117 protein-coding genes, 6 tRNA genes and 1 riboswitch (1 of these 124 running past the window's edge) are annotated in these 112,676 nt (G+C 68.2%); of the genes, 27 read left to right on the top strand and 96 right to left on the bottom strand.

All coding sequences use genetic code 11. From position 1 onward, the window contains the following. The coding region (locus tag BSP109_RS06175; RefSeq protein WP_180959628.1) for a transposase at positions 1-347 on the top strand (347 nt) is incomplete at its 5' end. Between the two features lie 25 nt (positions 348-372). Here the strand turns inward: BSP109_RS06175 and BSP109_RS06180 are convergent. After that, positions 373-795, bottom strand: a complete 423-nt coding sequence (locus BSP109_RS06180; RefSeq protein ID WP_101599744.1) for a hypothetical protein — start codon at positions 793-795, stop codon at positions 373-375. A gap of 247 nt (positions 796-1,042) precedes the next feature. Then, positions 1,043-1,118, bottom strand: a tRNA-His gene (locus tag BSP109_RS06185). 355 nt (positions 1,119-1,473) lie between these two features. Between BSP109_RS06185 and BSP109_RS06190 the strand changes: the two genes are divergently transcribed. The 4 genes from BSP109_RS06190 (at position 1,474) to BSP109_RS06205 (ending at position 5,792) form a co-directional block, all read left to right on the top strand. Next, positions 1,474-3,354 (top strand): hypothetical protein, encoded by a 1,881-nt coding sequence (locus BSP109_RS06190; protein ID WP_101599745.1) that lies wholly within the window; start codon positions 1,474-1,476, stop codon positions 3,352-3,354. 155 nt (positions 3,355-3,509) lie between these two features. Next, on the top strand, positions 3,510-4,790 hold the full coding sequence (locus tag BSP109_RS06195) for a hypothetical protein (protein WP_146001091.1): 1,281 nt from the start codon (positions 3,510-3,512) through the stop codon (positions 4,788-4,790). A gap of 100 nt (positions 4,791-4,890) precedes the next feature. Beyond that, the gene (locus BSP109_RS06200) at positions 4,891-5,226 is read left to right on the top strand and encodes a hypothetical protein (RefSeq protein WP_087007770.1); all 336 of its coding nucleotides are present in this window, start codon (positions 4,891-4,893) and stop codon (positions 5,224-5,226) included. Further along, positions 5,223-5,792: an isochorismatase family protein gene (locus tag BSP109_RS06205; protein ID WP_087007768.1), complete on the top strand. Its 570-nt coding sequence runs from the start codon at positions 5,223-5,225 to the stop codon at positions 5,790-5,792. The genes BSP109_RS06200 and BSP109_RS06205 overlap by 4 nt, the downstream gene beginning before the upstream one ends. A gap of 100 nt (positions 5,793-5,892) precedes the next feature. Here the strand turns inward: BSP109_RS06205 and BSP109_RS17255 are convergent, their stop codons facing one another. Beyond that, positions 5,893-6,030: a putative transporter small subunit gene (locus tag BSP109_RS17255; RefSeq protein ID WP_180959629.1), complete on the bottom strand. Its 138-nt coding sequence runs from the start codon at positions 6,028-6,030 to the stop codon at positions 5,893-5,895. Position 6,031: 1 nt separating this feature from the next. Next, positions 6,032-7,801, bottom strand: a complete 1,770-nt coding sequence (locus BSP109_RS06210) for a sodium:proline symporter (protein WP_257944584.1) — start codon at positions 7,799-7,801, stop codon at positions 6,032-6,034. 544 nt (positions 7,802-8,345) lie between these two features. Between BSP109_RS06210 and BSP109_RS06215 the strand changes: the two genes are divergently transcribed. Then, positions 8,346-8,418, top strand: a tRNA-Lys gene (locus BSP109_RS06215). Positions 8,419-8,511: 93 nt separating this feature from the next. Here the strand turns inward: BSP109_RS06215 and BSP109_RS06220 are convergent. Further along, a complete protein-coding gene (locus tag BSP109_RS06220) occupies positions 8,512-8,805 on the bottom strand; it encodes a co-chaperone GroES (protein ID WP_087008380.1) in 294 nt (97 codons plus the stop codon). 64 nt (positions 8,806-8,869) lie between these two features. After that, the gene (locus BSP109_RS06225; protein WP_087008378.1) at positions 8,870-9,157 is read right to left on the bottom strand and encodes a DUF3618 domain-containing protein; all 288 of its coding nucleotides are present in this window, start codon (positions 9,155-9,157) and stop codon (positions 8,870-8,872) included. A 133-nt stretch (positions 9,158-9,290) separates the two neighbouring features. On the opposite strand from BSP109_RS06225, the gene bcp reads away from it, so the two are divergent. Both bcp and BSP109_RS06235 read left to right on the top strand, forming a co-directional pair. Next, the gene (bcp, locus tag BSP109_RS06230; protein ID WP_179207147.1) at positions 9,291-9,764 is read left to right on the top strand and encodes a thioredoxin-dependent thiol peroxidase; all 474 of its coding nucleotides are present in this window, start codon (positions 9,291-9,293) and stop codon (positions 9,762-9,764) included. Positions 9,765-9,794: 30 nt separating this feature from the next. Beyond that, positions 9,795-9,876 (top strand) — tRNA-Leu (locus BSP109_RS06235). Here BSP109_RS06235 and BSP109_RS06240 read toward each other — a convergent pair. Further along, positions 9,843-11,351: a class I SAM-dependent methyltransferase gene (locus BSP109_RS06240; RefSeq protein ID WP_101599748.1), complete on the bottom strand. Its 1,509-nt coding sequence runs from the start codon at positions 11,349-11,351 to the stop codon at positions 9,843-9,845. The two genes, BSP109_RS06235 and BSP109_RS06240, sit on opposite strands and share 34 nt — an antisense overlap. 68 nt (positions 11,352-11,419) lie before the next feature. Between BSP109_RS06240 and BSP109_RS06245 the strand changes: the two genes are divergently transcribed. Beyond that, a complete protein-coding gene (locus BSP109_RS06245) occupies positions 11,420-11,815 on the top strand; it encodes a universal stress protein (protein WP_087007762.1) in 396 nt (131 codons plus the stop codon). Between the two features lie 106 nt (positions 11,816-11,921). Here the strand turns inward: BSP109_RS06245 and sucD are convergent, their stop codons facing one another. Further along, complete coding sequence (gene sucD, locus BSP109_RS06250; protein WP_087007760.1) at positions 11,922-12,821, bottom strand: succinate--CoA ligase subunit alpha; 900 nt, start codon at positions 12,819-12,821, stop codon at positions 11,922-11,924. Between the two features lie 25 nt (positions 12,822-12,846). Next, positions 12,847-14,016, bottom strand: coding sequence for an ADP-forming succinate--CoA ligase subunit beta (sucC, locus tag BSP109_RS06255; protein ID WP_087007758.1), 1,170 nt, complete (start codon positions 14,014-14,016; stop codon positions 12,847-12,849). 252 nt (positions 14,017-14,268) lie between these two features. Between sucC and BSP109_RS06260 the strand changes: the two genes are divergently transcribed. Both BSP109_RS06260 and BSP109_RS06265 read left to right on the top strand, forming a co-directional pair. Then, entirely contained in the window at positions 14,269-14,811 is a 543-nt protein-coding gene (locus BSP109_RS06260) for a MarR family winged helix-turn-helix transcriptional regulator (RefSeq protein WP_374700138.1), read from the top strand. A 46-nt stretch (positions 14,812-14,857) separates the two neighbouring features. Beyond that, positions 14,858-15,622, top strand: coding sequence for a hypothetical protein (locus tag BSP109_RS06265; RefSeq protein ID WP_087007754.1), 765 nt, complete (start codon positions 14,858-14,860; stop codon positions 15,620-15,622). A gap of 71 nt (positions 15,623-15,693) precedes the next feature. Here BSP109_RS06265 and BSP109_RS06270 read toward each other — a convergent pair whose 3' ends face one another. The 5 genes from BSP109_RS06270 to BSP109_RS06290 form a co-directional block, all read right to left on the bottom strand. Further along, positions 15,694-16,167 (bottom strand): hypothetical protein, encoded by a 474-nt coding sequence (locus BSP109_RS06270; RefSeq protein WP_087007752.1) that lies wholly within the window; start codon positions 16,165-16,167, stop codon positions 15,694-15,696. After that, a complete protein-coding gene (locus BSP109_RS06275) occupies positions 16,164-17,324 on the bottom strand; it encodes an adenosine deaminase (protein ID WP_087007750.1) in 1,161 nt (386 codons plus the stop codon). Before BSP109_RS06275 ends, BSP109_RS06270 begins: the two co-directional genes overlap by 4 nt. An 80-nt stretch (positions 17,325-17,404) precedes the next feature. Further along, a complete protein-coding gene (locus tag BSP109_RS06280; RefSeq protein ID WP_180959630.1) occupies positions 17,405-18,727 on the bottom strand; it encodes a BMP family ABC transporter substrate-binding protein in 1,323 nt (440 codons plus the stop codon). Between the two features lie 16 nt (positions 18,728-18,743). Then, positions 18,744-20,009, bottom strand: a complete 1,266-nt coding sequence (locus BSP109_RS06285; RefSeq protein WP_087007747.1) for an amidohydrolase — start codon at positions 20,007-20,009, stop codon at positions 18,744-18,746. Between the two features lie 165 nt (positions 20,010-20,174). Beyond that, positions 20,175-21,287: a mannose-1-phosphate guanylyltransferase gene (locus tag BSP109_RS06290; RefSeq protein WP_180959631.1), complete on the bottom strand. Its 1,113-nt coding sequence runs from the start codon at positions 21,285-21,287 to the stop codon at positions 20,175-20,177. A gap of 313 nt (positions 21,288-21,600) precedes the next feature. Here BSP109_RS06290 and sdhC point away from each other — a divergent pair, with 313 nt between their 5' ends. The 5 genes from sdhC to BSP109_RS06315 all read left to right on the top strand — a co-directional run bounded on the left by sdhC (position 21,601) and on the right by BSP109_RS06315 (position 26,329). Beyond that, complete coding sequence (sdhC, locus tag BSP109_RS06295; protein WP_087007744.1) at positions 21,601-21,984, top strand: succinate dehydrogenase, cytochrome b556 subunit; 384 nt, start codon at positions 21,601-21,603, stop codon at positions 21,982-21,984. After that, positions 21,984-22,436 (top strand): succinate dehydrogenase hydrophobic membrane anchor subunit, encoded by a 453-nt coding sequence (locus tag BSP109_RS06300; protein ID WP_179207144.1) that lies wholly within the window; start codon positions 21,984-21,986, stop codon positions 22,434-22,436. The genes sdhC and BSP109_RS06300 overlap by 1 nt, the downstream gene beginning before the upstream one ends. 25 nt (positions 22,437-22,461) lie before the next feature. After that, positions 22,462-24,222: a succinate dehydrogenase flavoprotein subunit gene (gene sdhA, locus BSP109_RS06305; protein WP_087007740.1), complete on the top strand. Its 1,761-nt coding sequence runs from the start codon at positions 22,462-22,464 to the stop codon at positions 24,220-24,222. Next, positions 24,222-25,019: a succinate dehydrogenase iron-sulfur subunit gene (locus tag BSP109_RS06310; RefSeq protein ID WP_087007738.1), complete on the top strand. Its 798-nt coding sequence runs from the start codon at positions 24,222-24,224 to the stop codon at positions 25,017-25,019. Before sdhA ends, BSP109_RS06310 begins: the two co-directional genes overlap by 1 nt. A gap of 140 nt (positions 25,020-25,159) precedes the next feature. Next, a complete protein-coding gene (locus tag BSP109_RS06315) occupies positions 25,160-26,329 on the top strand; it encodes a D-alanyl-D-alanine carboxypeptidase family protein (RefSeq protein ID WP_101599752.1) in 1,170 nt (389 codons plus the stop codon). Between the two features lie 4 nt (positions 26,330-26,333). Here BSP109_RS06315 and BSP109_RS06320 read toward each other — a convergent pair whose 3' ends face one another. The 3 genes from BSP109_RS06320 to BSP109_RS06330 are packed head-to-tail and all read right to left on the bottom strand — an operon-like array spanning position 26,334 to position 29,334. Then, positions 26,334-27,389 carry an App1 family protein gene (locus tag BSP109_RS06320; RefSeq protein ID WP_087007734.1) on the bottom strand — a complete coding sequence of 352 codons (1,056 nt, stop codon included), beginning with the start codon at positions 27,387-27,389 and terminating at the stop codon, positions 26,334-26,336. Between the two features lie 57 nt (positions 27,390-27,446). Further along, positions 27,447-28,466, bottom strand: a complete 1,020-nt coding sequence (gene trpS / locus BSP109_RS06325) for a tryptophan--tRNA ligase (RefSeq protein ID WP_180959632.1) — start codon at positions 28,464-28,466, stop codon at positions 27,447-27,449. Between the two features lie 52 nt (positions 28,467-28,518). Beyond that, a complete protein-coding gene (locus BSP109_RS06330) occupies positions 28,519-29,334 on the bottom strand; it encodes an exodeoxyribonuclease III (protein ID WP_101599801.1) in 816 nt (271 codons plus the stop codon). Positions 29,335-29,531: 197 nt separating this feature from the next. On the opposite strand from BSP109_RS06330, the gene BSP109_RS06335 reads away from it, so the two are divergent. Continuing rightward, positions 29,532-30,020 carry a GNAT family N-acetyltransferase gene (locus tag BSP109_RS06335; RefSeq protein ID WP_101599754.1) on the top strand — a complete coding sequence of 163 codons (489 nt, stop codon included), beginning with the start codon at positions 29,532-29,534 and terminating at the stop codon, positions 30,018-30,020. Between the two features lie 72 nt (positions 30,021-30,092). On the opposite strand, the gene BSP109_RS06340 is transcribed toward BSP109_RS06335, so the two are convergent. The 6 genes from BSP109_RS06340 to BSP109_RS06365 all read right to left on the bottom strand — a co-directional run bounded on the left by BSP109_RS06340 (position 30,093) and on the right by BSP109_RS06365 (position 35,915). Then, positions 30,093-30,812 carry an IclR family transcriptional regulator gene (locus BSP109_RS06340; RefSeq protein WP_180959633.1) on the bottom strand — a complete coding sequence of 240 codons (720 nt, stop codon included), beginning with the start codon at positions 30,810-30,812 and terminating at the stop codon, positions 30,093-30,095. 48 nt (positions 30,813-30,860) lie between these two features. Beyond that, on the bottom strand, positions 30,861-32,051 hold the full coding sequence (locus BSP109_RS06345) for a CaiB/BaiF CoA-transferase family protein (protein ID WP_101599756.1): 1,191 nt from the start codon (positions 32,049-32,051) through the stop codon (positions 30,861-30,863). Next, positions 32,048-33,331 (bottom strand): TRAP transporter large permease, encoded by a 1,284-nt coding sequence (locus BSP109_RS06350; RefSeq protein WP_101599757.1) that lies wholly within the window; start codon positions 33,329-33,331, stop codon positions 32,048-32,050. Before BSP109_RS06350 ends, BSP109_RS06345 begins: the two co-directional genes overlap by 4 nt. Next, complete coding sequence (locus BSP109_RS06355; RefSeq protein WP_219618504.1) at positions 33,328-34,005, bottom strand: TRAP transporter small permease; 678 nt, start codon at positions 34,003-34,005, stop codon at positions 33,328-33,330. Before BSP109_RS06355 ends, BSP109_RS06350 begins: the two co-directional genes overlap by 4 nt. A 4-nt stretch (positions 34,006-34,009) precedes the next feature. Further along, the gene (gene dctP / locus BSP109_RS06360; RefSeq protein ID WP_257944585.1) at positions 34,010-35,122 is read right to left on the bottom strand and encodes a TRAP transporter substrate-binding protein DctP; all 1,113 of its coding nucleotides are present in this window, start codon (positions 35,120-35,122) and stop codon (positions 34,010-34,012) included. 121 nt (positions 35,123-35,243) lie between these two features. Beyond that, positions 35,244-35,915, bottom strand: coding sequence for a FadR/GntR family transcriptional regulator (locus tag BSP109_RS06365; RefSeq protein ID WP_087007719.1), 672 nt, complete (start codon positions 35,913-35,915; stop codon positions 35,244-35,246). Positions 35,916-35,989: 74 nt separating this feature from the next. On the opposite strand from BSP109_RS06365, the gene BSP109_RS06370 reads away from it, so the two are divergent. Continuing rightward, positions 35,990-37,156, top strand: a complete 1,167-nt coding sequence (locus BSP109_RS06370) for an acyl-CoA dehydrogenase family protein (protein WP_101599758.1) — start codon at positions 35,990-35,992, stop codon at positions 37,154-37,156. Between the two features lie 69 nt (positions 37,157-37,225). On the opposite strand, the gene BSP109_RS06375 is transcribed toward BSP109_RS06370, so the two are convergent. After that, a complete protein-coding gene (locus BSP109_RS06375) occupies positions 37,226-37,474 on the bottom strand; it encodes a hypothetical protein (RefSeq protein WP_087007715.1) in 249 nt (82 codons plus the stop codon). A 94-nt stretch (positions 37,475-37,568) separates the two neighbouring features. On the opposite strand from BSP109_RS06375, the gene BSP109_RS06380 reads away from it, so the two are divergent. Further along, positions 37,569-38,477, top strand: a complete 909-nt coding sequence (locus BSP109_RS06380; protein ID WP_101599759.1) for a hypothetical protein — start codon at positions 37,569-37,571, stop codon at positions 38,475-38,477. Positions 38,478-38,567: 90 nt separating this feature from the next. Here the strand turns inward: BSP109_RS06380 and BSP109_RS06385 are convergent, their stop codons facing one another. The 10 genes from BSP109_RS06385 to BSP109_RS06435 form a co-directional block, all read right to left on the bottom strand. Further along, positions 38,568-39,491 (bottom strand): bifunctional methylenetetrahydrofolate dehydrogenase/methenyltetrahydrofolate cyclohydrolase, encoded by a 924-nt coding sequence (locus BSP109_RS06385; protein ID WP_087007710.1) that lies wholly within the window; start codon positions 39,489-39,491, stop codon positions 38,568-38,570. Further along, the gene (gene glyA / locus BSP109_RS06390) at positions 39,491-40,774 is read right to left on the bottom strand and encodes a serine hydroxymethyltransferase (protein WP_101599760.1); all 1,284 of its coding nucleotides are present in this window, start codon (positions 40,772-40,774) and stop codon (positions 39,491-39,493) included. The genes BSP109_RS06385 and glyA overlap by 1 nt, the downstream gene beginning before the upstream one ends. Before the next feature lie 125 nt (positions 40,775-40,899). Next, on the bottom strand, positions 40,900-41,880 hold the full coding sequence (locus BSP109_RS06395) for a type II CAAX prenyl endopeptidase Rce1 family protein (RefSeq protein ID WP_180959634.1): 981 nt from the start codon (positions 41,878-41,880) through the stop codon (positions 40,900-40,902). A 166-nt stretch (positions 41,881-42,046) separates the two neighbouring features. After that, complete coding sequence (locus tag BSP109_RS06405; RefSeq protein ID WP_101599763.1) at positions 42,047-43,228, bottom strand: phenylacetate--CoA ligase family protein; 1,182 nt, start codon at positions 43,226-43,228, stop codon at positions 42,047-42,049. A gap of 12 nt (positions 43,229-43,240) precedes the next feature. Then, the gene (locus BSP109_RS06410; RefSeq protein WP_087007700.1) at positions 43,241-44,083 is read right to left on the bottom strand and encodes an ABC transporter ATP-binding protein; all 843 of its coding nucleotides are present in this window, start codon (positions 44,081-44,083) and stop codon (positions 43,241-43,243) included. Next, positions 44,080-45,276, bottom strand: a complete 1,197-nt coding sequence (locus BSP109_RS06415; protein WP_101599764.1) for an ABC transporter substrate-binding protein — start codon at positions 45,274-45,276, stop codon at positions 44,080-44,082. Before BSP109_RS06415 ends, BSP109_RS06410 begins: the two co-directional genes overlap by 4 nt. A 61-nt stretch (positions 45,277-45,337) precedes the next feature. Then, a complete protein-coding gene (locus BSP109_RS06420) occupies positions 45,338-46,399 on the bottom strand; it encodes a branched-chain amino acid ABC transporter permease (protein WP_101599765.1) in 1,062 nt (353 codons plus the stop codon). A gap of 3 nt (positions 46,400-46,402) precedes the next feature. After that, positions 46,403-47,275 (bottom strand): branched-chain amino acid ABC transporter permease, encoded by an 873-nt coding sequence (locus tag BSP109_RS06425; RefSeq protein ID WP_087007694.1) that lies wholly within the window; start codon positions 47,273-47,275, stop codon positions 46,403-46,405. Beyond that, a complete protein-coding gene (locus BSP109_RS06430; RefSeq protein WP_101599766.1) occupies positions 47,272-49,323 on the bottom strand; it encodes an AMP-binding protein in 2,052 nt (683 codons plus the stop codon). The genes BSP109_RS06425 and BSP109_RS06430 overlap by 4 nt, the downstream gene beginning before the upstream one ends. Next, a complete protein-coding gene (locus tag BSP109_RS06435; RefSeq protein ID WP_101599767.1) occupies positions 49,320-50,186 on the bottom strand; it encodes an ABC transporter ATP-binding protein in 867 nt (288 codons plus the stop codon). The genes BSP109_RS06430 and BSP109_RS06435 overlap by 4 nt, the downstream gene beginning before the upstream one ends. Positions 50,187-50,447: 261 nt before the next feature. On the opposite strand from BSP109_RS06435, the gene BSP109_RS06440 reads away from it, so the two are divergent. Continuing rightward, positions 50,448-51,368 carry an IclR family transcriptional regulator gene (locus BSP109_RS06440; protein WP_180959635.1) on the top strand — a complete coding sequence of 307 codons (921 nt, stop codon included), beginning with the start codon at positions 50,448-50,450 and terminating at the stop codon, positions 51,366-51,368. Continuing rightward, positions 51,361-53,277 carry an AMP-binding protein gene (locus BSP109_RS06445; protein WP_180959636.1) on the top strand — a complete coding sequence of 639 codons (1,917 nt, stop codon included), beginning with the start codon at positions 51,361-51,363 and terminating at the stop codon, positions 53,275-53,277. The genes BSP109_RS06440 and BSP109_RS06445 overlap by 8 nt, the downstream gene beginning before the upstream one ends. On the opposite strand, the gene BSP109_RS06450 is transcribed toward BSP109_RS06445, so the two are convergent. Next, complete coding sequence (locus BSP109_RS06450) at positions 53,260-53,892, bottom strand: LysE family translocator (protein WP_101599770.1); 633 nt, start codon at positions 53,890-53,892, stop codon at positions 53,260-53,262. The two genes, BSP109_RS06445 and BSP109_RS06450, sit on opposite strands and share 18 nt — an antisense overlap. Positions 53,893-54,046: 154 nt before the next feature. Here BSP109_RS06450 and BSP109_RS06455 point away from each other — a divergent pair, with 154 nt between their 5' ends. Next, the gene (locus tag BSP109_RS06455) at positions 54,047-54,940 is read left to right on the top strand and encodes a LysR family transcriptional regulator (RefSeq protein WP_087007683.1); all 894 of its coding nucleotides are present in this window, start codon (positions 54,047-54,049) and stop codon (positions 54,938-54,940) included. 199 nt (positions 54,941-55,139) lie between these two features. Here the strand turns inward: BSP109_RS06455 and rplQ are convergent, their stop codons facing one another. The 6 genes from rplQ to infA form a co-directional block, all read right to left on the bottom strand. Further along, the gene (rplQ, locus tag BSP109_RS06460; protein ID WP_087007681.1) at positions 55,140-55,718 is read right to left on the bottom strand and encodes a 50S ribosomal protein L17; all 579 of its coding nucleotides are present in this window, start codon (positions 55,716-55,718) and stop codon (positions 55,140-55,142) included. Between the two features lie 42 nt (positions 55,719-55,760). After that, on the bottom strand, positions 55,761-56,759 hold the full coding sequence (locus BSP109_RS06465; protein ID WP_087007679.1) for a DNA-directed RNA polymerase subunit alpha: 999 nt from the start codon (positions 56,757-56,759) through the stop codon (positions 55,761-55,763). A gap of 172 nt (positions 56,760-56,931) precedes the next feature. Next, positions 56,932-57,333 (bottom strand): 30S ribosomal protein S11, encoded by a 402-nt coding sequence (gene rpsK / locus BSP109_RS06470; RefSeq protein WP_087007677.1) that lies wholly within the window; start codon positions 57,331-57,333, stop codon positions 56,932-56,934. Positions 57,334-57,366: 33 nt separating this feature from the next. Beyond that, on the bottom strand, positions 57,367-57,735 hold the full coding sequence (gene rpsM / locus BSP109_RS06475) for a 30S ribosomal protein S13 (protein WP_087007675.1): 369 nt from the start codon (positions 57,733-57,735) through the stop codon (positions 57,367-57,369). A 209-nt stretch (positions 57,736-57,944) separates the two neighbouring features. Continuing rightward, positions 57,945-58,058: a 50S ribosomal protein L36 gene (rpmJ, locus tag BSP109_RS06480; protein ID WP_019159373.1), complete on the bottom strand. Its 114-nt coding sequence runs from the start codon at positions 58,056-58,058 to the stop codon at positions 57,945-57,947. 80 nt (positions 58,059-58,138) lie between these two features. After that, complete coding sequence (gene infA / locus BSP109_RS06485) at positions 58,139-58,360, bottom strand: translation initiation factor IF-1 (protein ID WP_087007673.1); 222 nt, start codon at positions 58,358-58,360, stop codon at positions 58,139-58,141. Between the two features lie 269 nt (positions 58,361-58,629). Between infA and BSP109_RS06490 the strand changes: the two genes are divergently transcribed. Continuing rightward, positions 58,630-59,781 (top strand): hypothetical protein, encoded by a 1,152-nt coding sequence (locus BSP109_RS06490; RefSeq protein ID WP_101599771.1) that lies wholly within the window; start codon positions 58,630-58,632, stop codon positions 59,779-59,781. Positions 59,782-59,904: 123 nt separating this feature from the next. Here the strand turns inward: BSP109_RS06490 and BSP109_RS06495 are convergent, their stop codons facing one another. The 29 genes from BSP109_RS06495 to rpsL all read right to left on the bottom strand — a co-directional run bounded on the left by BSP109_RS06495 (position 59,905) and on the right by rpsL (position 79,771). Next, positions 59,905-60,255: an META domain-containing protein gene (locus BSP109_RS06495; RefSeq protein WP_101599772.1), complete on the bottom strand. Its 351-nt coding sequence runs from the start codon at positions 60,253-60,255 to the stop codon at positions 59,905-59,907. 171 nt (positions 60,256-60,426) lie between these two features. Next, positions 60,427-62,238 carry a trypsin-like serine protease gene (locus BSP109_RS06500; protein WP_101599773.1) on the bottom strand — a complete coding sequence of 604 codons (1,812 nt, stop codon included), beginning with the start codon at positions 62,236-62,238 and terminating at the stop codon, positions 60,427-60,429. Between the two features lie 212 nt (positions 62,239-62,450). Continuing rightward, positions 62,451-63,275 (bottom strand): type I methionyl aminopeptidase, encoded by an 825-nt coding sequence (map, locus tag BSP109_RS06505; protein WP_101599774.1) that lies wholly within the window; start codon positions 63,273-63,275, stop codon positions 62,451-62,453. Next, positions 63,275-63,844: an adenylate kinase gene (locus tag BSP109_RS06510; RefSeq protein WP_087007663.1), complete on the bottom strand. Its 570-nt coding sequence runs from the start codon at positions 63,842-63,844 to the stop codon at positions 63,275-63,277. The genes map and BSP109_RS06510 overlap by 1 nt, the downstream gene beginning before the upstream one ends. A gap of 114 nt (positions 63,845-63,958) precedes the next feature. Next, the gene (gene secY, locus BSP109_RS06515) at positions 63,959-65,260 is read right to left on the bottom strand and encodes a preprotein translocase subunit SecY (protein WP_101599775.1); all 1,302 of its coding nucleotides are present in this window, start codon (positions 65,258-65,260) and stop codon (positions 63,959-63,961) included. Between the two features lie 259 nt (positions 65,261-65,519). Next, positions 65,520-65,975, bottom strand: coding sequence for a 50S ribosomal protein L15 (gene rplO / locus BSP109_RS06520; protein WP_101599776.1), 456 nt, complete (start codon positions 65,973-65,975; stop codon positions 65,520-65,522). 1 nt (position 65,976) lies between these two features. Then, a complete protein-coding gene (rpmD, locus tag BSP109_RS06525; RefSeq protein WP_087007657.1) occupies positions 65,977-66,159 on the bottom strand; it encodes a 50S ribosomal protein L30 in 183 nt (60 codons plus the stop codon). Beyond that, complete coding sequence (gene rpsE / locus BSP109_RS06530; protein WP_101599777.1) at positions 66,159-66,836, bottom strand: 30S ribosomal protein S5; 678 nt, start codon at positions 66,834-66,836, stop codon at positions 66,159-66,161. Before rpsE ends, rpmD begins: the two co-directional genes overlap by 1 nt. Then, positions 66,833-67,213, bottom strand: a complete 381-nt coding sequence (gene rplR, locus BSP109_RS06535; protein ID WP_087007653.1) for a 50S ribosomal protein L18 — start codon at positions 67,211-67,213, stop codon at positions 66,833-66,835. The genes rpsE and rplR overlap by 4 nt, the downstream gene beginning before the upstream one ends. Before the next feature lie 2 nt (positions 67,214-67,215). Further along, a complete protein-coding gene (gene rplF / locus BSP109_RS06540; protein WP_087007651.1) occupies positions 67,216-67,752 on the bottom strand; it encodes a 50S ribosomal protein L6 in 537 nt (178 codons plus the stop codon). Positions 67,753-67,771: 19 nt separating this feature from the next. Beyond that, the gene (gene rpsH / locus BSP109_RS06545) at positions 67,772-68,170 is read right to left on the bottom strand and encodes a 30S ribosomal protein S8 (RefSeq protein WP_087007649.1); all 399 of its coding nucleotides are present in this window, start codon (positions 68,168-68,170) and stop codon (positions 67,772-67,774) included. A gap of 65 nt (positions 68,171-68,235) precedes the next feature. Then, positions 68,236-68,805 carry a 50S ribosomal protein L5 gene (gene rplE / locus BSP109_RS06550; protein WP_087007647.1) on the bottom strand — a complete coding sequence of 190 codons (570 nt, stop codon included), beginning with the start codon at positions 68,803-68,805 and terminating at the stop codon, positions 68,236-68,238. Beyond that, positions 68,805-69,170 (bottom strand): 50S ribosomal protein L24, encoded by a 366-nt coding sequence (rplX, locus tag BSP109_RS06555; protein ID WP_143275862.1) that lies wholly within the window; start codon positions 69,168-69,170, stop codon positions 68,805-68,807. Before rplX ends, rplE begins: the two co-directional genes overlap by 1 nt. 2 nt (positions 69,171-69,172) lie before the next feature. Next, entirely contained in the window at positions 69,173-69,541 is a 369-nt protein-coding gene (gene rplN, locus BSP109_RS06560) for a 50S ribosomal protein L14 (RefSeq protein WP_087007645.1), read from the bottom strand. A gap of 142 nt (positions 69,542-69,683) precedes the next feature. Continuing rightward, entirely contained in the window at positions 69,684-69,962 is a 279-nt protein-coding gene (gene rpsQ, locus BSP109_RS06565) for a 30S ribosomal protein S17 (RefSeq protein ID WP_087007643.1), read from the bottom strand. Beyond that, complete coding sequence (rpmC, locus tag BSP109_RS06570) at positions 69,962-70,213, bottom strand: 50S ribosomal protein L29 (protein WP_087007641.1); 252 nt, start codon at positions 70,211-70,213, stop codon at positions 69,962-69,964. Before rpmC ends, rpsQ begins: the two co-directional genes overlap by 1 nt. Before the next feature lie 2 nt (positions 70,214-70,215). Then, positions 70,216-70,632 (bottom strand): 50S ribosomal protein L16, encoded by a 417-nt coding sequence (gene rplP, locus BSP109_RS06575; protein WP_101599778.1) that lies wholly within the window; start codon positions 70,630-70,632, stop codon positions 70,216-70,218. Positions 70,633-70,634: 2 nt separating this feature from the next. Beyond that, entirely contained in the window at positions 70,635-71,468 is an 834-nt protein-coding gene (gene rpsC, locus BSP109_RS06580; protein WP_087007636.1) for a 30S ribosomal protein S3, read from the bottom strand. Further along, a complete protein-coding gene (gene rplV, locus BSP109_RS06585) occupies positions 71,468-71,848 on the bottom strand; it encodes a 50S ribosomal protein L22 (protein ID WP_087007634.1) in 381 nt (126 codons plus the stop codon). Before rplV ends, rpsC begins: the two co-directional genes overlap by 1 nt. A 44-nt stretch (positions 71,849-71,892) precedes the next feature. Then, positions 71,893-72,174: a 30S ribosomal protein S19 gene (gene rpsS / locus BSP109_RS06590; RefSeq protein ID WP_087007633.1), complete on the bottom strand. Its 282-nt coding sequence runs from the start codon at positions 72,172-72,174 to the stop codon at positions 71,893-71,895. A 15-nt stretch (positions 72,175-72,189) separates the two neighbouring features. Then, a complete protein-coding gene (gene rplB, locus BSP109_RS06595; protein ID WP_087007631.1) occupies positions 72,190-73,026 on the bottom strand; it encodes a 50S ribosomal protein L2 in 837 nt (278 codons plus the stop codon). Positions 73,027-73,057: 31 nt separating this feature from the next. After that, complete coding sequence (rplW, locus tag BSP109_RS06600; protein ID WP_179207138.1) at positions 73,058-73,360, bottom strand: 50S ribosomal protein L23; 303 nt, start codon at positions 73,358-73,360, stop codon at positions 73,058-73,060. Then, positions 73,357-74,031: a 50S ribosomal protein L4 gene (gene rplD / locus BSP109_RS06605; RefSeq protein WP_087007629.1), complete on the bottom strand. Its 675-nt coding sequence runs from the start codon at positions 74,029-74,031 to the stop codon at positions 73,357-73,359. The genes rplW and rplD overlap by 4 nt, the downstream gene beginning before the upstream one ends. Before the next feature lie 3 nt (positions 74,032-74,034). Next, the gene (rplC, locus tag BSP109_RS06610) at positions 74,035-74,709 is read right to left on the bottom strand and encodes a 50S ribosomal protein L3 (protein WP_087007627.1); all 675 of its coding nucleotides are present in this window, start codon (positions 74,707-74,709) and stop codon (positions 74,035-74,037) included. A 10-nt stretch (positions 74,710-74,719) separates the two neighbouring features. Next, complete coding sequence (gene rpsJ / locus BSP109_RS06615) at positions 74,720-75,028, bottom strand: 30S ribosomal protein S10 (protein WP_009379191.1); 309 nt, start codon at positions 75,026-75,028, stop codon at positions 74,720-74,722. A 399-nt stretch (positions 75,029-75,427) separates the two neighbouring features. Continuing rightward, positions 75,428-76,621 (bottom strand): elongation factor Tu, encoded by a 1,194-nt coding sequence (gene tuf, locus BSP109_RS06620; protein ID WP_087007625.1) that lies wholly within the window; start codon positions 76,619-76,621, stop codon positions 75,428-75,430. Between the two features lie 124 nt (positions 76,622-76,745). Then, the gene (gene fusA / locus BSP109_RS06625) at positions 76,746-78,851 is read right to left on the bottom strand and encodes an elongation factor G (RefSeq protein WP_101599779.1); all 2,106 of its coding nucleotides are present in this window, start codon (positions 78,849-78,851) and stop codon (positions 76,746-76,748) included. A gap of 72 nt (positions 78,852-78,923) precedes the next feature. Next, positions 78,924-79,397 (bottom strand): 30S ribosomal protein S7, encoded by a 474-nt coding sequence (gene rpsG, locus BSP109_RS06630; protein ID WP_087007622.1) that lies wholly within the window; start codon positions 79,395-79,397, stop codon positions 78,924-78,926. Further along, positions 79,397-79,771 (bottom strand): 30S ribosomal protein S12, encoded by a 375-nt coding sequence (gene rpsL / locus BSP109_RS06635; protein WP_087007620.1) that lies wholly within the window; start codon positions 79,769-79,771, stop codon positions 79,397-79,399. Before rpsL ends, rpsG begins: the two co-directional genes overlap by 1 nt. A 402-nt stretch (positions 79,772-80,173) precedes the next feature. Here rpsL and BSP109_RS06640 point away from each other — a divergent pair, with 402 nt between their 5' ends. Further along, positions 80,174-80,890 carry a DUF1707 domain-containing protein gene (locus BSP109_RS06640; RefSeq protein WP_087007618.1) on the top strand — a complete coding sequence of 239 codons (717 nt, stop codon included), beginning with the start codon at positions 80,174-80,176 and terminating at the stop codon, positions 80,888-80,890. Between the two features lie 43 nt (positions 80,891-80,933). Beyond that, positions 80,934-81,959 carry a 6-phosphofructokinase gene (locus BSP109_RS06645; protein ID WP_101599780.1) on the top strand — a complete coding sequence of 342 codons (1,026 nt, stop codon included), beginning with the start codon at positions 80,934-80,936 and terminating at the stop codon, positions 81,957-81,959. A 144-nt stretch (positions 81,960-82,103) separates the two neighbouring features. Here BSP109_RS06645 and BSP109_RS06650 read toward each other — a convergent pair whose 3' ends face one another. The 3 genes from BSP109_RS06650 to BSP109_RS06660 all read right to left on the bottom strand — a co-directional run bounded on the left by BSP109_RS06650 (position 82,104) and on the right by BSP109_RS06660 (position 90,935). Beyond that, positions 82,104-85,976, bottom strand: a complete 3,873-nt coding sequence (locus BSP109_RS06650; protein ID WP_101599781.1) for a DNA-directed RNA polymerase subunit beta' — start codon at positions 85,974-85,976, stop codon at positions 82,104-82,106. Between the two features lie 60 nt (positions 85,977-86,036). Then, complete coding sequence (rpoB, locus tag BSP109_RS06655) at positions 86,037-89,522, bottom strand: DNA-directed RNA polymerase subunit beta (RefSeq protein WP_373404779.1); 3,486 nt, start codon at positions 89,520-89,522, stop codon at positions 86,037-86,039. A 261-nt stretch (positions 89,523-89,783) separates the two neighbouring features. Continuing rightward, on the bottom strand, positions 89,784-90,935 hold the full coding sequence (locus BSP109_RS06660; protein WP_146001095.1) for a GNAT family N-acetyltransferase: 1,152 nt from the start codon (positions 90,933-90,935) through the stop codon (positions 89,784-89,786). Between the two features lie 34 nt (positions 90,936-90,969). Here BSP109_RS06660 and BSP109_RS06665 point away from each other — a divergent pair, with 34 nt between their 5' ends. Then, positions 90,970-91,827, top strand: a complete 858-nt coding sequence (locus BSP109_RS06665; RefSeq protein WP_180959637.1) for an MBL fold metallo-hydrolase — start codon at positions 90,970-90,972, stop codon at positions 91,825-91,827. 165 nt (positions 91,828-91,992) lie between these two features. On the opposite strand, the gene rplL is transcribed toward BSP109_RS06665, so the two are convergent. The 4 genes from rplL to BSP109_RS06685 all read right to left on the bottom strand — a co-directional run bounded on the left by rplL (position 91,993) and on the right by BSP109_RS06685 (position 96,395). Then, positions 91,993-92,382 (bottom strand): 50S ribosomal protein L7/L12, encoded by a 390-nt coding sequence (gene rplL / locus BSP109_RS06670; RefSeq protein WP_087007606.1) that lies wholly within the window; start codon positions 92,380-92,382, stop codon positions 91,993-91,995. 69 nt (positions 92,383-92,451) lie between these two features. Beyond that, on the bottom strand, positions 92,452-92,994 hold the full coding sequence (gene rplJ / locus BSP109_RS06675) for a 50S ribosomal protein L10 (protein WP_087007605.1): 543 nt from the start codon (positions 92,992-92,994) through the stop codon (positions 92,452-92,454). Between the two features lie 294 nt (positions 92,995-93,288). Further along, entirely contained in the window at positions 93,289-94,593 is a 1,305-nt protein-coding gene (locus BSP109_RS06680) for a hypothetical protein (RefSeq protein WP_101599784.1), read from the bottom strand. Beyond that, positions 94,590-96,395 (bottom strand): hypothetical protein, encoded by a 1,806-nt coding sequence (locus BSP109_RS06685; RefSeq protein WP_101599785.1) that lies wholly within the window; start codon positions 96,393-96,395, stop codon positions 94,590-94,592. The genes BSP109_RS06680 and BSP109_RS06685 overlap by 4 nt, the downstream gene beginning before the upstream one ends. Before the next feature lie 89 nt (positions 96,396-96,484). On the opposite strand from BSP109_RS06685, the gene BSP109_RS06690 reads away from it, so the two are divergent. Next, positions 96,485-97,078: a DedA family protein gene (locus BSP109_RS06690; RefSeq protein WP_087007599.1), complete on the top strand. Its 594-nt coding sequence runs from the start codon at positions 96,485-96,487 to the stop codon at positions 97,076-97,078. Positions 97,079-97,235: 157 nt separating this feature from the next. Here the strand turns inward: BSP109_RS06690 and rplA are convergent, their stop codons facing one another. From rplA to BSP109_RS06785, 19 genes are all read right to left on the bottom strand, one after another. Continuing rightward, a complete protein-coding gene (rplA, locus tag BSP109_RS06695) occupies positions 97,236-97,931 on the bottom strand; it encodes a 50S ribosomal protein L1 (RefSeq protein ID WP_087007597.1) in 696 nt (231 codons plus the stop codon). A gap of 76 nt (positions 97,932-98,007) precedes the next feature. Beyond that, positions 98,008-98,439 (bottom strand): 50S ribosomal protein L11, encoded by a 432-nt coding sequence (gene rplK / locus BSP109_RS06700; protein WP_087007595.1) that lies wholly within the window; start codon positions 98,437-98,439, stop codon positions 98,008-98,010. A gap of 248 nt (positions 98,440-98,687) precedes the next feature. Then, positions 98,688-99,542, bottom strand: a complete 855-nt coding sequence (nusG, locus tag BSP109_RS06705; RefSeq protein ID WP_256970325.1) for a transcription termination/antitermination protein NusG — start codon at positions 99,540-99,542, stop codon at positions 98,688-98,690. Positions 99,543-99,631: 89 nt separating this feature from the next. Continuing rightward, entirely contained in the window at positions 99,632-99,874 is a 243-nt protein-coding gene (gene secE, locus BSP109_RS06710) for a preprotein translocase subunit SecE (RefSeq protein WP_087007591.1), read from the bottom strand. A gap of 59 nt (positions 99,875-99,933) precedes the next feature. Next, a tRNA-Trp gene (locus tag BSP109_RS06715) sits at positions 99,934-100,006 on the bottom strand. A 73-nt stretch (positions 100,007-100,079) separates the two neighbouring features. Beyond that, on the bottom strand, positions 100,080-101,720 hold the full coding sequence (locus tag BSP109_RS06720; protein WP_256970324.1) for a metallophosphoesterase: 1,641 nt from the start codon (positions 101,718-101,720) through the stop codon (positions 100,080-100,082). After that, positions 101,717-102,853 (bottom strand): UDP-N-acetylmuramate dehydrogenase, encoded by a 1,137-nt coding sequence (locus tag BSP109_RS06725; protein ID WP_087007590.1) that lies wholly within the window; start codon positions 102,851-102,853, stop codon positions 101,717-101,719. Before BSP109_RS06725 ends, BSP109_RS06720 begins: the two co-directional genes overlap by 4 nt. Continuing rightward, on the bottom strand, positions 102,850-103,305 hold the full coding sequence (locus BSP109_RS06730) for a MaoC/PaaZ C-terminal domain-containing protein (RefSeq protein ID WP_087007588.1): 456 nt from the start codon (positions 103,303-103,305) through the stop codon (positions 102,850-102,852). The genes BSP109_RS06725 and BSP109_RS06730 overlap by 4 nt, the downstream gene beginning before the upstream one ends. An 11-nt stretch (positions 103,306-103,316) precedes the next feature. Beyond that, complete coding sequence (locus BSP109_RS06735) at positions 103,317-103,766, bottom strand: MaoC family dehydratase N-terminal domain-containing protein (protein ID WP_087007586.1); 450 nt, start codon at positions 103,764-103,766, stop codon at positions 103,317-103,319. 51 nt (positions 103,767-103,817) lie between these two features. Next, complete coding sequence (locus BSP109_RS06740; RefSeq protein WP_087007584.1) at positions 103,818-104,309, bottom strand: hypothetical protein; 492 nt, start codon at positions 104,307-104,309, stop codon at positions 103,818-103,820. Positions 104,310-104,404: 95 nt separating this feature from the next. Continuing rightward, positions 104,405-105,160, bottom strand: coding sequence for an energy-coupling factor transporter transmembrane protein EcfT (locus tag BSP109_RS06745; protein ID WP_087007582.1), 756 nt, complete (start codon positions 105,158-105,160; stop codon positions 104,405-104,407). Further along, positions 105,157-106,716, bottom strand: a complete 1,560-nt coding sequence (locus BSP109_RS06750; RefSeq protein ID WP_101599786.1) for an ABC transporter ATP-binding protein — start codon at positions 106,714-106,716, stop codon at positions 105,157-105,159. Before BSP109_RS06750 ends, BSP109_RS06745 begins: the two co-directional genes overlap by 4 nt. Then, positions 106,713-107,366 (bottom strand): ECF transporter S component, encoded by a 654-nt coding sequence (locus tag BSP109_RS06755; RefSeq protein ID WP_087007578.1) that lies wholly within the window; start codon positions 107,364-107,366, stop codon positions 106,713-106,715. Before BSP109_RS06755 ends, BSP109_RS06750 begins: the two co-directional genes overlap by 4 nt. 26 nt (positions 107,367-107,392) lie before the next feature. Beyond that, positions 107,393-107,504: riboswitch (TPP riboswitch) on the bottom strand. Positions 107,505-107,608: 104 nt separating this feature from the next. Continuing rightward, positions 107,609-108,100: a CinA family protein gene (locus BSP109_RS06760; RefSeq protein ID WP_101599804.1), complete on the bottom strand. Its 492-nt coding sequence runs from the start codon at positions 108,098-108,100 to the stop codon at positions 107,609-107,611. A gap of 212 nt (positions 108,101-108,312) precedes the next feature. Further along, positions 108,313-108,386, bottom strand: a tRNA-Met gene (locus BSP109_RS06765). 27 nt (positions 108,387-108,413) lie between these two features. Next, a tRNA-Thr gene (locus BSP109_RS06770) sits at positions 108,414-108,486 on the bottom strand. Between the two features lie 73 nt (positions 108,487-108,559). Beyond that, positions 108,560-109,924: a hypothetical protein gene (locus BSP109_RS06775; RefSeq protein WP_101599787.1), complete on the bottom strand. Its 1,365-nt coding sequence runs from the start codon at positions 109,922-109,924 to the stop codon at positions 108,560-108,562. Next, the gene (locus BSP109_RS06780; protein ID WP_101599788.1) at positions 109,921-112,245 is read right to left on the bottom strand and encodes a hypothetical protein; all 2,325 of its coding nucleotides are present in this window, start codon (positions 112,243-112,245) and stop codon (positions 109,921-109,923) included. The genes BSP109_RS06775 and BSP109_RS06780 overlap by 4 nt, the downstream gene beginning before the upstream one ends. Then, positions 112,242-112,676, bottom strand: the 3' portion of a protein-coding gene (locus BSP109_RS06785; RefSeq protein ID WP_256970323.1) for a glycerophosphodiester phosphodiesterase family protein. 414 nt of this gene lie beyond the right edge of the window; the window shows 435 of its 849 coding nt (coding positions 415-849); the start codon falls outside the window, past its right edge — the gene reads right to left on this strand; it ends in the stop codon at positions 112,242-112,244. Before BSP109_RS06785 ends, BSP109_RS06780 begins: the two co-directional genes overlap by 4 nt.

Consider the following 112,676-nt stretch of genomic DNA (forward strand, 5'->3'; position numbering starts at 1 on the left):
TCGAGAAGCTGCCGCAGGTCGCCGAGCACCTCGATGCGGCCCGGGTGGACATCCTGGCCTTCACCACGTTCCCGAAGGACGTCTGGGCCCAGATCTGGTCGAACAACCCAGCTGAACGGCTCAACCGCGAGATCCGCCGCCGCACCGACGCCGTGGGGATCTTCCCCAACCGAGCTGCGATCGTGCGGCTGGTCGGAGCGGTGCTGGCTGAGCAGACCGATGAGTGGGCCGAAGGCCGCCGCTACCTCGGACTCGAGGTCTTGGCCCGTTGCCGACTCACGTCCGTCGAGACCACCGGAGGCGAGGTGAGCACCGACCCCGACCACGCCCTCGAACTCAGCGCCTGAGACCCCTCAGCGAAGGATCCAACCGTTACACCACTACACGGGACTTGACCGCGCCGACCGTCACGCCCGGCGCGGTGACTGCACCCGGCAGGCGATGCTCATCGAAGAGGTCGAGCGGCTGGTCGAGCGGCACTACGAGAAGGTGCAGATCAGTGCTGAGACTCGGCACGCCGTGGGGGCACATCTGCATGCCAAGTTCGACGCGCTCATGGCTTCGGAGTCGGACGCGCTGTCGGACCTGACGAAGGAACGGGCTCGGCTGGAGGAGGAGCAGGGCAAACTGCTTCAGGCACACTACGCCGGAGCGATCCCGCTGGACCTGCTGAAGAAGGAACAGGACCGCATCAGCGGCGGGCTGGAGACGATCAAGAACCGGATCGATGCCCACCACGACGAGTACGCCACGGCTCGCAACAACCTGGACGACTCGCTGAACCTGCTGGAGCACGCGGCCGACATCTACGCCCGCTGTGACGACGCGAACCGCCGACTGTGCAACCAAGCCTTCTTCACCAAGATCTACATCGAGGAAGAGGGAGAGGTCCGGGCCGGGTACGCCCGACCGTTCGACGCGCTGACCAGCCGCGAGGTCCAGGCAGATGCGCTGACCTGGGCGGACAACGCCCGGAACGAGAACGAGGTGCGAACCCCGCCCGAGGATGGCTCCTCGGGCGAAAGTTCACACCTCGCACATTTGGGGTGGCTAACGGGACTTGAACCCGCGGCCCCCGCGACCACAACGCGGTGCTCTACCAACTGAGCTATAGCCACCATCACTGCCTGCACGCAGGCAACAGAGAAGAGTTTAGACCCTCTCCCGGCCGTTCGCCAATCGAGGATCGCCCGATCCTGCAGCACTTCGAGTTTCACCGCACACGGTCCACACAGCGGACCTGACGCGTGATCCGGGACACCAGCGGTCCGCACAGCGGTGCACCAGACGCCGGGATCATCTGCGCCTGTAACTATTCGGACTCAGTGCGCCCGCGAGTGCTGTACCGAGTGATACACACTCCTAGACTGGACTGCGCTGCCGACGCGGGCGCTCAGAAGCATCCAGCGTTCTCAGTCCGCGTCACCGGAGAACGCACCACTACTGTTTTGGAGTCAGAGGGTCCCGACTGTCATGCATCATGCGAGCATCACCGTGGCGCCGGACCGCAGCGCCCAGGTGACGATCGCCGGCCAGAGCACGGAGCATCCGGATCTGGGGTCGGCGATGACGCAGCTGACCCTCTGGGCCCGTGAGACGTCTGCTGACGTCGCAGTGGCAATCTCCGACGGCACGACGCTTCGCTCGCTCACGATCGCCTCCACCGGGCAGGTGCTGGCAGGACCGCCAGGCTCCTCCTCCCCCACGGCCTCTCCCGACGATCGATCGGCACAGTCCGCAGAGTCCGCACAGCCGGCCAAACCGCGGACTGAACCCGCCGCCCAGCCCCGCAGCCACCCCCACATCCTGGAGGAGCCGGAGGCCGATGTCCCGACGCAGCCGCTCGCGGCACCGCAGTCGCCACCGGACACCGCACCTGCGGATGCGGGCGCGCCGGCTCCCGACTCGCAGGCGGATCCGGCACACCCGCCGGACGATGAAGGGCCTGCCTATCCCATCGGCACGCCGTTCTCGGGCCCTGCCGCTCCCCCGCCCACGTCAACGCCCCGACGCATCGATCGGGTCCCGTCAGGCGATTCCGCTCGCGCCCCCTCCCCGGCAGAGGCGGACAGGACTCCGGCTCGCAGCACGAACGGCACGGCCTCGGGCCCGACAAGCTCAGAGCGAGGTTCCGACCCTCACCGCGCCATGACGCGCCGGGCCGCCGCTCACCGCAGCGCATCGGCTCGCCGGAAGCGGAGCAGCGCCCGACTCACCGTCCCGAGCATCGTGCTGATCGCGCTCCTCGTCCTCGCCGCTGTCCTCTTCTTCCTGCCGAACTTCATCGGGACCCCCACGCCCGAGGATTCGGCTCCGGCGCAGAATTCGCAGGCCCCGACGCGCGCCCCCCTGACACAGGCGGAGGCGACCACGCCGGTGCCCGGGTTCACCTCCGACGCAGCGTGGGAGACCACCGTGCCGCAGAACGCGTCTGTGACTGCGACATCCCGCGGCGTCCTCGTGGTCGACGGCGACGAGGTCACGATCATCGACCCGTCCGACGGCTCAGAGCGATTCCAGGAGTCATACGACGGGTCCGTGACCTTCGCCGCAGAGACCACCGTGGACGGTCAGCCGGCCCTCGTCTGGCAGCACGACAGCACGGTGCAGGCCCTCCTCGACGGAGAATCCCGCCCCATCGAATACGAGCTGACCCCTGAGGCCCGTCTTTCCTCAGCAGGCACCGCCGTGCTGATCCGCGACGGGAACGCACTCAGCACTCTGGGGGAAGACGGCCTCGTCACTGTTCCGACACCCGCACCGGGCTCCACCCCGATGGCGCTGGACGGGGAGGAGCTGATCAGCTCACCGTTCAACGGCCCCCTGTCCCGAACGGACATCGACACCGGTGAGGAGACGGAGGTCGAGCTGGAGCAGCCCGGCGAAGGGCTGGAGATCAAGGAGTGGAAGTCCGCCGGTCACGGCCTCGCCATCAGCGTGTGGGGTGACCCCGGCGCCAGCACGAACAGCGGTCATCGACTCCAGCTCGTCGTCCACAGCCTGGACGACGGAGCTGTCGCATCGATCAACGAAGTCTCCAGCGCTGACATCGGCGACGCGGCGTGGACTCGCGGACAGGGATACTCACTCGCGTCGATCGGCCCCTACCTCTACGACCTCGACACCGGCCTGCTCGTGCTCGACGGCACGGATTCCGGCATGCAGTTCGGAGAGCCCCGCGGAGACCTGGTGCCGGGAACGATGGAGGGTCAGCCGGTCATCGCGGCCGGGCTGCTGTCCGACGCGCCGACCGCGTACTCGACCAACGCCGACCTCCTCGCCGTGACGGACGACGCGCGGTTCGCGATCACCCGCACGGGTGCCGACCGGATCACCGCATATCCTGCAGGATGACGTGGAACCCGGGATGATGTGCAACCGATCACTGCGATCCGCGACACGATCTCTGCGATTTGTACGAATTGTCCACGTGCTGATCGCGCCGACGCGCGACCCCTGGATAGGATGACAGGGTCGCTCAGGCTCAGCCGCCACAGAAGGTATTCCCCTTGGTCACACCCATGTTCGCACGCACGGCACTCTCCGCCGCCGTGACGGTCGCGCTCGTCAGCGCGCCCGCGACCCTTGGTGCGCCCGCCTTCGGACAGGTGACGGCCAGCGGGTTCACTGCGCCGGTTGGGTCGGACTCGTCGCCGGCACCCACAGCGACTGAGACGCAGAGCCCATCGCCGCGGCCGACTACCGACCCGGACGCCAGTCCCTCGCCGACCGACCAGCCGGACGACGACGAGACGCACGAGGCCGATGACGACGACGGTGACGGTGACGACCCGACGCTTCCGGACGGCGCGTACGCGGTCCAGAAGGCGGAGCGCATCGACACCTTCGCGCTCTACCAGGACGGAGTGGACGAGCCCTTCGTACTCGATGATTCTGACGACCGGCCCTTCGAAGCCGTGAGCAGAGATTCGGCCGACCAGAGTGACGATCGCATCATCATCCGCCTGCCAGACCCGGACAGGGATTTCGTCCTGCAGGAGGATACGGGCGCGCTCAACCTCGCCACCGAGGACGGTGACACCCCCTACAGGCCGGGCGAGAACGGCGAGGGCGATCGGACGTTCGAGTTCGACGTCGACGGCGGCACTGTCGGCGAGGTCACCGAAACGACGCCGGACGACGGCGAAGATGGCGGAGACGACGGAGGGGAAGGCTCACCGGAGCCGGAGGAAACCGAGGACCCCGAGCCCACACCGGACCCCACGGAGGACCCGACTCCCCCGCCGACCGAGGACCCCGAGCCCTCCCCGGCGCCGACTGAGCCCGATGACGGAGACGATTCCGGCGACCAGGGGAACGACGACGATTCCGGCGATGACGGCGGTACGGGCGACGACGGCTCGGATGAGAACGGCTCGGACGAGGACGGATCGGGGTCCGGCGAGCGTGACGACAGGGGCCTCACAGAGGACCCCTCGACAGGCAACGGCTCGGACAACGGCGATCGCCACGGTCCTCGTGAGTCCGCACCCGACGGGAACGCCGACTGGGTGCCGACCGGTCCGCAGCGCCCCGACTATTCCGATCCCGTCCCCCAGCCGCCCGGCACGGGCGAGGACGACGCGATCACCCCGGACGGCGAGGAGCCGACACAGCCCGGTGACGGAGACAACGGCGATGACGGATCCTCGGACGACGTCGCATCCGATTCCGCGTCCGAAGACGGCGACGGCGCAGGCATGCCGTGGCAGATCGGCGTCGTCGTCGCGATCGGCGCGGCCGCGATCGCCTTCATCCTCTTCGTGGCAGGTCGACGCCGCAGGGACTGATGCCCGGATGTCCCGTACCGTGTGAGGTGTGGGAACCGGATCCGTGTTCCTGTCCACTCAGGCGCCGCACACCCGGCGCCGCCGTCCGGAAGGGGACACTATGACCGCAAAGGGCACGTTCGTCTACGGCCTCGACAAGGAGAATTCGCTCGCACTGAGCTTTCCCGCGCACGAGGCCAGGACACTCGAAGTCGCACTGTTCGACGAGTTCGATCACGGCCGAGGTGTGCGTGTGACGTTCCACGTGATCATCGGGGGCGCGTCGGGATACCGGACCTTCTACCTCACGGCGTCGTCGCCGCTCCACTTCGCCTACGTCGACCAGGACGAGGTGGCACCTGACGCGCAGTTGCTCGAGCGCTTCCGCACTGCGATCGCGGAGAAGCGCGCGCTGCACTTCCCCGTCGAGCGGATGCCGGAAGAGGTCGAGGCGTGACGACGGGCGCAGCACTGCTCGTGGTCGACGTGCAGAACGACTTCACGGAGGGCGGTGCGCTCGGCGTGGACGGCGGCGATGCAGTCGCCGCCGGCGTCACCCGCCTGCTGCGGGACAGCGGATCCGACTACGACCTGATCATCGGCTCCCGTGACTGGCACGACGCCGATGGCGACAACGACGGCCACTTCGCCACCGGAGAACCGGACTTCGTCTCGACCTGGCCGGTGCACTGCGTCGCAGGGACCTCGGGAGCGGAGTACGACCCGGAACTCGACACCGCACCGCTCACCCACCACGTGAAGAAGGGGCAGGGCGCACACGGCTACTCCGCGTTCGACGGGGTGACCGACGACGGAACCCGGCTGGCCGACCTGCTGGCCGGCACGCAGCGGCTGGACATCGTCGGCATCGCGACCGACCACTGCGTCCGCGCCTCGGGCCTGGACGCACTCGACCACCTCGCAGAGGTGCGCATCCTCACGGACCTCGTCGCCGGGGTGGGCGAGGACTCCTCCCGCGCAGCACTGGACGAGCTCGCGGCGAAGGGCGCCACCCTCGTCTGATCTGCGCCGGATCTCCAGCCTCCGTAGCACATCCCACCACATGAGGGCGGGGCGCCACAGATCTCTGCGGCGCCCCGCCCTCCTGTGCGGTCAGCCCGGGTCAGACGAGGTCGATCCCCTCGTCCCGCGCTTCCTTCCACTCCTGGACGAAGGCGCGGCCGATGACGATCATCACGATCGCCACCAGGACCGGCCACACGAGGGTGTACGCGGTGAGTGCGACTATTCCTGCGCTCATGTCAGTTGTCCTCCTTCGTCGGACCGGTCGCCGATCCTCCACGGCTCTGCGGGGCGTCGTCGATCGCCACTGCGGTGCGGCCTGCTGCTCCACGAGGTGCGACTGAGGCCTCTGCCACAGCCGTCTCCTCATCCTCGGCCTCGTCGAAGTCACCCGTGCGCTTGCGGATGAGCGAGAAGTCGAAGTCGTCCTTCTGGCGGAAGGACATGAAGTAGCAGACGAGCGTGCTCACCGCGTAGGCGACGAGCGATGCGCTCAGCGTCGCGTAGTCATGCAGGAACCCGATGACGAACGGGGCCGACAGCAGGAACGCCGCGGCCGCGACGATCTTCGCCACGCGCAGTCCGAAGAACCCGAACGACATGAGGCCCAGGATGACGGCGATGCCGACGGCCGACAGGATGTCGACGAGGATTCCGACGGGCCCGACGAGCGGGATCAGCTCGAACCGCACCGGGATGAAGATCACGAGCGCTGCGATCACAGCGGTGGTGAACGCCTTATTGGTGACCTTGCCCCAGTAGAAGCTGGCTAGCACGGGGAACACGAGTGCTCCCCAGAGCGCGCCGACGAACACGAGCAGGTCGAGGATGTTCAGCTGCAGGCTGGCGAATGCGACTGCGACCGCGGATGCCAGGACCATCGTCAGACGACCGATGAACAGCATCGTCTTGGGGTTCGCCTTCTCCTTGCCTGCGACGTTCTGGCCGTAGATGTCGGCCATCATGATCGAGGACAGGGCCGCGAGGTCCGAGTCCGCCGTCGACGACAGAGCGCCGATGATCATGACGAAGAACAGCGCGAGCAGGATGCCCGGGAGGTAGCTCGCGGCCATCTCCGGGATGATGTTGTTGACGTCGCCGTTGGTGGGTTCGAAGCCCAGGTAGAGCGCGAGCACACCGATCATGCCGACGCCGATCACCATGGCGCCGTACCCGACGGTCGCTGTGATGAACGTGGGCTTGATGAGGTCCTCGCGCACGGCGAAGAGGCGCTGCGCGATCGTCTGATTGCCGATCGCGTAGGCCAGCACGGCGGCGATGTAGGGAGCGCCCTGACCCAGGAAGGCCTCACTGGAGAAGAAGTTGCCCTGCGCGGGTGTGAGGTTCGCAGATCCCGTCTCGAACGCGGCGGGGAAGCCCGCGGCGAAGAAGATGAACGGCACGATGATCGCGACCGCCCCCAGCATCGCCATGACCTGGATGAAGTCCGTGAGCACGGAGGCGCGGAAGCCCGACCACAGCGTGTAGAGCAGGACGCCCGCGGCGACCGCGAGGACACCCTGGATGAAGTTGAACGGTGACAGCATCGAGATGAGCACGCCGCCCGCGATGAAGTTCGACATGAGGCTGATGACGCTGCCCACCACGTTGGATCCCGCGAGCATGAGCTGGCTCGAGCGGCCGTGGCGCGCGTGCATGACCTCCGCGATGCTGTGCGCCTTGGGGGCGACACTGCGGATGCGCTTGCCGAAGGGGTAGATGAAGAGGATCATCAGGGCACCCCAGAGCCCGTAGTGGATGGGACCGGAGATCCCGTACTCGTAGCCGGATGCCGCGGATGCGTACATCGACGAGGCCCAGATCCAGGTCGCGGTCATACTCGCGGCAGAGATGCCGAAGCCGATCTTGTTGCCGGCGGTCATGTACTCGTCGGCGTTCTCGTTCTTCTTCCGGATGCCCCGCGAGATCGCGTAGGTGCCTCCGTAGAAGAGGACGAGCAGCAGTACGACGGTCACGGCGCCGAACTGCACAGCAGAGGAGTCATTCATGCGCCACCTCCCTTTCGACGTTGGGTGAGAAACTTGCGCACCCGGGGGTTCCCGGCTGCGGTCAGGTCCTGCACGTCCCGTCCCGCGGGGGCGTAGATCCGCGGAAGGTCATCTAGCGACGCGCAAATGCCCCTCGCTCGATCAATCACATCCCTTCGCATTCGTGCCGACCCACTCGTGTGGACGGCTTCCGGTTCGGACATGCCCGACGGCGCCAGGGCAGGGTGGAGCCACTGTGTGAAGACACACGACCGCCCTGGTCTCTGAGGTGCGGGGCCGGCGCCAAGGGCGTGGCTCTACAGCGCGTCACCGCCTGGAGCTCTCCGACTCAAGCTGTCGCGGGCGTATCCGCCGCGACGCAACCATCATCCGAACTGTGAACCGCCTGAGAGTCGGCTCACAAACGGATACACTACCACGCTCCCGAACAGGCCCCGACAGGTGTCTGCAAGCTCCCTCCTCGTGACGCCCACCACTCTTCCGTGACAAGGCGGGATCCGAGTTGGAAGTGGCCCACCGGATATGTATAGTTATCTCTCGTTGCGCACCTCTAGCTCAATTGGTAGAGCAACTGACTCTTAATCAGTGGGTTCCGGGTTCGAGTCCCGGGGGGTGCACAGAAGAAGGCCCGTCACCAGGTTCCATACCTGGTGACGGGCCTTCGCCATGTGCGGGTGCGCAGCGCCATTGGTCTGCGCGACGACCACTGCCTAGAGATACATGCCGGTCGACTCGTCGTCGTCAGGCTCTGCGATCGCATGGACGTCGCGCTCACGCAGCAGCAGGTACGCGGTGGCGTCGATCTCCACCTCAGCGAGCTCCTCCGGGTCGAACAGGATCGAATCGCCGACCTCGACCTGTCGCACCAGCGGGCCCGCAGCTGCGACGACACCCCACGCCAGCCTCCGGCCGACGGCAGCCGTCGCAGGGATCACGATGCCCGCGGACGACTTCCGCTCCCCCGAATCCTTGTCCGGCTGGACCAGCAGACGGTCGTGGAGCATCCGTATCCGCACGACCGGTGCCGCGTCCGCCACCGGGGTGCTGCCCGGCGCAGCGTCCGTCGGATCAGCCACGCTTGCTGCGGGTGGCGAAGAATCCGATCGTCGCGACGGTGACGAGCAGGACTCCTCCGGCCAGTGCCAGACGGTCCACCTTGGGCTGGCCCTCTTCGTCGATGACCACGGACTTCGCGGAATCCGCGGCGCGTGCGGTCAGCGCCTTCGGGTGCAGTCGCCCGACGAGCTCGTCGATGCCGGCGGCAAGGCGCTGTTCGCGCAGCCGGATCGATTCGGAGAGCTGGTCGCGCGAGGCATTGTCGACGGTCACTTCAGAGGTGTACACGTTGCTGGACATGCGCTCACTTCCTCACAGGCGATGGTGTTCGCGGCGCGGCATGCGCCTTCGAGATCCGAGCCTACCGCGTCCGCGGCCCCCAGTAGGGTGGGAGGCACATCGACACACACACTCTTCAGAGGAGAGCACACCCATGACGCGCTTCGAGCCCGGCGACACCGCACCTGATTTCACACTGCCGGACGCACAGGGGAACGACGTCAGCCTGTCCGACTTCCGCGGATCCCGCGTCGTCGTGTACTTCTACCCCGCCGCGATGACACCCGGCTGCACCACGCAGGCATGCGACTTCCGCGATTCCCTGGATGCGCTCACGGCGCAGGGCATCACAGTGCTGGGGATCTCCCCCGACAAGCCGGAGAAGCTCGCGCAGTTCGCCGAGCGCGACGGGCTCACCTTCCCCCTGCTGTCCGACGCGGACAAGTCCGTCATGACCGCGTGGGGGGCGTTCGGCGAGAAGAAGAACTACGGCAAGGTGGTCCAGGGCGTCATCCGCTCGACGGTCGTCGTCGACGGTGAGGGCACAGTCGAACTCGCGCAGTACAACGTCCGCGCGAAGGGCCACGTGGCCCGTCTCCGCACGCAGCTGGGCATCGACGACGACTGACCGTCCGCTCCGCTGTAGAATCACCGGAGCGCGCGTGTGGCGGAATAGGTAGACGCGCTGGATTTAGGTTCCAGTGTCTCAGGACGTGGGAGTTCGAGTCTCCCCACGCGCACTTCCGGGCTTCGTCCCGGATACGACGGTGAAGCGACGGTCCCGCGCCCACTGCTCCACATCGCTGAAGCGGTGCTGGAGGTGGGACCGGTACCGCAGGTGCGAGTTGTAGACCACGATCAGTCGTCCGCCGGGCCTCAGCAGAGCGGCCGCGGCATCGATCAGATCGTGTGCGATGTCCGTCGTCATGCTCGTCCCATCGTGGAACGGTGGGTTCAGCGTCACGAGATCGAATGAGCCCTCGGCGAAGGCCGCGGGATCCTCCGAATCCTCGCCGTCTGCGCTGGCCGTGCGGTCCCCGTCGTCGTCCGCCTGCCATGGCAGCGGGCCCGTGGCGTCCGCATGCAGGACCACCGCAGGCTCCTCTCCCGCCCGTACAGACGCGGCGGTGAGCACGGTGGACTCCACCGCCGCCCTCGAATCATCGACACCGAAGAGCGACGCGTGCGGCAGGAGCGAGCCGACCGCTGCGAGCAGCCAGCCGTTCCCGCTCCCGAGGTCCAGGACCCGCACGCGGGCAGACGGACCTGTCCGTCCGTCCCCGCTGGCGGGGGCCAGCCCGGGCAGTCGCCGTGCGAGGGCATCGACGAGGATCCGGGAACCGGGATCTGCGCTCGCACCTCCGAAGGCACCGGGGAAGGCGCTCACCAGGATCTCCGGCACGCCCGGCGCGGGCGATGGCGCCGCATTCTGGACCGGGACCCGTGGACGGCTGATCGCCGCCGGATGCGCGGCTGTCGACGCACTGGCGACGGACTGGGACTTCTTCGGACCGGTGGCGATGAGCAGTCGTGACTTCGCCCGACCCGGTGACACGTCGACGCGTTCGTACGATTCGGCGAGGAGCCGGTTCAGCGACGGGCTCATGTGCTTCTCCCGGCCGACGACCACGACCTCGGCCGCGAGGGTCTCCACCAGCCGCAGCTGCTCCCTCAGGACGGCGATGTGCTTGGAGGCATGCACCACGACGTGCAGCCGCGTCGGCTCATGTGCGAGCGCCGCTACGGCCTCGGCAGCGGTGTCATGGAAGCCGACCGTCGACCGCACAGCGTCCGGCAGGGCCTCCACGGCCCGGCGGCAGGCGTGCACGGCGGATGCGGAGTCCGTCGCGACGGCCGTGGCGTGCGAGCCTGCCGTGGCGTGCGCGCCCGTGAGTGCAGCGACGAGGGTGAGGCTCCCATCGGGATCGTCCAGGACCGCGGTGGACACGGCGGCATCGGTCGCCTGTGCGGTCCGGTCGTGGGCGACCTCGCGATCGAGGGCGGCGACCTCGCCTGCAGCGGCGCCGGCATCGCCCACCGGACGACCGGAGACGTCGAGGTCACCGGCGGCACGACCGACCAGGTACTCCTCGAGGATGCGGGCATCCGAATGGCCCTGCGGCCAGTCGGCCGACCAGCGGGCCAGCACCGCGTCGGCATCGGCCAGACGTCGGTGGGAGGCAGAATCGTCGTCCGACAGCAGAGACCGGGGCATGACCGAGAGTCTACGTGCTTATAGGCTGAAGCCAGATCGACCGAAGAACGTACTCATAGGAGAGCAGCATGACTATCCTCGTCGGTTTCACCCCCACCCCGGCGGGCCGCGCAGCCGTCGACTTCGCCATCGAAGAGGCGCAGGTCCGCGCGACGAAGCTGCTGGTCGTCAACGCGGGGATCGGGGAGCAGCGCGAAGAGGCCGGAGTCGCAGCCGGGAAGCAGATGGACCAGGTGCGCTTCACCCTGGAGAACTCCGGCGTGGACTTCGAGCTCGTGCAGCATCTGCGCGGCAACGACGCGGCAGAGGAGCTGCTTGCGCTGGAGGACGAGCACCCGGAGATCAGCATGATCGTCATCGGCTCGCGGAAGCGCTCCCCCGTGGGCAAGCTCTTCATGGGATCGACCGGGCAGCGGGTCATCCTCGGCTCGTCGGTCCCCGTCGTCGCGGTCAAGGCCCCCTGAGGCCGACCGCGCACACGGCGAAGGCCGCGGAGCACCCTGGGGTGTTCCGCGGCCTTCGCCGTGTGCTGGGGCGGCACCGCTCACGCGGTGTTTCCCCAGCGGGAGGTCACGCTCCGATCAGCTCGCGGAGCAGCTGAGCGGTCTCCGTGGGGGTCTTGCCCACCTTGACGCCCGCGGCCTCGAGGGCCTCCTTCTTCGCTTCCGCGGTGCCGGACGAACCGGACACGATCGCGCCGGCGTGCCCCATCGTCTTGCCTTCCGGAGCGGTGAAGCCCGCGACGTAGCCCGCGACGGGCTTCGTGACGTTCGCCTTGATGAAATCGGCTGCGCGCTCCTCCGCGTCGCCGCCGATCTCACCGATCATGACGATCGCCTCGGTGTCCGGATCCGCCTCGAACGCCTCGAGTGCGTCGATGTGGGTGGTGCCGATGACCGGGTCCCCGCCGATGCCGATCGCGGTGGAGAAGCCGAGGTCCCGCAGCTCGTACATCATCTGGTACGTCAGCGTGCCCGACTTCGACACGAGGCCGATCTTGCCGGCCTTCGTGATGTTCGCCGGGATGATGCCCGCGAGCGCTTCGCCGGGGGTGATGACGCCGGGGCAGTTGGGGCCGATGATCCGGGTCTTGTTGCCCAGCTCGGTCGCATGCGCCCACAGCGCGGCGGAGTCCTGGACCGGGATGCCCTCGGTGATGATGACGAGCATGCCGATGCCCGCGTCGATCGCCTCGAACGCCGCATCCTTGGAGAATGCCGGCGGCACGAATGCGACGGACACGTCTGCGCCGGTCTTCTCCATCGCTTCTCCGACGGAGCCGAACACGGGGAGCTCGATGTCCGCGCCGTTCGCATCCTTGTGCGTGACGGTCGTGCCGGCCTTGCGCGCGTTCACACCGCCGACGACATCGGATCCGGCCGCGAGCATGCGGGCCGTGTGCTTCGTGCCCTCACCGCCCGTGATGCCCTGGACGATGATCTTGGATTCCTTCGTGAGGAAAATCGCCATAGTTCTGTTCAGTCCTTTCGAGGGCTCAGCGGCTCGCCGCGAGCTCGGCTGCCTTGTCGGCTCCGCCGTCCATGGTGTCGATCTGGGTGACGAGAGGGTTGTTCGCCTCGTCCAGGATGCGGCGTCCCTCCTCGACGTTGTTGCCGTCGAGGCGGACGACCAGCGGCTTCGTCGCGGAATCGCCCAGGATCTCGAGCGCCTTCACGATGCCGTCTGCCACTGCGTCGCACGCGGTGATGCCGCCGAACACATTCACGAAGACGCTCTTGACCTGGTCATCGCCCAGGATGACGTCGAGGCCGTTGGCCATGACCTCTGCCGATGCGCCGCCGCCGATGTCCAGGAAGTTCGCCGGCTTCACGCCGCCGTGGTCCTCACCGGCGTACGCGACGACGTCGAGCGTCGACATGACGAGGCCCGCGCCGTTGCCGATGATGCCGACCTCGCCGTCGAGCTTCACGTAGTTGAGGTCGAGCTTCTTCGCCTTGAGCTCCAGCGGGTCCTCTGCGTCGAGATCGCGCAGCTCCGCGTGGTTCTCGTGGCGGAACTCAGCGTTCTCGTCGATCGAGACCTTGCCGTCGAGCGCGATGATGTCGCCGGCGCCGGTCTGGACGAGCGGGTTCACCTCGACGAGCGAGGCGTCCTCACCCTGGAAGACGTCCCAGAGCTTCTGGAAGACGGGGACGAGCTTGTCCGTCGTCTCCGCGTCGAAGCCCGCCGCCTGAGCGATCTCGCGGGCCTTCGCCTCGTCGATGCCGGTCAGCGGATTCACCGGAACCCGCGCCAGGTCGTCCGGGCGCTCGACGGCGAGCTGCTCGATGTCCATGCCGCCCTCCTTGGAGCACATGGCCAGGTACGTGCGGTTGGCACGGTCGAGCAGGATGGAGAAGTAGTACTCATCCGCGATGTCCGCGCCTTCGGCGATCATGACCCGCTTGGTGACGTGTCCCTTGATGTCGAGGCCCAGGATCTCCTCCGCACGCTGTGCGGCCTCATCCGGGTTGTGCGCGAGCTTGACTCCGCCTGCCTTGCCGCGACCGCCGATCTTCACCTGCGATTTGACGACGACGGTGCCGCCGCCCAGTGCCTCCGCACCCTTCTTCGCGTCCTCCGGGGTGTCTGCGACCTTCGCCTGGAGCACGGGGACTCCGTGCTCCTCGAAGAGGTCACGCGCCTGATACTCGAAAAGATCCACGTGTCATTCCTTCGTGTGTTGTGACACCGACGGGCACCGCATGCATGCGACCGCGCCGGGTTCCATCTGTGTGTCGACGTCAGAGGGTCTAACCCGGAACTCAGTCTAGACCTCTTGAGGGTCGCACGAGTGTGGGAATGGCTACAGCCGCGTGAGCGCTGCGGGGAGTCGGCGTCGCGGCAGGCGGAGCGGAAGCGCCCGACGGCGATCACTCTCGCACAAAGAATCTTGACCTCAAGGTATCCTTGCCGCATGCATGAGGAAATGGACGAGGTCGACCGGATCGTCGCCGCCTGGCGCGATGTGCGTCCGGACATCGACGTCGCGCCCATGGAGGTGCTCTCCCGCGTCACACGCCTCTCCCGTCAGCTGGACCGCAGGAGGAAGGCGGTCTTCGCCTCCCACGGGCTGGAGACGTGGGCGTTCGACGTCCTCTCCTCACTGCGACGAGCAGGCGATCCCTACCAGCTGTCGCCCTCCGCACTCACAGTCGAGCTCCTCGTCACCTCCGGCACGATGACCAACCGCATCGATCGGCTGGCGAGCGCCGGCTGGGTGTCGCGCCAGCGCGATCCTGCAGATCGCCGCGGAGTCCTCGTGAGGCTCACGGCCGCCGGTCGGCAGAAGGTCGACGACGCGCTCTCCGACTTCCTCGATCTCGAAGCGCAGATGCTCAAGGCGCTCGATGAGGACGAATGCTCATCCCTCGCCGACTCGCTGCGCCACCTCGTCGTGAGCGTCGAAGCGGTCGTGCCCGGCGCCGGTTCCGCGGAACCGGAAGAATACTCCGCGTAGACTGGCCGGGATCGTCCTCCTCTTCCCCGACCCGAGGATCCTTCTCATGTCACGTGCCATGCCGTTCCGCAGTCGCGCCGGGTCCCGTACAGCCCTTTCCATCGCCGGCATCAGTACCGCCGTCCTGGTCACCGGCTGCCAGGTGGTCGACGCCGAGCGCCCCGTCGAAACGCCCTCCGTGTCTGCCGAGGACGTGACATCGGTGCCCACGCCCTCCGACCTCGACGTCACGCCGGTCATCGATGTGAGCCCGGGCGGTCCGCAGGAGACGGACCCCGTCTGGCAGGGCCTCGCGCAGGCCGTCGAATCCGGTACTGACGCGTACGTGCACGCCTGGGTCCACACGTACCAGGAGGTGCCGGAGGACGGCGAGGCCACGCTCACCCCCGACACGCCGGACAGCGTGAGCATCACCGTCGACGACGCATCCGCCATCACGGAGGGCCAGTCGGGCTTCTACCTGCTCGATGCGACCGTGGAGGTCGAGCAGCTGGGAGGCTCCGCCTTCTCCCTCACCGTGGTGGATACGGAGACGCGGTCGGATCTGCTCCCCCAGGGCCCGGATGACGAGGCCCGCTGCACTGCAGACGACGCGAACGATCGGATCCAGGCCGCATCGCAGGTCCTCGCCGATGTCATCCGCGAGGACGACGCCGAGCAGCGCGAGCAGCTGCGCCTCCAGTGGGGCGCCTCGCCCGCGGTCTGGTGGGGCATCCAGCGCACGGGCTCCGCGCTGGCAGACACGGACGGCGAGTCAGCGGGCGACTTCCTGCTCGAGGCCTGCGAGCCGTACCTGAGCGACGAGGGCTGAGCGCCCCCGGTCAGCCACCGATGCGGCGCCTCCGAGCCGACCGGACGGGCGAACCAGCAGTCCGCCCCCGGTCACCAGCGCTTGGGCGGCGGTGCCGGCGCTGACGGATGCGCCATGTAGTACGCGATCGAGACGTCGAACGCGCGGATGACGGACGGCGTGAACAGCGCGATGACGCAGGCGACCGCGGGCACGATCGCCGCGGCGGCCAGCAGCGGGCCGCCGCCGAACGTCGAGATCCCGAAGAGCGCCTGCAGAAGCTGCCACGCGATGGTCGCCGGACGGGACCAGCGGTGCATGGACCACAGGGATCTGACGACCACGAGCAGCCCGATGCCCAGGATCGCGAACATCACGCACAAAGCGATCAGCGACGTGCCCAGTTCACCGCCGGTCCCCGACATGACGAGGAACGCGACGGCGGATCCCAGCAGGACCAGCGCCTCGAGCAGCACGACGCCCATCGCCACATAGAGCGGGCCGGGCCTGCGCGGGAGGGCGTCCGGCGCTCCCGCCGCCTGCGAGGACGAAGCGGATCCCGTCACAGGTGCGCCCGGGAGAAGCCGGGGACCAGCTGCTCGTCGATGATCGCCTCGCGGACTCCGTACGGCAGGAACGCGGACCCCAGCGCGGTGACCGTGACCCATTCCAGATCGTCGATGGTCCACCCCGCCTCATCGACGAGCAGCCGCATCTCACGGGTCACGCTCGTCGCCGACATGAGGCGGTTGTCCGGATTGACCGTGACGGCGAAGCCCAACTCCTTCAGCCGGGTGACCGGGTGGTCCGCGATCGAGGTCGCCGCGGCCGTCTGCAGGTTCGACGAAGGGCACAGCTCCAGCGGCACCTGCTGGTCGAGCAGCCACGCTGCGACGCGCCCCATCTCCGGGGCCGTCTCCACTCCGTCGCCGTCCACATCGCCCATGACGCCGTCGACGGCCGCGGCCGCCGCCCACTGCGCGAAGTCGTCTGTGATCCGCACGCCATGGCCGATCCGCTGTGCGTGGCACACGTGGATCGCCCCATGGATCGACTCGACTCCGTCGGCTTCGCCGGCGTGGATCGTCACGGGGAAGCCCGCACGGTGCAGCATGTCGAACGCTTCGAGATGGGCGGCCGGGGGGAAGCCCGCCTCCGGTCCGGCGATGTCGAAGCCCACGACCCCCGCGTCGCGGTGGCGCAGCGCCAGCTGGGCGATCTCCTGCGACCGGTCGGCCTGGCGCATGGCGGTCACGATCTGACCGGCGCGGATCGACTTGCCCGCCTGTGCCGCGAGGGCGGTGCCCTCGTCGATGCCGGCCTGCACGGCCTCGACCGCGCCGTCGAGCGTCAGCCCGCCGCGCAGGTGCTGCTCCGGGGCCCACCGCGCTTCCGCGACGACGACGCCGTCGGCCACCTGGTCGAGCACCCATTCGCGCGCGACCCGCGTGAGCGCCGGAGCCGTCTGCATGACGGCGAGCGTCTGGTCGAAGGTCTCGAGGTAGCGGGGCAGGTCGCCCGAATCAGCGGACTCGGAGAACCACGCACGCAGCGCCTCCGGGTCCGTCGTGGGCGGCTCATGGCCCGCCTCCGCCGCCAGCTCGACGATCGTCGCGGGTCTCAGACCGCCGTCCAGGTGGTCATGGAGTGACACCTTCGGCAGGTTCAGGATGGGGTCATCGGCGTCGACTCCTGCAGGAGTCGGAAAGAGTTCAGGATCCACGCCCTCAGACTACCGGAGGCGCGCATCTGCTCCATCCGTCTGCGTCACCCGTCTCCACCCGTCGGCGTCACCTTTCGGCCTCACTCCTCGTCGGCCTCGTCCTGCTCCTCGTCGAGCCGCTCCCTCTCATCCGCGAGCGCGCGTCCCAGACCCGTGATGGATCCGAGCACCCCGTCGCTCGCGACGACGGCGACTCCGCCGTTGTCCAGGTCGCCGACCGCACGGCGGGCGCGCACCTCGAGCCCGCCCACGAGCTCCGGGACTGCCTCCCGGACGTCCTCGTCCGAATCGTCCGCCGGGCCCCCCGCTGTTCCCGCAGCGGAGTCCGCGCCGGGCTCCGCGCTGCGCACGAGGCCCTCCGGCTCCTCCCCCTCACCCGGCCAGCCGGTGAGCACGGCCCTCATCCCGAGTCCGACGTCCGGGATGATCGAGGCGACGACCTGGTTGCGCACGGGACGAGGGAGGGTCTTCGACCCGTCCGATCCGTACCAGATGAGGACGGGCAGATCTTCGTCCTCCGCCGAGGTCCCCACGGGATCCTCTCCGGACTCCCGGTCGCCCGTGCTCTGGTCGTCGGCATCCGCAGCGTCGTCTCCTGCTGCGGCGTCGGCCTCGTCGTCTTCGTCGTCCTGCGACTCGTCGGCTTCCGCCGCCTCCTCTGCGAGCTCGTCGATGTGCTCCGCGACGCCCTGGGGCGAGGCCGATCCGAAGGGCACGAGCACGTCCGCACCGTCGGCCGCCGCGGACTCGGCCCATTCGACTCCCGCGGAGGTCGTGTCGTCCAGGGTACGCACTTCGATAGCGCCCTCATCCACGACCGTCACGTCGCCGTCGGCCTCGTCGGCGCGGGCGTCCACGCCTTCGTCGAACGCGGCGAGCAGCTCCGCGCCCTGGAACTGCCCCTTGGCCGTGGAGACGGCGACGGTGCCCGTGCGCGTGGCGCTCGCAGCCGCGTACCCGGCCAGGTACGCCGACTCACGCAGGTCGAAGTCGACGGTGAGGACGTTGTCGGGCTGGCCGGCATCCGTGCCGGGCCCCACCGCGAGGAACGCGCGGTCCGGGTTGTCGGCGGCGACCTGTGACAGGGCTCCCGCACCACCGGGGCCCACGAGCACGCTGAGTGTGCAGCCGTCGGCCGCGAAGCGCTCGAGCGCCGCCTGCGTCTGCGCCGCCGTGCTCACGCGCTGCGAGCTGGTGGTGTCCACGACGCCCTCGTTCGCCGCGGTCCGCACCTCGTCCAGGACGGCCGCACCCATGCCCGCATCGGCGAAGCCGGCAGGCGCTGACACCGCGCACGCGGAGGTGCGCACGATCCCGGTGGGCTCGTCGACTGCGCCACCGCAGCCGGAGACCCCGAACCCCATGGCCAGGAGGCCGGCAGTCGCCCCGAGCCTCAGGCGCACGCTCCGCGGCATCGGTTCACACCCGTCCCGAGCTCGACGGGTCGGCGAACGGTTCCGCTGCTCCCGCATCGTCCGCGATCGCACGCAGCGCGATCGCGCACAGGACACGGGCACCGGCGGCGATCGCGCGTTCGTCGATCACCAGGTCGCCCTGATGGAGGTCGTAGGTCCGCCCGCCCGGAGTGCGGGTGCCCAGGCGGATGAGCGCGCCGGGAGTGTGCGCCAGGTACCACGCGAAGTCCTCGCCGCCCATCGACTGCGGGGTGAGCTGGACGGATTCCGGACCCAGGACCTCGCGCACGGCGGCCTCCGCGAGCGACACCTCGGGCTCCGTATTCACGACGGGAGGCACCCCGCGGCGGTGGTCCAGATCGACCTCGACCCCGTACGGCCCGGCGATCCGGTCGACCAGGTCGGGCAGGACCTCGGCGACCTGGTTCCAGCCGTCCACGTCCAGGCAGCGCAGCGTCCCGGTCAGCAGGCCCGTGCTGGGGATCGCGTTCGGGGCGTGCCCGGACTCGATGTGCCCCCAGACCAGCGAGATCGCATGCCGGGGATCGATGAGGCGCGACAGGGTCGCCGGCAGATCGGTGGCCAGCCGGCTCAGGGCGTAGACGAGGTCCTCCGTCAGGTGCGGGCGGGACGTGTGCCCTCCGTGCCCGTTCAGACGGATGATGACGGTGTCTCCCGCCGCGGTGATCGGGCCGATCCGGGAACCCACGCTCCCCACGTCGACGTTCGGATCGCAGTGCAGTGCATACGATCTCCGCACGCCCTCGAGGACGCCCTCTCCGATCATCGTGAGGGCACCGCCGGGCGTGACCTCCTCGGCCGGCTGGAACACCAGGCGGATCGTCGCACCCAGCCCGCCGGGCGTCTCCCGATGCAGGCGGTCCAGCGCCAGCCCCGCACCCAGCAGGGCCGCGAGGTGGACGTCGTGACCGCAGGCGTGTGCGACCTCGGGCACGGTCGATGCCCAGTCGAGGCCCGTGAGGTCGTCCAGGGGCAGCGCATCGATGTCCGCACGCAGCACCGCGGACACGGGCCCCTCCCCCACATCGCAGATCAGACCCGTGGGGGTGACGAACTCCGGAACGAGGCCCGCCGCACGGAGTCGGTCGGCGATCACACGGGTCGTGCGGTGCTCCTCGAACGACAGCTCCGGGTGCGCGTGGATGTCCCGACGGAAGGCGATCAGCTCGTCATCGAACTCCGCGAGGATGCTCTCCGCACTGTGTGCCTCCGACTTCTCGATCGTCACGTACGCCCTCTTCCCGCTCATTCCAGTCCCTTGCGCAGCGCGTGCACGGCGGGGCAGCCGCGATTCGTGCGGCTGGGCCCCGAGTCTACTTCCGCCGCTGCCCGCACCTGTCCGGGCCCGTTCCCCTTCGAGGAGCTCGTCTCAGAGGAACTCGTCTCAGAGGACTTCTCCTCAAAGGACTTCCCCTCAGAGGAGTTCGTCGCGGCCCGCCTCCCTGACGCGGGCGACGACCTCCTTCACCTGCTGCGCGTATGCGCGCGACGTCACGAGCACCGCATCGTCGGTGTCGACGACCACGAGGTCCTCGACGCCCACCAGCGCCACGAGCCGCCCGGTCTCGGAGATCACGACCCCGCGTGATTCGACATCGACCACATCCACGCCCTCCCCGATCGCGGAGACCCCGTGGACCTCGCCCGGGACCGGCTGGCGCAGCTTCGCGACGGAGTCGAAGTCGCCCACGTCGTCCCAGCCGAAGTCCCCGGGGACGACGATGACGCGGCCCGCAGCGGCGGCGGGCTCCGCGACCACGTAGTCGATCGCCTTCTTCTCCAGGGTCGGCCAGACCTCGGACTGGACCGCATCGCGGTCGGGCGTGTGCCAGGCGTCGACGATCCGCGTGAGCCCCGCATGGAGAGCGGGCGCCTGCTCCTCGAGCAGCTCCAGGAGCACCGCAGCGCGCATGATGAACATGCCGGCGTTCCACCGGTAGCCGCCCGAATAGGCGTACGTGCGCGCGGTGGCCGCATCGGGCTTCTCGACGAAAGCGGCCGCGCGCCGGGCCGTGGGTGCATCGGGGATCCGCAGCAGATCGCCGGTCTCGATGTATCCGTACGACGTCGCCGGATAGGTGGGAGTGATCCCGATCGTCACGATGTCCCCCGTTGCGGCCGCGGCGGCCGCCGCCTGCTCGACGACGGACAGGAACTCCCCCGTGTTCGTGATCGAGTGATCCGCGGAGAACGATCCGATGACCGCGTCCGGGTCCTCACGGTGGATGAGCATCGTCGCGAGCCCGATCGCGGCCGCGGAGTCCTTGGGGGACGGTTCCGCGACGACGCGGTCGCTGAGCAGATCGGGCAGCTGCTCCCTCACCGCATCCACATGTCCGCGCCCCGTGACGACCCAGGTGCGCTGAGGGGCGGCCAGCCCGACCGTCCGCTCCCACGTCGACTGGAGCAGCGTGCTGCCCGTGCCCAGGATGTCGTGGAGGAACTTGGGACGGGCAGTGCGCGACACCGGCCAGAGCCGCGTGCCGGATCCTCCCGCGGGGATCACGGCGTGGAAGTTCTCGATCATCCCGCCCATTCTTCTCCACGCGCCACTCCTCGCGCACCCCAACACACCGGGGTCGGGCGACTGGCCGCGATGGCCCCAGACGCGCAGAAGCGGTCAGAGACGACGCGATGCGACACGTATTGCGACATGGGAGTGTTCGCTAATAGTCAGCTGAAACGAATCCTCTCGAGGTGCGGGACGCGCGTACCACTCATTCACAGGAAAAATGGAGACTGTGAGAAGCTCGTGGGACCGGCGATTGGCGCAGTCCGTCGTCGCGGCGTACTTTTCAACGAGTACACAACCGTCCGCAATCCACACTGGAGGATGCCCCGTGGCCAAGGCCTCAACAGGCACTCTGTATCGCGGAAGAGAAGGCATGTGGTCATGGGTCCTGCACCGTGTGACCGGCGTCGGCATCTTCTTCTTCCTGCTGGTGCATGTGCTCGATACAGCACTCGTTCGCGTGTCCCCCGGGGCCTACAACGCAGTCATCGACACGTACAAGTCCCCGCTCATGGCGTTCGGTGAGGTCGTTCTCGTCGGAGCGATCGCCTTCCACGCATTCAACGGACTCCGCGTCGTCGCCGTCGACTTCTTCAAGGGCGGCACCAAGCACCACAAGACACTCTTCTGGGTCGCGATGGGCCTCTGGCTCGTCGTCATGGTCGGCTTCCTGTGGCGTCACATCCCGAACTCGCTGGGAGGAATCCTCTGATGAGTGCCCCCACCATCCCCGCACCGCGCGCCGGATACCAGCGGTCCAAGGCCAAGGGCTCCGGCTTCGAGCTGGGCGCCTGGCTGTTCATGCGCCTGTCCGGCGTCATCCTGGTCGTCCTGATCTTCGGCCACCTCATCGTCAATCTCTGGATGGGCGACGGCGTGCACCAGCTCGACTTCGGCTTCGTCGCCGGCAAGTGGGCCAGCCCGTTCTGGCAGATCTGGGACCTCACCATGCTGTGGCTCGCGATGGTCCACGGCACGAACGGCGTCCGCACGATCATCCTCGACTACGCGGAGCGCCCCGGCACGCGCCTGACGCTGCAGTTCGTCCTCTACGTGGCATCCGCCGTCGTCATCGTGCTCGGCACGCTGGTCATCTTCACGTTCGAGCCGTGCCCTGCCGGGGCGGACCCGAGCCTCCTCCCCAAGTTCTGCGAAGCCCTCTGAGGCTTCCAAAGGAGTTCTGACACCTATGCAGGTACATGAGTACGACGTCGTCATCGTCGGTGCCGGCGGCGCCGGCATGCGCGCGGCCATCGAATCGGGTCAGCGCGCGCGCACTGCGGTGCTGACGAAGATCTACCCGACCCGGTCCCACACCGGCGCAGCGCAGGGCGGCATGTGCGCGGCGCTCGCGAACGTCGAGGAGGACAACTGGGAGTGGCACACCTTCGACACCGTCAAGGGCGGCGACTACCTCGTCGACCAGGACGCTGCGGAGGTCATGGCGAAGGAAGCCATCGACGCGGTCCTCGACCTCGAGAAGATGGGTCTCCCCTTCAACCGCACGCCCGAGGGGAAGATCGACCAGCGTCGCTTCGGCGGCCACACCCGTGACCACGGCAAGGCACCGGTCCGCCGCGCCTGCTACGCCGCTGACCGCACGGGCCACATGATCCTCCAGACGCTCTACCAGAACTGCGTCAAGCACGGCGTCGAGTTCTACAACGAGTTCTACGTGCTCGACGTCCTCATGACCGAGGTCGACGGGGTCAAGAAGGCCGCCGGCGTCGTCTCCTACGAGCTCGCGACCGGTGAGATCCACGTCTTCCGCGCGAAGTCCGTCGTGTTCGCCACCGGCGGGTTCGGCAAGATCTTCAAGACGACGTCGAACGCACACACCCTCACGGGCGACGGAGTGGGTGTGGCCTACCGCCGCGGCATCCCGCTCGAGGACATGGAGTTCTTCCAGTTCCACCCCACGGGCCTCGCCGGCCTGGGCATCCTCCTTTCGGAGGCGGCCCGCGGTGAGGGCGGCGTGCTGCGCAACGTGGACGGCGAGCGCTTCATGGAGCGCTACGCCCCCACGATCAAGGACCTGGCTCCGCGTGACATCGTCGCCCGCTCGATGGCGAACGAGGTCCGCGAGGGCCGCGGCTGCGGACCCAACAAGGACTACGTCCTCCTGGACCTCACGCACCTCGAACCGGCGCACATCGACGAGAAGCTCCCGGACATCACGGAGTTCGCCCGCACGTACCTGGGCGTCGAGCCCTACACGGAGCCCGTCCCCGTGTTCCCCACCGCGCACTACGGCATGGGCGGCATCCCGACCAACATCGAGGCAGAGGTGCTCTCGAACAACACGAACGTCGTCCCCGGCCTCTACGCGGCGGGCGAGACGGCGTGCGTGTCCGTGCACGGGTCCAATCGACTGGGCACCAACTCGCTGCTGGACATCAACGTGTTCGGCAAGCGCGCCGGGATCGGTGCGGCGAAGTTCGCGGAGACCGCAGTGCTGCCGGAGCTGCCGGAGGATCCGGCGGCGTACGTCGTCGACATGATCGAGACGCTGCGCACGTCCGACGGACCGGAGCGCATCGCGGACATCCGTCGCGACCTGCAGGAGACGATGGACGCGAACGCCCAGGTGTTCCGCACGGACGAGACGCTCCGCAAGGCGCTGGACGACATCGGCGCCCTGCGCGAGCGCTACAAGAACATCGGCATCCAGGACCGTGGGAAGCGCTTCAACCTCGACCTCCTCGAAGCGGTCGAGCTGGGCTTCCTGCTCGAGATCGCCGAAGTCGTCGCGGTCGCCGCGATCCACCGCAAGGAATCCCGCGGCGGTCACTTCCGTGAGGACTTCCCGGACCGCGACGACGAGAACTTCATGCAGCACACGATGACCTACAAGGATCCGGAGACCGAGTCCGAGGGAATCCCCGGCATGCGGCTCGAATGGAAGCCCGTGGTCATCACCCGTTACCAGCCGATGGAGCGTAAGTACTGATGGCAGACACCACGCAGACCGCAGAGCCCGCATCCAAGGTCGACCTCCCCGCCCACCTGGGCGGCGGGGGCGGCGGCGAGATCCCGTCCTTCGACGTGACGTTCCGGATCGCGCGCTTCGACCCTGAGCAGGACCAGGCAGAGCACTGGGAGGACTACACCGTCACGATGTACGGCACGGATCGCGTGCTCGACGGCCTCCACAAGATCAAGTGGGACATCGACGGCTCGCTGTCCTTCCGCCGTTCGTGCGCGCACGGCGTGTGCGGCTCCGATGCCATGCGCATCAACGGCCGCAACCGCCTGGCCTGCAAGACGCTGCTGAAGGATCTCAACACGGACAAGCCGGTCACCGTCGAGGCGATCAAGGGACTTCCGCTGGAGAAGGACCTCATCGTCGACATGGAGCCGTTCTTCCAGTCGTACCGCGAGGTCATGCCGTTCCTCATCACGTCCGGCAACGAGCCCACGCGTGAGCGCCTCCAGTCGCAGCACGACCGGGCGATCTTCGACGACACGACCAAGTGCATCCTGTGCGCATCGTGCACCACGTCCTGCCCGGTCTACTGGACCGACGGCCAGTACTTCGGTCCCGCGTCGATCGTGAACGCCCACCGCTTCATCTTCGACAGCCGCGACGACGGCGGAGACATGCGCCTCGAGGTCCTCAACGACCGCGAGGGCGTGTGGCGCTGCCGCACGACGTTCAACTGCACCGACGCATGCCCCCGCGGCATCCAGGTGACGCAGGCGATCGCAGAGGTGAAGCAGGCGCTGCTCACACGCAGCCTCGCGTGAGCTGAGCTGTGAGCTGATCCGAGCTGATCCGAGGCACGGTGGTCGCAGACGCACAGAGCTGACCACAGCCACACTCGCGGCGGGGGGGGCTCCCCACGGTCGTGGAGACTCCCCCGCCGCGTTCGCGTTAGGCTGTCGCCGTGCTTCCTCTCCCCACCCGCTCCCCTGCGGCCGCTCTCGCCGCAGTCGTCGCGCTGGTTCCCGCCCTGGTCGTCGGCCCCTCGGTGCTCACCGCGCCGGCGATCGCCCAGCCGGAGCCGACCCCGACCGCCGTCTACGACCCCGGTCCGCTGACAGACGGATCGCCGGCGCCCAAACCGTCAGCGGAGGCATGGATCGTCGCGGACATCGACACGGGAGAGGTCTTCGCCTCGCACGAACCGGATCTGCAGCACGCGCCCGCCTCGACCATCAAGCTGCTGTCCGGGCTGGCGCTCGTCGACGAGCTCGACGACCCGGAGCACATGCACGAGGCGACGTACGAGGACATGCTGGTCGACGGGACCAAGGTCGGGCTCGTGCAGAAGAACGAGTACTCGATCGACGACCTCTTCCACGCGATGCTGATGTCGAGCGCCAACGACGCCGCGCACGCCCTCGCCGACGCCGCGGGAGGGCAGGACGAGGCCGTCGACCTCATGAACGCCAAGGCGGAGGAGCTCCAGCTCACCGGCACGCAGGCGTGGAACACGTCGGGGCTCGACGAGGACGACCAGGTCACGACCGTGGAGGATTTGCTGCGCATCGGCCGGGCGGTGCTCGAGGACGACTACCTCATGGACGTCATCTCGGAGACCGAGTACGACTTCCCCGGTGCCACGAACCCGGACACGGGCGAAGAGCTGTCCGGCTACCCGATCCAGAACCACACGCGGATCGTCGGTGAGGTGGAGGGCGGCCTCGGTCTCAAGAACGGCTACACGAGTGCTGCCGGCGGGTCGTTCGTCGCCGTGGTCGAGCGCGACGACCGTCGACTCGCATCCGCTGTGCTGGGCGGCGAGACGATGACGCGCGACGCGGCGATCGACCTCATCGACTGGACCTTCGCCCAGTCGTCACCGGAACCGGTCGGCACGATGTCGTTCGAGACCGCCGCCGAGGCCGCTGAGACGGCCGCTGCGCAGGCACCCGCCGCAGCGGAGTCGACCGACGACGCAGCCGTCGCTGCGGACGCGGCCGGTGCCGCGGAGGCCGAGGGCGGAGCACCCGGTCTGCCGCTCATCCTGCTGGCATGCGGGATCGGGCTGGGAGCCGTCACCGCCCTCGCGCTCGTGGTGCGCGTGCGCAGGGATCGCAGGCAGCGGGACTGACGCCTCAGAGGCCGCTGATGATCCCGCGCTCGGTCAGTTCCGATGCGAGGCCCGCGCCGTCCGAGGCGTAGATCCACGGCACTCCCTGACCCCGGCCGGTGCGGCGCGAGCGACCACCTGCCCACACGGCCTCGCCGGAGGTCAGCTGGCGGATCGCCACAGCGGCGGCGTTCTCCGGATGGTTGTCCACGAACTCCCCGTAGATGTCCTCGTCATGCTGGCCGTCATCGCCGATCAGCAGCCACTTCATGTGCGGGAACTCCCGCGCCAGTCGCTCGAGGGAGTTCCGCTTGTGCTCGACGCCGCTGCGGAACGCGCGGGTGGTCGTCGGCCCCCAGTCCGTGAGCAGCAGCGGGCCGTCCGGGTACATGTTCCGCGACAGGAAGCGCTTGAGAGTGGGAGCGACGTTCCACGCACCGGTCGACAGGTAGATGATCGGCTCGTTCGGCCGCAGGTATGTGAGCCGGTCGTAGAGGACGGCCATCCCGGACACGGGGCTGCGGGCGTGCTCGTCCAGCACGAAGGTGTTCCAGGCGGCGAGGAAGGGACGCGGCAGCGCCGTGACCATGACGGTGTCATCGATGTCGGAGATGATGCCGAACCGCTGGTCCTCACCGATGATCGTCACAGTCGCGCGGTCGACCAGCGAATCCGATGTCCACAGCTCGATCTCGACGGGGCCCGGCTCGTAGTCCCCCGGGATCACCATGTCGATGATGCCGCCGCGGTCGCATTCGACCATGTGCTCCTGGCCGCCGATCCGCACCCACGCCGTCTCGTTCGCCAGCGGCACCGCACCGAATGAGCGGAATCCGCGGATGCTCGCGTGCATGTCCGCCGCGAGCTTCCCCGTGCGCGTGAGGATCATCCGTCCCAGCACGCGCACGCTCTTCTCCGTGCCGTAGGAGTCGTAGCAGACGACGGTGCGGCGCCAGTCGCGCTTCGTCACCCGCTTCCTCGCCCACTCATGGACGCGGTCCTCCACCCGTGCGGCGGTGTGCTGCACCTCGGGAGAGAGATTGAACGGCTTCGGCCTGCGGTTCCTGGGAGAGAGGATCACCCGGGCACCACCTTCCTCCGGCGTGGCTCGAACCGCGGTTCGACGCTGTGCCGGTGATCAGCGAGTGAGGAATCCCACTCGGTCGTAGACGTCCGCGATCGTGCGCTCGGCGATCGCGCCGGCCGTGTCCGCACCGGCGTCGAGTACGCGCGTGAGCTCCGCCGGGTCGTCCAGGAGCTCGAGGGTGCGCTCGCGCAGCGGGCGCAGGGTCTCGACGACGACCTCGGCGAGGGCGACCTTGAGATGGCCGTACATCCTGCCCTCGAACTCCGCGACGATGTCCTCGATCGACCGTCCCGACAGGGCGGAGTGGATCGTGAGCAGGTTGGAGACTCCCGGCTTGCCCTCAGGATCGAAGGTGACCTCCGTGCCGGCGTCCGTGACGGCCGACTTGATCTTCTTCGTGATCGACTTCTCGTCGTCGAGGATCTCGATGAGGCCTGCCGGCGTCTGCGCGGACTTCGACATCTTCGCCGTGGGGTCCTGCAGGTCGTAGACCTTCGCCGTCGACTTGAGGATGTGCGGTTCCGGGACGGTGAAGGTGTCCCCGTACCGGTGGTTGAAGCGTTCGGCGAGGTTCCGCGTCAGCTCCAGGTGCTGGCGCTGATCCTCTCCGACCGGCACGACGTCCGCCTGGTAGAGCAGGATGTCCGCGGCCATCAGCGCAGGGTACGTGAGGAGGCCCAGCGAGACGTGCTCGTTCCTGGTCGACTTGTCCTTGAACTGGGTCATGCGCTGCGCTTCGCCCAGACCCGTCGTGCATTCGAGGACCCACCCCAACTGGGTGTGCGCCGGGATGTGCGACTGGACGAACAGGGTCGAGCGCTGCGGATCCAGGCCCGCGCCGATGAACTGGGCCGCGGTGCGCAGCGTCCGCTCGCGCAGATGGGCCGGGTCCTGATCGACGGTGATGGCGTGGAGGTTCGCGATGAAGAAGAACGCGTCATGCGTCTCCTGCTGCTCGACGAACTGCTGCAGCGCTCCGATGTAGTTGCCCAGGTGGAGGGAATCCGATGTCGCCTGGATTCCGGACAGGGAGCGCGGACGGCCTGACGGGAGGCCCGAGGAATCGGTCATGTCCCTCATTCTGCCACCGGCCGGCCGGCTCCGTGCACTCGGAACCGCCTGCTCAGGCCTCCCGCAGTCCCGGGAGGTCGTAGTCGATGACAAGCGGGGCATGGTCGGACCAGCGCTCCCCCCAGCTCGCAGCGCGATCCACTCGTGCGGCGGTCGCCGTCTCCGCGAGGCCCGGAGTGGCGGCCTGGTAGTCGATCCGCCATCCCGCGTCGTTGTCGAAGGCCTTCCCGCGCATCGACCACCAGGTGTACGGGCCGGGGACCTCACCGGACAGCTGCCGGTGGACGTCGACGTAGCCGATGTCGGAGAAGAACCTGTCGAAGTAGGCCCGCTCCTCGGGCAGGAATCCCGCCTTCTTCCGGTTCGCCTTCCAGTTCTTCAGGTCGAGCTCAGTGTGGCACACGTTCAGATCACCCGTGAGGACCGCGTGGTCCGCGTGCTCCGCGAGCTCGGGGAGACGGACGAGCATCGCCTCGAGGAAGCGGTACTTGTCGTCCTGCTTGGGGGTGTCGACCTCGCCCGAATGGACGTAGGCGCTCACCACCGTCAGCAGCGAGCCGTCCGCCAGCCGGAAGTCCGATTCGATCCAGCGACCGGCTCTGTCGAAGTAGTCGTCGCCGTTGCCCGTCCGGGTGGCCTCCGGCTCCGTGCGGGACAGGACGGCCACGCCGGCGCGGCCCTTCGCCTCCGCATCGGCGCTCTGGATCCGGTACCCGGAATCAGCGAGGACGTCGAAGACGATGTCGTTCGCGGCACGCACCTCCTGCAGAGTGATGATCGGGGAATCGGCAGCGGCCATCCACTCCCCCATGCCCTTCCGCAGGGCGGCACGGATTCCGTTGACGTTGACTGTCGTGATGCGCAGCATGGCACCCATCGTGCCACGGTCGCGGCCGCCGCCCGCAGGGTTCCTCGCGACCGGCCGAGCGCGCGGGCTCCATGTCCCGTAACCTGGGGGTCCACGCCCGTAACCAGCCGGTTCACGTCGAACTGTGATCCGGCTGCGACAGACTCGACCGCGAGCTCCGCGTATGCTGGTTGCTCAGTCACACGTGAGGAGAGGCCATGACCGAGAACACGAACTTCGATCCGGACAGACTGATCATCAGTCCTCTCGACGAACTCGATCCCCTGGAGCTTCGCGTTGAGATCGTGAACGCACAGGAGCGCTTCTGGGGTGATCGTGACCTGAGCGGCGACCACGAACCGCACTGGTTCCGTCAGTTCGCCGCCGGCGGACTCGTGGCCCGCTACCAGAATGAGATCGTCGGATACCTGCTGGGCGCCTTCCCGAAGGAGGGCCCGTCCTACATCCACCTCGTCGCCGCGCGGCAGGACTTCCGCCACCTGGGCATCGGACGTCGCCTCTACGAGGCGTTCATCGCCCGGGCCAAGGCGAACCTCGAGGATGAGGTGCAGGCCACCGCGATCGCGGAGAACGCCAATGCCATCGCGTTCCACTCATCGCTGGGCTTCGAGGGCACCCGCATCGAGGACTATGCGGGACCCGGCGAGGACCGGGTGTTCTTCTCCCTCCGCCTCACCGAAGGCTGAGGAGTCTGACGTCCGGGCATCGGGCTGTGCGGCTCCCCTCTCCGGCCCCGCACGGCCCGGTGCCGCGTCGCGTCACGACGGCTGACGGCCGTGACGGCTGAAGCCGTCCGCGGTGAGGACCTCCTGCGCGAGGCCGCCGAAGTACTCGAGGCGCTCCGCCACCCGGGTCAGTGGACCTGCGATGGTGATCCCGGCCGTGAGCCGGTCGTCCTCATACACCCCGACTGCGACGGCACCCAGGTCTGACACGGTCTCGCCGCGGTTGAAGGCCATGCCGGACGCGCGGATCGAATCGATCTCCGTAAGGAACCGCCGCCGGTGATCTTCATCGGCGAGGGCGAGCACGCTGTCTCTGTCGTCGTCGTGTGCGAGGAAGAGCTTGCCCGCACTGGTCGGCAGGATCGGCCGTCTCTCGCGCAGACGCGGGCGATAGCAGACTTCGAATGCCGACGGCTCCGAGTGCACGTAGACGACCGATCGATCACCGACCCGGGTCGCCAGCGTCACCGTCTCTCCCGTGCGCACGGCGATCTCTGCGCAGGACTCTCCCAGCAGCAGCGGCAAGGACGAGCCCGCGGGTGCGAGCAGAGCATGCGCCCCCGCACCGAGCCTGTATCCGCCGTCGATCTCGCTCAGGTATCCGCGGTGCAGGAGTCCCCCCACGAGCCCGTGCAGGCTGCTCTTCGGCGCGTCCAGCTGCGCCGCGAGCACAGAGAGGGGAACGGGCCTGCGCGCACGCGCCACGACCTCGAGGATCCCCACGACGCGGGACACGGTCCTGTGCTCAGCCACCGGGTCCACCCGCTAGTCCGATGCACCGGGCTGCACCGGGCTGCCGTGTCATGGTGCCGGTTCCTCGGCATCGACTCCGATCAGGGACAGCACTTCTTCCCGGTCGCCGTCGAGGACTGCGCTGTCTTCCGGGAGCGGCCGCTCGTGACCGTGGAAGACCGCCGGCCCCGACACGTGGACGTAGTCTCCCTCCCGTGCGTGAGCGGTCCGGGACAGCACCGGCCTGGCAGCGAGGTACGGGTCGTCGGGGAGGTCATCGACTCGAGCCACCCGACTGACGGGGATCCCCGCGGCCGCGCATTCCTCCTCGATCTGTGCGCACGTGCGCTGCGACGCGTAGTCGGCGAGGATCTGCTCGTAGAGCGTCGGGTCGGCGCTGCGATCGCGATTCGTCGCGACCTGGGGATGGGTCAGGTAGTCGGGCCTCTCGATCAGAGTGCAGAAGCTGTGCCAGTTCGCGTCCGTGTACGGCATGACGCAGACCCACCCGTCGAGCGCCGGATGCGGCCGGTGCTGCGGTGCGAGCACCCTGGACCAGCCCACGTCTCCCCGGGCAGGCGAGAACGTCGCCCCGCCCATGTGCTCCACGAGTGTGAACGCCGCCATCGTGTCGACCATCGGCACGTCGACCCAGCACCCCTCCCCGTCCACGGAGCGGCGGTGGAGCGCGGCGAGCGCGGACTGCGCCATCGTCATGCCGCACACCTTGTCAGCGACGACGTACGGCGAATAGCGGGGCTCGCCATCGCGCAGCCGGTAGGTGTCCGCCACACCTGACGCCGCCTGCACGATATCGTCGTACGCTGGCGAGTCCCGCCGTGCGGAATCGCTCGCGAAGCCCTGGCCGGTCACGAGGATCGCGCGCGGGTTCACCGCGCGGACGTGGTCCCACGAGAGGCCGAACTCCTCACGACGTGCGGGAAGGGTGTTCGTGAGGACGATGTCTGCCCAGGCGATCAGGCCGTCCATCACCCGCCGTCCCGTCCCCGTGCGCGCATCGACGACGATGCTGCGCTTGCCCGCATTGAGGTTCATCGCCAGGACACTCGTTCCGTTCGGCCCGAGCAGTCCTATCCGACGCCCGATGTCGCCTCCCGGCGGTTCCGCCTTGATGACCTCGGCGCCGAGGTCCTTGAGCACCTTGCCCGCATACGGCGCCATGATCACGGTGCCGACCTCGAGCACCCGGACGCCGTCGAGCGGAGCCGCTCCCAGCATGGAACCTCCTCCTTCCGTCATCCGTTCATCATCTCAGGAACGAACAGCGCGAGCTGGGGGAAGGAGAAGATCAGTGCGACGACGACGAGCATGCCGATGATGAAGGGCACTGCGCCCAGGAACACCGTCTCCAGCGGGATGCGGCTCGCACGGGCGGTCACGAACGCATTGAGGCCGAGCGGCGGGGTGACGAGTCCGACCTCTGCGACGAGGATGACGACGATGCCGAACCAGATCGGGTCGTAGCCCAGCGCTTCGACGAGTGGCAGGGTGACGGGGACGGTGAGTGCGATGATCGCCATCTGATCCATGAAGAATCCGAGGATCAGGTAGACGAAGACGACTCCCAGCATGATGAGGACGGAGGGGACCTGCCACTCGCCCACCGCCTCGACGACGGCGGGGGTCACGCGGCTCTCCGCGAGGAAGTGGCCGAACACGTGCGCCCCGACGATGATCACCATGATCATCGCGCTGCTCGTGACGGTGCCGACGAGGGACTCGCGGATGTTCTTCCACGTCGCCTTCCGGTACACGACCATGAGTCCCAGGGCTCCGAGCGCGCCCACGGCCGCGGCCTCGGTCGCAGTCGTGATGCCGAAGAACACCGCACCGACCACGAGGACGAACAGGACACCCACCGGCAGGAGCCCGGCGAGCGCGCGGGCCTTCTCCCGCATCGTGCTGCCGTCGGCCGCCGGTGCCTGGCCGCGCAGAGCCAGGATGTAGACGACGGCGCACAGTGTCGCCGCCATGAGCAGACCCGGCACCAGTCCGGCCAGCAGTGTCTGGCCGACACTCGTCTCCGCCGTGATCGCGTAGAAGATCAGGAGGATGGAGGGCGGGATCATCGCTGCCAGCGTCCCCGCGCTCGCGACCGCGCCGGTCGCCAGGCGGGGCGAGTAGCCCTGCCTGATCATCTCCCCCGTCGACGTGTGGGCGAGCGTCGCCGCTGACGCGGTCGACGACCCTGACACCGATGCGAAGCCGGCGCCCGCGAGCACCGCTGCGATCCCGGTGCCTCCCCGGACGCGGCCCACGAGCACCCGTGCGCTCTCGAACAGGGAGGTCAGCGCACCGCTCGCGAGCACGAAGTGCGCCATGAGGATGAAGAGCGGGATGGCGGAGAGCGAGAACTTGCCGGAGGCGCTCATCGGGATGACCTGCAGGACCGCGACCGCGGCAGAGAATCCGTCGATGGCGACCATGCCAACGAGCCCGGCGACGAGGATCGCGAACGCGACCGGCACACGCAGGAGGATCAGTGCGAGCAGAAGCAGCGTGATGACGAGCACGATCATGATTCGTGTCCTTCCGACTCGTCCTCGATCTCGCCGTCGCGCAGGAAGCGACGCGCATCGACGAGCGCAACGATGAGGAGACCCAGTGCACCGACGGGCTGGATGGCGAGCCAGGTCCAGGTCGGTATGGGGATCTCAGAGGAGGCGGGCGGTGGAGCGTCGCCCAGCGCCATCGACTGGAGCACTCCGTTGAGTCCCGACGCGAAGAGGAGCGCCGCGACGACGACGATGCACACGAACGCGACGACGCGCGCGGCCGACTGCAGTGCCGGGGACATCCGCGAGTACACCATCCCAGCGCTCACGTGACCGGCGCAGACGTACATCCACGGCAGCGCGAGGAAGACCATGCCGGGCATCATGACCCGCTCGACAGCACTCACGTTCCATCCCAGAGGTGCCGACAGCAGGTAGCGCGCGCCCGCCTCGACGAGCATGACCACGAACAGGCAGAAGACGGACAGGCCCGCCGCCGCAGCACTCGCTCGGCCCATCCCCCGCACCACCGGGTGCATGCTGACGGCGGCTGCGGGCATCGACGTGGCGCCCTCGTCCGCGATCGCACCCGGACCGTCGTCTCCGGGCGCCGGTGCAGGTGCCGGTACGGGCGCCGATTCGGGAGTCGGTTCGGGAGTCGGTTCGAGGCCCGGGTTCTTCGCTGATCCGTTCACCATGGTCTCAGCCCTCCTCTGCGGCGGCCGAATGACGGGCCACCGCCTCTTCGTACGCGTCAAGGACCTCGGTCCCGGGTCGGCCGGCGGCATCGAACTCGTCGGCCCACTGCCGGCGCAGCGGCTCGAGGTACTCCGCGAACTCCTCCACCTGCGGATCCGTCAGCTCTGTGAACGTGATCCCCGCTTCACGCATGAGCTCCTCGGAGGCAGGGTTCTCCTCGGCGATGCCGTCGCACAGCCTCTGGCTGGCATCGTCCGCGGCCGTGGTGATCTGCTCCCGCTGCTTCGCGCTCAGGTCCTGCCACGCGTCTTCGGCGATGACGTACGGAATCGCGAAGGATCCGAGGTTGAGGCCCTTCGTGGAGTAGTTGAGCACCTCTTCCAGCTTGTACGGCGTGACGCTGGCATACGGGAACGAGATGCCGTCGACGGTGTTGCGGGACAGCGCCTCATAGGCGTCCGCCGCGGTCATGCTCACCGGCGCACCGCCCAAGGAGCCGATGTTCGTATCCATCGCGCCTCCGGACGAACGGATCGTGAGCCCCTCCATGTCCTCCGGCGTCTCCACCTTCCGGGAGGCCGTCATGATCTCGTAGGAGGGGATCACCGCGACCCACAGCGGCCTGAGTCCGCGCGGCGCGTACTCCTCCTCATAGAGGACTCCGCCTTCAGCGAGCAGGTCGCTGAAGGCGGCGGAGGCCACGCACGAATCGTCAGCGAGGCCCGGCAGGTCCGTCACGCTCGACAGCGGCAGCTGGTCGGACAGGTATGCGGGTGCCGCAGGCGTGATCTCCAGGGATCCGGCCTGCGCGAGATTGACGATGTCCCGCGCGCTCCCCAGCTGCCCGGCCGGGTAGTACTCGATGCCCACCTCGCCCGGACCCTGTTCGGTGACGTCTTCGATGAAGCCCTCGACCCCGTACCGGGCGAACATGTGGGTCGTCGCGTAGCTGTCCGCGAGCTTGAGCACTGCGGTGTCATCGGTGTCCCCGGCACAGGAGCTCAGCAGCCCCACAGCAGAGACGAGCGCAGCCGCCGCGCACGCACGGACACCGCGGACGGCACGCCGTGGTCGCGGTGCTCTGCGGCGTGCGCGGTGGACGTCATCATCGACCATCGAGTCATACCTCCATTGGTATTTGCGAACTTCCGTTCGTAAGCGCGAACAACGCTATAGAGCTGACTCGGCACCGTCAAGCCGTCGACCTGCTCAACGACCGGCGGACAGAACGATCGCCCTACGCACCGCCGACCACGTCCGCATGCGCACTCAGGTGAGCCCGCATCGCAGCCTCCGCGGCGTCGGAGTCACCGTCGGACAACGCGGCGATGATGAGTTCGTGCACGCGGACCGTCGAGGCCATCTCCTGCTCACGGATTCGCACCGGGTCATCGGTCACGTCGCGGATCGGGACGACGAGGCCGCTGATGACCGCAGAGAGGACGGCGTTGCCGCTCGCCTCCGCGATGAGCACGTGGAAGCGCGCATTCGCCGCGAAGAACTCCGCCCTATCGCGCGTGCGCGCCATGATCGCCTGCAGATCTCGCAGGTCAGCGAGCTGCGCTGCGGAGATCCGCGCTGCCGCGAAGGCGGCGCACCGCGGCTCGATCTCTCGTCGCGCCTCCGCGAGGTCCACGGCGGGGAATCCCGACATCCCCACGGTCCGCTGGAGCGCAGAGGTCACCGCACGCGTCCCCGGCTCGGACACGAACGTCCCCCCGCCGCGCCCCACGCGCCTGACGACGAGCCCCTCGGCCTCCAGCAGCGTCAGCGCCGCGCGCACAGTCGTCCGACTCACGCCCTGCTCGTCCGCGAGCTCTCGCTCCGGCGGCAGCGCGCGACCCACCGGCAGCTCGCCGGACAGGATCCGCGCACGCACATCAGCGGCCACCGACTCCGATCCACTCATGATCCCCCTTCACGTCTACCGCTTTATGGTAGTACCTTTAAGGGAAAGCATGGCGAAGACACCAGGAGGACCCCATGGAGTTCGGACTGACCGACGAGCAGATCGACATCCGCGAAGCCGCTCGGGAGATCGTGGCCCCGTTCGATGACGAGTACTGGGCGCAGAAGGACGCGGATCGCGAATTCCCCCAGGAGTTCTACGACCACCTCGCATCCCACGGCTGGCTTGGGATCACCACCCCGGAGAAGTACGGCGGCGGAGGCATGGGGATCACGGAGGCCACCCTCCTGCTCGAGGCGATCGCCGCGGGCGGCGGTGCGATGAACGCCGCGAGCGCGGTGCACTTGACCCTCTTCGGAATGCACCCCGTGATCGTCCACGGCTCCGACGCACTCAAGGATGAGAACCTCCCGCGCGTCGCCTCGGGAGACCTCCACGTGTGCTTCGGCGTGACCGAACCGGATGCCGGCCTGGACACCACCCGCATCACGACGACCGCGGCGCGCCGCGGTTCCGACTACGTCATCAACGGCCGCAAGGTCTGGATCTCCAAGGCCCTCGAGTCGGAGAAGATCCTCCTGCTGACCAGGACGACTCCGCGAAGCGAGGTCGAGAAGCCGACCGACGGACTCACCCTCTTCTTCACCGACCTCGACCGGGACCGCGTATCGATCCGGCCCATCCGCAAGATCGGCCGCAACGCCGTGTCGTCGAACGAACTGGTCATCGACGACCTCGTCGTACCCGAGGCCCACCGCGTCGGCGAAGAGGGCAAGGGCTTCTCCTACATCCTCGACGGCCTCAACCCCGAGCGCATGCTCATCGCGTCAGAGGCTCTGGGGATCGGACGCGCCGCACTGGCGAAGGCCACGGAGTACGCGAAGGAGCGCGTCGTCTTCGACCGCCCGATCGGCATGAACCAGGGGCTCCAGTTCCCGCTCGCGGACTCGCTCGCGAAGCTCGATGCAGCGGAGCTGTCCCTCCGTCGCGCCACCTGGACCTACGACCGCGGCCTGCCCAGCGGCCGCGAGGCGAACACCGCGAAGTACCTCTGCGCAGAGGCGGGGCACGAAGCCGCCGACCGCGCGCTGCAGGTCCACGGCGGCATGGGGTACTCGGAGGAGTACCACGTGGGTCGCTACCTCAGGGAGGTCCGCCTCATGCGCATCGCCCCGGTCAGCCAGGAGATGGTGCTGAACTACCTCGGCACGAAGGTCCTGGGGCTCCCCCGCTCGTACTGAGCCCTCGTGAGGGCCAGTCCTCACGGGGCGTGCCCGCACGGAGCCTGTGCCCTTACGAAGCCAGAGCCCTCACGGGGTCTGTGCCAGACTCCGCTCCCGCTTCGCCCCGGCGGACATCCCGACGGCGACGCCGGCGAACGTGGCGCCTCCTGACACCAGGCAGAGCGTCACCACCCACTGCATGGTCTCCTGGATCCCCGATCCGAAGATCATGAAGCAGACGAAGCCGATGATCGCGGTGATGCCGACGGCTATGCCTGCCGAGATCGCTGACTGATAGAAGTTGTCCTGGATTCCGATGCCGGATGCCTGTGCCATGATTCCTCCTCCATCGACCGCTTTGATGTGATGCTCCTCACGGTAGGATCGGTTCTACACGACCGACCACTTCGTCCCGAAACGGAGTCACACCGTGGCAGAGCTGCCCCGCTACCGCTTGACCCGCGGATCCTTCGACATCGTGTCCGTCTTCGGCTCCCTGCGAGCGGCGTCGCTCCCCGGGCCCGTCATCACCGCAGTGCTGGGCATGCGCGGCATCAAGCCCTCCGCGGTCCGCAACCAGGTGACGCGCCTGACCCAGCGAGGGCTCATGCACCGGGAGAAGGCCGGCACCGCATCGGTGTACACATTGGACGAGTCCTTGCAGCGCGGGTTCTCCACCCTGTCGGGCGACGCAGACGCACCGGCCTTCACCGGCGCGTTCCACGGACTCATCGTGGCGGTGCCGGAGAGCAGACGGTCGCTGCGGGACCGGCTCGTGTACGCCGCGCAGTTCTCGGGCTACCGACAGCTGCGGCCCGGCGTCCTCATCGGCTTCGAGGACGCTGCGGGGACTCTCGCAGCCACTCTGGTGACAGAGTTCGAGGAAGCGGGCGGCATCCGTGACGCCCACGGCGCCGAGGGCGTCCTCTGGGAGCGGTGCACCCTCGTCCCCGCTGACCGGGAGCAGGCGCGCAGATGGACTGAGATCGCCTTCGACGTGCGCGGCCTCCACGAGGAGGTGCGCGCACTCGAGCAGATCGCCGCACGCTCGACCGAGCAGTCAGTCGATCTGGCGACGTACTACGACGGCTTCTACGAGACGTCAAAGCGCGCGATGTTCCTGCCGTCGCTCCCCGACGAGCTGACTCCCGGACTCGACGCGGGCAGGCGGGTCGCCGCGGTGATGACCTCCCTGGTGGACCTCTACGCTCAGAAGTTCGCCGCCGAGGTCGTCGGCACCGCCCTGAGCCAGCCCACCTCCCGGCTCATCAGGTTCCTTCCCGATGCGCCGTGGGTCGAGGGCACCGCTGGAACCACGACTGCGGGCTCCCCACCCTGAGGTGGAGAGCCCGCAGTCGACGAAAGTCTCAGTTCGGTCGACCCTGTCAGCCCGGTCCGACCTGTCAGCTCAGCTGAACCCGTCAGCCCGTCAGGCCTCGGCCGCGTGCCGTTCCGCGATGCCGACGACGTTGACCAGCAGCATCGCCCGCGTCATCGGTCCGACCCCGCCGGGGTTCGGGGTGAAGGCGGACGCCCGCGCCCGGGCCTCCTTCGCGATGTCGCCGACGACCTTCGACTTCCCGGTCTCCGGATCCTCCTCGCGGGACACGCCCACGTCGATGAGGATGACGCCGTCCTTCACCATGTCGGCGCTCACCATCCCGGCCTGTCCCGCGGCCGCCACGATGACATCCGCCTGGGCGACCAGCGACGCGAGGTCCTGCGTGCCCGTATGGGTGAGCGTGACCGTCGCGTTCACATCCCTGCGCGTCAGGAGGAGCCCGATCGGGCGCCCCACCGTCACGCCGCGCCCCAGGACGACCACGTGCTTGCCGTTCAGGTCGATGTCGTGGCGCGTGAGGAGCTCGACGATGCCCGCGGGGGTGCAGGGCAGTGGCGTCTCGATCTCCTCCTTGACCCGCAGGACGAGGCTGCCGAGGTTCTGCGGGTGCAGTCCATCGGCGTCCTTCTCCGGATCGATGAGGCCGATCACCCGGTTCTCGTCGATGCCCTTGGGCAACGGCAGCTGCACGATGTAGCCGGTGCACTCAGGATTCTCGTTGAGGCGGCGGACCGCGTCCTCGATCTCCTGCTGCGTGGCGGTCTCCGGCAGATCCTCGCGGATCGACGCGATCCCGATCTCCTCGCAGTCGCGGTGCTTGCCCGCGACGTACCACTGCGAACCCGGGTCGTCGCCGACCAGCAGCGTGCCGAGCCCCGGTGTCGCCCCGCGCTCGTGCAGCGCGGAGACGCGCGCGGCCAGCTCCTGCTTGATCGTCGCCGCAGTCGCCTTGCCATCGAGCTTCAGCGGTTCGGCCGCGGCATCCGCAGCCGTGCCCGTGTCTGTCGTCATCAGTACTGCTCCAGCCCTTCGTAGAGGGGGAAGTCGTCGCCCAGCTTCTGCACGCGGGCGCGGAGCGCGTCAGCGTCAGCGCCCGGCTTGAGCGCCTGCGCGATGATGTCCGACACCTCTGTGAACTCCGCGTCGCCGAACCCGCGGGCCGCGAGCGCCGGGGTGCCGATGCGCAGACCCGACGTCACCATCGGCGGGCGGGGGTCGAACGGCACCGCGTTGCGGTTGACCGTGATGCCGACCTCGTGGAGGAGGTCCTCCGCCTGCTTGCCGTCCAGCTGGGAGTTGCGCAGGTCGACGAGCACCAGGTGCACGTCGGTGCCGCCGGTGAGCACCTGGACGCCGGTGTCTGCGACGTCGGCCTCCTGCAGGCGGTCGGCGAGGATCCGCGCTCCGCGCAGCGTCCGCTCCTGCTTCTCCTTGAACTCCGCCTGTGCCGCCAGCTTGAAGGCGACGGCCTTGGCCGCGATCACGTGCATGAGCGGACCGCCCTGCTGTCCCGGGAAGACGGCGGAGTTGAGCTTCTTCGCGTGCGCCTCGTCCTTCGACAGGATGAACCCGGAGCGGGGGCCGCCGATCGTCTTGTGGACCGTCGAGGACACGACGTCCGCGATCGGGACGGGGTTGGGGTGCAGACCCGCGGCCGCCAGACCCGCGAAGTGCGCCATGTCGACCCAGAGAGTCGCGCCCACTTCGTCCGCGATGGACCGGAAGGCCTCGAAGTCGAGCTGACGCGGGTACGCGGACCAGCCGGCGACGATGACCTTCGGACGGTGCTCGAGCGCGCGCTCACGGACGTTGTCCATGTCGACGCGGTAGGTGTCCGGGTCCACCTCGTAGGAGGCGATGTCGTAGAGACGACCGGAGAAGTTGATCTTCATCCCGTGAGTGAGGTGTCCGCCGTGGGCCAGGTCCATGCCCAGCAGCTTGTCGCCCGCACGCGCGAACGCGTGCATGACGGCTGCGTTCGCCTGCGCGCCCGAGTGCGGCTGCACGTTCGCGTACGCCGCGCCGAACAGTGACTTCGCCCGGTCGATCGCGAGCTCCTCCGCGACGTCCACGTACTCGCAGCCGCCGTAGTAGCGGCGACCCGGGTAGCCCTCCGCGTACTTGTTCGTCAGGACGGAGCCCTGCGCCTGCAGGACTGCGCGCGGGACGAAGTTCTCCGATGCGATCATCTCCAGCGTGCCGCGCTGACGCGACAGCTCCTGGTCCAGCACCTGTGCGATCTCCGGATCGACGTCGGCGAGGCCGGCGTTCAACGAGGACGGGACTTCAGTCATCTGGGGGTACTCCTCACGGGACGATAGGACAGCCGCGGGCGCGGTCCTCGATCAGCGTAACAGCGGGCATCGAGAGCCGAACCGCCGTCCCAGCATCCCACGCTCCCGGTGCTCCGGGAAACGAATCACCGCCGGATCCCGCGGTGCGCGCCCCCTCCTCCGTCCCCCTGCACCGGAGCGATCGCCATGGATGCGCTGAGGAACAGGGCTGCGCTGATCCCGGTCACCGTCCACACCCCTGCCGCATCGAGCGCCGGAGCATCGGTCGCGAGTGTCAGCGCGGAGAACGGGACGGCGTGGGCGATGACGGCCGGCCACACGTTCCCCCAGCGAGCCGCCGCCGCGCTGAGGAACAGGCTGAGCGGCAGCAGGCCGAGTGTCAGCGCGGTCGCGTGCGAGGCGGGCATATCGCCCTGGAGCACGTACGTGAGGTGCAGCGGCACGTGGAATGCCGTCCACGCCGCAGCGATCAGGCAGGCCGACGGCCAGAACCCGCCGTCCACCAGACGCGGCAGATGCGACCGCCACACCACCTCCTCCCCCAGGGTGGACACCGCGAAGACCAGGGTGAGCGGAAGCATCGCCAGCACCCCCATCACGAGCACCCCTGTGGCCTGGAGCTCGATCGCACCGACGGTGGCGGCGAGCGCAGCGGTGACGACCGCGATGACGATCACGCCCGCGGCCGCTCCCGCGCTCGCGACGACCGTCCCGATGAACCGCGGACGGTCCTCCGCACCCCGCCTCCGCCGCAGTCCCCACCAGGATGCGAGCGTCCCCCATCCCGTCCCGTGGAGCACCGGCATGCGCAGCAGGACCACGAGTGCGACGAACGCGGGGATCCACCGGCCGATGACGAGCGCCCAGGAAGGCACGGAGACGTCGAGGATCAGTAAGACCCCGCAGACGGCGGTCAGCACCGCGATCGACGCGCCCACGATGAGGGCGAACGCGCGGCCGGGCGTCGCCGCGGGCTGGGGCGGGACCGGTGGAACCGGCAGCACCGGTGGGACCGGTGGGACCGGTGGGACCTGTGGGACGACGGTCGGCTGCGGGTGTGATTCGACGGCGGAGGGGGCCGGACGGGATGCGGGGGCTGCGGTCATGCCCTCACACTAGGAACGGCCCCACAGGCTCCTCACTGGTGACGACCAGACGGCTCACGGGGGTTTTCCCCACCGGGCGCAGAGATCGAATGCTCACAATCCATGCGAATACCGTTGCCGGATCACACGGATTGTGAGCATTCGATATGGAGAAGCGGCTGGAAGCTCAGTCCCACGACCGCTCGTCGACGATGACCTCGTCGCCCTCGATCGCTGCGACGGCGCGGACCTCCGCGCGGAACCGCAGCTCCGAGCGGATCAGATCCGCGGCCTCGGCCTGCGCGACCTCAGCGTCCGCACCCGCGGCGACGACGACCTCGGCGACGATCGTGTCCTTGTGGTCCTCACGGCCGATCAGGAACCGCAGCGCCTCGGTGCCCGCGAGCTTCGCCGCGACCGCCTTCACCTGGGTGGGGTGCAGGAACATGCCGCGGACCTTGGTCGCCTGACCCGTCCGCCCCAGCACCCCGACCAGCCTGCGCCGCCCGTCGGTCAGGACGGGCTCCCCGCCGTCGATCACCCAGGCCGACAGGTCACCCGTGCCGAACCGGACCAGCGGCGCCGATTCCCGCAGGATCGAGACGACGACCTCGCCCGGGGCGTCCGTCGTCACCGGCGTGCCGTCGGCGATGTCGCAGACGTCCACGACGATGTCCGCCGCGGTGACCATGCCGGCGCCGCGTCCGTCCTCGTAGGAGATGAGGCCGGCCTCGGCGGATCCGTAGGCCATCCGCACGGCGGGGACCCAGGCCTCCAGCTCCGCCCGCAGACTGTCCGGGAGGGGCTCCGCGGTGACCACGGCGTACTGCAGCGGCATGTCCGCAGGCGTCCCGCCCTCTGCCGCGAAGAGGTCGATGAGCGCCTTGAGGTAGCTGGGCAGACCCACATACCCGCGGATGCCGAGGTCACGGATCGCCTGCACCTGCAGCTGCTGGTTCCCGATGCCGCCGGGCAGCACCGTGGCACCCGCCGCCACGACCGCCTCATCGAACATCGCTCCAGCCGGCGAGAGGTGGTAGCCGAAGCAGTTGAGGACGATGTCGCCCGGCACCAGTCCCGCGGATGCGAGGGCCTCGCGCCACCGCCACGGATCGTCGCCGTCCGGCTGGGCCTCGTAGATCGGGCCCGGTGACTGGAAGATCCGCCGGGGCACACCGCCGCCGAGGACGTGGTCCCGGCCAGCGACCCTCGCATCCTTGCTCTGGACCGGAACGGCCGCGAGGTCGTCGGGTCCGGAGACGGTCGCCGGATCGATGCCCGCCTCGGCGAGCCTCGTCGCCAGAGTCGGATCCGCCGCTGCGGCGGACTGGAGGAGCCGCGCCGCGTCGGCGCTGTTCGTCGTTGTCATGGTGGTCCTCCCTCACAACCAGCGCTTGCGGCGCCGGTAGTGCTTGACGTCCCGGTAGCTGCGCTTGCCCGCGTCCCCTCCGACGCCCAGGTAGAACTCCTTGACGTCGGGGTTGTCGGCGAGCGCATCCGCCTCGTCCTCGAGCATGATCCGGCCCTGCTCCATGATGTAGCCGTGGTGGGCCACGGAGAGCGCCGTCCGCGCGTTCTGCTCGATGACGAGCACGGTGAGCCCGGTGTCCGCGTTGAGCTTCGCGATCGTTGCGAAGATCTCCTCCACCAGGAGCGGAGCGAGTCCCAGCGACGGCTCGTCGAGCATGAGCAGGGTCGGCTGACTCATGAGCGCCCGCCCGATCGCGAGCATCTGCTGCTCGCCGCCGGACAGGAAGCCCGCGGTCCGTGCCCGCATGTCCGCGAGCTTCGGGAAGAACTCGTAGACGAAGTCGAGCGTCTCGCCGGCTTCCTTCGCCTTCGTGTAGCCGCCCGCCAGCAGGTTGTCCGACACGGTGAGGTGGGGGAAGACGTGGCGTCCCTCCATGCAGAGGCTCAGGCCCCGCTTCACCCTCTCCGGTGCGTCCATCTTCGTGATGTCCTCACCAGCGAAGGAGATGGATCCGCTCGTCACCTCCCCCTGCTCGCTGGGCAGCAGCCCCGACGCCGCCTTGAGCGTGGTCGACTTGCCGGCGCCGTTGGATCCCAGCAGAGCGACGATCTGCCCCTTCGGAACCTCGAGCGACAGCCCGCGGAGGACGAGGATCACCTCGTCGTAGATGACTTCGATGTTGTTGATCGAGAGCAGCGAGGGCGCGGCGGCCGGGGGGCCCGCCCCCGGCGCCGCTTCCGGAGCGGCGGTCACGGCGACACCGCCTCCTCGATGACGGCCAGCTCGCCGTCCTTGACCTCGTAGAGTCCCGTGGTGGTGGAGCCGCGGTGCGAGTCCGCGCTGAACTCGACGGTTCCCTCACCGATCACTCCGCCGGTGTCGATCGGGCCCATCGTCTCGAGCGATTCGCGGATCGCCGGGCCGGTGAGGTCCTCGCCGGCGTCGAGCGTGTGGCGGATGCCCTCGGCCATGATGTGCATCGCGTACCAGCCCTGCACGAAGCTGACCTGGATGTCGGCCGGATCCATGCCGTTCTCCTCGGCGTACGCGAGGATGGCTTCGTGTCCGGGCCGCTCGGTGGTGATCGGCGCGATGGGCTGCACCATGACGTGGCCCTCCGTCGCATCACCGGCACCGGTCGCGAACAGCTCGTTGCCGCACCAGTTGAGGCAGACGATCGTCTGGTCGCCGCCCTGCGCCTTGAGGTCGCGGGCCAGCTGGGCCGCGGGGCTCGCCACGTTCTGGATGATGATGTACTCCGCACCCGCGGAATCCACCTGGCTCAGGATGCCTGCGAAGTTCGTCGTGCCCGCGGGCATCGCGTGGGAGGTGAAGTCGATGTCGAGGCCCTGCTCGTCGATCCACGCCTCACCGTCGCCCACGGGCGACGTGCCGAACGGGGAGTCGTGGTGCAGTGCTGCGACGCCCGCCTCTCCGCCGGACTCCTCCGCGATCCAGTTCAGCGCGGCGCGCATCTGGTCGGAGTACGTCGCGGCGACGAGGAAGTTGTACGGCGACTCCTCCACGTCCGTGAGCTCCTCGGAGAACGAACCGGACATGAACGGGAGCTCGTCGTTGGCCACGCGGGTGCGCAGTGCCTCCGTGTCGCCGGTGCCCCACCCCTGGATGGCGACGGCCTCGTCGCTCAGGTAGCGGCGGTAGAGCTCCTCCGCCTGGGGGACTTCGTAGGCGTAGTCATTGGACATCGCATCGATCTCGCGACCGTTGATGCCTCCGTCCGCGTTGAGCTGCTCCACGTACGCGAGCATCCCCTCGTTGTAGGGCGTGCCCACATCGCCGGTCGCACCGGAGAGGTCCGCGATGACGCCGATCGGGATCGGCTCGTCGGAATCCGCGCTGGCGGCGCCTCCGCCGCCGCAGGCGCTGAGGGTCATCGCGGTGACAGCCGCGAAGGCTGCTGCTGAGAGGAAACGAGAGTGCTTCATTGCTTTCTCCTTGTGTGGGTCGCCGTGGGCCTTCGGCCCGCTGCTGAGGGGTGTGGTGCGTCTAGTAGCGGAACGGCCAGTAGCCGAACCAGTCCTTGATCCGTTCCCAGATCCGGTTGAGGCCGCACGGCTCGAAGATGAGGAAGACGATGATCGTGAGGCCGAAGACCCCGTGCTCGACCGCGGGCAGCTGGTCCCTGATGATCGGCACCGCGCCGCCCACCACGTCGGCTGCCTCGCGGACGAGGACCGGCAGGAGCGTGATGAACACGGCCCCGTACACGGCACCGGCGACCGATCCCATGCCCCCGACGATGATCATCGCGAGGTAGAGGATCGACACGTCGAGCGTGAACTTCTCCCACGACAGGATCTCCGTGTAGTGCGCCATGAGCGCTCCGGCGAGCCCCACGTAGCCGTTCGACACGGCGAACGCCGTGAGCTTGGCGCGGGTGAGGTTCACGCCCATCGCCGATGCGGCGATGTCCTGGTCGCGGACCGCCATGAAGGACCGGCCCACCCCCGTGCGGAACAGGTTCGTCGCCGTGAGCGCCGCGAGGATCGCGAGCACGAGGAGGATCATGTACCACTGCTGCTCGAAGTTCGCGCGGTCCAGGCGGAACCCGAACACCTCCAGCCGCGCGACGTCGAGGAAGCCCTGGCCCTCCGTGAGGAACTCCCACCGGCGGACGATGAAGAGGATGACCATCTGGGACGCGAGGGTGGCGATCGCGAGGTAGAGCCCCTTGAGCCTGAGCGCGGGCAGGCCCACGATCACGCCGATCGCGGCGGTGAGCATCACGGCCCCGATGATCGAGACCGGTGCGGGCATCCCGAGCCGGTCCGTGAGGATCGCGGAGGTGAACGCGCCGACTGCCAAGAAGCCGCCCTGGCCCAGGGAGATCTGTCCCGTGTAGCCCACGAGGATGTTGAGGCCGATCGCTCCGATCGCCGCGATCAGCGCGGTGTTCGCGAGTGCCAGCCAGTAGTCGTCCAGGATGAACGGGAGGATGATGACGATGACGGCGAGGACCGCCATCCGCACGATCTGCGGGCGGGTGTGCCACAGACGGAGCTCTGACCGGTAACTCGTATGATGCCGTCCGGTTTCGACTGCTGCCATGGTTCAGACCCTTTCGATGCGCTTCTCGCCGAACACGCCGTACGGGCGGACCAGCAGCACGAGGACGAGGACGAGGTAGGGGACGATCTCTGCGAGGCCCGGATCCATGTAGCCGGAGACGAACTGCGTGACGAGGCCGATCGTGAGGCCGCCGACGATGGTGCCGGGCACGGAGTCGAGACCGCCCATGATGACCACGGGGAACACGAGGAGCCCGAAGTTCACGATGTTCATCTCCACCGTCGTGATGTCCGCCAGCGTCACGCCGGCGATGAGTGCGGAGATCGCGGCGAGCGCCCACGACATGGCGAACACGCGGCGCACGGAGATGCCCACGGTCATCGCCGCCTGCTGGTCGTCCGCGACGGCCCGCATCGCGACGCCGTGGCGGGACTTCTGGAAGAACCAGGTCAGCAGGCCCAGCACGACGGCGCAGATGACGATCGCCCACAGGCGGTTGACCGGCACGGTGCCGCCCAGGATGGAGACGGAGCCGCGCGGCAGGATGGGCGGCATGGACCGCGGCTGCGTCCCGTAGAACATCTGGACGAGCGCACTCAGCACACTCGCCAGTCCGATCGTCACCATGATGATCGATATGTGGCTCTGTCCCACCATGGGTCTGAGGATGAACCGCTCGACGACCACGCCGACCACCACCGCGACCAGCACTCCGACGAGGAGCGCGAGCACGATCGGAAGCTGCATGACGACGAACGCCGTGTAGAAGGAGTAGGCGCCGATGAGCAGGAACTCGCCCTGCGCGAAGTTGATGACTCCGGTCGCCTTGTAGATGAGGACGAAGCCCAGGGCGGCGAGCGCGAGGATCGCACCCTCGGACAGTCCGATGACGAGAAGCGTGACGAAGGTGCTCACTTGCGACCACTCCAGACCTTGCGACGCACGCGGCCGGCGGGCAGCGAATATCCGGTGAGGTCGAAGATCCGCAGCGGCAGGGAGCGCTGTGCGACCGTGCCGTCCTGGTAGGTGACCGTCGATTCCATCGTGAGCTCTTCCTGTCCCTCCGCGAGTGCGGTGATGATCGGGGCGTAGCGCTCACCGATGACGTTGCGCCGCACCTTCCGCGTCCTGGTGATCTCGTCGTCGTCCGGGTCGAACTGCTTGTGGAGCAGCACGAACCGGTTGACGCGGATGCGCTCCATGAGCCCTTCGTTGGCGGTCGCGATCTCCTCTGCGACGAGGTCGTACACCTCGGGCTTCGAGGCGAGATCCGTGTAGGTGGTGAAGGAGATCCGGTTGTGCTCGGCCCATGCGCCCACAGTCGCGGGGTCGACCGTGATGATCGCGCACATGGCGGCGTCGGCATCCGCGGCCTCCGGCACGTCGAGTCCGGTGCCGGAGAACACGACCGCCTCCTCCACGTACGGGGAGAACTTCAGCTTGTTCTCGATGAACGCGTGGGAGTACATCGTGCCGTCGTCCGCGAAGACGACGTCCTTGAGCCGGTCGACGACGATCAGCTGTCCATTGTCATCGAGGTAGCCCGCGTCACCGGTGTGCAGCCAGCCCTGACGGGTCACGGCCTCTCCGGTGGCATCGTCGTTGCGGTGATAGCCGCGGAAGACTGCGGACGATCGGAGCATGATCTCCTGCTTGTCCCCGAACTGGATCTCCGTGCCCGGCAGGGGCTCGCCCACCGATGCGAACGACACTGCGGCATCGCGGTGGAGCACTGCGATGCCGCAGATCTCCGTCTGGCCGTAGATCTGCTTGAGGTTGACGCCGATCGAATGGAAGAACTGGAACACGTCGGGTCCCAGCGGGGCGCCGCCCGTGTAGCAGCGCTTGATGCGCGTGAGGCCCAGCTGTTCGCGGATGGGGCGGGTGGCGACGAGGTCCGCGATGCCGGCTGCGAGCTTCAGGCCCGCCCCCGGCTTCTTCCCCTCGGCCCGCACGGTGGCCGCCCTGTCCATGACGTCGTAGCCCCAGCCGAAGATCGCGCGCTTCAGCGGTCCCGACTCATCGATGCGCACCTGGACCTCGGAGAGGAGCGACTCCCAGATGCGGGGTGGGGCGAACATGACGTCCGGCCCGATCTCCCTGAGGTCCGCGCGCTGCGTCGAGGAGTCCTCCGGGAACGACACGGTGAACCCGGTGTGGAGGCTGCACGCCACGGCGAGCATCTGCTCACCGATCCAGGCGAACGGCAGCGTCGACACGTAGCGGAACGACGCGTCGATGGGATCCACCTCGGTGAGCCGGTCCGCCATCGACAGGAGGTTCGCGTGGGACAGCTCTGCGAGCTTGGGCTTCGAGGTCGTGCCGGACGTCGTGCAGATGACGGCGAGTGATTCTGGCTCGCTGCGCGCGATCTCGTCGTCGAGCCACCCGTCACGACCCTTCGCGTACTCCCGCCCTGCGTCCTCCACCGCGGTGAACTCGCGGAGCATCGGATGGTCGTACTGCTCCAGGCCGTGCGGGTCGTAGAAGACGATGTGCTCGACGAGCACGCCGTCGGCGGACTCCGCATCCATCGCGAGCAGCTTGTCGACCTGCTCCTGGTCCTCTGCGACGACGACGCGCGCACGTGACACTGCGAGCACATGCGTGAGCTCGGTGCCGATCGAGGTCGGATAGATCCCCACGACCGCGGCGCCCAGTGACTGAGCCGCCAGTTCCGCGATGAGCCATTCGGGACGGTTGTCGCCCAGGACCGCGACGATGTCGCCCCGCTGAACGCCCATCTCCGCCAGACCGTGCGCGAAGTCGCGCACCCGCTCGCGGTAGACGCTCCACGTCATGGGCATCCAGATCCCGTACCGCTTCTCCTGGAGGGCGACCTGGTCCGGACGCTGCGCGGCCAGCCGCTCGAGCAGCTGCGGCATCGTGTGCGTGATCCCGTGAGGAGGCCGGTCGGCGACGAAGCCGCCTGCCGACGGCGCCGCATGGTTCGCTGCGCTCATGACGTCGCCCCCGCTCCCAGGTACGCCTCGATGACTCGGGGGTTGTCCATGACCTCCTGGGGCGTGCCGTCCCCGATCACCTTCCCGAAGTCCAGCACCGTGACGCGGTTGGAGATGTCCATGACCACGTTCATGTCGTGCTCGATGAGAACGATCGAGACGCCGGCGAGCTCGTGGACGTCCAGGATGTAGCGGGCCATGTCCTCCTTCTCCTCTGCGTTCATGCCGGCCATCGGCTCATCGAGCAGCAGCAGCGACGGCTGGAGGGCGAGTGCACGTCCCAGCTCGACCCGCTTCTGGATGCCGTAGGCCAGGGTCCCCACGGGCTTCTGGCGGTACGCCTGCAGCTTGAGCAGGTCGACGACCTCCTCGACGATCTCGCGGTGGGCGATCTCCTGCCGTCGGGCAGGACCGAACCACAGCATCGAGGTCAGGACGTTCTGCTTCATGTGGATGTGGCGGCCGAGCATCATGTTCTCGAGCACCGTGAGGTGATCGAACAGTTCGATGTTCTGGAAGCTGCGCGCGACCCCCAGGCGTGCCACCCTGTGGGGCGGCAGGCTGGTGAGCGCGCGTTCGCGGATGTCGAGGGAGTCGATGTCCGCCTCCGGCGACGCCGCAGGCTGATCGCGGCGTCCCCGGCCCACGTCATCTGCGACGTACCGCAGCGCGACGGAGCCTGAGGTGGGCCGGTAGAGACCGGACATGCAGTTCAGCAGGGATGACTTGCCCGCCCCGTTCGGCCCGATGATCGCGTGGATCGTGCCCGACTCCACGGACATGTCCACGTCTGCGAGCGCCGTGACGCCGCCGAACTTCAGGGTCAGGTCGGACACCCGCAGCAGAGGCTGCCCCGGGGGCATCGAGCTCCCGTTGAGTGAGTGTCTGTACGCGCGTGTTCGCAAAAGGATGCTCCTCGCAGATCCCAGCGAGGGGTCGTCCTTGGTGCGCCCTCGCTTCCGGAAGTGACTGGCGTCACCCGGTGGAATCACAATACGTTTCCACTATGCTGAATGCAATACCTGATTGAACGAATGCATATTTCATTGCGAGAGCAGATGCCGCGTCGTACAGTGACATCTGTGCTCCACGCCGGAGTACGGACGAGGAATGGACGGACACGCATGGTGGTCGACAACGGTGCACCCAAGGGCGGGCTGGGCACGATCCGCAATGCGACGCTGCTGATGGACCTGCTGGCCCGCAGCCCGTACTTCCACCAGCTCACGGATCTGGCCCAGCAGTCGGGGATGACCGTCCCCACGGTGCACAGGCTCCTCCGCTCGCTCGTGTACGCGGAGTATGCGGTGCAGGATCCCGCGACCTCGCGATACGGACTGGGACAGGCCGTGACCCGACTCGCGGTCCATCAGATGTCCAACAACCCGATCCTCACGGCGCTGAGCCCGTTCATGATCGGCCTGCGCGATCAGCTGGACGCGACGATCGCCGTGCACGTCCTCATCGGGGGCGAGGCCGTGTGCATCGACCAGGCCGAGGCCCGGGACCGCGGGCCGTTCCGCCGCCCGCTCCGGTCGGTGCCGGCGCTCGAATCCGCGGCCGGCCGCATCCTGGCCGCACACGCGGGCGATGAGGTGTGGGAGTCGATCCGCACCGGCCGCACCGCAGAGCCGGGCACCGGAGCCGAGGATGCCCCGGGAGGCCCAGCTGGCCCGGCCGGTCCGGTCGGTCCGGTCGGCCCGGGAGCCCCGGGCACCCCGGAAGCCTCGAGCACCTCGGGCACCTCCACCTCGGGCACCTCGGACGCCCCGCATGCTCCGACTCCTTCCGCCTCCACTGAGGCAGCGGACTCCGCTGCTGACATGGCATCCAGGCGGAGCGCCTGGCGCTCTGCGGAGCACGTGGTCTTCGAATCGGCGGACCCGACGGCCTCGAACGAGGTGGCAGTGCCCGTCCGCGCTGCCGACGGAGTCGTGGTCGCCGCGCTGTCGGCAGATCTCCATCCGACAGCCGACCCCCACGCCGTCGCCGCATCGCTCCTGCGGACTGCGGCGTCGTGCGGAAGGAGCATCTCCCATGGCTGAGCACATCCCCCCGTGGCTGCGCACCCTGCAGTCCGACGTCCACGACGAATGGGCGGAGTCCCTGGGACACCTCGAGTGGTCGACCTCGCCCCGCGAGGTCTGGGAACCTCCGACGGCGCCCGGTACCGCAGGTGCCTGGTTCCCCGGCGGCAGGATCGACGTCGTCTGGAATCTCGTCCACCGCCATGCGGCGGAGCACGGCGACCGGATCGCCCTCCACTGGGAGGGAGAACCTGGCGACCGCCGCTCACTGACCTACGGACAGCTGTCGCAGCAGGTCGAGCAGGCTGCACGCGCGCTGCGCGGGCTGGGGGTCGACGCCGATGCCGTCGTGGCGCTGCACACCGGATGGCTGCCGGAGACGGTCGTCACGATGCTGGCGTGCATGAGCATCGGCGCCTCGTGGTCGATGCTCCCCGTCTCCCTCCCGCCCGAGGCCCTGGGCACCCGCATCGACGAGCTCTCACCGACCGTCCTGCTCACCCAGGACGGCGCGTGGCGCCGCGGAGCGGTGCTGCCGCTGAAGAACCGGGCCGACGAGGCCCTCGCGAGCACCGCCGGGGTCGAGGCCACGATCGTCGTCCGCCGCACCGGCATGGACGTCCCCTGGTTCCACGGCGACCACTGGTTCAGCGACCTCATCGGCTCCGGCCCCTCCACGAGCGCGGCTGCGCCGGATCCTGCCGGTGACGGAGCACAGCTGCCCGCGGAGGGCGTGCGAGCCGCGGGCCCCGTCCCGGGCATGTCCGCGGGCGTCCCGGCGGACCACGTGCTCTGCACCCGGCAGCAGGCCTCCGGAGCACCGACCACACGGCTGACCCAGCACTCCGCAGCAGGGGTGCTCATGACCGCGGCGGCCTTCCACGCGGCCGTTCGCACCGGCCCGGTCTTCTGGTGCGCAGCAGACGTGTCATGGGCGGTCTCCACCTGGCACGGCTTCATCGGTCCGCTGCTGTTCGGCGACACGGTCGTGGTCTACGAGGGCACGCTCGACGTCCCGGACCAGCTGCGCACGCTCGACGTGGTCGAGCGCTACGGAGTCTCGACGCTGGTCTCGTCCCCGTCCGTGATGCGCACCCTGCGCTCTTGGAACATCGACGCCGAACTCAGCGCCCGCGGCTCCACTCTGCGCCGACTCGTGACGGCGGGCGAACCCGTCGAACCCGGGCTGCGGGGCTGGATGGAGAAGACGTTCTCAGGGACCGGATGCGAGGTCGCGGACGGCTGGGGGCAGGTGGAGCTCAATGGGATCGTCCATGTGAACGGGCAGTCCACGCTGCTCGACACAGCGCACGTGGCCGCACTCGGGGAGGACGGGAAGCCGATCCGACCCGGCGAGTCCGGTCAGCTGGTCCTGCGCCTGCCCACCCCGGGGTCCCTGGTCCTCGCTGACGCTCTGGCAGACGGGTGGGAGCACCAGACGGCGGATGCCCTGGGATTCACGGAGGACCTCGTCACGGCCGCGTCCGACGGCAGCCTGCACTTCCGCGGCCGGATGGATGCCGTGGTGTCCGTGTCCGGCCAGCTGATCTCGCTCGAGGCCGTCGCCCGCTCCCTGCTGGAGCATCCCTTCGTCAGTGCAGCCACGGCCCTGCGCGCGCACAGGGAGAACTCCGGCAGCACGATCATCGCGTGCGTGGTCGCCGACGGAGAGCCGGGTGCGGGAACGGCGCGCGAACTCATCGCCACCGTCAACGCGGAGCTCGGCGGACTGGCGCGACCGCGGATGATCGTCTTCGTCGATCGGATGACAGGCGCGATCGATCGCGGGGAGCTCACGGACGCACTCGTCGCGCTCGTGCCCTCGCGCACCGCGTGGGCCGTGCGGACGTGGGACGAGGTGCTCGAGGCCGTCTGCACCACCGCGCGTGGCCGCGGAGACGCCGCCCCGTCAGAGGACGACGAGTGAGACGCCGAGCACCACGAGGATCGCGCCCGCGACGCCGTCGACGATGAGGGGTCCGGAACCTCCGGTGAGGTACCGGCCCACGCGACCTGCGATGACGGAGAGACCCGCCCCGTAGACGAGCATGCACCCGACGACGGTCGCCACGAGCAGCACGTGGTCGACCGCGCTGGGCGACGCCGGCAGGAACGGCGGGAGCAGGGCCAGGAAGAACAGCCCCGTCTTGGGATTCGTGAGCGAACTGATCAGCCCGGTGCGGAACACCATCGGCAGCGAGCGGGCGGGCAGGCGCGGTTCGCCGGCAGGAGCATGCGCAGCGGAGCCCCGCCGAGCCCTGTTGACCTGGAGGAGCGCAGTCACGCCGAGGAAGACGAGGTAGCTCCCACCCACCCAGGTCAGCCCCGTGCGGACATCCGGGAACCGCTCCAGGAGCGCGGCGACTCCGGTGAGAGCGAGCACGGCCCACACCAGGACACCCAGGCCCGCCGCGGCGGTGTACACCAGCCCCGCACGCACACTGCGCGCCGCGAAGCGCAGGGTCAGGAACGTATCGGGGCCCGGCGTCACCGCCAGGATCACGCTCGCACCCAGGAACGCGATGAACTCCGCCCCGGTCACCCGGCGACCTCCCGCAGCGCCATCCGGCACCTCTTCCTACTGACGATCACACGCCCCGCCGGACGGCGAGACCCCTCCAAGGATGAGCCATCCGACCGTCACGGAAAAGCAGATATATTCGTACAACCATCAGTCTCTTCCTTATGATAGGGGCATGTGGGATCTCAACAGGCTGAGGATGTGGCGCGCGGTCGTGAGCACCGGATCGGTGACGGAGGCTGCGCGGAACCTCCAGTACTCCCCTGCGAGCGTCAGCCAGCAGATCATCGCACTGCAGCAGGCGGTCGGATTCCCCCTGTACCGGCGGGTGGGGCGCGGGATCGAGATCACCGAGGCGGGCCGCAGGTTCGCGGCGGAGACGAACGACCTGTTCGAGGAGTCCGCGCGGCTCACGGACGTCGTCGATGCACTGCGCTCCGGACCGCGCGGGCATGTCTCGATCGGGTGCTCGTCGTCCGTCGCACGGGAGTGGATCCCCGGCGTGCTGCGTGAGGCTGTGGCTCGGTTCCCCCACCTCCGCTACGACGTGATGACGAACGAGCCCTTCACCGGCACCGACCGGCAGCGGGCGGACGTCGACGTCGTGAGCGAGCCGGGACACGCAGAGCCTGTGACCAGGGGCGGGCTGCGCAGCGACCACCTCGTGGACGACACCTATCTCCTCGTGCTGCCCGCCGATCACCCGCTCAGCGAGCACTCCGTCGTGTCCGTCGGCCAGCTCGCCGATGAGCCGCTGCTGGACCCCGACGTGCAGGGCAGCGCGACCGGCGATGTCATCGACCATGCCGCACGGGCCGCAGGCATCTCTCCCCGCTACGCTGCGCGGGCAGACGACCACTACGGCATCCTCGCCATGGTGTCCGCAGGCATCGGCCTGGCGGCACTCCCCCGCCTCGCGGTGGCGCAGCTGCCCGCCGACCTCACGTCACGACCGCTGACCGACCCGACGCCCTACCGGCGCATCATGCTCCACGTGGACCGCCGGGTCGCGCATCTGCCGCATGTCGAGTTCCTCCGTGAGGCGTTCATCCGGACCGCCACCGCATGACCGAGGGCACGACCGCATGACCGAAGGTGCGGCTCCACGACCGAGGGCTCTGTCGCATGACCGAGGTCGCCGGTGAATGACGAAGGCCGCCGGCCTCCCGAAGGAGGACGGCGGCCTGCGTGCGAACACTCTCGCGGCGCGTGCCGCGACGGCTCGTGGAGCTCAGTCCCCGCAGAGCTTGCCTACGGGGACAGCGGGCTCACTTGGAGTCGTCTGCCGGTGCCTCAGCAGCGTCATCGGCGGGTGCCGAGTCGGCGTCTGCTTCTGCTGCGGCCTGTGCCTCGTCGTCCTGTGCACCCGAGGTGACGTCCGGCTCAGCGGCCGGCGTCTCCTCGGTCTCGACCACCTCGGCGTCCGACGCAGCGGCTTCGGCAGCAGTGGCCTGCTCGGCCTCCTTCACCGTCGCCTGCTTGGGCGAGTAGGGCTCGAGGACGAGCTCGATGACGGCCATCGGGGCGTTGTCGCCCTTCCGGGGGCCGATCTTCGTGATGCGGGTGTAGCCGCCCGGGCGCTCAGCGACCGCAGGTGCGATCGAGGTGAACAGCTCGTGGACGATCCCCTTGTCGGAGATCGAGCCCAGCACGCGACGACGCGACGCGAGGTCGCCCTTCTTCGCGAACGTGACGAGGCGCTCCGCAACCGGACGCAGGCGCTTGGCCTTGTTCACGGTGGTGGTGATGGACTTGTGCTCGAAGAGCTGCGCAGCCAGGTTGTTGAGCATGATGCGCTCGTGCGCCGGCGAGCCTCCGAGGCGGTTTCCCTTGGTGGGAGTGGGCATTGTTCTGTCTCCTTGGAATTCTTACGTACCGCGGGCAACCGCTCAGTACTGCTCGTCCTCGACGTACGCGTCGTCGTCGGTCTCGCCGGCTTCGCCGAAGCCGACCGCGCTGTCCTTCAGGTTCAGGCCGAGCTCGCCGAGCTTCTGACGGACCTCATCGATGGACTTCTGACCGAAGTTCCGGATGTCCATCAGATCTGCCTCGCTGCGAGCGACGAGCTCACCCACGGTGTGGATGCCCTCGCGCTTGAGGCAGTTGTACGAGCGGACCGTCAGCTCCAGGTCCTCGATCGCCAGGGCGAGATCAGCGGCCATCGCGGCGTCCACCGGCGACGGACCGATCTCGATGCCCTCGGCCTCGACGTTCAGCTCACGGGCCAGGCCGAAGAGCTCGACGAGGGTCTTGCCCGCCGACGCCAGCGCATCGCGCGGGACGATCGAGGGCTTCGTCTCGACGTCGACGATGAGGCGGTCGAAGTCCGTGCGCTGCTCGACACGGGTGGCCTCCACCTTGTAGGACACCTTGAGCACGGGCGAGTAGATCGAGTCGACCGGGATCCGGCCGATCTCCGCGTCCGCGTTCTTGTTCTGCGCTGCGGACACGTAGCCGCGTCCACGCTCGACGGTCAGCTCGATGTCGAGTCGACCGGTGTCGTTGAGGGTGGCGATGTAGAGCTCTGGGTTGTGGATCTCGACGCCTGCAGGCGCGGAGATGTCCTCAGCGGTGACGGCTCCGGGGCCCTGCTTGCGCAGGTAGGCCACGACGGGCTCGTCGAACTCCGAGGACACGACCAGCGACTTCAGGTTGAGGAGGAACTCTGTGACGTCCTCCTTCACCCCCGGCACCGTCGAGAACTCGTGCAGGACTCCGTCGATCCGGACGCTCGTGACCGAGGCCCCGGGAATGGACGACAGGAGGGTGCGACGCAGCGAGTTGCCGAGGGTGTAGCCGAATCCGGGCTCGAGCGGTTCAATGGTGAACCGCGATCGACGATCGGAGACGACCTCTTCCGTGAGCGTGGGGCGCTGTGCAATGAGCACGTGGGCTTCCTTTCAGCGAACATCCGCTATATGACGTTCGCGGGCATTCAAGAGCACGCGGCGGGGACGTGCTCGAAACGCTGGCGGTTGAAGGTCCGACTGCGACCCGCGGCACCCTGCTGCGATGTCCCGGAGGAGCATCGCCGAGGTGTCGGGCCGCGGCCGGTGCGGATCAGCCGCGCCGACGCTTGGGCGGACGGCAGCCGTTGTGCGGGGTGGGGGTGACGTCCTGGATCGTGCCCAGCTCGAGGCCGGCGGCCTGCAGCGAGCGGATCGCGGTCTCACGTCCCGAGCCCGGGCCCTTCACGAAGACGTCGACCTTCTTGAGGCCGTGCTCCTGTGCGCGACGGGCAGCGGACTCCGCGGCCATCTGAGCGGCGTAGGGCGTCGACTTGCGCGAGCCCTTGAAACCGACCTCACCGGAGGACGCCCACGAGATGACGGCGCCCGACGGGTCCGTGATGGACACGATCGTGTTGTTGAACGTGGACTTGATGTGCGCCTGACCGGCGACGATGTTCTTCTTCAGGCTGCGGCGCGTCTTGCGCGCAGCTGTGCGTGTCTTGGGAGGCATATTCGTCGAAACTCCTGATCGATCCTGGAAGGATTACTTCTTCTTACCGGCCACGGTGCGCTTGGGACCCTTGCGGGTGCGCGCATTGGTCTTCGTGCGCTGTCCACGCACGGGCAGACCGCGGCGGTGGCGGAGGCCTTCGTAGGAGCCGATCTCGACCTTGCGGCGGATGTCGGCGGAGACCTCGCGGCGGAGGTCGCCCTCCACCTTGAAGGTGCCTTCGATGTAGTCGCGCAGCTGGATCAGCTCCGCATCGGTCAGGTCTTTCACACGGGTCGACGGGCTGACGCCGGTCTCCGTCAGGGTCTGGCGCGCACGCGTGCGGCCCACACCATAGATGTATGTCAGGGCGACCTCCACCCGCTTCTCACGGGGGATGTCGACTCCGGCAAGACGTGCCATCTGTTCTTCCTTCTCATTGATTCGGAGGTGCTGCTGCAGTCCTTCTCCCCCGGGATGTCCCGTGGGTCCCCGGCCTCCGACCGAGGGTGTCGTCCCGCCTGCAGCGGATCACTGGGATCCCTGCGGTGCGGGGGGCGAGGTCTGCGTGGGTGTGCGGCTCGCTCCCGATCAGTCGAGAGCGACGCCAGATCTGCCCGAAGTGGGTACGATCAGCCCTGACGCTGCTTATGGCGCGGGTTCTCGCAGATCACCATGACGCGGCTGTGGCGACGGATGACCTTGCACTTCTCACAGATCGGCTTGACGCTGGGCTTCACCTTCATAGCTGTTCCTTCTTCCACCGCGAATGCCCCGAGTACCCCCGGGGCAGCGCCTGCGAAATCGTCGAAGCGATCGTGTTTGCTTACTTGTACCGGTAGACGATGCGGCCGCGCGACAGGTCGTAGGGAGAAAGCTCCACGACGACCCGGTCCTCAGGCAGGATGCGGATGTAGTGCTGACGCATCTTGCCGGAGATGTGAGCGAGAACCTTGTGGCCATTGGTCAGCTCGACCTTGAACGAGGCGTTCGGAAGCGCTTCCAGCACGGTTCCCTCGATCTCGATGACCCCTTCTTTTTTGGCCATGTGTGTTCTCACCCTCAATTTCCCGCGGTATCACCGCGTGTCGTTCGTCTTGTCAGGGCTTCGCCCCTCGTCGACCGGCAGCCTGAGCGTCCGGGAGCCTGCTGCACCTCACTGGTGGACCATCGTGGATAGACTCTCCACACATCGATCACCCTGCAGCGTGCACAGACGTCCCGTGGTCACAGGCCAAGAGAACACTCTACAGCACCGCGGACTCGTACGCCACATGGCCTGACCCGCGCAAGGTGGACACGCCGGAGGAGCGTCCCATGCCCCACGCCACCGACCCGCCGGACAGGTCGCTCGCGCTCGACGGCCCCACGCGCAGGCTCGCGCACCGCGTGCTGCCGACTCTCCTGCACCCGGCCGCCGCGCCGGCGGATCGGATGGCCGCGGCACGGATCCTCGATCGCGCTCAGACCACGTCCCTCACGGCCGTCCCCGCTCCCGAGGCCCTCCTCCGGATGCTCATGCGCTTAGTCCGCCCGTCTCCCGGTGCGCGCCTGTGGGAGCGGCTCTGGCCGACCCTGTCCAGTCGTCGGGCCCTCGAGGTCCTGCGCTGGGCGCCGGGTCTCGAGCCGGTCCCCCGCGGGCCCCAGCGCTTCGTGTCCGTGCCGAGGAGTGCGCTGACATCGCGCCGCCCCCGCGTGCGGCAGGGTCGGTTGGGCGACTGCTGGCTGGTGGCCGTGATGTCCGCCTGCGAGCAGGTCCGACCGGGCTTCCTGCAGGGGCTGATCTCCTCCGAAGGTTCGGCCACCCCCGCTGCTGGGCCCACCCGGGGCGAATCCGGGACCGCGGATCCATCGGTGCGGCTCACAGCGATCGATCTCCTCGAACCGGCCCTCGCCGTGCCCATCCTCCGGCGGATCCCGTTCCTCCCGGTGCGGCGTCGCCGGGTCGTCGTGAGCACGCGGGTCCCTGTCGCACATCGCGCCGGCGACCGCAGGCAGCGGCCGAACGCCGCGTCGCTCATCGAGAAGGCCGCCGCGGCGGTCTGGGCGAACGGGTCCTATCGTCGCCTCCAGAATGACTTCGCGGGGATCGGCCTCCTGCTGCTCACCGGACGGTGGTGTCCCGCGCGCCCCGTCCCGCGCACCGTCGAGCACATCGCGGAGTGGCTGGACGCGGGGCGGCCCGTAGTGCTGTCGACGCTCGCCCGCCCCCGGGGCTCCTTCACAGTCGCGCGCGAGGACGGCACCGGCCGCATCGCCTTCATGGATGCCCACGTGTACACCGCAGTGCGGGCACTCCGCTGCAAAGAGGACGGCCGACCCGACTCCGGTGCGCCGGTGAGACTGCATGTCCGCAACCCGGTGGGCGGCGGCGAGAGCCCGGCCCTGCGCCGAACGGACCTCTACCTGTCCGAGCGACAGCTGCGGCGCGCGTTCATCAGCGTGAACGTGGGGCCGTCGCTGCGCTGATCCGGGTGTCTGATCAGGGTCCCCGATCAGGGTCCCCGATCAGGGCCCCGCGACCAGGTCACCGCGACCAGGTCACCGTGGTCAGGACTCCGCGACCAGGTCACCGTGCTCGGGACTCTTCGCTCAGGACTCCGCGCGCGTCAGCACGCCGATCTCTTCGCCGGTCCCGTCGTAGACGTGGAGAACAGTTCCGTCTGCGCGCACAGAGGAGGCCTTCGACAGCCATGTGTCCACCCCGGGACATGCCTTGAGTGTGCTCAGGCCGCGCCGGATGGTCGCCGTCTCGCCGTCCGGTGCGTACCAGCCGCCGACGCCGTTGCATCCGTCTGAGCCGGACAGCACGCCTTCGCCCGGCTTCCCGCCGAGCAGGCCGCCGACGGGTGCGGGTCCGCGGAACTCGAGGAACGCTGTGGTGGGGACCTCCGCCTCCCACCGGCCCTGCAGGATGCTGCTGGTCTGCTCATCAGAGGCCATCGGTCGAACTCCTTCCGGTCGGTGCAGTGCGCCTGGAGGGGCACCGCACCGTACACGCTACCGGGCCGCGCGGGTGCTGCGGGCATGACGAAGGGGCGCAGGGTCTCCCCTGCGCCCCTTCGTGCGGATCAGCGGGTCATGTCCGCTTCACCGCTGCGTGAGTGCTGCGACTCAGGCCTGACGACGACGTGCGACGTAGACCAGTGCGCCGCCGAGTGCGACCAGTCCGGCTGCGCCCGCAGCCAGCGGTGCAACGGTGGAACCGGTGCGGGGCAGGTCTTCGCCGCCCTCGCCCTCGTCGCCGCCTTCGCCTTCGTCGCCTTCACCGGCGACGACGGAGAAGGAGCTCTCGAGCGTCTCGTCCTCGGTCTGTGCGACCACGTCGTACTCACCGATGTAGGCCTCGGCCTCAGCGGTCGTCATGCCCCAGATGCGGGACTGCGCGACGCCGTCTTCGTCAGCCGTGACGGTGATCGACTTCGCCGGCTCCTGATCGGCTTCCTCAGCGGGAGCCTCTTCGGAGCCTGCGTTGGCCGATGCCGCGTCTGAACCGGTGAAGGTCTCGAAGAGGACCTCGGAGCCCGGCTCCACGCCCTCGACCGTGTACTTCACACCGCGGTCGTCGGACTCGGCCTGCTCCTCGTCCTCTGCGAGGAAGCGCTCAGCGGCGATCTCCTGCGGGTCGACGGACAGTTCCGCGTCCACATCCGCGTCATCCGTCTCCGTGGGAGTCGGCGCCGGTGTGGTCGGATCCTCGGTGGGCTCCTCCGTGGGGTCCTCGGACGGCGTCTCCGAGGGATCCTCGGTCGATTCGCCGGACGTCTTGATGTCGTAGTCGCCGGGGAGGTGCGTGAGGCCCTCGGCCAGCTCTGCGGTCCACAGCATGGCGGGCATGTCAGCGCTCGCCTCGATGCCGCCGGACACGACGCCCACAGCCTTGTCGCCCATCATGACGGCGCCGCCGGAGTCGCCGCCGGCGACGTTGGTCTCCGAGGCGAAGCCGTAGACCATGTATTCGTTGCCCGCGTCGTCTGTGACGGGCGCGTAGCCGTCGACGATGCCGATCGACACCTTGCCGTTGGACTCGTCCCAGCCGATGTCGCCTGCCGTCTTGCCGGTGGTCCGTCCGGAGTGGAAGACCTCCGAGCCGATGTCCTCGCTCGTCACGTCGTGCACACCGGTGATGTCGGTGGTGTCGGACGCGAGGTCGTCGGCCTGGCCGGACTCCTCGCTCCACGTCGCCGCCTCGCCGATGAGGTTGAAGCCGGCCGACTCGTCGACCGTGATGACGGCGAAGTCCTGCATCTGCTCAGGATCGAGGTCTGCGTCCGTCTCGACGTCGCCGAGCACCTTCGGGCCGTACTGCGAGTGCGTGAACTCACCGAGCTTGCGGGACTGGTCCCACTCCGCGGTGTCGTAGCTGTCGGTGAAGACGTTCGACGTCGAGGGGCGCTCGACGTACACGTCGCCCGTGGCCTCACCGCCGGAGCAGTGGCCCGCGGTGATGATCGCGTCCTCGCCCTCGGGACCGGTCGCCGGGAAGCCGACGGAGCACAGCCCCGCCCCGGCAGAGGTCTCCACGACGTAGCCGGCACCGGCGACGACATCGTCGGATGCCTCGTAGGCAGCGCCGTCGGTCGCCGTGCTCGACGGTTCCGGGCTCTGGGTGGAGTAGGTCGATGCGACTTCCTGGACGACGAGGTCCTCACCGGTCTGGTCCTGCGCGACCGCGTTGGCGGGCTCGAGGGCCTTCTCGACCTCGGCCTCATCGGAGCCCGCGACGACCTGCGCGACGAGCGAGCCGTCCTCGCCGTGGCCGATGGCCGCGATGCTCTCGCTGCTGGTGAATGCCTCTGCCGCAGCAGTCTTGAGGTCCGTGCTCGGAGCCGCGGACGCAGGGCCCGCGATCATCGCGCCGCCGAAGCCCAGCGCGACAGCCGCGCTCAGAGCGACGAAGCGCTTACCCGTGGTGGGGTGTGCCATTCGTTCATCCTTCGTTTCGATGTCTGTCCGCATCTGCACACGACATCGCGCGTGCATCGCTACGCCGACTCTGCCAGCCGACCCGCCATGACGGAACTTGTGTTCATTGTGGTCACGAAATGATCACGGCGGTCCGGATCTCGTGACTGTCGACCTCACCGTGGGCTGACCGGGTACCCGCAGCAGTGCCGGTGCAGTCCAGCAGTATCGGTTCAGTCCAACGGCACGGGGGCGACGCCGTAGGGCCTGAGCCGCTCCGCTCCCCCGTCCGGCGCTGTCAGCACCCAGATGCCGCCGGCGTGCCGGGCCACGGAATGCTCCCAGTGGCTGGCACGGGCCCCGTCGACGGTCACGACCGTCCAGTCGTCGTTCAGGGTCTTCGTCTCGATGTCACCACCGACGAGCATCGGCTCGATGGCCAGGCACATCCCCGGCTTCAGCTTGGGGCCCATGCGCTTCGCGCGGTAGTTCAGGACCTCGGGCTCCATGTGCATCTGCGACCCGATCCCGTGCCCGGTGAAGTCCTCGATGAGGCCCAGGTCCGGAGCGAGCTGCTGCGCACGCTCCTCGATGGCCGCACCGATCTCACCGACCTTCCGGCCCGTCGCCATCGCGGCGATGCCCGCCCACATGATCTCCTCGGTGGTCCGTGAGATCCGCACATGGGCTGGATCGGCCGCTTCCTCACCGCCGACGAACACCGTGATCGCCGAATCGCCGTGCAGACCGTCGACGATCGCACCGCCGTCGATCGACACCATGTCGCCCTGCTCCAGGACGCGGTCGCCCGGGATCCCATGGACGACGACCTCGTTGACCGACACGCACAGCGTGCCGGGGAAACCGTGGTAGCCCTTGAAGTTCGACGTGGCGCCCATGTCCGCGATGACCTTCGCACCGGCCGCATCGATGTCCGACGTCGTCGCACCCGGCACACACGCCGCACGGGCGGCCTCCAGGGCCGCCCGTGTGACGAGTCCCGCACGACGCATCGTGCGGATCTGCTGGTCGCTCTTCAGCTCGACCGAATCAAACATCAGCGGCCGATCGCCTCGAGGATCCGGCCCGTGATCGCCTCGACCTCACCGAGGCCGTCGACCTGCTTGAGGAGTCCGCGCTGCGCATAGATCTCCGTGAGAGGCTGCGTCTGCTCCGCGTACACGTCGAGGCGGTGCCTGATGACGTCCTCGGTGTCGTCCGAACGACCCTGGAGGGACGCGCGGGCCAGCAGACGACCGACGACCTCGTCGACATCGGCGGTGAGTTCGACGACGTGGTCCAGCGAGTGCCCGGCAGCCTCGAGCATCCCGTCGAGCTCTTCCACCTGGGCCTGCGTGCGCGGGTAGCCGTCGAGCAGGAAGCCGCCCTTCGCGTCCTCCTGGGACAGTCGGTCCGCCACCATCGAGTTGGTCACCTCGTCGGGGACGTACTCCCCCGCGTCCATGTACCGCTTGGCGGTCTTGCCCAGCTCCGTCTCGCCTTTGACGTTGGCCCGGAAGATGTCGCCCGTGGAGATCGCGGGGACGTCCAGTGCCTCGCTGAGTCGGGCAGCCTGCGTGCCCTTCCCCGCCCCGGGGGGTCCGATCAGGATGATGCGAGTGCTCATGAGATTCCTTTTCTCTATGTGGCAGGGCCGAGGTCGCCGTCCGACACCGGCCGCGGCGCAAAGCATCCCGGGCTCTGGGCCCTGGATGCTCCGGTCACCGGGTGCCGGTTCGGATCAGCGCAGCAGACCCTCGTAGTGGCGCTGCTGCATCTGGGAGTTGATCTGCTTGACCGTCTCCAGGCCGACGCCGACGATGATCAGCAGCGAGGTGCCGCCGAACGGGAAGTCCTGGTTCGCATTGATGAGTACCAGTGCGACGAGCGGGATGAGCGCGACGCAACCCAGGTAGAGCGAGCCGGGAAGCGTGATGCGCGTCAGCACGTAGCTGAGGTACTGCTCCGTGGGCCGGCCCGCACGGATCCCGGGGATGAAGCCGCCGTAGCGCTTCATGTTGTCCGCGACCTCTTCGGGGTTGAACGTGATCGCCACGTAGAAGAACGTGAAGAAGATCGTGAGGATGAAGTAGGTGACCATGTAGATCGGGTGGTCGCCCTGCGTGAAGTAGGTGCCGATCCACTGGACCCACTGATCCCCGGGGTCGCCGAACTGCGAGATCAGGCTGGGCAGGTACAGGACCGACGAGGAGAAGATCACCGGGATGACGCCGGCCTGGTTCACCTTGATCGGGATGTACGTGGATGTGCCGCCGAACATGCGACGGCCCACCATGCGCTTCGCGTACTGGACCGGGATGCGCCGCTGCGACTGCTCGACGAACACGACCAGGCACACGATCACGAGGCCCACGAGGATCACCAGCAGGAAGATGTCGATGCCCTGCGAGTTGAGGATGTTGCCGAACGAGGACGGGAAGCCCGCGGCGATCAAGGTGAAGATGAGCAGCGACATGCCGTTGCCGACGCCGCGCTCGGTGATCTGCTCACCCAGCCACATGATGAGGCCGGTGCCGGCGGTCATCGTCATGATGATGATGCCGATGCCCCACCAGGTGTCATTGATGATGAGGTCCTGGCAGCCCTCGACGTTCCCGAACAGGGCTCCGGTGCGCACCGTCGACACGAGCGTCGTCGCGTTGAGGACGGCGAGGCCCAGCGTCATGTAGCGGGTGTACTGCGTGAGCTTCGCCTGCCCGGAGGCACCCTCCTTGTGGAGCGCCTCGAACCGGGGGATGACGACGCGCAGCAGCTGGGTGATGATGCTCGCCGTGATGTACGGCATGAGCCCCAGCGCGAAGATCGACAGCTGGAGCAGAGCTCCACCCGAGAAGAGGTTGATCATGCCGAACGCACCCTGCGTGAGCTGGGGCGAAGCGACGCATTCCTGCACCTGCGCATAATCGATCCCCGGCGACGGGATGAAAGAACCGAGCCGGAAGAGCACGATGATCCCGAGGGTGAAGAGCAGCTTGTTGCGAAGGTCAGGCGTCCTGAAAGCGCGCCCTACAGCTCCGAGCACTCGTCCTCCTGATGAGCGTGCGCCGGTCCGGGAGGAGGTCCGGCGGACGCACGGCGAGCACGGTCCGCGTTGAGGGGGACTCGGCAACTCGCGCTTGCGACCGGCAGGTCCAAGACAAGGATCGACGACGAAACGACAATATTCCTCGAGAGACTCTATCAGTGCGCTGGAACCCCACCGAATCGTCGACGGCACCGCAGACGACTGTGGGGCACAGCCGATTCGGCTGTGCCCCACAGGGTGATGCGTGTCGCGAGCGTCAGGCGGTCGTGACCGACCCTCCGGCCGCAACGATCTTCTGCTCCGCGGAACCGGAGACCTTGTCCGCCGTGATGTTGATCGCAACGGTGATCTCGCCGGTCCCCAGCACCTTGACGGGCTGGTTGGCGCGGACGGCGCCCTTCTCGACGAGATCGGCGACGGTCACGTCGCCGCCCTTCGGGAAGAGCACGGACAGCTTGTCGAGGTTGACGACCTGGAAGGTCACCTTGCTCGGGTTCTTGAACCCGCGCAGCTTGGGCAGCCGCATGTGCAGCGGCGTCTGCCCACCCTCGAAGCCGTGCGGCACCTGGTAGCGGGCCTGTGTGCCCTTGGTGCCGCGGCCTGCGGTCTTTCCGCCCTTGCCGGCCTCACCGCGACCCACACGGGTCTTCGCGGTCTTGGAGCCGGGAGCGGGACGCAGGTGATGCAGCTTGAGTGCGTTCTCTTCTGCCATATCAGTCCACCTCTTCCCAGGTGACGAGGTGGCTCACGACGTTCACCATGCCGCGGATCTCAGGACGGTCATCCTTCACCACGACATCGTCGATCCGCTTGAGACCGAGCGTGCGCAGGGTCTCGCGCTGGTTCTTCTTGCCACCGATATCAGACTTCAGCTGGGTGATCTTGAGCTTGGCCATCAGGACGTCGCCCCGCTTTCCGCTGCACGGAGGAGTGCTTCAGGAGCAACCTCGTCGACGGACAGGCCACGACGTGCTGCGACCTCTTCGGGACGCTCGAGGCCCTTGAGCGCGGCGATCGTGGCGTGCACGATGTTGATCGCGTTCGAGGAGCCCAGCGACTTCGAGAGGATGTCGTGGACACCCGCAGCATCCAGCACGGCGCGGACGGGTCCGCCCGCGATGACGCCGGTGCCCGGAGCCGCGGGACGCAGCAGGACGACGCCGGCTGCCTTCTCCGCGGTGATCGGGTGCGGGATCGTCTTCCGGATGCGGGGGACGCGGAAGAAGTTCTTCTTCGCCTCCTCGACACCCTTGGCGATGGCCGAGGGAACTTCCTTGGCCTTGCCGTAGCCCATGCCGACCATGCCGTCACCGTCACCCACCACGACGAGAGCGGTGAAGGCGAAGCGACGTCCGCCCTTCACCACCTTCGAGACGCGGTTGATGGTGATGACGTGCTCGATGAACTGGTTCTTGTCTTCGCGGTCCGAGCGGTTCCCGCGGCGATTGCCGCCGTCCCCACGACCCCGGCCACGACCGCGACCGCGGTCACCGGCGTCGGAGGCCGGCGCCTGCTGCTGCGCATCGGGCTGGGCCTCAGTGGGCTGCGCCGCCTTGTTCTCTTCAGTGCTCACAGTGCGAGTCCTCCTTCACGTGCTCCGTCGGCGACTGCGGCCACACGGCCGTGGTAGGCGTTGCCACCACGGTCGAAGACCACTGTCTCGACTCCAGCTGCCTTGGCACGTTCAGCAACGAGCTCGCCGACGCGGTGCGCCTTGGCGGTCTTCTCGTCGCTCGCACCGCGGAGGTCCGCCTCCATCGAGGATGCGGATGCCAGCGTGAGGCCGGCTGCATCGTCGATGACCTGGACGAACACGTGGCGCGATGAGCGAGTGACCGCGAGGCGCGGACGCTCGGCGGTGCCACTGATGTGCTTGCGGAGTCGGGCGTGGCGCCGGATACGTGCGGCGGTCTTGCCCTTGCCGTAGCTCTGCTTCTTTCCGAAGGCCATGGTCACTTACCAGCCTTTCCGACTTTGCGACGGACATTCTCGCCGGCGTAACGAACACCCTTGCCCTTGTAGGGCTCGGGCTTCCGGAGCTTCCGGATATTAGCGGCGACCTCTCCGACCTGCTGCTTGTCGGTGCCGGACACCGTCACCTTGTTCTGACCCTCGACTGCGAAGGAGATGCCCTCCGGAGCCTCGACCGTGATCGAGTGGCTGTAGCCCAGGGCGAACTCGAGGTTCGTTCCCTTGGCCTGCACGCGATAGCCGGTGCCGACGATCTCGAGGGACTTCGAATAGCCCTCCGAGACGCCGACGATCATGTTGTTGATCAGCGTGCGCGTCAGACCGTGGAGCGAACGTGATTCGCGCTCCTCGTCCGGACGCGACACGGTGATCGTGCCGTCCTCGAGGGACGCGGAGATCGGGGCCGGCACGGTGAACGAGTGCTCACCCTTGGGGCCCTTCACGCGAACGTCCTGGCCATCGACGGTGACGTCGACGCCGGAGGGAACGGAGATGGGATGCTTGCCAATGCGTGACATAAGTTTCTCCTCCTTCCCGTTACCAGACGTACGCGAGGACTTCGCCGCCCACGCCCTGCTTGCCTGCTTGCTTGTCCGTGAGGAGTCCCGACGAGGTCGAGAGGATCGCGATGCCGAGTCCGCCGAGCACCCTCGGGAGGCCGTTCGACTTGGCGTACACGCGGAGACCCGGCTTCGACACGCGGCGGATGCCGGCGATCGAACGCTCACGGTTGGGTCCGAACTTCAGATCGAGCTCCAGGGTCTTCCCCACTTCGGCGTCGGAGACGCGCCAGTCGGAGATGTAGCCCTCGCTCTTGAGGATCTCGGCGATACGAGACTTGAGCTTGCTGTAAGGCATGCTCACGTCCTCGTGGTACGCCGAGTTCGCGTTGCGCAGACGTGTCAGCATGTCTGCGACGGGATCGGTCATAGTCATGTGGGCTCGTGCCCTTCCTCGTCACGGTTTCCCCGCCGTGAGGCGGGGACCTTCAACGTAGAGGTTCAGTTTTTCTTGAACGGGAAGCCGAGGTGACGCAGAAGAGCGCGTCCCTCGTCGTCCGTCTTGGCAGTCGTCACGATCGTGATGTCCATACCGCGGACCCGATCGATCTTGTCCTGATCGATCTCGTGGAACATCGACTGCTCCGTGAGGCCGAACGTGTAGTTGCCGTTTCCGTCGAACTGGCGGTCGGACAGACCGCGGAAGTCGCGGATACGGGGCAGCGCCAGTGACACGACGCGGTCCACGAACTCCCACATGCGAGCTCCGCGCATCGTCACGTGAGCGCCGATGGGCTGCTCCTCGCGCAGCTTGAACTGCGCGATGGACTTCCGAGCTCGCGTGACGACGGGCTTCTGGCCCGTGATGAGGGTCAGATCCTGGATCGCACCCTCGATGAGCTTCGAATCGCGCGCGGCGTCACCGACACCCATGTTCACGACGGCCTTGACGAGGCCGGGCACCTGCATGGGATTCGAGTAGCCGAACTCCTCCTGCAGCTTGCCGACGACATCGTCGCGGTAGACCTGCTTGAGGCGCGGGGCCGGGCGGGCGTGAGTTGTCTCAGTCATCAGATGTCCTCCCCGGTACGACGCGACACGCGCACGCGGACGGTCCGAGAGCGGCCGTCGCGCTCGACGGTCTCCTCGCGGTAGCCCACACGCGTCGGCTTGTTGTCCTTGGGATCCACCAGCATCACGTTCGAGATGTGAACGGGTGCCTCGTGGATCTCAATGCCGCCGGCAGTGGAGCCGGATGCGGTCTGCGTCGGCTTGCGGTGCTTCGAGACGCGGTTGACGCCTTCGACGAGCACGCGATTGCGCTCGGGGTAGACCTCGAGGACCTTGCCCTGCTTGCCGCGGTCGCCGCCGCGCTCCTGACGTGCGCCGGCGATCACCTGTACGAGATCGCCCTTCTTGATCTTGAACTTCGCCATGATCACAGCACCTCCGGAGCCAGCGAGATGATCTTCATGAACTTCTTGTCGCGCAGCTCACGGCCCACAGGGCCGAAGATGCGGGTGCCACGGGGTTCGCCGTCGGTCTTGAGGATGACGGCGGCGTTCTCGTCGAAGCGGATGTACGAGCCATCCGGACGACGACGCTCCTTGGCGGTGCGGACGACGACCGCTTTCACGATGTCGCCCTTCTTGACGTTTCCGCCGGGGATAGCATCCTTGACGGTGGCGACGATCGTGTCGCCGATGCCGGCATAGCGCCGGCCGGAGCCGCCGAGCACACGGATGGTGTGGATCACCTTCGCACCCGTGTTATCGGCGACCTTGAGTCGCGACTCCTGCTGAATCACTTGTTCTCTCCTGTCGTCTCGCCGGTTCTCACGTGTTCGCGAGCCTGGCGGAACGGATATGGGGCAGCCGTCCGCTCACCCCCGGTTCCCGGTAGCCGCCGCGGAAGAGGCGGGACCGGGAGGGACGGGGGCAGCGTCTGGGTCACTTGGCGCGTTCGACGATCTCGACGAGTCGCCAGTGCTTCGACGCCGACAGCGGACGGGTCTCGGCCACGACGACGAGGTCGCCGATGCCGGCGCTGTTCTCCTCGTCATGGACACTGATCTTGCTGGTACTGCGCAGCACCTTGCCGTAGAGGCGGTGCATCTTGCGGTCCTCGACCTCGACGACGATGGTCTTGGCCATCTTGTCGGAGACGACGTACCCGCGGGCGGTCTTGCGCGAGCCGCGCTCGACCGGAGTCTGAGTCTGCTCGGCCATCACTTATCCTCTTCCTTCGCAGCGGACGGATCGGTCCGGATTGCAAGCTTGCGCTCGTTGAGCACCGTGTAGATCCGTGCGATGTCGCGACGGACGGCCTTGAGGCGGCCATGGCTCTCCAGCTGGCCGGTGGCCGTCTGGAAGCGGAGGTTGAAGAGTTCGGCCTTGGCCTTCTTCAGCTCCTCGGCGAGACGCTCGTTGTCGAAACCATCGAGCGCGTCCATGGAGAGATCCTTGGAACCGATAGCCATTCTCATTCACCACCTTCGCGCCGCACGATGCGGGCCTTGAGCGGAAGCTTGTGGATCGCGAGGCGCAGTGCCTCACGAGCGACTTCCTCGGACACACCGGCGAGCTCGAACATCACTCGACCCGGCTTCACATTCGCGACCCACCACTCAGGCGAGCCCTTGCCTGAACCCATGCGGGTCTCAGCAGGCTTCTTCGTCAGCGGACGGTCCGGGTAGATCGTGATCCAGACCTTTCCGCCGCGCTTGATGTGGCGCGTCATGGCGATACGAGCCGCTTCGATCTGACGGTTCGTCACGTACGCCGGTTCGGTGGCCTGGATTCCCCAGTCACCGAACGTGACGGTGTTGCCGCCCTTGGACATTCCGCGGCGGCCCGGGTGGTGCTGCTTGCGGTACTTGACACGGCGTGGGATGAGCATGGTCAGCCCTCCGATCCGGCTTCGGCCGCAGGAGCGGCCTCAGCAGTGTTCTCTGTCGTCTTCTGCTGGGCGTCACCGCTGCGTCCGCGTCCGCGTCCGCCGCGCTGGCGTCCACGTGCCGCAGGTCCGCCGGCGCCACCGCCGCGGGGTCCACCGCGACCCGAAGGCTGCGAAGCCTCCTGCGCAGCGAGCTCCTTGTCGGTGAAGTCGCCCTTGTAGATCCAGACCTTCACGCCGATGCGGCCGAAGGTCGTCTGCGCCTCGTAGAAGCCGTAGTCGATGTTCGCGCGCAGGGTGTGCAGCGGCACACGACCTTCGCGGTAGAACTCCGACCGGCTCATCTCAGCACCGCCCAGTCGGCCCGAGCACTGCACGCGGATGCCCTTGGCACCAGCGCGCTGAGCGCTCTGGATGGCCTTGCGCATCGCGCGGCGGAATGCCACGCGGCTGGCGAGCTGCTCACCGACGCCCTGCGCAACGAGCTGCGCGTCGACCTCGGCGTTCTTCACCTCGAGGATGTTGAGCTGGATCTGCTTGCCCGTGAGCTTCTCGAGGTCTCCACGGATGCGATCGGCTTCCGCACCGCGGCGGCCGATCACGATGCCGGGACGAGCCGTGCGGATATCCACACGGACGCGATCACGGGTGCGCTCGATGTTGACGCGCGAGATGCCCGCGCGCTCAAGTCCGGTGCTCAGCAGCGTGCGGATCTTGATGTCCTCGCCGAGGTAGTCGGCGTAGCGCTGACCAGCCTTCGACGAGTCCGCGAACCACTTCGAGCGGTGGTCCGTGGTGATTCCGAGTCGGAATCCGTTGGGATTGATCTTCTGACCCATCAGCGGTTCCCCTTCCGGTCAGCCGGGATGTCGTCGCCGGATGCGAGAACCACTGTGATGTGGCTCGTGCGCTTGTTGATGCGGCCGGCCCGACCCTGCGCACGGGGACGGAATCGACGCATGGTCGGTCCTTCGTCCACGAACGCCTGGGTGATGACGAGCTCGTCCTCATCGAACGCTTCGCCCAGCTTGTCGGCCGTCTGGCGTGCGTTGGCGACGCCCGAAGCGACCAGCTTGTACAGCGGATCGGACACAGACTGCTCTGCGAACTTGAGCACCGCGAGGGCTTCCGACGCCTGCTGACCACGAATGAGGTCGACGACGCGGCGAGCCTTCTGGGGCGTGACGCGCAGGTAGCGCACCTTCGCCTTGGCTTCCATCGTTTCCTACTTCCTTCAGTCTCAGAGACCGTGGGCGCACCGCGTCAGCGGCGACGGCCCTTCCGGTCGTCCTTGTCGTGGCCGCGGAACATCCGCGTCGGTGCGAACTCGCCGAGCTTGTGCCCGACCATCGCTTCGGTGACAAACACGGGAACGTGCTTGCGGCCGTCGTGCACGGCGATCGTGTGTCCCAGGAAATCCGGGATGATCATCGAGCGGCGGGACCAGGTCTTGATGACATTCTTCGTGCCCTTTTCGTTCTGAGCAGCAACCTTCTTGTAGAGGTGCTCGTCGACGAAGGGGCCCTTCTTCAGACTGCGAGGCATGTGTGAGGCTCCCTATCAGCGCTTCTTGCCGGTGCGACGGCGACGCACGATGTACTTGTCGCTTTCCTTGTTCGGACGACGGGTCCGGCCTTCGGCCTGACCCCACGGGCTGACCGGGTGGCGTCCACCCGAAGTCTTGCCCTCGCCACCACCGTGCGGGTGATCGATCGGGTTCATCACGACACCGCGGACGGAGGGGCGGTGGCCCTTCCAGCGCATGCGTCCTGCCTTGCCCCAACTGATGTTCGACTGCTCGGAGTTGCCCACCTCGCCGATCGTCGCGCGGCAGCGCGCATCGACGTTGCGGATCTCACCGGAAGGCATGCGCAGCTGCGCATACGGGCCGTCCTTCGCCACGAGCTGCACCGACGATCCCGCGGAGCGCGCGATCTTCGCGCCGCCGCCGGGACGGAGCTCCACCGCGTGCACGACGGTGCCCACGGGCACGTTGCGCAGCTGCAGGCTGTTGCCGGGCTTGATGTCTGCGTCAGCACCAGCTTCGATGACGTCGCCCTGCTTGAGCTTGGTCGGAGCGATGATGTAGCGCTTGGTGCCATCCACGTAGTGCAGCAGCGCGATGCGCGCTGTGCGGTTCGGGTCGTATTCGATGTGCGCGACGCGCGCTTCGACGCCGTCCTTGTCATGGCGACGGAAGTCGATGACGCGGTACTGGCGCTTGTGACCGCCGCCCTGGTGGCGCGTGGTCACACGACCGTTGCTGTTGCGTCCGCCTTTTTTCGGGAGGGGACGAAGAAGCGACTTCTCCGGTGTCGACCGGGTCACTTCGACGAAGTCGGCGACGGAGCTGCCACGGCGGCCCGGGGTCGTCGGCTTGTGCTTACGGATTCCCATTGTCTTCTAATCCTTACCTGTCAGCCGGCGCTCAGAGCGCGCCGCCGAAGATGTCGATGTCGCCCTGCTTGAGGCTGACGATCGCACGCTTCGTGTCGTTGCGCTTGCCCGTGCCGGTACGCGTCCGGCGGACCTTGCCCTGGCGGTTGAGGGTGTTGACCCGGTCGACCTTGACGCCGAAGATCGCCTCGATGGCGTACTTGATCTCCGACTTGTTCGACCGCGGGTCGACGAGGAAGGTGTACTTCCCCTCGTCCATGAGCGCGTAGGTCTTCTCGGAAACGACGGGCGCGATGATGATGTCGCGCGGGTCCTTGATGGTCACGGAGCTCACTGTGCGTCCTCCTCTGTGCTCGCCGCTGCGGCCGTGCCGGCCGTGCGTGCGAGGAAGGCGTCGAGTGCGGCCTGGGTGAACACGACATCGTCGGACATCAGCACGTCGTACGTGTTGAGCTGATCGACGGGAAGCACGTGGACACGTGTCAGGTTGCGCACGCTCAGGTGGGTGAGATCGTCGCCGCGCTCGATGACGACGAGCTTGTTCCTGCGGTCGGAGATCTTCGCGAGCGCTGCCCGCGCGATCTTGGTCGACGGCACATCGCCGGTCACCAGTGAGGTGACGACGTGCACGCGATCGAGGCGCGCCCGGTCGGAGAGCGCACCGCGCAGTGCGGCCGCCTTCATCTTCTTGGGCGTCCGCTGCGAGTAGTCACGCGGAACCGGACCGTGCACGATACCGCCGCCCGCGTACTGCGGAGCGCGGATCGAGCCCTGACGCGCGTTGCCGGTGCCCTTCTGGCGGTACGGCTTGCGGCCGCCGCCACGGACCTCGGCGCGGGTCTTCGCCTTGTGCGTGCCCTGACGCGCAGCGGCGAGCTGAGCGATCACGACCTGGTGGATCAGCGGAACGTTCGTCGGAACGGCGAACACAGCGCTGGGGAGCTCAGCGGTGCCGGCCTTCGCGCCGTCCGCATCGATGACATCGATGGTCTTCGTGTCAGTCATCTCTTATGCCTCCTTCGCAGAGGTACGAACGAGAACGACTCCGCCCTTGGGGCCGGGGACGGCACCCTTGATGAGCAGCAGTCCGGCGTCCGCGTCGACCGAGTGGACGGTGAGGTTCTGAGTCGTGTGACGGACGGCGCCCATGCGACCGGCCATGCGCATGCCCTTGAACACGCGCCCGGGGGTCGCCGCGCCGCCGATCGAACCGGCCTTGCGGTGGTTGCGGTGCTGACCGTGCGACGCGCCCACACCGGCGAACCCGTGGCGCTTCATGACGCCTGCGGTGCCCTTGCCCTTGGTGGTCGCGGTGACGTCGATCTTCGCGCCGGACTCGAACACCTCAGCCGTGATCTCCTGACCGAGCTCGTAGTCGGCGGAGTCGGCCGTGCGCAGCTCGACGAGGTGACGACGCGGTGCGACGCCGGCCTTCTCGAAGTGGCCAGCGTCAGGCTTGTTGACCTTGCGCGGGTCCATGTCTCCGAAGCCGATCTGCACGGCGGAGTAGCCGTCGACCTCTTCGCTGCGGATCTGGGTCACGACGTTCGGCGACGCCTGCACGACGGTCACCGGCACGAAGTTGTTGTCCTCGTCCCACACCTGGGTCATGCCGAGCTTGGTGCCCAGGATGCCCTTGACGCTGCGGGTGGTGGGGAGAGCTTTGGAACGTGTGTTGGCCATGTCCTCCCCCTCAGAGCTTGATCTCGATGTTGACGTCATCGGCGAGGTCGAGGCGCATGAGCGAATCGACCGCCTTAGGCGTCGGGTCCACGATGTCGATGAGGCGCTTGTGCGTGCGCATCTCGAAGTGCTCGCGGCTGTCCTTGTACTTGTGCGGCGAACGGATGACGCAGTACACGTTCTTCTCCGTAGGCAGCGGCACCGGGCCGACGACCGTTGCGCCTGCGCGAGTGACTGTGTCCACGATCTTGCGTGCGGCACTGTCGATCACAGCGTGGTCGTACGACTTGAGCCGGATGCGGATCTTCTGTCCCGCCATGGCGAAAGTCTCTTCCTTTCGAACTTCCCGGCCATCAACGCCCTCCTTGCGGATGAGCGTCTGCGCCGGCTTGACGTGACCGACCCCCGAGGTCGGGCGTGTCGCTTCTGCCTCGCGGCAGAGTGTCGACACTCGTTCAATGGCTGCCCGGCCCGAACCCGCACGAGTGCAGATTCAACAGCCGGATTCTCCAGGACCGTTCGCGACTCATCGTCGCAGTGCAGGGGTCAGTGGTCCCGGATCACAACCACACTATCTTGGCACGCCGGGCGTGTCCTCGCAAATCCACACCGGTCCCGGGGTACCGGCCGGCGTGCATGACGAAGGGCCCCGGGGTTGCCCCCGAGGCCCTTCGCGGATTCCGCCGCAGGTCACAGACCTGCGGGAGAGTCGTTCAGATCACTTGGTGATAGACACGACACGACCGGCGCCCACCGTGCGTCCACCCTCACGGATGGCGAAGCGGAGGCCCTCCTCCATAGCGATCGGCTGGATCAGCTCGACCGACATGTCGGTGTTGTCGCCGGGCATGACCATCTCGGTGCCCTCGGGCAGCGTGATGACGCCGGTGACGTCCGTCGTACGGAAGTAGAACTGCGGACGGTAGTTCGAGTAGAACGGGTTGTGACGCCCGCCCTCATCCTTCGAGAGGATGTAGACCTGCGCCTCGAAGTTCGTGTGAGGCGTGATCGAGTTCGGCTTCACGATGACCTGGCCGCGCTCGACGTCCTCGCGCTTCGTGCCGCGGAGCAGGAGTCCCACGTTCTCGCCCGCACGGGCGTCCGGCAGGGTCTTGCGGAACATCTCGATCGCGGTGACCGTCGTCTTGGAGGAGTGCTCCTTGATGCCGACGATCTCGATCTCCTCGTTGGGGAGGAGCACGCCGCGCTCCACACGACCGGTGACGACCGTGCCGCGACCGGTGATCGTGAAGACATCCTCGACAGGCATGAGGAAGGGCTTGTCGACGTCGCGCTCCGGCTCCGGGACGTTCGCGTCCACGGCATCCATGAGGTCTTCGACGGACTTGACCCACTTCTCGTCGCCCTCGAGCGCCTTGAGAGCGGACACCGGCACGACCGGTGCGTTGTCTCCGTCGAAGTCCTGCGAGGAGAGGAGGTCGCGGACCTCGAACTCGACGAGCTCGATGAGCTCCTCGTCGTCGACCATGTCCGACTTGTTCAGCGCGGCGACGATGTACGGAACGCCGACCTGGCGTGCGAGCAGCACGTGCTCACGCGTCTGCGGCATCGGGCCGTCGGTCGCTGCGACCACGAGGATCGCGCCGTCCATCTGCGCTGCACCCGTGATCATGTTCTTCACGTAGTCAGCGTGGCCCGGAGCGTCGACGTGCGCGTAGTGGCGCGTCTCCGTCTGGTACTCGACGTGCGACACGTTGATCGTGATGCCGCGCTGCTTCTCTTCCGGCGCGTTGTCGACCTGGTCGAATGCCCGCGACTCGTTGAGGTCCGGGTACTTGTCTGCAAGGACCTTTGTGATCGCTGCGGTAAGAGTCGTCTTACCGTGGTCGACGTGCCCGATCGTCCCGATGTTGACGTGGGGCTTGGTCCTTTCGAATGAGGCCTTTGCCACTGGGTTCCTCCTGGTGTTTGGTGCAGGATATGCGGTTCATATCCTAGAACCGGATTGTGGGTAGATGAGTGAGACTATGCTGACAGCCGATCGGCTCCCGCACAATGTCACGGGTGGGTGAGGATCACTCCCCGCCGCGGACCTTCTGGATGATCTCGTCGGCGACGTTCTTCGGAACCTCTCCGTAGCTGTGGAAGAGCATCGTGTACACAGCACGACCCTGCGTCTTCGAACGCAGGTCGCCGATGTATCCGAACATCTCCGACAGCGGGACCAGAGCCTTGACGACCTTGACGCCGGTGGCGTCCTCCATCGACTGGATCTGACCACGACGCGAGTTCAGGTCACCGATGACGTCGCCCATGTACTCCTCGGGAGTACGGACCTCGACATCCATGACCGGCTCGAGCAGCACGGGATCGGCACGCGGAACGGCTTCCTTGAGCACCATCGAACCGGCGATCTTGAACGCCATCTCCGAGGAGTCGACGTCGTGGTACGCACCGTCGAGCAGCGTCGCCTTGATGCCGACGAGCGGGTAGCCCGCCAGCACGCCGAGCTGCATCGCGGACTCGATGCCCTGGCCCACGCTGGGGATGTACTCGCGGGGCACGCGGCCACCGGTGATCGCATCCACGAACTCGAAGACATTGTCGCCCTCGACCTCCATCGGCTCGATGGAGACCTGGACCTTGGCGAACTGTCCCGAACCGCCGGTCTGCTTCTTGTGCGTGTAGTCGATCTTCGGCACGGCGCGACGGATCGTCTCGCGGTAGGCGACCTGGGGCTTGCCGATGTTCGCCTCGACCTTGAACTCGCGCTTCATGCGGTCCACGAACACGTCGAGGTGCAGCTCGCCCATGCCGCCGATCTCCGTCTGGCCGGTCTCCTCGTTGAGGTTGACCGTGAAGGTGGGATCCTCCTTCACCAGCTTCTGGATCGCCGTGCCGAGCTTCTCCTGATCGCCCTTCGTCTTCGGCTCGATGGAGACGAAGATGACGGGATCCGGGAAGGACATCGACTCGAGCACGATCGGGTTGGCCGGCTCGCAGAGCGTGTCGCCGGTCGTCGTCTCCTTGAGGCCGATGAACGCGTAGATGTGGCCCGCGAAGGCCTGCTCCACCGGGTTCTCCTTGTTGGAGTGCATCTGGAAGAGCTTGCCGACGCGCTCCTTCTTCCCGTTGGTCGTGTTGACGACCTGGTCACCGGTCTTCACCGTGCCGGAATACACGCGCACGTAGGTGAGCGATCCGAAGAAGGGGTGAGTGGCGACCTTGAAGGCCAGCGCCGCGAACGGTCCGCTCTTCTCCGGCTCGCGCGTGATGACCTCGTCCTCGTTGTCGACCGGGTGGCCCTCGATGGCGGGCACGTCGAGCGGGGACGGCAGGTAGTCGGTCACTGCGTTGAGCACCAGCTGGATGCCCTTGTTCTTGAACGCCGAACCGCACATGACGGGGTACGCCTGCGAAGCGATGGTCAGCTGGCGGATGCCGGCCTTCATCTCCTCGATCGTCAGCTCGCCCTCTTCGAGGTACTTCTCCATGAGGTCGTCGTTCGCCTCAGCGGCATCCTCGACGAGCTGCGCGCGGTACTCCTCAGCACGCTCCTGGAGGTCGTCCGGAATGGCGACCTCCGTCATGTCCTGGCCCTTCTTCGACTCGTCCGGCCACTCGTAGGCCTTCATCTCGAGGAGATCGACGACACCGCGGAAGTCGGACTCAGCGCCGATCGGGAGCTGGATGACGAGCGGCTTGGCTCCCAGGCGATCCTTGATGGTGCTGATGGTGTAGTAGAAGTCCGCGCCGAGCTTGTCCATCTTGTTGACGAAGCAGACACGCGGCACGTTGTACTTGTCAGCCTGGCGCCACACGGTCTCCGACTGGGGCTCGACGCCCTCCTTGCCGTCGAACACGGCGACGGCACCATCGAGCACGCGGAGCGAGCGCTCCACCTCGACCGTGAAGTCGACGTGGCCGGGGGTGTCGATGATGTTGAACTGGTTGTCTTCCCAGTAGCAGGTCGTCGCAGCGGACGTGATGGTGATGCCGCGCTCCTGCTCCTGCTCCATCCAGTCCATCGTCGAGGCGCCGTCGTGCGTCTCGCCGATCTTGTAGTTCACGCCGGTGTAGAAGAGGATGCGTTCCGTCGTCGTCGTCTTGCCGGCATCGATGTGGGCCATGATGCCGATGTTGCGGACCTTGCTGAGGTCGCTGAGCACGTCAAGTGCCACGGTTTCTCTCTCTCGTGTCGATGACTCCCCCAGTCCGAGCCGGTGGGCCCGGACTGGGGATCGTCGCCTCTGTTACCAGCGGTAGTGGGCGAACGCCTTGTTGGACTCCGCCATCTTGTGCGTGTCCTCGCGGCGCTTCACAGCGGCGCCCAGACCGTTGGCCGCGTCCATGATCTCGTTCTGGAGGCGGTCGGTCATGCTCTTCTCGCGGCGCTGGCGGGAGTAGCCGACGAGCCAGCGCAGCGCCAGCGTCGTCGAGCGGCTCGCGCGGACCTCGACGGGGACCTGGTAGGTCGCACCGCCGACGCGGCGGGAACGGACTTCGAGTGAGGGACGGATGTTGTCGAGCGCCTTCTTGAGCGTCGTCACCGGATCCTGTCCGTTGAGCTTGTCACGGGTGCCCTCGAGGGCTCCGTAGACGATGCGCTCAGCAGTGGAGCGCTTTCCGTCGAGCAGCACCTTGTTGATGAGCTGGGTGACGACGGGTGAGCTGAAGACCGGATCGATGACGACCGGTCGCTTGGGTGCGGGGCCCTTGCGCGGCATTACTTCTTCTCCCTCTTGGCTCCGTAGCGGCTGCGGGCCTGCTGGCGACCCTTGACTCCCTGTGTGTCGAGAGCGCCGCGGACGATCTTGTAGCGAACACCCGGGAGGTCCTTCACACGGCCACCGCGGACGAGCACGATCGAGTGCTCCTGCAGGTTGTGGCCCTCACCGGGGATGTACGCGGAGATCTCGATCTGGCTCGAGAGCTTCACACGCGCAACCTTGCGGAGTGCGGAGTTCGGCTTCTTGGGAGTGGTCGTGTACACGCGGGTGCACACGCCGCGCCGCTGCGGACCGCCTTTGAGGCCAGGCGTGGCGTTCTTCACGGCCTTGTCCTGTCGCCCCTTGCGGACGAGCTGCTGAATAGTGGGCACTGAGTTGTTCTCCGATGCTTCTCGATGTTCCTAATCCCGGGTCCTCCACGGATGAAGGCCTGCGTCAACCCGAGCGTGTCCGACTGGCGACCAGGTGAAGCTGCCTGCCTGATCCCAGTATCCGCACGGGTCCTGTGCACCCGCAGTCGGGTGTGTCGGACCGGCGGACCAGTGCGATCCCGCTTCTCAGCGGACTGCACTGCCGTGAGCGGCGCGTCCTGGTGTCCACGTCCCTGCAGGTGGGTCGTGGCAGGCTCGCACAGCGCGCGGGCGTGACTGTCCTCAAGACAGCCACGTACCAGATTATCGCGGACGATCGCCAGCGGTCAAAGTCGAGGCGGAGAAGGAAGCAGGATCACATGCGCGAGTGGGCGGTGGAGCCCACTCGGTACTCTAGGACGCATGACGCCTCCGCACTCCTCCGAGCCCGATCGGCACGACGGCGACGACCCCGCGCCGCGGACGCCTCGCCTGCGCGCCGGCGACGAGGAGCGCGACGCAGTCCTCGACGTGCTCGCGCGTGCGCACGGCGCCGGCCGCCTCGACCCCTCCGAGGTCGACGAGCGACAGCGCGATACGCTCCGCGCCCGCTACGTCGACGAGCTCCCCGACCTGATCGACGACCTGCCCGAAGGCCGTGAGCTCGCCGCCCGCTTCTCATCGCACACCGGCCGCGCGGAGCACCCGCGCCCCTCCCCCGGCACCCTCGCGCACACCTCGGGCGGCGACATCGTGCCCGTCACCGCTGGGAGCGGCCCGCCGGAGACGACCGTCGCCGTCCTGAGCGGCAGGGAGCACGTCGTGGAGCCGGGGACGGACCTCGTCCGCAGCTATGCACTCATGGGCGGCGACGAGATCTACCTGGGCGACGTGATGGGGCCGGGGGTCGAAGTGACCCTCGAGTGCTACGCCATGTGGGCGGGCAATGACGTCTACGTCCCCGCCGGAGTCAAGGTGATCGACCGGACAGCCAACCTGATGGCTGGCAACACGATCGCGAAGAACGCACGGGGCGACGGGTCGAACGGCACGGTCATCCTCACCGGCTTCAGCCTCATGGCGGGCCACGACGTGAAGCTCGACCCCAACTGGACGCCGCGCCGGAGCCTCGAGGGCTGAGCGCCCCGGTCCGCGGTCGGCGTCCGGCCGATACCCTGACGGCATGCGCATCGGGATCATGACATCAGGCGGAGACGGACCGGGACTCAACGCTGTCATCCGCGGAGCAGTGCGGAAGGGCGCCCGCGCCCACCGGGTCGAGTTCGCAGGCATCCGCGACGGCTGGCGGGGACTGCTCGAGGACGACATCTCACCGCTCACCACCTATGACGTCCGCGGCCTGTCCGGTCGCGGCGGCACGATCCTCGGCACGTCGCGGACGCACCCGTACTCCGGCGGCGGACCGGACCGGATGCGCGAGGTGCTGGCCGCTCGCGGAATCGACGCGGTCATCGCGATCGGCGGTGAGGGCACGCTCGCAGGCGCCGCACGCCTGGCGGACGACGAGGGACTGCCCGTGGTCGGTGTGCCGAAGACGATCGACAACGACCTCGACGGCACCGATTACACTTTCGGGTTCGATACGGCATCGGCGATCGCGACCGAATCCATCGACCGCCTGCGCACCACTGCCGAATCCCACCACCGCTGCATGGTCGTCGAGGTGATGGGACGCCATGTCGGGTGGATCGCACTGCACGCCGGCATGGCCGCCGGTGCTCACGCAGTCCTCATCCCGGAGTTCCCCGTGCCGTACGACCGGATCTACCGGTGGGTGCGCTCCGCGCAGGACCGCGGTCGCGCCCCGATCGTCGTCGTGGCCGAGGGCTTCGTCCCGGAGGACCGGGGAGAGGCCGTCGCCGCCAAGGGAGACGCGCGCGACGGACGGCCGCGACTGGGCGGGATCGCCGAAGAGCTCGCCCCTCTCATCGAGGAGGCGACGGGCATCGAGACCCGCTCGACGGTCCTGGGGCACCTGCAGCGGGGCGGCTCCCCCACCGCGTACGACCGCGTCCTCTCCACCCGGCTGGGCATGGCCGCCGCAGACATGGCCGTCGAGCGGGCGTGGGGTCAGATGGCGTCGCTCGATTCGACGGAGATCGTCCGCGTCCACATGGCCGACGCGGTCGACAGGCTCAAGAGGGTCCCCCGGAGCCGGTGGGATGAGATGCAGATCCTCCTGGGATAGGCATCCGGTCTCCGGACCGCGGTGAAGGTCAGCTTCACGAACATCCAACTGACCTTCATCAACACGCGGTCCGTCAGAGCTGAATGGCGGAGGGCCCGCACACGCCGTAGCGTGTGCGGGCCCTCTCAATCGCGGAGGAACGACTCAGGCGAAGGAGCCGAAGTCGTAGTCCTCGAGCGGGATCGCTGCACCGGAGTCGCTGCCGAGCGGCGGGTAGAAGTCGCTGTAGGAGTTGGTGAACAGCTCCTGCTTCGCCTCTTCCGTCGGCTCGACGATCATGTCCCGGTACTTGTGCATACCCGTGCCGGCCGGGATGAGCTTACCGAGGATGACGTTCTCCTTGAGACCCAGCAGCGGGTCGGAGCGACCTTCCAGTGCCGCCTCGGTCAGGACGCGCGTCGTCTCCTGGAAGGAGGCTGCGGACAGCCACGATTCGGTCGCGAGCGACGCCTTCGTGATGCCCATCAGCTCGTCGCGCGCAGAGGCCGGCTGACCGCCCTCTGCCACGACGGCCTTGTTCGCCTCCTGGTAGCGACCACGGTCCACCAGCTCACCGGGCAGCAGCTTCGTGTCACCGGACTCGATGACCGTCACGCGACGGAGCATCTGCCGGACGATGACCTCGATGTGCTTGTCGTGGATGCCCACGCCCTGGGAGCGGTACACCTTCTGCACCTCGTCGACGAGGAACCTCTCCGCCTCGCGACGACCGCGGATGCGCAGGACCTGCTTGGGATCGATCGCGCCCTCGACGAGCTGTGCGCCCGCGTCGACGCGCTGACCGTCCTCCACCAGCAGGCGGCTGCGGCGACCGACAGCGTGCTCGATCTCCTCGCCTCCGTCGTCCGGGGTGACGATGACGAAGCGCGTCTTGCGCGAATCGTCGACCTTCACACGACCGGCGGCCTCCGCGATCGGCGCGAAGCCCTTGGGCGTCCGCGCTTCGAAGAGCTCGGTCACACGGGGCAGGCCCTGCGTGATGTCGCCACCGCCGGCGGCGACGCCACCGGTGTGGAACGTACGCATCGTCAGCTGCGTGCCGGGCTCACCGATCGACTGCGCCGCAACGGTGCCGATCGCCTCGCCGATGTCCACGAGCTGACCGGTCGCCATCGAGCGTCCGTAGTGCATCGCGGAGATCTGGACGTCGGAATCGGCCGTGAGGACGGAGTGGACCTTGAGATCCTCCACGCCGTTCGCCACGAGGAGGTCGATGACGTCCCCGTTCACGTCGGTCTTCGCCGGAACGATGACCTCGCCGTCGGAGTTCTTCACGTCCGACACCGTGAGGCGCCCGTAGACGCTCGTCTCCGCGTACTCGTGCGGCTCGAGCGCTCCGTCGAGGCCCCGCTGGGCGATGGGCAGTGTGATGCCCTTCGCCGAATCGGTGTCCGCCGCCCGGACGATGACGTCCTGCGACACGTCGACGAGTCGACGGGTCAGGTAACCGGAGTCGGCCGTCCTCAGCGCGGTGTCCGCAAGGCCCTTGCGTGCACCGTGCGACGCGATGAAGTACTCGAGGACGGACAGGCCCTCGCGGTAGTTCGACTTGATGGGGCGCGGGATGATCTCACCCTTGGGGTTCGTCACCAGTCCGCGCATGCCCGCCAGCTGGCGGACCTGCATCCAGTTGCCCGACGCTCCGGAGTTCACGAGCCGCAGCACGGGGTTCTCCTCCGGGAAGTTCTGCTCCATGGAGGCGGACACCTTGTCCGTCGCCTCGGTCCAGATCTTCACGAGCTCGCCGCGGCGCTCCTCGTAGGTGAGCGCACCGATGCTGTACTGCTCCTCGACGCGATCGACGAGCTCCTCAGCACCGTCCAGCAGCTCCTTCTTGGCCTCCGGCGCGACGATGTCGGACATCGCCACGGTGATTCCGGAACGGGTGGCCCAGTAGAAGCCGTCCGACTTGAAGTTGTCGAGCGTCTGCGCGACCTCGACCTTCGGGTACTCGTCGGCCAGACGGTTGACGATCGCCGACAGCAGCTTCTTGTCCACCGTGCGGTTCACGTACTCGTAGGAATCCGGCAGCACGTCATTGAACAGTGCGCGGCCCAGCGTGGTCGAGAGGACGACCTGCTGTCCGGGCTCCCATCCTTCAGGCGCCGGGATGTCCTTGCCGGGCACCAGGGTGTCGACCCGGACCCGGATCGGAGCACCCAGGTCGAGCTCACCCAGGTCGAAGGCCATGATGGCCTCCGCGATGTCCTTGAACTCGCGGCCCTCACCCGCCGCGCCGGAGCGCTCGCTGGTGAGGTGGTAGATGCCGATGATCATGTCCTGCGAGGGCATGGTCACGGGCTTGCCGTCGGACGGCTTCAGGATGTTGTTCGCGGACAGCATCAGGACGCGTGCCTCTGCCTGGGCCTCCGTGGAGAGCGGCAGGTGCACGGCCATCTGGTCACCGTCGAAGTCCGCGTTGAACGCGGAGCAGACGAGCGGGTGGATCTGGATGGCCTTGCCCTCGACCAGCTGCGGTTCGAACGCCTGGATGCCCAGACGGTGCAGCGTGGGTGCGCGGTTCAGCAGCACCGGGTGCTCCGTGATGACCTCTTCCAGCACATCCCAGACCTGGCCGTGCTGACGCTCGACCATCCGCTTAGCGGACTTGATGTTCTGAGCGTGGTTGAGGTCGACCAGGCGCTTCATGACGAACGGCTTGAACAGCTCGAGCGCCATGGTCTTCGGCAGACCGCACTGGTGCAGCTGCAGGGTCGGGCCCACGACGATGACCGAACGGCCGGAGTAGTCGACGCGCTTGCCCAGCAGGTTCTGGCGGAACCGGCCCTGCTTGCCCTTCAGCATGTCCGACAGCGACTTCAACGGACGGTTGCCCGGTCCGGTGACCGGACGACCGCGCCGGCCGTTGTCGAACAGGGAGTCGACGGACTCCTGCAGCATCCGCTTCTCGTTGTTCACGATGATCTCGGGTGCACCGAGGTCGAGCAGGCGCTTCAGACGGTTGTTGCGGTTGATCACGCGACGGTACAGGTCATTGAGGTCGGAGGTCGCGAAGCGGCCGCCGTCCAGCTGCACCATCGGACGCAGGTCCGGCGGGATGACCGGGACGGCGTCCAGGACCATGCCGACGGGCGAGTTGTCCGTCGTGAGGAACGCGTTGACCACCTTGAGGCGCTTGAGCGCACGGGTCTTCCGCTGTCCCTTGCCCGTCTTGATCAGCTCGCGCAGCATGTCTGCTTCGGCTTCGAGGTCGAAGTCCTTGAGGCGCTGCTGGATGGCAGCGGCACCCATGGAACCCGAGAAGTAGAGGCCGAACCGTGCGACCATGTCGCGGTACAGCGATTCGTCGCCCTCGAGGTCGGAGACCTTGAGGCTCTTGAACCGGTCCCAGACCTTCTCGATCCGGTCGATCTCACGATCGGCGGACTTCCGGAGATTGGACATCTCCTTCTCCGCCTGCGTCTCGATCTTCCGCTTCGCGGCAGCGGTCGCGCCGTCCGCCTCGAGGGCCTTGAGGTCCTCTTCCATCTTCTTGGCACGGCGGTCGACGTCCGAATCGCGACGGTTCTCGACGCGCTTCTTCTCGATGTCGATCTGGTTCTGCAGAGTCGGCAGATCGCGGTGGCGCGACTCCTCGTCCACGGAGGTGATCATGTAGGCCGCGAAGTAGATGATCTTCTCGAGATCCTTCGGGGCCAGATCGAGCAGGTAGCCCAGGCGGGACGGGACACCCTTGAAGTACCAGATGTGGGTGACGGGTGCTGCGAGCTCGATGTGGCCCATCCGCTCACGGCGGACCTTCGCTCGCGTCACCTCGACGCCGCAGCGCTCGCAGATGATGCCCTTGAAGCGGACGCGCTTGTACTTCCCGCATGCGCACTCCCAGTCCCGGGTGGGACCGAAGATCCGCTCGCAGAAGAGTCCGTCCTTCTCAGGCTTCAGGGTGCGGTAGTTGATGGTCTCTGGCTTCTTGACCTCACCGTGCGACCATCGGCGGATGTCGTCGGCCGTGGCGAGGCCGATGCGCAGTTCATCAAAGAAATTGACGTCAGGCACGTGAATCCTTCTCTGTTGGCGGGACGACCGATCGGGCCGTCCCCAGTTCGTTCGGTGGGGTCAGACTTCTTCGACGGTGTTCGCCTCAGGGCGAGACAGGTTGATGCCGAGTTCCTCCGCGGCGCGGAAGACCTCCTCGTCGGAGTCGCGCATCTCCACCTCCATGCCGTCGGACGAGAGCACCTCGATGTCCAGGCAGAGTGACTGCATCTCCTTGATGAGGACCTTGAAGGACTCCGGGATGCCCGGGTCCGGCAGGTTCTCACCCTTGACGATCGCCTCGTACACCTTGACGCGACCGGGGATGTCATCCGACTTGATCGTGAGGAGCTCCTGGAGCGTGTAGGCCGCGCCGTACGCTTCGAGCGCCCACACCTCCATCTCACCGAAGCGCTGACCGCCGAACTGCGCCTTACCGCCCAGCGGCTGCTGGGTGATCATCGAGTACGGGCCGGTCGACCGTGCGTGGATCTTGTCGTCCACCAGGTGGTGCAGCTTGAGCATGTACATGTAGCCCACCGACACGGGGTACGGGAAGGGCTCGCCGGAGCGGCCGTCGAAGAGGCGCGCCTTGCCGGATGCGTCGACGAGTCGCTCGCCGTCCTGGTTGGGCTTGGTGGACTCGAGCAGTCCCCGCAGCTCCTCCCAGTGGGCACCGTCGAACACGGGGGTCGCGACATTCGTGCCCGGCTCCACGTCGTCCACGAAGCCGTGCATCTTCTCTGCCCACTCAGGCGTGCCTTCGAGCTTCCAGCCCTGCTTGGAGATCCAGCCCATGTGGATCTCCATGACCTGGCCGATGTTCATGCGGCGCGGCACACCGTGCGGGTTGAGGATGATGTCCACGGGGGTGCCGTCCTCCAGGAACGGCATGTCCTCGACGGGCAGGATCCGGGAGATGACGCCCTTGTTGCCGTGGCGGCCGGCCATCTTGTCGCCGATCGTGATCTTGCGGCGCATGGCCACGTAGACGCGGACCAGCTGGTTGACGCCGGGGGCCAGCTCGTCATCCTCGTCGCGGTCGAAGACCTTGACGGCGATGACGGTGCCGGACTCGCCGTGCGGGACCTTGAGCGAGGTGTCGCGGACTTCGCGCGACTTCTCACCGAAGATCGCGCGGAGCAGGCGCTCCTCCGGTGTCAGTTCGGTCTCGCCCTTGGGCGTGACCTTGCCGACGAGGATGTCTCCATCGGTGACTTCAGCACCGATGCGGATGATGCCGCGCTCGTCCAGGTCCGCGAGTGCGTCCGGGGCGATGTTCGGGATATCGCGGGTGATCTCCTCAGCGCCCAGCTTGGTGTCGCGGGCATCGACTTCGTGCTCCTCGATGTGGATCGAGGACAGCACGTCGTCCTGCACCATGCGCTGCGACAGGATGATCGCGTCCTCGAAGTTGTAGCCCTCCCAGGACATGAAGGCGACGAGCAGGTTCTTGCCCAGCGCCATCTCGCCGTTCTCCGTCGACGGGCCGTCACCCAGCACACTGCCGACCTCGACGCGATCGCCCTCGTCGACCAGGATGCGCTGGTTGTAGGACGTGCCGTGGTTCGACCGGCGGAACTTCTCCGCCCTGTAGATCTGCTGCGTGCCGTCGTCGTTCATGACGGTGACGTACTCGGCCGACACCTCGGTCACGACGCCGGGGTTCTCAGCGGTGATGACGTCACCCGCATCGACGGCTGCACGGTACTCCATGCCGGTGCCCACGTAGGGCGCTTCGGAGCGGACCAGCGGGACGGCCTGGCGCTGCATGTTCGCACCCATGAGGGCGCGGTTCGCATCGTCGTGCTCGAGGAACGGGATCAGCGCGGTCGCGACGGAGACCATCTGGCGTGCGGACACGTCCATGAAGTCGATCTCTGCGACCGGGATGAGCTCTGCTTCGCCGGACCCGCCCTTCGGACGGGCCAGGACGAGGTCCTCGACGAACTTCGAGCTGTCATCGAGCGGGGCGTTGGCCTGCGCGATCGTGAACTCGAGCTCGTCATCGGCGGTGAGGTACACCGTCTCGTCGGAGACGTTGCCGTCCACGACCTTGCGGTACGGGGTCTCGATGAAGCCGAACGGGTTGATGCGTGCGTACGACGCGAGCGAACCGATCAGGCCGATGTTCGGGCCCTCCGGAGTCTCGATCGGGCACATGCGGCCGTAGTGCGACGGGTGGACGTCACGGACGTCCATGCCCGCGCGGTCGCGTGACAGTCCGCCGGGTCCCAGCGCGGACAGGCGACGCTTGTGCGTGAGGCCCGCGAGGGGGTTGTTCTGGTCCATGAACTGCGAGAGCTGGCTGGTGCCGAAGAACTCCTTGATCGCAGCGACGACCGGGCGGATGTTGATGAGCGACTGCGGGGTGATCGCTTCGACGTCCTGCGTGGTCATGCGCTCGCGGACGACGCGCTCCATGCGGGACAGGCCCGTGCGGACCTGGTTCTCGATCAGCTCGCCGACCGCACGGATGCGGCGGTTGCCGAAGTGGTCGATGTCGTCATCGGCGACACGGAGCTGCACCGGCTGCCCGTCGCGCATGCCCGACATGTGCTCGTCGCCCGCGTGCAGCGCGACGATGTAGCGGATCGTCGCGACGACGTCGTCGGTGCTGAGGACGGAGTCGGTCAGCGGCGCGTCGGTCCCGAGCTTGCGGTTGATCTTGTAGCGACCGACCTTGTCGAGGTTGTACCGCTTGGGGTTGAAGTAGAGGTTGTTGAGCAGCGTGCGCGCCGCTTCCGTCGTCGCGGGCTCCGCGGGACGGAGCTTGCGGTAGATGTCGAGCAGCGCCTCGTCCTGGGTCTGGACGGTGTCCTTCGCCAGGGTCTCGCGCATCGACTCGTACTGGCCGAACTCCTCGAGGATCTTCGACTCGCTCCAGCCCAGCGCCTTCAGCAGCACAGTCACGGACTGCTTGCGCTTGCGGTCGAGGCGGACACCCACCTGATCGCGCTTGTCGACCTCGAACTCCAGCCACGCACCGCGCGACGGGATGATCTTGGCGGTGAAGATGTCCTTGTCGGACGTGCGGTCGGGCGACGTCTCGAAGTACACGCCGGGCGAACGGACCAGCTGGGAGACGACGACGCGCTCCGTGCCGTTGATCACGAACGTGCCCTGCGGCGTCATGAGGGGGAAATCGCCCATGAACACCGTCTGCGACTTGATCTCGCCGGTGTTGTTGTTCATGAACTCCGAGGTGACGAACAGAGGAGCGGAGTACGTCATGTCCCGCTCCTTGCACTCGTCGACGGAGTACTTTGATGGCTCGAAGCGGTGCTCCCGGAACGAGAGCGACATCGCGCCGGCGAAGTCCTCGATCGGGGAGATCTCCTCGAAGATGTCTTCGAGGCCGGAGGTGGTGGCGACGGAGTCGTCACCGATCTCCGTCGCCTCGATGACGCGGTCCTGCCAGCGCTCGTTGCCGATCAGCCAGTCGAAGCTGTCGGTCTGGAGGCTGAGGAGGTCCGGCACTTCGAGGGGTTCGCGAATCTTCGCGAAGGAGATGCGCTGCGGGTGGGTAGCGGGCCTGGTGTGTTCGTCGGCAGCAGCCAATGGGATCCTTCCGGGTGAAACCTGATGTCTCCGGCTAGGCCTGCCCGCTCGTACGGGACGTCGCGATGCACCCATGGGGATGCAGGGAGACGCAGATACGAGCTCGATCGGGCCCACCGCTATATGAAGGCACCTCGAAGGCAGAGCAATGCAAAGAATCAGTCTACGCGCGTGTCGCGCTGTACGCAAACGGCCTGTGGTACGCTCACTGGTTTCCCAGATCCGCGGACCGTCCGCTCACGCCTCGTCCCCTCACGCCTCGAACCCTCACGCCTCGAGACGCAGCTCCCACAGGACGGAGAAGGCCCGCGGACGGAATCCGGCCGCCGTGTTCACCGCGATCATCGCGGTATTCTCCACGGCGTTCCACGTGCAGACGGTCTCAGCATCGGGAGAGACGGCGCGCAGGTGCGCCGCGTTGGCCCTCTTCACCGCGACTGCGAGCCCCCGCCCCCTGGCCTCCGGGCGCACGACCGTGTGCTCCTGGAAGACGACCGGACTGCCGGGGGTCTGCTCGAACAGGGTGAAGGCGAGGAGTCGTCGCCCCTCTGCGATCGCACTGACGACCCGCACGACGTCGGAGGCACGGGCGGTCGCCTCCGCTTCCCGGAGCCTGGCCACGTCCCACGTCTCCGGCTCGAAGGACGCGCCCCCGGTGGGAACGGTCGCCTCGAAGACGGAGTAGAGGTCCGCAAGCTGCGCGGCCCACTCCTTCGGCGCACCGTCCACCCAGCTGACCACTCGCGAGCCCGGAGGGGCGGCACCGCCGCCTCCGGGCGACATGAGCGCGAGGACGGAGAACCTCTCGATCTGCACGGGGGCGAAGCCCGCGGCCGTCATCCGTCGCACACTGCGGTCCGACTGCGACACCGTTCCGCTGCGCGACCGCACTGGAATGGTCGACCCCGCCGGCGGATGGTCGACCACGGTGAAGTGCGCGCCCTCGTCGAGAGTCCGATCGCCGTCCTGACGCAGGACCAGCGGTGAGAGAGGATCTCCGACGACCTCCGTCAGGACTTCATGCGTGAACACCACGTGCCGACCGTGCCGTCGCACTGCCGCGAGCGCGTCCGCGAGCAGGGCCGCATGCAGGGCATCCGCCTCGGCGACTGCGACCAGCGGCGGATCGAGGACCTGCACGTAGGCGGTGTCGGTGTTTTCCCGGACCGGGACCTCGACCACCCACGCGCCCACAGCACGCCCGGTCGCATCCAGTGCGATCGCCGCCTCGCAGACACGGGTCGCGTCGTGCGTCCATTCGCTGCGCCGGCGCTCTGCGGTCGTCGCGAGCTCGGGGATCCCCAGACGATCGCTCATCGCAGCCAGCCCCACGGCTGCGAGCCGCTCGTGGAAGTCCACGTGTGCGGCTTCGTCGGCCGGGAGATCGATCGAGCGGATCATGGAGATGCTGTGGATCACACGCCCAGTCTACGGATCTGTGAGAATGGCGGGCATGTCCGCCACCGTGCACGTCCTCGTCTCCGATCCCGCCCGACTCACCTGCGTGCTGATCACCGGCTCCGACCGCGCGCTGCTGGTCGACACCGGTTCCGGCCCCGACCAGGCCGGGAGGATCCTCTCAGCGGTCCGCGACCTGACCGATCTGCCCCTCATCGTCGCGAACACCCACGACCACTGGGACCACTTCTTCGGCAACCCGACATTCGCCGAGGCCGGGGTCGCCGAATTCCTCGCGTCGCCCGCCTTCGTGCGCGACTCCCCCGGGTCCGCATGGCTGCAGCACGCGGAGGCGAGCGAGCACGTCCTCGATCTCCCCTCCCCCGACGCGCTGGTCGTCCCGACCCGCGCCGTCGCGGACGGCGAGATCCTCGACCTGGGCGCACGACGCGCCGATGAGGCATCCGGAGCGGAGTCGGCGCCTGGAGGCGGTACTGCCCACCGGGTCGAGGCTCACCGCATCGAGGCCCACCGAGTCGAGTTCCTGCACATGACCGGGCACACGGACACGGACCTCGTGGTCCGCGCCGGACCGATCGTCGTCTGCGGCGACCTCGTCGAGGAGGGGGCGCCGCCGCAGGTGGGCCTCGATGCGACCCCGCTCGCGTGGGCGCGCTCGCTCGAATCGCTCCTCGCGCTGCCCGACGTCGACGTGTTCGTGCCCGGCCACGGCAGCCCGGTCGGTCGCGCCTTCGTCGAGACCCAGCGCGATGACCTGTTGCACGCCGCCGAGGCCGACGACGCCTCGACGCTGCCGACCCGCCTCGTGGGAGCCCTCGCGGGCGATGCCGCCCCGGCACCGACCGCACGCGTCGACCCATCATCCGGAGTCGGCGTCACACGGATCCTCTGACGCGTCGTGCCTCGGACCGCATCGGGCCATCGGACCGCATCAGGGCACCACCGTCCCACCGCCTCGACGGATGCAGAACGGCCCCCGTCCCACTGAGTGGGTCGGGGGCCGTTCGATGCGAAGCTCCGTGTGAGCCGCCGCGCGCGGTGGCTCACACGGGCGACATCACTTGACGGTGACGGTCGCGCCTGCAGCCTCGAGTGTCTCCTTGGCCTTCTCGGCAGCGTCCTTGTCGACGCCCTCGAGGACAGCCTTCGGAGCGGAGTCGACGAGGTCCTTGGCTTCCTTCAGTCCGAGCGACGTGAGTCCACGGACCTCCTTGATGACCGGGACCTTCTTCTCGCCTGCGGCTTCGAGCACGACGTCGAATTCGGTCTGCTCTTCAGCAGCCTCGCCGCCGCCGGCGCCGCCGGCTGCCGGAGCTGCAGCAGCTGCGACCGGAGCCGCTGCCTCGACCTCGAAGGTCTCCTCGAACTGCTTGACGAAGTCCGACAGCTCGATGAGGGAGAGCTCCTTGAAGCCCTCGATGAGCTCTGCGGGTGTGAGCTTAGCCATGGTGGCTGTTCCTTCCATTCGCGACCGGGAGTGGTGCTCCGGCCAGTGGGGGTGTTCGGGGTGTCTGGCTCAGGCGTCTGCGGCCGGTGCCTCTTCGGCACCGCCGTTCTTCTCGCGCAGAGCGTCGACTGTTCGCACGGTCTTGACCAGCGGGGCGGTGAACAGGTAGGCGGCCTGGTACAGACCTGCCTTCATGGCACCGGCTGCCTTCGCAAGCAGCACCTCGCGGGATTCCAGATCGGCGAGCGTGGTGATGTCCTCAGCGGTCAGCGCGGAGCCCTCGAGGACTCCCGCCTTGATGACGAGCTGGGGATTCGCCTTGGCGAAGTCACGCAGCGCCTTCGCGGCCTCAGAGGGCTCGCCCTTGACGAACGCGATTGCCGTGGGTCCGGCAAGCTGTCCTTCGAAGGCGTCGATCCCTGCTTCTTTGGCAGCGATGGCGGTGAGAGTGTTCTTCACCACGGCGTAGGTGGCGTGCTCACCAAGCGACCTGCGCAGATCCTTCATCTGCGCAACGGTGAGCCCGCGGTACTCGGTCAGCAATGCGGCGTTCGAGGACTCAAGCTCCTGCTTGATCTCCGCGACCGCGGCTGCCTTGTCGGGCCTCGCCATGGCATTCCTTTCGTTGATGTCGGTGCATCCCGACCCACAGAAAAAGCGTCCCATGCGCAGGCATGAGACGCTCGGATTCCAGCGTGCACGCATGCTCGCTGTCGAAGTTCTCACCTGCGCGGGTCACTCACTGAAGAGTCTTCGTCCGCTGGCGCTCTCCCCGTGATGAGGACAGGCACCGCAGAGACCGACGGTCTTGGGCAATCGGTAACACTACAGACTTCCGGTGGTGACGTCAAAGCGTCGTCTGCGCCGGGGCCCTCATCCTACCGGCCCGCAGCGAACTCTGCTCTCCTACCGGCGCGCGGCGAGCTCGTCCTTCACGAGCTCCACGAGGTCGCCGCCTCCGGTGCCGAACCGGGTGCGGGCCCAGACCGTGTCCCGCTCCGAATAGGGCTTCCCCCGGTCGAGGAGCCAGCGGGGCCGCCGACCGGCGGCCAAGTCATCGTCGCAGCGAGCACACACCGGCGACCCTCGACCGGCGCTCCCGACAGCGCCCGCTCCAGTCCCAGACTCAGTCCCAGCCCCAGCGCCAATCACAATTCCAGCCTCGGACCCAGCCCCCGCGGCACCGTGCGCATCCCCCCGCTCGTGCACCCGCCTCGCACGTGCCTGACCATGCGTGGGGTCGACGGAGCACAGCGAGTCACGCTCCTGCGGATCCGCGCCCTGCACCTGCGCGAGGTCGTCCGCGACGATCGTCAGCAGGACCAGGACCCCTGCGAGGTCCGCCCGCGTCGCATCCCCCGCATCGACCAGCCGTCCGGCGTAGGTGTACGCGTCCATGCCGTGGCGCACGAGGCCGGCCTGCTCCTCGGTGAGGTCATCGGTGTCCAACGCGACCAGGTCGGCCGACAGGTGGAGGGTGTCCTCCGCGAGCGTGCGGCGGATGCTCTGCCGCTGCATGCGCGCCGCGCTCAGCAGCAGATCCGCCGGGATCCGGGAGAAGCGCTGCCGTCGCGCGAGCGTCCGCTTCCGCAGACCCGCGTTCAGCAGTCGTGTCCCGATGAATGCCGCCGCGATCCCGACGATCAGGAGCAGCAGGATCAGCACGTCCGGGCTCAGCCCTCCCAGCGGAGCGCCGCCCGCGCCGGGCTCCTCCTGGATCGAGGTGCCGGTGGAACCGGTCTCCCCCGGCGAGTCCGCGCCTGCGTCGGCTCCGGCTCCGAGGTCCGCATCTGTGTCAGCATCCGGCACCGCGCCCTCCGCACCCAGCTCATCGAGCGTCTCGACGAGCAGTCGCACCCCCTCGTAGCCCGTTCCCGGGCCCTGGTGGGCACTTATGACCTCGCGGACCCCGTCGAGTGCTTCCGATCCGTCATGCGCGATGTGCGCGTCGAGGGTTCCGCGAGGGGATGCGACCAGGTAGAGCCCGTCCTGCCCGGTGCGCTCGTGCACGAGCTCGCCCAGATCGCTGCGGTCGACGTCATCGCCCACGATGAGGACGTAGGTGTCATACGGCAGCGCCTCCGCCTTCGCGGTCACCTGCTCGAGCGTGACATCGGGGATCCGCGACGCGGCCGCGGGGTCGACGTAGACGGACGACTCTGAGAGGTGCTCAGCGATCGTCTCGGCGAGGACCCCTGCGCTCGCGCTCACTGCGTGCCGTCCCGCAGACGCAGGATGTTCTGCTGGACTGCGGGGTTCTTGAGTTCGCTGGGTCGATTCGGGTCGAATCCGCTGCTCCCGGCCGAACCCGTTCCGTCCGCGTCCGACCCGGTGCCGCTGCCGTCCCCGCTCGAACGGAACGCTGTGACGATGGCGGCTGCCAACCCGGCGAAGAACAGGGCTCCGACGGCACCGATCCCTGCACCGCGCAGCGCGTTGAGGATCGGATAGCCCAGCACAGTGGGGCCGGCCTCCGCTGCCCGCTGGGCCAGCTCGGCCTCGGTGAAGAAGCGCTCCGGCTCCCATCCGGCCAGCAGTATCGACACGCTCGCGCCGATGATCGCGGCGAGCAGGAGGATGAGCACCGGCATGACGAGCAGCGACAGACAGCCGCGGACGACATCGCCCCTCCCGTCCCGTCTGCCGACCGGCTGGGAGTCGGGGAGTCCGGTCACGATCGGGCCCAGCGGCCGCACGGCTCCGAACATGCTCGTCGCATAGTCGTCGTGCACGTCGGTGTACCCGCGGACCCGTCCGTCGGACAGCACCCTGAGCGCATCGGGCGCCTCATCGCGCCCCAGAGCGTCGCGGCAGGCTGTGCATGCGGGCACGTCGACCGACGCCGAGGCCCCCTGCACGGAGGCGGTGAGCGTCGTCTGCCCGTGGAACGGGTTGAAGGCGCAGAAGCGCGGCAGGCGTGCGGGGTCGGGTTCCAGACCGTCCTGGAGGTGCCGCTCCCACATCCGCTCGCGCGACTCGACCTCTGCGCGGAGGACGACGAGCGCCGCGGCCTCGACCGGGGGCACCGCGTCATCGACCATCCGCGACGTCACGGTCCGCGTCTTCACTGAGCCGTCAGGCAGCCGGGCACGGATCCGCTCCGCGAGGATCGCGCAGTCGTCCCCCGCGTCGCGCAGCGCGAGCGCCCAGTCCAGTCCTGCCGATGACGTCGCGCGCTGCGGGTCCACTGCAGGGGTCGGCGCCTCCAGCAGCTCCGGAAGCCGCTCGACGATGCTCAGGGGAACACGCGTCGGGGCCATCTCTGCGCCGCGCTGAGCCTCCTGCTCGATGAGTCGTGTGCGGCGGGAGAGATACCAGTACACGCCGATGCCGCCGAAGCCCAGCACGCTGGCGGCGACGATCGCATCCGCACCCCCGGGCTCGTGAGTCTCCAGGTACTTCGTGATGTCACCGTTCTCGAAGCCTGATGCCTCGTAGTCCTGCGGGTTCGGACGAGCCCCTCGGCCCAGCCAGTCCGCACCCCAGCGAGACGCCAGATCGACCGCTGGCTCAGGGTTCACGCGGAAGTCGTCCCCGAAGTCCTCCGGCCAGCCGGAGCCGCCGCCGGGCCCCACACGGTTCCCCGGGAGCGTGTCGCTCACGCCGGACTCGCCCACTGCGTAGACGGACGGGGTCGGTGAGGAACCGGAGACGTCGAAGAACGAGATCACCAGCGGGAACATGTCGTCGCTGAGCCGCACGGCGATCTCCTGCTCGGCCTCGCGCACCGTCTGCGAGTAGAAGTACGGGTCCTCGTCGTCCTCACGCACGACGGGCGGGCTGAAGACCGCCAGGCAGCGGACCCCGTCCGACTCCTCCCCCACCCGTTCCAGCGCCGCGACAGCGCGATCGATGAACCCGGCGGCGACGAGGTCCTGCGCCCCCGGGACAGACAGCACAGCACCCGTCTCCCGCAGCGCGTCGCCGTGCACCCGCACGAAGAGATCTGCGATCTCCGATGCCGACAGCGTGGGATCGCGCCAATCGCGGGCGCCGCCTGAACTCGTGGTCATGCCATGATCCTAGAAGACCGTCCACGCGCCCGGGCCCCGCTCGCGTGCCGATCCTGGCACGGGGAGTCTAGGCTGGGGCAGTGCAGGATATGCAGGACTACGTCATCGGCCTGGTCGGCTCCCCGTGGCTCTACCCGGTCTTCGGGTTCTTCATCGCGGTGTCCGCCGCCGTGCCGCCCATCCCCTCCAGCGCGCTCATCGTCGCTCTGGGCGCGGTGAACGCGCATTCCGGGGCACCCGACCTCGCACTGCTGCTCCTGGCCGGGTCGCTCGGGTCCATCGTGGGAGACCACGTCATGTACCTGCTGGGGATGCGCAGCGGATTCACCCAGTGGCCCCTGCTCCGGTCCCCGTCGAATCAGGATCGCATCGACCGCCTGTCGTCCAGGCTCGCAGAGCGGGGGCTCCTCTTCGCGGTGATCGCCCGGTTCATCCCGCTGGGGCGCACCCTCATCGCGCTGATCTCCGGTGGGGAACGCGTCGACGTCCGCCAGTGGCTGGGGCTCACGGCCGCGGCGGGGGCGATCTGGACCGCCTACTCGCTCGCCTTCGGGTGGCTCACATCCCGGTGGATTCCCCTGCCGATGTGGGCATCGGTCGCCATCGCAGTCGGAGGATCGCTCGTCATCGGTGCGATCATCTCGCGCATCGCCGACCGACTGGCGCTCGGCACAGCGGACTGACGCCAGCACCCAGCAGAAGAGACGGCGGCCCGCAATGAGCAGAAGAGACTGCGGCCAGCACCCAGCAGAGAAGGTGGAGACGACGAAGGGCGGAAGCCCCCGCAGGGGAGCTTCCGCCCTTCGTCAGGTCCGGTGATGCACCGGGACCGGCATCACATCAGACGCGCAGCGTGCCGGCATCGACGGGGACGCCGGGGCCGTTCGTCGTCGACACGGTCGCCTTCGAGATGTAGCGACCCTTCGAGGACGAGGGCTTGATGCGGTTGATCTCATCGACTGCAGCCTTGAAGTTCTCCTCCAGCTGCTCCTGCGAGAACGACGCCTTGCCGATGATGAAATGCAGGTTCGAGTGCTTGTCCACTCGGAACTCGATCTTTCCGCCCTTGATGTCCGTGACGGCCTTCGCGACATCCATCGTCACGGTGCCCGTCTTCGGGTTGGGCATGAGGCCACGGGGGCCCAGGACCTTGCCCAGACGTCCGACCTTGCCCATCATGTCCGGTGTCGCGACCGCCGCGTCGAAGTCGGTGAAGCCGTCGGCCACCTTCTCCAGCAGGTCATCGGAACCGACGAAGTCGGCACCTGCAGCGCGGGCTGCCTCAGCACGGTCACCCGCGGCGAAGACGAGGACCTTGGCCGTCTTGCCGGTGCCGTGGGGCAGGTTGACGGTGCCGCGCACCATCTGGTCGGCCTTGCGGGGATCGACGCTCAGGCGCAGGGCGACTTCGACGGTGCCGTCGAACTTCGACACCGAGGTCTCCTTGGCCAGGGCGATCGCCTGTGCCGGTTCGTACTGTGTATCCGCAGCGATCTTCTCTGCGGCGGCCACGTAGGCCTTTGAGCGCTTTGCCATCTGCTCTTCTTCTCCTAGCAGTCGTGGTGCGGACCGCGCGGGCCCTGCCACTGGGGTGGTGTGAGATCCGGAGATCTCAGGCGTCGGTGGTGATGCCCATCGACCGTGCCGTGCCGGCCACGATCTTCGCGGCGGCCTCAGCATCATTCGCGTTGAGGTCGGTCATCTTCAGCTCAGCGATCTCGCGCACCTGGTCGGCGGAGATGTGTCCCACCTTCTCCGTGTGCGGCGTCGCGGAGCCGGACTTCACGCCCGCGGCCTTCTTGATGAGCTCTGCGGCCGGCGGCGTCTTCGTGATGAACGTGAACGAGCGGTCCTCGTAGACGGTGATCTCCACGGGGATGACGTTGCCACGCTGGGATTCCGTCGCGGCGTTGTACGCCTTGCAGAACTCCATGATGTTGACGCCGTGCTGACCAAGCGCGGGGCCGATCGGGGGTGCCGGGTTAGCGGCGCCCGCCTGAATCTGCAGCTTGATCAGACCGGCGACCTTCTTCTTGGGAGGCATGTTCGGTCCTTACTCTTCTCTTCCGTCACCCGCGCGACGCTCGCGCGGGTCGGGTTCCGGCGCGCTCCTCCGATGTGGGGACGGCCAAACTCCACTAGTATTCCACGACTGAACGCCCGGACGCGAATCCTTGTGGGGAATCGCGCACCGGACGCCGAGTCATGCTCTGTGTGCGGCGCATCGCCGCAGGTCTCGCGGCAGTCGCCGCGAAGCTTCTTGCCCCGTGGGGCTCTTCCCGTGCGGGAAGCTCAGATCTTCGACACCTGGTCGAAGCCCAGCTCCACCGGGACGTCGCGCTCGAAGATCGACAGGAGGACCGTGAGCTTCTGGTTCTCCGGACGGATCTCCTGGATAGTCGCGGGGTGGCCCTCGAAGGACCCCTCCTTGACGAGCACGGATTCGCCGACCTCGAACTCGACGACGTACTCGGAGTCGTCGCCGCGGTTGCCCGCAGGCGCCCGGCCGGTCTCCGCGGCCTCCTTCGCCTGCTGCTCGTCGAAGATCGGACGCAGCATCTCGAAGACCTCGTCCACCGTCAGCGGAACCGGGTCGTAGGCATTGCCCACGAAGCCGGTGACGCCGGGAGTGTGGCGCACTGCGCCCCAGCTCTCGTCGGTGAGCTCCATCCGGACCAGCACGTAGCCGGGGACGCGCACGCGGCGCACCTGCTTGCGCTGGCCGTTCTTGATCTCGACCACGTCCTCCATCGGGACCTGGACCTCGAAGATGAACTCCTCCATGTTGAGGCTCACCGTGCGCGACTCGATGTTCACCTTCACGCGGTTCTCGTAGCCCGCGTAGGAGTGGATGACGTACCAGTCGCCGTCCTGCATGCGCAGATCGGACTTGAAGTCCTCGATCGCGTCGTCCTCGGTGAGCTCCGCGGGCTCATCCTGGCCCGCAGCCTCGGAAGAGTCATCGTCGGAGACGTCCGCGGACTCGCCGGCGGCGGGTTCCGCCGGGGTCGAGCCCTCGTCGGTCGACTCCGCCTCTGTCGGGGTCGCGTCGACCTCACCGGCGGATGCGGCGTCTGCCGCGGGCTCAGTGGAGGCATCCGCCCCATCGAGCTCGGGGTTCAGCTCTTCCGGTGTTGTCTCCGACACGTGGTGTCTCCTCATTCGATGCGTAGTGAGAGTTCAGGGTGAAGCACTGGGCCGCGGGGCCTGCGACCGACCGGATCGGACCGACCGGATCAGATGGGTGTCGTACCGGCGAAGACCCAGCCGGCGAGCTGCCCGAAGACGAAGTCGAGACCCGTGACGAGCAACATCATGATCACGACGAACGCGAGCACGACCAGCGTGTAGTTGATGAGCTCTTTGCGGGTCGGCGTGACGACCTTCTTCAGCTCCGCGATGATCTCGCGGATGAAACGGAGGATCCGCCCGAAGAGTCCGGGCTTCTTCCCCTCTACGGCGCTGGGAGTATCAGCCACGCGACCTCACTCATTCCTCGGCTTCCGTCACCGGCCCCGTTGGGGTCGGCCTGACTGAGCAGGGGTGACAGGACTCGAACCTGCAACCTACGGTTTTGGAGACCGTTGCGCTACCGATTGCGCCACACCCCTTCGGCGATGAGTGACTCACCGCCGAGGATCGAGCATACATGGTCCCGAGTATCCGCGTCGAACCGCGCGGGGATCACGCGGCGTCGCCCTCGTCGACCGGTGCATCGTCGGCGTCCTCGTCCGTCGGGTCGACGACGATCGCCGGCGCCGGTCCGGGGAACGGCACCCAGTCGGAGAACTCCACGCTCGCGTCCATGCCGACGCTCACGTACTGCACGTCGACGGGCGCGCCCGTCGTCCGGTCGATTCGCATGATGCTCATCTCAGCGCCCATCTTGAGCGGACCCGGCGTCAGCGCATCCGCCAGGGCACCGCCGGTCGTCGAGCCCACCGTGCGCACGCCCTCCCCGTACCGCTCCGGTGGCACCCGGCGGTGCCAGTGCCCGTGCAGGCCGTAGTCGGCACAGCCGGACGCCAGTGCGGGCTCCGCGTGGCGGGGGTCGTGGATGAGGAGGAGTCCCGCGTCCGCACGGCAGGCATCGGCGGCCATCCGCGCGGTGAACTCCTCCGTCGTCTCGCCGGTCTCCAGGACGTCGCCGGAGGGGAAGACCGTGCGTCGAGGATCCCCCGCGCCGAACAGGGTGAGCCCCGCGACCTCCACGGGTTCGCCCTCCATGACGGTCCACCCCAGTTCGCGGGCTCGCCCCGCGGTGTCGAGGGAGTCGTGGTTGCCCGTGACGAACACACTGGGCACGTCGTTCGGCAGCGCCTGGTCGAGGGAGTCGACGCAGATGTTCTCCGCGTCCGTCCCCGTCATCGTGATGTCCCCGCCGTCGATGTGGAGGTCCGCGTCCGACCAGCGCACGACATCGCCGATGACCCGCGACATGCCCGTCTGGCAGTGGATGTCGCTGGTCCAGACGACGGTGGCGAGATCCGTGTCCCCCGCCGTGCCCAGTCCGCCCATGGGCCCGGGCCCCAGGCGCGTGCTGGCCGGGCGCAGCGGCCAGGCGCCGGCCAGATTCGTGCGGACGCCCGCATAGAACTCATCGTTCTCACGCAGCATGTCCGTGGCCGCCTGCACCGCTTCGTCCACCACCCCGGACAGTCGACCCGTCACCTCCGCCCCTGCCAGGGGCGTCCCGATGAAGACGGGGTCGGACTCGATGGCCCGGGGCGGCCCCAGCGGCACCGCCAGTGCTCCCGCGAGGACGGCGAGGCCCGTCGTGGCTGCTCCCGCCTGCAGCGCCTGGCGACGGCCCCGCACGCGGAGGGTCCTGCGCTGCGCCCCCGGCACTGCGCCCAGCAGCGCACGGACTCCGACGATGAGGGCGAACAGCGCGAGGGCGCCGACCGCCGCACGGACCGCGCTGTCCTGTGCGAGCGCGACGACGACGGTCCGCGCGTGGGCGGAGGGATCGGAGAAGAGAGCCGCATAGGCGGTGACGTCGCCGCCGAGCGCGTCGATGGTCGAGCCGCCCACGCCTGATTCGACGGGGATCTCCCCCACCGCGATGTGGACGCCCAGGCCGAAGGGGATGAGTCCGTCTGCGGGGACGACGACGCTCCCCAGGGGACCCAGGTCCGCATCGATCGCGGAGTCGCCGGTGACGGAGTACACCGCTTCGTGCGGTCCGAAGGTCGATTCGGCCTGCGCCCCGAGCACCGCCCAGGGGGCGACGATGACCAGGCAGCACAGGAGCACGACCGCCCCGCGCAGCGCCCCTGCCCATCGAGGACGCCGCGTGAGCACTCCACGCAGCCGTCGTCTCACAGGGTGAAGCCGACCAGGTTCGGTTCGGGGACCAGGGTGATGCCGAACCGCTCCGCCACTCCGGCGCGGATGCGGCGGGCGAGCGCCGCGACATCCGCAGCGGTGGCCTCACCCCGGTTCGTGAGAGCGAGGGTGTGCTTCGTCGACAGGGACGCGCGGCCCTCCCCCACGGAGAAACCGCGGCCGAACCCGGCGTGCTCGATGAGCCACGCGGCGGATGTCTTGACGACGTCCGGGTCCGCTGCGCCGGTCACGGGATCGGTCACGGGATATGCCGGAGCGTCCGCGGGGAGGACAGCCGTCGCGTCCACGCGGCCGGCGGGGCCGTCGACCAGCGACAGGATGGGATTCGTGAAGAAGCTGCCCGCTGACCACGTGTCGTGGTCGTCGGCGTCCAGCACCATGCCCTTCGACGCCCGGAGGTCGAGCACCGCGGCCCGCACTTCGTCGATCGGCACGCGGTCGCCCAGGTCCACGCCCAGCGCCCGGGCGAGCTGCGTGTAGCGCACCGGTGCGGTGGGGGCCTCGGCGCCGTCCGCCGCGGCGAGCGCGAACGTCACCGCCAGGACGACGTAGCGGACTGCACCCAGCTCGCCCGCGCTGCGCTTCAGCAGCGAGGTGCGGTAGCCGAAGCCCATGTCCGCGGGGAGCAGGACCGTCTCCTCGCCGGTGGCCCGGTCGAGCGCGCGGACCTCGACGAGACTGTCCGCGACCTCCGCGCCGTACGCTCCGACGTTCTGGACGGGTGTGGCGCCGACGGACCCGGGGATGCCGGACAGCGCCTCGAGACCGGACAGCCCACGGGCCACGGTCGCCGCGACGAAGCCGTCCCAGTCCTCCCCCGCCTCAGCGGTCACGCGGATGCGTCCCTCTGCGTCCGGTCCGCCCCATTCGATCCCCCGCGTGCGGATCAGGCACACCGGTCCGGCGAAGCCCTCGTCCGCGATCAGCAGGTTCGACCCGCCGGCGACGAACAGGACGTCCGGCGAGACCGGCGCCTCCCCCTCGTCCGGCACGTCGGCCGTGAGCGGGTGCTCGCGCACGAAGTCCGCGAGGTCCGCGCGCGAGCGGACCTCGCGGAGATCCGCGACCGGACCGCCCACGCGCAGCGTCGTGAGGTCGGAGAGCCTCACGCCAGGCGGACCTTCACCTGGGTCCGGCCCAGGACGGCCTCGTCCGCGGCATGCACCGTGAGGTCGAGGCGGACGATGCCCGACTCCGCATCGATCGCGCCGACGGTCGCGGTGAGCGCGAGCTCGGCTGTGGGTGTGCTGGGCACACCGGACTCCGCGTCGGGGACTGCGACCATCGAGGTGAAGCGCGTGCGGGCGTCGACGACCGCCCCGGGGTCGCCGGCCCAGTCCGTGACCCGCGCGACGACGGAGCCCATGGTGAGCATGCCGTGCGCGATGACGTTCGGCAGGCCCACCTCCCGGGCGTACCGCTCGTTCCAGTGGATGTGGTTGTGATCGCCGGACGCCGCCGCGTACGCGATGAGGTCCGCGCGGGACACGGGGATCGTCGTGTCGATGACGGTCTGGCCGGCCTCGAGCGAGGCGAGGGCGGGCCTGGTGGTGTTCGTCATGTCTGGTCTCCTCACTTCTCGCCGCGGACGACGATGGTCGACGTGACGGTGACGACGGCGTCGCCGGTGTCCGCATCCGTGAGCTCGGTGCGCGTGGTGATCATCGCGTTGCCGCCGGATTCGCGCAGACCGTCGACGTGCGTGGTCGCTGCGAGGCGGTCACCGGCGACGATCGGACGCGTGTAGGTGAACTGCTCCTGGCCGTGGACCACGCGGGAGTAGTCGATGCCCGCGTCCGGGCTGGAGATGAAGAGGGCCTCGCAGCGCTGCGAGGGGATGACCGCGAACGTGGTGGGGGCGATGACGTCCGCGTATCCCAGCTCCTTCGCCGCGGCCGGATCGACGTGCGCGGGATTCGTCGCGCCCACGGAGCGGGCGAACTCGGCGATCGCCTCGCGTCCCACTTCGAACGGAGCCTCGAGGGAGTACTGGGCTCCCTGCAGGTCTGTGTTGACTGACACGTGTGCCTCCTCGCTTCCGGCGCTGCGGCCTGGATCGACGCGCCTGGATGGTCAGGTCGGAGGCCAGTCTAGCGAGGGCTTCCGGTGTTCGGTCGCCAGCAGGTCGGGGCGGTGGCGGATGCGGTGCGCAGCCTCCTGCCGTCGCCAGTCCTCCCACCATGAGTCGTCGCCGTCGCGCGCGAGGATCCGGGCGCGGCGCACGGGTTCGGGGCCGTCCAGCCAGAGCACGCGGTCGGCCAGGCGCGCCGTCACCGCGGTGACGCTGCCGCAGCCCTCCACGACGAGCGCCGAGGTCCACGCCGTCGAGTCCTCCGCACCCCAGTCGGAGGTGTGCCAGTCCCAGCGCCGCCACCGCGGGCTGACGCCCCGCGCACGTTCCGTGAGGATCCGCTCGAGGGTCGCCGTCGCGTGGGCGAGTCCGTCCCAGCCCGCGTAGAGGTCGTCCATGTGGACGAGTCGCGCACCGTCCGTCTGCGCGAGAGACTCCGCCAGCGTCGTCTTCCCCGCGCCCGAGGTGCCGTCCACCAGGATCAGTCGGCCCACCGGAGCCTCCCGGGACGACGGCCCGTCCGCATCCGTCGGATGCTCCGGTCGCGCATCCGGTTCCGGTCGCGGCTCCGCCCCTGGACCCGCCCGCGTCATGCGCCCCCGCCGGAGCCGACGAGTCTGAACGTCCCGGTCGCCAGGGCGAGGCCCACCGCGGCCAGCGCGACGCCCAGCGCGGCCGCGACGACGACCGCGTCACGCCGGGTGAGCCGGGATTCCCTGGCCCACGTGCGCTCGCCGCTGCCGAAGGCGCGTGCCTCCATCGCGGTCGCGAGCATAGTCCCGCGCCGCATCGCCGTGACGAGCAGTGCGAAGGCCAGGGCGAGACCGCCTGCCGGCGAGCGGGTGTCCGACAGGCCTCGGGCGCGGCGTGCCTGTGCCAGCGACCGGTGGTCGGCGGCCAGCACCCCGGCCAGGCGGACGGCGGCGAGCGCGCCCAGGACGAACCGGGCCGGCAGGCGGGCGATCTGGGCGAGCGCATCTGCGAGGCGGGTGGGGTCGATGCCGACGAGCGCGACGAGAGTGGGCACCCCGATCGCCAGCACGCGCACGGTGATGGCGAGCGCGAGCTCGATCGAGTTGTCGCTCACCGTCACCAGCCACCACGTGAGGTGCACCGTCCCGCCCGGTTCCGCGTAGAGGAGCATGCTCAGCCCGCTGAGCGGTGCGGCCAGAAGCAGGGGCCACGTGCGCTTCACGATCGTCGCCGGGGTGATGCCCAGTGCGGTGAAGAGCACCAGCCAGATTCCCAGCGCGGCGCCTGCGCTCACGATGTCGACGCTGGTGAGCAGGGGCAGCGAGTACAGCACGGCGGCGACGCAGAGTGCCAGCGGGTTCACTCCCGTCATGCTCGCACCTCCTGTGCGGCAGACTGCGACTCCAGCGGGGCCGCCTCCAGATGGAATCGCCGGTCGCCCAGGACGCGGACGTAGTCCTCGTCGTGGGTGACGGACACCGCTGCACCGCCCGCGTCGACATGGGCCGCGACGAGCCCCGCCAGCTCCGTCCAGGTCGTGCGGTCCTGCCCGAAGGTCGGCTCGTCGAGGACGAGGACGCGCGGCGCGGTGGCGAGCACGGTCGCGACCGACAGGCGACGCTGCTCGCCGCCGGAGAGCGTGTAGGGGTGGGCCTGTGCCAGGTGCGTGAGGCGCAGGCGCTCGAGGAGCTCATCGACGAGCGCGCTCTGCTCCCGGGCGCGGACCAGTCGGGGTCCGACGGCGAGTTCCTCGCGCACGCTGCGGGTGACGAACTGGTGCTCGGGTCGCTGGAAGACGGTGCCGATCCGCGTGAGGAGCTGCCTGGCCCTCCACCGGTGGGGGTGCGGAGAGCGGGTCCCGCGGGCGAGCTGCGCAGACGCTCTGACCTCTCCTGCCAGCGGTGCGGTGAGACCGGCGAGCGCGAAGGCGAAGGTCGTCTTCCCGACCCCGTTCGGGCCGGTGACGACGAGCGACTCCCCTGCCCGCACCTCGAGGTCGAGGTCCTCCCGCACAGCGCTGCCTCCGTGGCCCACGGCGACACCAGCCGCCGTGAGGAGCGGGGGATCCGCCGGGCTCGGCGAGGCGGGCGACAGCGGACCCGGCCCGACCGGAGACCGCGGGGGCGGCTGGTCGGGTGACGAGGGCCTCGGCAGCGGTGGCGTCCGCGGCACGTGCGGACGGGAGCCGGGCACCCACACGCCTGCGGCCTCGAGCGCGGAGCCTGCGCGGGCGAAGACCGCGTCCGGCGGACCGTCCGCGATGAGCCCGCCGGCCGGTTCGAGGACGACGACGCGGTCGACGAGGCCCAGCCATTCATCGACGCGGTGGTCGACGACGACGAGCGTCGTGGAGGTCTGCGCGACCGCCCGGCGGACCTCGGCCGCACCGTCGTGGTCGAGGTTCGCGGTCGGCTCGTCCAGCAGGAGGAGGCCCGGGCTCATCGCGAGCACGCCGGCGATCGCGAGTCGCTGGCGCTCTCCCCCGGACAGGTGCGCGGTCGGCCGGTCGAGGGGATGGCGGAGGCCCACGGCGTCCAGTGACCGGGTGACGCGTCGCCAGATCTCGTCCCGCGGCACGGCGAGGTTCTCGCAGCCGAAGGCGACGTCATCGCCCAGCACGGGGAGGATCGTGTTCGCCTCCGGGTCCTGGAGGACCAGTCCCGCGCGCCCCCGCTGGTGGGCGGCGGGGACTCCGTCGAGGGTGAGCGCGCCGGTCTCCACCCCGTCCTCGGTGTCGCCCAGGATCCCTGCGAGCCCCGCCAGCAGCGTGGACTTGCCGGCCCCGGACGGGCCCAGCAGCAGAACGCGCTCGCCCGGTTCGATGACCAGGTCCAGTCCGGCGACGGCGGGGTGACGACGGGATGCGTGCCGCCAGCCCCACCCGGAGGCGACGATGCGTGCGGGACGGGAGGTGCCGGGCGCGCTCACGCGAGCCCCCTCACCTCTCGTCCGGCGGCGAATCGATCCAGGGCGCCGGTGCGGGCGAGCGCCCGCGTGAGCGCCCACCCGGTCAGGCCCGCGAGCACCGCGCCGGACACGACGAGGCTCACCAGGTAGATGACGAGGAACTGGGTGCTCATCTCGATGTTGCCGGAGAGGAACAGCTCCAGCGTCCACGCGAAGAGTGCTGCGCCGATCCCGGCGAGGACGGCTGTGCCCACGCCGAACCGGCGGTAGCGGCCCAGGAGGAGGATCAGCTCAGCGCCCAGGCCCTGTGCGATGCCGGAGTACACGGTCTCCACGGCCCACTGGCTGCCCAGGAGCATCGAGACGACGGCGGCGAGCAGCTCGACGAAGAGTGCCGCTCCCGGCTTGCGGATGATCAGGCCGCCCAGGACGCCGCCCAGCAGCCAGACGCCGGCGACGAGGCCGCCGAAGCCCGGTGTGAGTGCGTCGAGCGCCATGAAACCGGCGTAGCCCGCGAAGTTCCAGAAGGTGAAGAGCAGTCCGATGACCACGCCCAGGACGGCCGCGATCACGATGTCGAGGGTCCTCCACCGGAAGCGGGTGGGTGCGTGGGCCGCCGCGCGGGCAGGGGCGGGCTCGGTCGAATGGGTGTGCGTCTGTGAATGCGTCATCGCGCAGTGCCTTTCGTACGACAAACGGCACGGGTGAAGAGTCTCCCTTGCGCCGGCATTATCCGGTTCAGGTTCGACGGTCGAGGGCTCGACGCCCTCCTCTCAGCCTGGATCCGCCAAGCTCCCGTGTGCGGCTCATCGTAGCCCAGATGTCATCGCACACCCGCACTGCGACGCACGGCGCCCCACATCCAGTGAGTGCGAACTGGACCAACGGCAGCCCGAACGGGGCCGGGTCGTACTCAGTCGAGCTTCGCGGCCTCGCGCTCCAGCAGGAGAAGCGCGGCCTTCTCGGTCTGGGCGAGCACGTCGATCGGGTCGCCTGAGAAGCGGTGGAGCTCCGTGTGGACCTCACCGCGCACGGACACGGCGATCCACGTGGTGCCGGGCGCCTGTCCCTCCAGCGAGTCGGGTCCGCCGGCACCGGAGGCGGCGATGCTCGCGGACGTGCCGAGCAACGCGGCGAAGTTGCGGGCCATCACCGTCACGGCGTCTTCGGAGACGACCGGGCCGGGAGCGACGTCGAGCACCAGATGCTTGACCTCTGACCAATAGCAGACGATCGCTCCCGCGAACCACTCCGAGGAGTTCGGTGCGGCCGCAAGCTGGTTCGCGATCTTCCCGCCGGTCAGCGATTCCGCGACCGCGACGGTGAGACCGCGCTCCGTGAGCTCGCGCGACAGCCGTGCTGCGATCTCCGCGGCTTCGTCTTCGCGCTCCTCGTAGTCCGCCATGGTCTCCCTTCTCCGCGCCTCGCTCGGATTGTCACGCGTCGCGCTGTCAGCCGCTGCGCTCTCGGCCCCCTCACATCCATTGAGTGCGAACTGGTCCACAACTGCGCCGAACGAGGCCGGATTGCACTCATTCGAAGCGGGCGTGCCCACAGTGCCCCGCAGACGAGAAGAACCCCTCACCGGATCCTGTCCGGTGAGGGGTTCTTCTGCTGTAGCGGGAGGGGGGCTCGATCCCCCGACCTCACGATTATGAGTCGTGCGCTCTAACCACCTGAGCTACCCCGCCACACGCAGACTGCGCGGAGCCCACGAGAGCCCCAAAAGGGAATCGAACCCTTGACCTTTTCCTTACCATGGAAACGCTCTGCCGACTGAGCTATTGGGGCAACGAGTGGTAACTCTACACAGGCGCCAGACCGTTTGCAAAGCCGGAATCCGCCAGTGTGACAGACCCCGCATTCACCCTTTCACCCGCGCTTCCACGACCGCGTCGACCAGGTCCTCCTGCGTCCCGCCGTACAGGGTGCTGGCCCACACGGTGTCCCTCAGGACATAGGGCTTCCCGGCGACGGAGAGCCACTGCAGCGGGTTGTCGTTCCCCGCATCGTGGACGCATTTCGCACACGCGGGAAGGGTGATCGTGCCCTCCCGCCCTGCGACGTCCGCATCGATCGTCTTCTTCGCCTGACCGTGCCGGGGGTCGATGCTGCACAGCTCCTGCGACGGGGCCCCGCCACCGGTCTTCCGCGCACCCAGGCGGAACCGCCCCCGGTCGCCCTTCCGGCCGGAGCCGATGGAGGCCTCCGCACGCGACACCGCGGACTCCGCGATCCCCATGAGCACCATCGCGCCGGCGAGGTCGTCCTCCTGCGAATCTGCGTCGTCTGCGATCCTGCGCGCCTGTCCGTAGGCGTCGAGGCCGTGCTCCACGAGATCGGCGGTCTCCCTGTCGATGCCGTCGGTCTGGAGCTTCTCCAGCCGCTCGACGACATCGAGCGCATCGTCGCCCAGCGCCCTGCGCATGGCTCCGCGATCCGCCGCGGCGGCTGCGCGCGCGACCGCCTTGGGGATCCGGTAGCGCTTCCTCTTCGCCCCACGCGGGATGAAGAACCACAGCGCGGCCGCCACGACGGCGATCAGCCCGACTGCGATCACGAAGGACCGCATCGGGTACACGGTGATCTGGTACTGGATCCAGCGCCACGTGCTGTTGTCGCCGGAGGACACATTCGTCACGGGCTCCGGGTCCTGCAGCCGCTCCAGTCCGGTCCGCAGCTGCACCAGCACCGAATCGGACCGCGCCCCTGACATCGACGTCGAATAGAACTGCGACTCCAGCAGGCGGGTGCGGTCCTCGTCAGGCGCGACCACCTCGACCGCCGGCATGTATCCGCCCTCGCCCACCACCATGACGACGAACTCCTCACCCGGCAGCACGTCCGCGAGCAGCTGCGCCACAGTCGTGTCCTGCTGGAAGTCCAGTGCCGAGTCGAAGACGATGTAGGTGGGCACCTCGGCCTCGTCCTGGAGCTCCCGCAGCTCCTCGAACCCACCGCCGTAGAGATCCACCGACCCCTCGTCCGCGATCAGCGACTCCTCCTCGAGCTGCGTCGCATACGTCTGGACCGTGCCCAGCAGGGATCCGGAGTCGTCCGTGCCACCGGCGGCGGAGAGGACGACCGCGGCCGAGGTCCCCAACACTGAGGTCGCCGTCACCGAAGCTCCCGTCACCGGCGTCGCCGAGGCGGCACCGGCGGCCAGACCGCCGCCGGCCACTCCGAGCACCACTGCCGTCCCCGCCACCCTCATCGCCAGCCGTGTCATCGTCTGCTCCTCTTCTGCTTCCCGGACGTCCGGCCGCTCCCGCCTGCGGCACGCTTCCGCGTGCCGGAGCCCGATCTCTTCTTCGCCTTCGCGGTCGGGTCCGTCCGGTCGACGACCAGGCCACGGCAGAGCACGCCGACGACGATCACCGCGAGCGCGGCGCCGATCGCGCCCATCAGTGTGCGCACCCAGGTGCGGTTCTCCCACTCTGCGGTGTCCGGAGCCGGCATGAACTCCGCCTCGTCCTCGTCGTCCGAGTCACTGAGCCCTCCGCTGACTCCATCGTCGGGGATCCACGAGACCTGGGACGCCCACCTCAGCTGTCCCAGCGCCTCGTCGGTCACCGTGGCATCCGCGTCGAACTGCGGACGCTCCGGCGAGCCTCCCCGATAGTCGTCCCGGATCCCCGCCGCCACGAGCTCCGCACTGCGGTAGTCGAGGACCACCGCCAGCGCGCCGTCCGGCAGGGCGTCCGCGATGAGATCCTCGGTGTCGGCGGAATCGACCACGCCGGTCGTCGCGGAGTCCAGACCGATGACCCGGACCTCACGGCCCAGCTCGTCGGCCACGGAGTCCGCGGCGTCGCCGATGTCAGCGAGTCCCACCCCGACGAGGCCTGCGCGGGACAGCGGCGTGACCGCGGGACCGTCGGCAGAGTCCGCCACGAGCTCCGCGATCACCTGCTCCTGCGCCGCGGCCGGATCGGCGACCAGCGACCCGGGTGCGCCGAGCTCCGCCGAATACACCTTCTCCATCTGGTCTGCGTCGTGCAGCCCGCCCACGATGCCCGCGACGAGCGCGGCGATGGCCGCGATCCCCAGCAGTGCCGTCCGTGCCCACGGCGAGGCGCCCGCGCGCGACGACGGCGAGGCGGTGCGCGCGGACTCCACCGCACGCTCCACACGGGCCGCACCTCGCGCCGGCTCCCAGTCCGCCGGCATCGCTGCGATGGCCTCGCTCAGTGAGCCGAAGGCGCCGTAGCCGCTCGCCGCCCACGGCGACGAGGCGCGCGTCCAGTACGGCTTCCCCCGATCGATGCCGGAGCGGCTCAGGTACGACGGAGCGCGGCCCTTCTCGATCCGCTCTGCGGAGAGGCCGGACACGGGGACGACGGTGAGGGCTCCGAGGATCTCCGTGCTCTCCTCGTCGTCCGCCGGGAGATCCGGGCGGAAGAAGCAGTGTCCCCTGCCGTCGCCCTCCAGTTCGTCCGCGAGTGCGTTCCAGCCTGCCCACACGAGCGGCGAGTACGTCTCGTCCGGGGCGGGGAGCCTGCCGAGAGCGGTCTCCTGCGACGAGGAGAGGCGCTTCGCCCGGGTCAGCTTCCGGCGGGAGTGCGTCGCCCGCTCCCGCAGCGACACGAGTGCCGAGGTCTCGTGCACCAGGTCGATCCGCGTGCCGAAGATCCGGGCGAGCGGTCCTGACCGGCGCGGCAGGAGGACGAGCAGGGCGAGGACCAGGAGCACCAGCCCCACCACGCCTCCAGCGAGGAAGGCCGCCGTCATGATGAGCGAACCGGTGTCGCCCTGCTCCATCGACAGCGCCCGATACCGGACCCCCGTCCAGCCGACGGCGGACGTCTCCTCCTCGAGCAGCTCCGGCTCGTGGGGGTCCGCGGCCACCGCACGCAGAGTGTAGGAGACCCCCGCAGCGGTGACCTCCGAGTTCACATACGGCGGACCCGTGGCGTGCGTCTGCGTGAGCTCGGACTCCAGCCGTCCGTCCGCGTAGACGCTGAAGTGCGCCGTCGAGCCCTGGGCCAGCACATAGACGGTCTGCGGGTGCGGGTCCTCTTCTGCGATCCGGCCGAGTCCCCGCTGGAGGCCCGCCATGTTCTCCCCCGTTCCGCTGTCCATCGCGTAGGGGAACATGATGGCCGGCAGAACGGCGATGCGCACGGTCCAGCCATCGTCCTCGAGCGCCGCGATCCGCGGATCGATCATGTCGCGCTGCCGGGCGTCCCACAGCTGGACCGCCTCCGGGGCGACGGCGACGGCGTCGTCCTGCCACGCCCCTGCGACTGTCTCGTGGAGGTAGTCCGCCACCGCCGCGCGGTACTCATCGCGGATCTCCGGGGACGGGGCAGCGGTGTCTTCGTCCGCGGCCGGCGCCGCGGCCTCGGGTGAGGTGACGGCGGCAGGTGCGACAGCCTCGGCAGCGGCTTCGGCGGAGGCTTCGGCGGAGGCTGCAGTGCCCGTGTCCGGCACGGCGGCGGCGGGGACGGCCACCGGTCCGAGCCCGAGGCCGCAGATGGCGACGAAAGCACCCGCCGCGACCAGCGAGGTCGGGCGGGTGCGTCGGAGAGTGCGCCGTCGGCCGCTCACACCGGTTCGTACTTCGCCGCGAGATAGCCCTGGAGCGTCGCCGGCAGGTTGGTGATGATGCCGTGGACGCCCGCGCCGAAGAGCTTCTCCCAGGAGCTGGGATCGTCGACGGTCCAGACGAACATCCCGAACCCGGCGTCCAGGAACTGGTCGGCGACCCCCCGCCGCATGAAGAAGCCGCGGACGGACGGGTTGTACGCGAGCGCCTGCAGGTCGTCGACAACGGCCAGGTCGTCCTCGCGCGGCACGGTGCGCAGGAGGCAGCGCTCCACGAGCGGGGCGATGTCGCGCAGGAACGCGAGCGTGGCCACGGAGAAGCTCTGGACCACGGTGCGGTCCGCCATGCCCTCGTCGATGATCGAGCCCGCAACGGATGCCACCGCGCCCGGCGACCACTCCCCCTTGAGCTCCAGCAGCAGCCGGCCGCCCTT

This window comes from Brevibacterium sp. Mu109 (assembly GCF_900169375.1).
In the GTDB taxonomy this organism is placed as follows: Bacteria; Actinomycetota; Actinomycetes; order Actinomycetales; family Brevibacteriaceae; genus Brevibacterium; species Brevibacterium yomogidense_A.

Excerpts from the sequence above, each read along its gene's own strand:
- BSP109_RS06190 (WP_101599745.1), top strand. The coding sequence starts at position 1,474 with ATGCATCATGCGAGCATCACCGTGGCGCCGGACCGCAGCGCCCAGGTG.
- BSP109_RS06200 (WP_087007770.1), top strand. The coding sequence starts at position 4,891 with ATGACCGCAAAGGGCACGTTCGTCTACGGCCTCGACAAGGAGAATTCG.
- BSP109_RS17255 (WP_180959629.1), bottom strand. The coding sequence starts at position 6,030 with ATGAGCGCAGGAATAGTCGCACTCACCGCGTACACCCTCGTGTGGCCG.
- BSP109_RS06210 (WP_257944584.1), bottom strand. The coding sequence starts at position 7,801 with ATGAATGACTCCTCTGCTGTGCAGTTCGGCGCCGTGACCGTCGTACTG.
- BSP109_RS06220 (WP_087008380.1), bottom strand. The coding sequence starts at position 8,805 with ATGCTCCACGACCGTCTGCTGGTCCAGCCGGACAAGGATTCGGGGGAG.
- BSP109_RS06225 (WP_087008378.1), bottom strand. The coding sequence starts at position 9,157 with ATGTCCAGCAACGTGTACACCTCTGAAGTGACCGTCGACAATGCCTCG.
- bcp (WP_179207147.1), top strand. The coding sequence starts at position 9,291 with ATGACGCGCTTCGAGCCCGGCGACACCGCACCTGATTTCACACTGCCG.
- BSP109_RS06240 (WP_101599748.1), bottom strand. The coding sequence starts at position 11,351 with ATGCCCCGGTCTCTGCTGTCGGACGACGATTCTGCCTCCCACCGACGT.
- BSP109_RS06245 (WP_087007762.1), top strand. The coding sequence starts at position 11,420 with ATGACTATCCTCGTCGGTTTCACCCCCACCCCGGCGGGCCGCGCAGCC.
- sucD (WP_087007760.1), bottom strand. The coding sequence starts at position 12,821 with ATGGCGATTTTCCTCACGAAGGAATCCAAGATCATCGTCCAGGGCATC.
- BSP109_RS06260 (WP_374700138.1), top strand. The coding sequence starts at position 14,269 with ATGCATGAGGAAATGGACGAGGTCGACCGGATCGTCGCCGCCTGGCGC.
- BSP109_RS06265 (WP_087007754.1), top strand. The coding sequence starts at position 14,858 with ATGTCACGTGCCATGCCGTTCCGCAGTCGCGCCGGGTCCCGTACAGCC.
- BSP109_RS06285 (WP_087007747.1), bottom strand. The coding sequence starts at position 20,009 with ATGAGCGGGAAGAGGGCGTACGTGACGATCGAGAAGTCGGAGGCACAC.
- BSP109_RS06290 (WP_180959631.1), bottom strand. The coding sequence starts at position 21,287 with ATGATCGAGAACTTCCACGCCGTGATCCCCGCGGGAGGATCCGGCACG.
- BSP109_RS06300 (WP_179207144.1), top strand. The coding sequence starts at position 21,984 with ATGAGTGCCCCCACCATCCCCGCACCGCGCGCCGGATACCAGCGGTCC.
- sdhA (WP_087007740.1), top strand. The coding sequence starts at position 22,462 with ATGCAGGTACATGAGTACGACGTCGTCATCGTCGGTGCCGGCGGCGCC.
- BSP109_RS06310 (WP_087007738.1), top strand. The coding sequence starts at position 24,222 with ATGGCAGACACCACGCAGACCGCAGAGCCCGCATCCAAGGTCGACCTC.
- trpS (WP_180959632.1), bottom strand. The coding sequence starts at position 28,466 with ATGACCGATTCCTCGGGCCTCCCGTCAGGCCGTCCGCGCTCCCTGTCC.
- BSP109_RS06330 (WP_101599801.1), bottom strand. The coding sequence starts at position 29,334 with ATGCTGCGCATCACGACAGTCAACGTCAACGGAATCCGTGCCGCCCTG.
- BSP109_RS06335 (WP_101599754.1), top strand. The coding sequence starts at position 29,532 with ATGACCGAGAACACGAACTTCGATCCGGACAGACTGATCATCAGTCCT.
- BSP109_RS06345 (WP_101599756.1), bottom strand. The coding sequence starts at position 32,051 with ATGACGGAAGGAGGAGGTTCCATGCTGGGAGCGGCTCCGCTCGACGGC.
- BSP109_RS06350 (WP_101599757.1), bottom strand. The coding sequence starts at position 33,331 with ATGATCGTGCTCGTCATCACGCTGCTTCTGCTCGCACTGATCCTCCTG.
- BSP109_RS06355 (WP_219618504.1), bottom strand. The coding sequence starts at position 34,005 with ATGGTGAACGGATCAGCGAAGAACCCGGGCCTCGAACCGACTCCCGAA.
- dctP (WP_257944585.1), bottom strand. The coding sequence starts at position 35,122 with ATGGTCGATGATGACGTCCACCGCGCACGCCGCAGAGCACCGCGACCA.
- BSP109_RS06365 (WP_087007719.1), bottom strand. The coding sequence starts at position 35,915 with ATGAGTGGATCGGAGTCGGTGGCCGCTGATGTGCGTGCGCGGATCCTG.
- BSP109_RS06370 (WP_101599758.1), top strand. The coding sequence starts at position 35,990 with ATGGAGTTCGGACTGACCGACGAGCAGATCGACATCCGCGAAGCCGCT.
- BSP109_RS06375 (WP_087007715.1), bottom strand. The coding sequence starts at position 37,474 with ATGGCACAGGCATCCGGCATCGGAATCCAGGACAACTTCTATCAGTCA.
- BSP109_RS06385 (WP_087007710.1), bottom strand. The coding sequence starts at position 39,491 with ATGACGACAGACACGGGCACGGCTGCGGATGCCGCGGCCGAACCGCTG.
- glyA (WP_101599760.1), bottom strand. The coding sequence starts at position 40,774 with ATGACTGAAGTCCCGTCCTCGTTGAACGCCGGCCTCGCCGACGTCGAT.
- BSP109_RS06395 (WP_180959634.1), bottom strand. The coding sequence starts at position 41,880 with ATGACCGCAGCCCCCGCATCCCGTCCGGCCCCCTCCGCCGTCGAATCA.
- BSP109_RS06405 (WP_101599763.1), bottom strand. The coding sequence starts at position 43,228 with ATGACAACGACGAACAGCGCCGACGCGGCGCGGCTCCTCCAGTCCGCC.
- BSP109_RS06415 (WP_101599764.1), bottom strand. The coding sequence starts at position 45,276 with ATGAAGCACTCTCGTTTCCTCTCAGCAGCAGCCTTCGCGGCTGTCACC.
- BSP109_RS06420 (WP_101599765.1), bottom strand. The coding sequence starts at position 46,399 with ATGGCAGCAGTCGAAACCGGACGGCATCATACGAGTTACCGGTCAGAG.
- BSP109_RS06430 (WP_101599766.1), bottom strand. The coding sequence starts at position 49,323 with ATGAGCGCAGCGAACCATGCGGCGCCGTCGGCAGGCGGCTTCGTCGCC.
- BSP109_RS06435 (WP_101599767.1), bottom strand. The coding sequence starts at position 50,186 with ATGCCCCCGGGGCAGCCTCTGCTGCGGGTGTCCGACCTGACCCTGAAG.
- BSP109_RS06440 (WP_180959635.1), top strand. The coding sequence starts at position 50,448 with ATGGTGGTCGACAACGGTGCACCCAAGGGCGGGCTGGGCACGATCCGC.
- BSP109_RS06445 (WP_180959636.1), top strand. The coding sequence starts at position 51,361 with ATGGCTGAGCACATCCCCCCGTGGCTGCGCACCCTGCAGTCCGACGTC.
- BSP109_RS06455 (WP_087007683.1), top strand. The coding sequence starts at position 54,047 with ATGTGGGATCTCAACAGGCTGAGGATGTGGCGCGCGGTCGTGAGCACC.
- rplQ (WP_087007681.1), bottom strand. The coding sequence starts at position 55,718 with ATGCCCACTCCCACCAAGGGAAACCGCCTCGGAGGCTCGCCGGCGCAC.
- rpsK (WP_087007677.1), bottom strand. The coding sequence starts at position 57,333 with ATGCCTCCCAAGACACGCACAGCTGCGCGCAAGACGCGCCGCAGCCTG.
- rpsM (WP_087007675.1), bottom strand. The coding sequence starts at position 57,735 with ATGGCACGTCTTGCCGGAGTCGACATCCCCCGTGAGAAGCGGGTGGAG.
- rpmJ (WP_019159373.1), bottom strand. The coding sequence starts at position 58,058 with ATGAAGGTGAAGCCCAGCGTCAAGCCGATCTGTGAGAAGTGCAAGGTC.
- infA (WP_087007673.1), bottom strand. The coding sequence starts at position 58,360 with ATGGCCAAAAAAGAAGGGGTCATCGAGATCGAGGGAACCGTGCTGGAA.
- BSP109_RS06490 (WP_101599771.1), top strand. The coding sequence starts at position 58,630 with ATGCCCCACGCCACCGACCCGCCGGACAGGTCGCTCGCGCTCGACGGC.
- BSP109_RS06495 (WP_101599772.1), bottom strand. The coding sequence starts at position 60,255 with ATGGCCTCTGATGAGCAGACCAGCAGCATCCTGCAGGGCCGGTGGGAG.
- BSP109_RS06500 (WP_101599773.1), bottom strand. The coding sequence starts at position 62,238 with ATGGCACACCCCACCACGGGTAAGCGCTTCGTCGCTCTGAGCGCGGCT.
- map (WP_101599774.1), bottom strand. The coding sequence starts at position 63,275 with ATGTTTGATTCGGTCGAGCTGAAGAGCGACCAGCAGATCCGCACGATG.
- BSP109_RS06510 (WP_087007663.1), bottom strand. The coding sequence starts at position 63,844 with ATGAGCACTCGCATCATCCTGATCGGACCCCCCGGGGCGGGGAAGGGC.
- rplO (WP_101599776.1), bottom strand. The coding sequence starts at position 65,975 with ATGGCAGAAGAGAACGCACTCAAGCTGCATCACCTGCGTCCCGCTCCC.
- rpmD (WP_087007657.1), bottom strand. The coding sequence starts at position 66,159 with ATGGCCAAGCTCAAGATCACCCAGCTGAAGTCTGATATCGGTGGCAAG.
- rplR (WP_087007653.1), bottom strand. The coding sequence starts at position 67,213 with ATGGCCTTCGGAAAGAAGCAGAGCTACGGCAAGGGCAAGACCGCCGCA.
- rplF (WP_087007651.1), bottom strand. The coding sequence starts at position 67,752 with ATGTCACGCATTGGCAAGCATCCCATCTCCGTTCCCTCCGGCGTCGAC.
- rpsH (WP_087007649.1), bottom strand. The coding sequence starts at position 68,170 with ATGACTATGACCGATCCCGTCGCAGACATGCTGACACGTCTGCGCAAC.
- rplE (WP_087007647.1), bottom strand. The coding sequence starts at position 68,805 with ATGACTGAGACAACTCACGCCCGCCCGGCCCCGCGCCTCAAGCAGGTC.
- rplX (WP_143275862.1), bottom strand. The coding sequence starts at position 69,170 with ATGGCGAAGTTCAAGATCAAGAAGGGCGATCTCGTACAGGTGATCGCC.
- rpsQ (WP_087007643.1), bottom strand. The coding sequence starts at position 69,962 with ATGGCCGAGCAGACTCAGACTCCGGTCGAGCGCGGCTCGCGCAAGACC.
- rpmC (WP_087007641.1), bottom strand. The coding sequence starts at position 70,213 with ATGGCTATCGGTTCCAAGGATCTCTCCATGGACGCGCTCGATGGTTTC.
- rplP (WP_101599778.1), bottom strand. The coding sequence starts at position 70,632 with ATGCTCATCCCACGCCGTGTCAAGTACCGCAAGCAGCACCACCCGGGC.
- rpsC (WP_087007636.1), bottom strand. The coding sequence starts at position 71,468 with ATGGGTCAGAAGATCAATCCCAACGGATTCCGACTCGGAATCACCACG.
- rplV (WP_087007634.1), bottom strand. The coding sequence starts at position 71,848 with ATGGAAGCCAAGGCGAAGGTGCGCTACCTGCGCGTCACGCCCCAGAAG.
- rpsS (WP_087007633.1), bottom strand. The coding sequence starts at position 72,174 with ATGCCTCGCAGTCTGAAGAAGGGCCCCTTCGTCGACGAGCACCTCTAC.
- rplB (WP_087007631.1), bottom strand. The coding sequence starts at position 73,026 with ATGGGAATCCGTAAGCACAAGCCGACGACCCCGGGCCGCCGTGGCAGC.
- rplD (WP_087007629.1), bottom strand. The coding sequence starts at position 74,031 with ATGACTGACACGAAGACCATCGATGTCATCGATGCGGACGGCGCGAAG.
- rplC (WP_087007627.1), bottom strand. The coding sequence starts at position 74,709 with ATGGCCAACACACGTTCCAAAGCTCTCCCCACCACCCGCAGCGTCAAG.
- rpsJ (WP_009379191.1), bottom strand. The coding sequence starts at position 75,028 with ATGGCGGGACAGAAGATCCGCATCCGGCTCAAGTCGTACGACCACGCT.
- rpsG (WP_087007622.1), bottom strand. The coding sequence starts at position 79,397 with ATGCCGCGCAAGGGCCCCGCACCCAAGCGACCGGTCGTCATCGATCCG.
- BSP109_RS06640 (WP_087007618.1), top strand. The coding sequence starts at position 80,174 with ATGACGCCTCCGCACTCCTCCGAGCCCGATCGGCACGACGGCGACGAC.
- BSP109_RS06645 (WP_101599780.1), top strand. The coding sequence starts at position 80,934 with ATGCGCATCGGGATCATGACATCAGGCGGAGACGGACCGGGACTCAAC.
- BSP109_RS06665 (WP_180959637.1), top strand. The coding sequence starts at position 90,970 with ATGTCCGCCACCGTGCACGTCCTCGTCTCCGATCCCGCCCGACTCACC.
- rplL (WP_087007606.1), bottom strand. The coding sequence starts at position 92,382 with ATGGCTAAGCTCACACCCGCAGAGCTCATCGAGGGCTTCAAGGAGCTC.
- rplJ (WP_087007605.1), bottom strand. The coding sequence starts at position 92,994 with ATGGCGAGGCCCGACAAGGCAGCCGCGGTCGCGGAGATCAAGCAGGAG.
- BSP109_RS06685 (WP_101599785.1), bottom strand. The coding sequence starts at position 96,395 with ATGACCACGAGTTCAGGCGGCGCCCGCGATTGGCGCGATCCCACGCTG.
- BSP109_RS06690 (WP_087007599.1), top strand. The coding sequence starts at position 96,485 with ATGCAGGACTACGTCATCGGCCTGGTCGGCTCCCCGTGGCTCTACCCG.
- rplA (WP_087007597.1), bottom strand. The coding sequence starts at position 97,931 with ATGGCAAAGCGCTCAAAGGCCTACGTGGCCGCCGCAGAGAAGATCGCT.
- rplK (WP_087007595.1), bottom strand. The coding sequence starts at position 98,439 with ATGCCTCCCAAGAAGAAGGTCGCCGGTCTGATCAAGCTGCAGATTCAG.
- BSP109_RS06730 (WP_087007588.1), bottom strand. The coding sequence starts at position 103,305 with ATGACGAACACCACCAGGCCCGCCCTCGCCTCGCTCGAGGCCGGCCAG.
- BSP109_RS06745 (WP_087007582.1), bottom strand. The coding sequence starts at position 105,160 with ATGACGGGAGTGAACCCGCTGGCACTCTGCGTCGCCGCCGTGCTGTAC.
- BSP109_RS06755 (WP_087007578.1), bottom strand. The coding sequence starts at position 107,366 with ATGACGCATTCACAGACGCACACCCATTCGACCGAGCCCGCCCCTGCC.
- BSP109_RS06760 (WP_101599804.1), bottom strand. The coding sequence starts at position 108,100 with ATGGCGGACTACGAGGAGCGCGAAGACGAAGCCGCGGAGATCGCAGCA.
- BSP109_RS06775 (WP_101599787.1), bottom strand. The coding sequence starts at position 109,924 with ATGACACGGCTGGCGATGAGGGTGGCGGGGACGGCAGTGGTGCTCGGA.